Source organism: Cyclobacteriaceae bacterium, assembly GCA_025808415.1.
Taxonomy (GTDB): domain Bacteria; phylum Bacteroidota; class Bacteroidia; order Cytophagales; family Cyclobacteriaceae; genus UBA2336.
Genome location: CP075525.1, coordinates 1 through 115,343, shown reverse-complemented (window position 1 = coordinate 115,343; position 115,343 = coordinate 1). Strand labels below are relative to the sequence as shown.

Annotated in this window: 89 protein-coding genes (1 of these 89 running past the window's edge); 56 read left to right on the top strand and 33 right to left on the bottom strand. The window is 43.8% G+C overall.

The window, feature by feature from the left end; all coding sequences use genetic code 11:
* On the top strand, positions 1–2,589 hold the 3' portion of the coding sequence (locus KIT51_00445) for a glycosyl hydrolase (GenBank protein ID UYN86792.1). Its footprint begins 567 nt before the window's first position; the window shows 2,589 of its 3,156 coding nt (coding positions 568–3,156); its start codon lies off the left edge, out of view; it ends in the stop codon at positions 2,587–2,589.
* A 71-nt stretch (positions 2,590–2,660) separates the two neighbouring features.
* Here the strand turns inward: KIT51_00445 and KIT51_00440 are convergent, their stop codons facing one another.
* Positions 2,661–4,985, bottom strand: coding sequence for a S9 family peptidase (locus KIT51_00440; GenBank protein ID UYN86791.1), 2,325 nt, complete (start codon positions 4,983–4,985; stop codon positions 2,661–2,663).
* A 64-nt stretch (positions 4,986–5,049) separates the two neighbouring features.
* On the opposite strand from KIT51_00440, the gene KIT51_00435 reads away from it, so the two are divergent.
* The 3 genes from KIT51_00435 to KIT51_00425 all read left to right on the top strand — a co-directional run bounded on the left by KIT51_00435 (position 5,050) and on the right by KIT51_00425 (position 9,303).
* Positions 5,050–5,535: a GNAT family N-acetyltransferase gene (locus KIT51_00435; GenBank protein ID UYN86790.1), complete on the top strand. Its 486-nt coding sequence runs from the start codon at positions 5,050–5,052 to the stop codon at positions 5,533–5,535.
* Complete coding sequence (locus KIT51_00430) at positions 5,532–5,981, top strand: DUF2214 family protein (protein ID UYN86789.1); 450 nt, start codon at positions 5,532–5,534, stop codon at positions 5,979–5,981. The genes KIT51_00435 and KIT51_00430 overlap by 4 nt, the downstream gene beginning before the upstream one ends.
* Before the next feature lie 85 nt (positions 5,982–6,066).
* Positions 6,067–9,303 (top strand): caspase family protein, encoded by a 3,237-nt coding sequence (locus KIT51_00425; GenBank protein UYN86788.1) that lies wholly within the window; start codon positions 6,067–6,069, stop codon positions 9,301–9,303.
* 18 nt (positions 9,304–9,321) lie between these two features.
* On the opposite strand, the gene KIT51_00420 is transcribed toward KIT51_00425, so the two are convergent.
* From KIT51_00420 to KIT51_00380, 9 genes are all read right to left on the bottom strand, one after another.
* The gene (locus tag KIT51_00420; protein ID UYN86787.1) at positions 9,322–11,373 is read right to left on the bottom strand and encodes a hypothetical protein; all 2,052 of its coding nucleotides are present in this window, start codon (positions 11,371–11,373) and stop codon (positions 9,322–9,324) included.
* A gap of 299 nt (positions 11,374–11,672) precedes the next feature.
* Positions 11,673–14,351 carry a cation-translocating P-type ATPase gene (locus KIT51_00415; GenBank protein ID UYN86786.1) on the bottom strand — a complete coding sequence of 893 codons (2,679 nt, stop codon included), beginning with the start codon at positions 14,349–14,351 and terminating at the stop codon, positions 11,673–11,675.
* Between the two features lie 107 nt (positions 14,352–14,458).
* Positions 14,459–15,937, bottom strand: a complete 1,479-nt coding sequence (locus KIT51_00410) for a Fic family protein (protein UYN86785.1) — start codon at positions 15,935–15,937, stop codon at positions 14,459–14,461.
* 400 nt (positions 15,938–16,337) lie between these two features.
* The gene (locus tag KIT51_00405) at positions 16,338–19,322 is read right to left on the bottom strand and encodes a DNA helicase (GenBank protein UYN86784.1); all 2,985 of its coding nucleotides are present in this window, start codon (positions 19,320–19,322) and stop codon (positions 16,338–16,340) included.
* A 70-nt stretch (positions 19,323–19,392) separates the two neighbouring features.
* On the bottom strand, positions 19,393–19,737 hold the full coding sequence (locus tag KIT51_00400; protein ID UYN86783.1) for a hypothetical protein: 345 nt from the start codon (positions 19,735–19,737) through the stop codon (positions 19,393–19,395).
* Complete coding sequence (locus tag KIT51_00395; GenBank protein UYN86782.1) at positions 19,718–20,491, bottom strand: HNH endonuclease; 774 nt, start codon at positions 20,489–20,491, stop codon at positions 19,718–19,720. The genes KIT51_00400 and KIT51_00395 overlap by 20 nt, the downstream gene beginning before the upstream one ends.
* 474 nt (positions 20,492–20,965) lie before the next feature.
* Complete coding sequence (locus KIT51_00390; protein ID UYN86781.1) at positions 20,966–24,250, bottom strand: PD40 domain-containing protein; 3,285 nt, start codon at positions 24,248–24,250, stop codon at positions 20,966–20,968.
* 339 nt (positions 24,251–24,589) lie between these two features.
* On the bottom strand, positions 24,590–26,611 hold the full coding sequence (locus KIT51_00385) for a S9 family peptidase (GenBank protein ID UYN86780.1): 2,022 nt from the start codon (positions 26,609–26,611) through the stop codon (positions 24,590–24,592).
* A gap of 97 nt (positions 26,612–26,708) precedes the next feature.
* Positions 26,709–28,448, bottom strand: coding sequence for a hypothetical protein (locus KIT51_00380; protein ID UYN86779.1), 1,740 nt, complete (start codon positions 28,446–28,448; stop codon positions 26,709–26,711).
* A 150-nt stretch (positions 28,449–28,598) separates the two neighbouring features.
* On the opposite strand from KIT51_00380, the gene KIT51_00375 reads away from it, so the two are divergent.
* Positions 28,599–28,982, top strand: a complete 384-nt coding sequence (locus KIT51_00375) for a response regulator (GenBank protein ID UYN86778.1) — start codon at positions 28,599–28,601, stop codon at positions 28,980–28,982.
* On the opposite strand, the gene KIT51_00370 is transcribed toward KIT51_00375, so the two are convergent.
* On the bottom strand, positions 28,979–29,734 hold the full coding sequence (locus KIT51_00370) for a HAMP domain-containing histidine kinase (GenBank protein ID UYN86777.1): 756 nt from the start codon (positions 29,732–29,734) through the stop codon (positions 28,979–28,981). The two genes, KIT51_00375 and KIT51_00370, sit on opposite strands and share 4 nt — an antisense overlap.
* Positions 29,735–29,773: 39 nt before the next feature.
* Complete coding sequence (locus tag KIT51_00365) at positions 29,774–30,208, bottom strand: LEA type 2 family protein (GenBank protein UYN86776.1); 435 nt, start codon at positions 30,206–30,208, stop codon at positions 29,774–29,776.
* A gap of 104 nt (positions 30,209–30,312) precedes the next feature.
* On the opposite strand from KIT51_00365, the gene KIT51_00360 reads away from it, so the two are divergent.
* Positions 30,313–30,924: a 2OG-Fe(II) oxygenase gene (locus KIT51_00360; GenBank protein UYN86775.1), complete on the top strand. Its 612-nt coding sequence runs from the start codon at positions 30,313–30,315 to the stop codon at positions 30,922–30,924.
* Here the strand turns inward: KIT51_00360 and KIT51_00355 are convergent, their stop codons facing one another.
* Genes KIT51_00355 through KIT51_00340 form a run of 4 tightly spaced genes read right to left on the bottom strand, consistent with a single transcriptional unit; the run spans position 30,925 to position 33,711 of the window.
* Entirely contained in the window at positions 30,925–31,194 is a 270-nt protein-coding gene (locus KIT51_00355; protein UYN86774.1) for a TIGR03643 family protein, read from the bottom strand.
* A 29-nt stretch (positions 31,195–31,223) separates the two neighbouring features.
* Positions 31,224–31,496, bottom strand: a complete 273-nt coding sequence (locus KIT51_00350; GenBank protein UYN86773.1) for a hypothetical protein — start codon at positions 31,494–31,496, stop codon at positions 31,224–31,226.
* A complete protein-coding gene (locus KIT51_00345) occupies positions 31,493–32,020 on the bottom strand; it encodes a hypothetical protein (GenBank protein UYN86772.1) in 528 nt (175 codons plus the stop codon). Before KIT51_00345 ends, KIT51_00350 begins: the two co-directional genes overlap by 4 nt.
* 32 nt (positions 32,021–32,052) lie before the next feature.
* Entirely contained in the window at positions 32,053–33,711 is a 1,659-nt protein-coding gene (locus KIT51_00340) for an amidase (protein ID UYN86771.1), read from the bottom strand.
* Positions 33,712–33,734: 23 nt separating this feature from the next.
* Here KIT51_00340 and KIT51_00335 point away from each other — a divergent pair, with 23 nt between their 5' ends.
* From KIT51_00335 to KIT51_00325, 3 genes are all read left to right on the top strand, one after another.
* Positions 33,735–34,205, top strand: coding sequence for a DinB family protein (locus KIT51_00335; GenBank protein UYN86770.1), 471 nt, complete (start codon positions 33,735–33,737; stop codon positions 34,203–34,205).
* Between the two features lie 46 nt (positions 34,206–34,251).
* Positions 34,252–35,094: a dienelactone hydrolase family protein gene (locus KIT51_00330; GenBank protein UYN86769.1), complete on the top strand. Its 843-nt coding sequence runs from the start codon at positions 34,252–34,254 to the stop codon at positions 35,092–35,094.
* Positions 35,095–35,229: 135 nt separating this feature from the next.
* Positions 35,230–37,242: a S9 family peptidase gene (locus KIT51_00325; GenBank protein ID UYN86768.1), complete on the top strand. Its 2,013-nt coding sequence runs from the start codon at positions 35,230–35,232 to the stop codon at positions 37,240–37,242.
* A gap of 68 nt (positions 37,243–37,310) precedes the next feature.
* Here the strand turns inward: KIT51_00325 and KIT51_00320 are convergent, their stop codons facing one another.
* Positions 37,311–37,736, bottom strand: coding sequence for a CBS domain-containing protein (locus tag KIT51_00320; protein ID UYN86767.1), 426 nt, complete (start codon positions 37,734–37,736; stop codon positions 37,311–37,313).
* 82 nt (positions 37,737–37,818) lie between these two features.
* The gene (locus KIT51_00315) at positions 37,819–39,459 is read right to left on the bottom strand and encodes an AMP-binding protein (protein UYN86766.1); all 1,641 of its coding nucleotides are present in this window, start codon (positions 39,457–39,459) and stop codon (positions 37,819–37,821) included.
* Positions 39,460–39,535: 76 nt separating this feature from the next.
* Here KIT51_00315 and polA point away from each other — a divergent pair, with 76 nt between their 5' ends.
* From polA to KIT51_00300, 3 genes are all read left to right on the top strand, one after another.
* Entirely contained in the window at positions 39,536–42,256 is a 2,721-nt protein-coding gene (gene polA / locus KIT51_00310) for a DNA polymerase I (GenBank protein ID UYN86765.1), read from the top strand.
* Positions 42,257–42,317: 61 nt separating this feature from the next.
* Positions 42,318–43,448, top strand: a complete 1,131-nt coding sequence (locus tag KIT51_00305) for an AAA family ATPase (protein UYN86764.1) — start codon at positions 42,318–42,320, stop codon at positions 43,446–43,448.
* Positions 43,449–43,450: 2 nt separating this feature from the next.
* Positions 43,451–44,419 (top strand): pyridoxal-phosphate dependent enzyme, encoded by a 969-nt coding sequence (locus KIT51_00300; GenBank protein UYN86763.1) that lies wholly within the window; start codon positions 43,451–43,453, stop codon positions 44,417–44,419.
* Between the two features lie 201 nt (positions 44,420–44,620).
* Here the strand turns inward: KIT51_00300 and KIT51_00295 are convergent, their stop codons facing one another.
* Together KIT51_00295 and KIT51_00290 are read right to left on the bottom strand one after the other, a co-directional pair.
* Entirely contained in the window at positions 44,621–46,843 is a 2,223-nt protein-coding gene (locus KIT51_00295; GenBank protein UYN86762.1) for a M1 family peptidase, read from the bottom strand.
* Positions 46,844–46,874: 31 nt separating this feature from the next.
* Entirely contained in the window at positions 46,875–47,459 is a 585-nt protein-coding gene (locus tag KIT51_00290; protein UYN86761.1) for a HupE/UreJ family protein, read from the bottom strand.
* A 114-nt stretch (positions 47,460–47,573) separates the two neighbouring features.
* Between KIT51_00290 and KIT51_00285 the strand changes: the two genes are divergently transcribed.
* The 8 genes from KIT51_00285 (at position 47,574) to KIT51_00250 (ending at position 60,370) form a co-directional block, all read left to right on the top strand.
* Positions 47,574–48,062 carry a hypothetical protein gene (locus tag KIT51_00285; protein ID UYN86760.1) on the top strand — a complete coding sequence of 163 codons (489 nt, stop codon included), beginning with the start codon at positions 47,574–47,576 and terminating at the stop codon, positions 48,060–48,062.
* A 9-nt stretch (positions 48,063–48,071) separates the two neighbouring features.
* Positions 48,072–49,085 carry a gliding motility lipoprotein GldB gene (locus KIT51_00280; GenBank protein ID UYN86759.1) on the top strand — a complete coding sequence of 338 codons (1,014 nt, stop codon included), beginning with the start codon at positions 48,072–48,074 and terminating at the stop codon, positions 49,083–49,085.
* Between the two features lie 219 nt (positions 49,086–49,304).
* Positions 49,305–50,066: a triose-phosphate isomerase gene (gene tpiA, locus KIT51_00275; GenBank protein UYN86758.1), complete on the top strand. Its 762-nt coding sequence runs from the start codon at positions 49,305–49,307 to the stop codon at positions 50,064–50,066.
* Between the two features lie 121 nt (positions 50,067–50,187).
* Positions 50,188–51,024 (top strand): 50S ribosomal protein L11 methyltransferase, encoded by an 837-nt coding sequence (gene prmA, locus KIT51_00270; GenBank protein UYN86757.1) that lies wholly within the window; start codon positions 50,188–50,190, stop codon positions 51,022–51,024.
* A gap of 97 nt (positions 51,025–51,121) precedes the next feature.
* Positions 51,122–55,891, top strand: a complete 4,770-nt coding sequence (locus KIT51_00265) for a hypothetical protein (GenBank protein UYN86756.1) — start codon at positions 51,122–51,124, stop codon at positions 55,889–55,891.
* Between the two features lie 83 nt (positions 55,892–55,974).
* Positions 55,975–57,336: a dipeptidase gene (locus KIT51_00260; protein ID UYN86755.1), complete on the top strand. Its 1,362-nt coding sequence runs from the start codon at positions 55,975–55,977 to the stop codon at positions 57,334–57,336.
* A 226-nt stretch (positions 57,337–57,562) separates the two neighbouring features.
* Positions 57,563–58,174 (top strand): hypothetical protein, encoded by a 612-nt coding sequence (locus KIT51_00255; protein UYN86754.1) that lies wholly within the window; start codon positions 57,563–57,565, stop codon positions 58,172–58,174.
* Positions 58,175–58,300: 126 nt separating this feature from the next.
* Complete coding sequence (locus KIT51_00250) at positions 58,301–60,370, top strand: thioredoxin family protein (protein ID UYN86753.1); 2,070 nt, start codon at positions 58,301–58,303, stop codon at positions 60,368–60,370.
* A 2-nt stretch (positions 60,371–60,372) separates the two neighbouring features.
* On the opposite strand, the gene KIT51_00245 is transcribed toward KIT51_00250, so the two are convergent.
* A complete protein-coding gene (locus KIT51_00245) occupies positions 60,373–60,594 on the bottom strand; it encodes a DUF3820 family protein (protein ID UYN86752.1) in 222 nt (73 codons plus the stop codon).
* Positions 60,595–60,719: 125 nt separating this feature from the next.
* Here KIT51_00245 and KIT51_00240 point away from each other — a divergent pair, with 125 nt between their 5' ends.
* From KIT51_00240 to KIT51_00225, 4 genes are all read left to right on the top strand, one after another.
* Positions 60,720–61,994: a peptidoglycan DD-metalloendopeptidase family protein gene (locus KIT51_00240; GenBank protein UYN86751.1), complete on the top strand. Its 1,275-nt coding sequence runs from the start codon at positions 60,720–60,722 to the stop codon at positions 61,992–61,994.
* A gap of 127 nt (positions 61,995–62,121) precedes the next feature.
* Complete coding sequence (locus tag KIT51_00235; GenBank protein ID UYN86750.1) at positions 62,122–64,392, top strand: patatin-like phospholipase family protein; 2,271 nt, start codon at positions 62,122–62,124, stop codon at positions 64,390–64,392.
* A 136-nt stretch (positions 64,393–64,528) separates the two neighbouring features.
* Positions 64,529–66,562: an OmpA family protein gene (locus tag KIT51_00230; protein ID UYN86749.1), complete on the top strand. Its 2,034-nt coding sequence runs from the start codon at positions 64,529–64,531 to the stop codon at positions 66,560–66,562.
* An 11-nt stretch (positions 66,563–66,573) separates the two neighbouring features.
* On the top strand, positions 66,574–67,272 hold the full coding sequence (locus tag KIT51_00225) for an OmpA family protein (GenBank protein UYN86748.1): 699 nt from the start codon (positions 66,574–66,576) through the stop codon (positions 67,270–67,272).
* Positions 67,273–67,277: 5 nt separating this feature from the next.
* Here KIT51_00225 and KIT51_00220 read toward each other — a convergent pair whose 3' ends face one another.
* The gene (locus KIT51_00220) at positions 67,278–68,081 is read right to left on the bottom strand and encodes a hypothetical protein (GenBank protein UYN86747.1); all 804 of its coding nucleotides are present in this window, start codon (positions 68,079–68,081) and stop codon (positions 67,278–67,280) included.
* Between the two features lie 139 nt (positions 68,082–68,220).
* On the opposite strand from KIT51_00220, the gene KIT51_00215 reads away from it, so the two are divergent.
* The 3 genes from KIT51_00215 (at position 68,221) to KIT51_00205 (ending at position 74,388) form a co-directional block, all read left to right on the top strand.
* Positions 68,221–69,660, top strand: a complete 1,440-nt coding sequence (locus KIT51_00215) for an aldehyde dehydrogenase family protein (GenBank protein ID UYN86746.1) — start codon at positions 68,221–68,223, stop codon at positions 69,658–69,660.
* A gap of 105 nt (positions 69,661–69,765) precedes the next feature.
* Positions 69,766–72,708: an AsmA family protein gene (locus tag KIT51_00210; protein UYN86745.1), complete on the top strand. Its 2,943-nt coding sequence runs from the start codon at positions 69,766–69,768 to the stop codon at positions 72,706–72,708.
* A 120-nt stretch (positions 72,709–72,828) separates the two neighbouring features.
* Positions 72,829–74,388 carry a M20/M25/M40 family metallo-hydrolase gene (locus tag KIT51_00205; GenBank protein ID UYN86744.1) on the top strand — a complete coding sequence of 520 codons (1,560 nt, stop codon included), beginning with the start codon at positions 72,829–72,831 and terminating at the stop codon, positions 74,386–74,388.
* 59 nt (positions 74,389–74,447) lie between these two features.
* Here the strand turns inward: KIT51_00205 and KIT51_00200 are convergent, their stop codons facing one another.
* The gene (locus KIT51_00200; protein ID UYN86743.1) at positions 74,448–75,026 is read right to left on the bottom strand and encodes a DNA-3-methyladenine glycosylase I; all 579 of its coding nucleotides are present in this window, start codon (positions 75,024–75,026) and stop codon (positions 74,448–74,450) included.
* 84 nt (positions 75,027–75,110) lie between these two features.
* Here KIT51_00200 and KIT51_00195 point away from each other — a divergent pair, with 84 nt between their 5' ends.
* The 5 genes from KIT51_00195 to KIT51_00175 all read left to right on the top strand — a co-directional run bounded on the left by KIT51_00195 (position 75,111) and on the right by KIT51_00175 (position 80,098).
* Positions 75,111–75,626, top strand: a complete 516-nt coding sequence (locus KIT51_00195; GenBank protein ID UYN86742.1) for a RidA family protein — start codon at positions 75,111–75,113, stop codon at positions 75,624–75,626.
* Complete coding sequence (locus KIT51_00190; GenBank protein UYN86741.1) at positions 75,619–77,088, top strand: gluconokinase; 1,470 nt, start codon at positions 75,619–75,621, stop codon at positions 77,086–77,088. Before KIT51_00195 ends, KIT51_00190 begins: the two co-directional genes overlap by 8 nt.
* 166 nt (positions 77,089–77,254) lie before the next feature.
* A complete protein-coding gene (gene gnd, locus KIT51_00185; protein ID UYN86740.1) occupies positions 77,255–78,151 on the top strand; it encodes a decarboxylating 6-phosphogluconate dehydrogenase in 897 nt (298 codons plus the stop codon).
* A gap of 299 nt (positions 78,152–78,450) precedes the next feature.
* The gene (locus KIT51_00180; protein ID UYN86739.1) at positions 78,451–79,428 is read left to right on the top strand and encodes a hypothetical protein; all 978 of its coding nucleotides are present in this window, start codon (positions 78,451–78,453) and stop codon (positions 79,426–79,428) included.
* Complete coding sequence (locus tag KIT51_00175) at positions 79,391–80,098, top strand: hypothetical protein (GenBank protein UYN86738.1); 708 nt, start codon at positions 79,391–79,393, stop codon at positions 80,096–80,098. The genes KIT51_00180 and KIT51_00175 overlap by 38 nt, the downstream gene beginning before the upstream one ends.
* Before the next feature lie 80 nt (positions 80,099–80,178).
* Here the strand turns inward: KIT51_00175 and KIT51_00170 are convergent, their stop codons facing one another.
* Complete coding sequence (locus KIT51_00170) at positions 80,179–81,321, bottom strand: PLP-dependent transferase (protein ID UYN86737.1); 1,143 nt, start codon at positions 81,319–81,321, stop codon at positions 80,179–80,181.
* Between the two features lie 129 nt (positions 81,322–81,450).
* Between KIT51_00170 and KIT51_00165 the strand changes: the two genes are divergently transcribed.
* Positions 81,451–82,320 (top strand): esterase family protein, encoded by an 870-nt coding sequence (locus KIT51_00165; protein ID UYN86736.1) that lies wholly within the window; start codon positions 81,451–81,453, stop codon positions 82,318–82,320.
* Here the strand turns inward: KIT51_00165 and KIT51_00160 are convergent.
* On the bottom strand, positions 82,314–83,804 hold the full coding sequence (locus KIT51_00160) for a CotH kinase family protein (protein UYN86735.1): 1,491 nt from the start codon (positions 83,802–83,804) through the stop codon (positions 82,314–82,316). The two genes, KIT51_00165 and KIT51_00160, sit on opposite strands and share 7 nt — an antisense overlap.
* Positions 83,805–83,935: 131 nt before the next feature.
* Here KIT51_00160 and KIT51_00155 point away from each other — a divergent pair, with 131 nt between their 5' ends.
* On the top strand, positions 83,936–84,139 hold the full coding sequence (locus KIT51_00155) for a hypothetical protein (GenBank protein ID UYN86734.1): 204 nt from the start codon (positions 83,936–83,938) through the stop codon (positions 84,137–84,139).
* A 142-nt stretch (positions 84,140–84,281) separates the two neighbouring features.
* On the opposite strand, the gene KIT51_00150 is transcribed toward KIT51_00155, so the two are convergent.
* Positions 84,282–85,316 carry an RluA family pseudouridine synthase gene (locus KIT51_00150; GenBank protein UYN86733.1) on the bottom strand — a complete coding sequence of 345 codons (1,035 nt, stop codon included), beginning with the start codon at positions 85,314–85,316 and terminating at the stop codon, positions 84,282–84,284.
* Positions 85,317–85,551: 235 nt separating this feature from the next.
* Here KIT51_00150 and KIT51_00145 point away from each other — a divergent pair, with 235 nt between their 5' ends.
* A complete protein-coding gene (locus KIT51_00145) occupies positions 85,552–86,304 on the top strand; it encodes a hypothetical protein (protein ID UYN86732.1) in 753 nt (250 codons plus the stop codon).
* 17 nt (positions 86,305–86,321) lie between these two features.
* Here KIT51_00145 and gdhA read toward each other — a convergent pair whose 3' ends face one another.
* Positions 86,322–87,674 (bottom strand): NADP-specific glutamate dehydrogenase, encoded by a 1,353-nt coding sequence (gdhA, locus tag KIT51_00140; protein UYN86731.1) that lies wholly within the window; start codon positions 87,672–87,674, stop codon positions 86,322–86,324.
* A 109-nt stretch (positions 87,675–87,783) separates the two neighbouring features.
* Between gdhA and KIT51_00135 the strand changes: the two genes are divergently transcribed.
* From KIT51_00135 to KIT51_00110, 6 genes are all read left to right on the top strand, one after another.
* Positions 87,784–88,665 carry an aldo/keto reductase gene (locus tag KIT51_00135; GenBank protein UYN86730.1) on the top strand — a complete coding sequence of 294 codons (882 nt, stop codon included), beginning with the start codon at positions 87,784–87,786 and terminating at the stop codon, positions 88,663–88,665.
* Positions 88,666–88,735: 70 nt separating this feature from the next.
* Entirely contained in the window at positions 88,736–89,236 is a 501-nt protein-coding gene (locus KIT51_00130; protein UYN86729.1) for a Uma2 family endonuclease, read from the top strand.
* Between the two features lie 72 nt (positions 89,237–89,308).
* Complete coding sequence (uvrA, locus tag KIT51_00125) at positions 89,309–92,158, top strand: excinuclease ABC subunit UvrA (protein UYN86728.1); 2,850 nt, start codon at positions 89,309–89,311, stop codon at positions 92,156–92,158.
* A gap of 30 nt (positions 92,159–92,188) precedes the next feature.
* Positions 92,189–92,437 (top strand): hypothetical protein, encoded by a 249-nt coding sequence (locus KIT51_00120; GenBank protein ID UYN86727.1) that lies wholly within the window; start codon positions 92,189–92,191, stop codon positions 92,435–92,437.
* 198 nt (positions 92,438–92,635) lie between these two features.
* Positions 92,636–93,565 carry a histidine kinase gene (locus KIT51_00115; protein ID UYN88444.1) on the top strand — a complete coding sequence of 310 codons (930 nt, stop codon included), beginning with the start codon at positions 92,636–92,638 and terminating at the stop codon, positions 93,563–93,565.
* Positions 93,562–94,287: a LytTR family transcriptional regulator DNA-binding domain-containing protein gene (locus tag KIT51_00110; GenBank protein ID UYN86726.1), complete on the top strand. Its 726-nt coding sequence runs from the start codon at positions 93,562–93,564 to the stop codon at positions 94,285–94,287. Before KIT51_00115 ends, KIT51_00110 begins: the two co-directional genes overlap by 4 nt.
* Here the strand turns inward: KIT51_00110 and KIT51_00105 are convergent, their stop codons facing one another.
* From KIT51_00105 to hemW, 3 genes are read right to left on the bottom strand one after another with little or no spacing between them, the layout of a single operon-like run.
* Positions 94,288–94,656, bottom strand: a complete 369-nt coding sequence (locus tag KIT51_00105; protein UYN86725.1) for a hypothetical protein — start codon at positions 94,654–94,656, stop codon at positions 94,288–94,290.
* A 21-nt stretch (positions 94,657–94,677) separates the two neighbouring features.
* Complete coding sequence (locus KIT51_00100) at positions 94,678–95,436, bottom strand: cyclase family protein (GenBank protein UYN86724.1); 759 nt, start codon at positions 95,434–95,436, stop codon at positions 94,678–94,680.
* Positions 95,433–96,566: a radical SAM family heme chaperone HemW gene (hemW, locus tag KIT51_00095; GenBank protein UYN86723.1), complete on the bottom strand. Its 1,134-nt coding sequence runs from the start codon at positions 96,564–96,566 to the stop codon at positions 95,433–95,435. Before hemW ends, KIT51_00100 begins: the two co-directional genes overlap by 4 nt.
* An 82-nt stretch (positions 96,567–96,648) precedes the next feature.
* On the opposite strand from hemW, the gene KIT51_00090 reads away from it, so the two are divergent.
* From KIT51_00090 to gldN, 7 genes are all read left to right on the top strand, one after another.
* Positions 96,649–97,737 carry a DUF4271 domain-containing protein gene (locus KIT51_00090; GenBank protein ID UYN86722.1) on the top strand — a complete coding sequence of 363 codons (1,089 nt, stop codon included), beginning with the start codon at positions 96,649–96,651 and terminating at the stop codon, positions 97,735–97,737.
* 21 nt (positions 97,738–97,758) lie between these two features.
* Positions 97,759–98,535 (top strand): uroporphyrinogen-III synthase, encoded by a 777-nt coding sequence (locus KIT51_00085; protein ID UYN88443.1) that lies wholly within the window; start codon positions 97,759–97,761, stop codon positions 98,533–98,535.
* Positions 98,536–98,648: 113 nt separating this feature from the next.
* Positions 98,649–99,611, top strand: a complete 963-nt coding sequence (locus KIT51_00080; GenBank protein UYN88442.1) for a type IX secretion system membrane protein PorP/SprF — start codon at positions 98,649–98,651, stop codon at positions 99,609–99,611.
* Between the two features lie 121 nt (positions 99,612–99,732).
* Positions 99,733–100,821, top strand: coding sequence for an SUMF1/EgtB/PvdO family nonheme iron enzyme (locus KIT51_00075; protein ID UYN86721.1), 1,089 nt, complete (start codon positions 99,733–99,735; stop codon positions 100,819–100,821).
* A 64-nt stretch (positions 100,822–100,885) separates the two neighbouring features.
* The gene (gldL, locus tag KIT51_00070) at positions 100,886–101,710 is read left to right on the top strand and encodes a gliding motility protein GldL (protein UYN86720.1); all 825 of its coding nucleotides are present in this window, start codon (positions 100,886–100,888) and stop codon (positions 101,708–101,710) included.
* A 52-nt stretch (positions 101,711–101,762) separates the two neighbouring features.
* Positions 101,763–103,352, top strand: a complete 1,590-nt coding sequence (gldM, locus tag KIT51_00065; GenBank protein UYN86719.1) for a gliding motility protein GldM — start codon at positions 101,763–101,765, stop codon at positions 103,350–103,352.
* 6 nt (positions 103,353–103,358) lie between these two features.
* Positions 103,359–104,273: a gliding motility protein GldN gene (gldN, locus tag KIT51_00060; protein UYN86718.1), complete on the top strand. Its 915-nt coding sequence runs from the start codon at positions 103,359–103,361 to the stop codon at positions 104,271–104,273.
* A gap of 39 nt (positions 104,274–104,312) precedes the next feature.
* Here gldN and uvrC read toward each other — a convergent pair whose 3' ends face one another.
* The 3 genes from uvrC to KIT51_00045 are packed head-to-tail and all read right to left on the bottom strand — an operon-like array spanning position 104,313 to position 110,972.
* Complete coding sequence (uvrC, locus tag KIT51_00055; GenBank protein UYN86717.1) at positions 104,313–106,103, bottom strand: excinuclease ABC subunit UvrC; 1,791 nt, start codon at positions 106,101–106,103, stop codon at positions 104,313–104,315.
* Between the two features lie 11 nt (positions 106,104–106,114).
* Positions 106,115–108,442: a transglycosylase domain-containing protein gene (locus KIT51_00050; GenBank protein UYN86716.1), complete on the bottom strand. Its 2,328-nt coding sequence runs from the start codon at positions 108,440–108,442 to the stop codon at positions 106,115–106,117.
* Entirely contained in the window at positions 108,393–110,972 is a 2,580-nt protein-coding gene (locus KIT51_00045) for a tetratricopeptide repeat protein (protein UYN86715.1), read from the bottom strand. The genes KIT51_00050 and KIT51_00045 overlap by 50 nt, the downstream gene beginning before the upstream one ends.
* A 183-nt stretch (positions 110,973–111,155) precedes the next feature.
* On the opposite strand from KIT51_00045, the gene KIT51_00040 reads away from it, so the two are divergent.
* The 8 genes from KIT51_00040 to atpH form a co-directional block, all read left to right on the top strand.
* Positions 111,156–111,929: a peptidoglycan DD-metalloendopeptidase family protein gene (locus KIT51_00040; GenBank protein UYN88441.1), complete on the top strand. Its 774-nt coding sequence runs from the start codon at positions 111,156–111,158 to the stop codon at positions 111,927–111,929.
* Between the two features lie 12 nt (positions 111,930–111,941).
* Complete coding sequence (locus KIT51_00035; GenBank protein UYN86714.1) at positions 111,942–112,382, top strand: polymer-forming cytoskeletal protein; 441 nt, start codon at positions 111,942–111,944, stop codon at positions 112,380–112,382.
* A gap of 7 nt (positions 112,383–112,389) precedes the next feature.
* On the top strand, positions 112,390–112,566 hold the full coding sequence (locus KIT51_00030) for an AtpZ/AtpI family protein (GenBank protein UYN88440.1): 177 nt from the start codon (positions 112,390–112,392) through the stop codon (positions 112,564–112,566).
* Between the two features lie 3 nt (positions 112,567–112,569).
* On the top strand, positions 112,570–112,920 hold the full coding sequence (locus tag KIT51_00025) for a hypothetical protein (GenBank protein UYN86713.1): 351 nt from the start codon (positions 112,570–112,572) through the stop codon (positions 112,918–112,920).
* An 89-nt stretch (positions 112,921–113,009) separates the two neighbouring features.
* Complete coding sequence (gene atpB, locus KIT51_00020; protein UYN86712.1) at positions 113,010–114,038, top strand: F0F1 ATP synthase subunit A; 1,029 nt, start codon at positions 113,010–113,012, stop codon at positions 114,036–114,038.
* A gap of 86 nt (positions 114,039–114,124) precedes the next feature.
* Positions 114,125–114,346, top strand: a complete 222-nt coding sequence (gene atpE / locus KIT51_00015) for an ATP synthase F0 subunit C (protein UYN88439.1) — start codon at positions 114,125–114,127, stop codon at positions 114,344–114,346.
* A 79-nt stretch (positions 114,347–114,425) separates the two neighbouring features.
* On the top strand, positions 114,426–114,920 hold the full coding sequence (locus tag KIT51_00010; GenBank protein UYN86711.1) for a F0F1 ATP synthase subunit B: 495 nt from the start codon (positions 114,426–114,428) through the stop codon (positions 114,918–114,920).
* A gap of 4 nt (positions 114,921–114,924) precedes the next feature.
* The coding region (atpH, locus tag KIT51_00005; protein UYN86710.1) for an ATP synthase F1 subunit delta at positions 114,925–115,343 on the top strand (419 nt) is incomplete at its 3' end.

Sequence of the window (115,343 nt, the reverse complement as noted above, 5' to 3'; positions counted from 1 at the left end):
GGTGGTCAAACCTGGAAAAAAGTTTTGTATGTAGATGAAAATACAGGGGCATCATCATTAAGTCTTGATGCCAACAACCCCAGGATTTTATATGCTGCCACCTGGCAACACCGCAGGTTGCCCTGGCAAGTGCAGAGTGGTGGAGCCGGTTGCAACGTGTGGAAGTCGGTTGATGGTGGAGAGACCTGGAATAAAATCAACGAAGGCTTGCCGGCACAAATGGGCAAAATTGGTTTAAGTGTTTCACGTGCCAATCCTAATCGTGTGTATGCGATCGTTGAAGCGGAGAAATCAAAAGCAGGCGTTTACCGTTCCGATGATGGCGGTAAAAAATGGAACCACATGACCAGCGATCAGAACCTGACATCACGCTCGTGGTATTACATGGAAATCTTTGCTGATCCCACTCAAGCTGATATTGTTTACGTGCTTAACGCACCCATGATGATGTCTATCGATGGCGGCAAAACATTTCAGAATGTAGCCGTTGGCCATGGCGATTGCCATGATTTATGGATTAATCCAAACAACGGACAGAACATGATTTTGGGTGATGATGGAGGAGGCGAAATAACGTTCAACGGATGTAAGAGCTGGTCGAGCATTAACAATCAACCAACCGCACAGTTTTACAGGGTGATTACGGATGAAGTGTTTCCGTATAAAGTTTATGGCGGGCAGCAGGACAACACCTCAGTAGTGATTGCCAGCAGGAACAATTATATCGGCATTACCGATAAAGATTGGTTTATCGGGCCCGGGTGTGAGTGCGCGTTCATTGCCTTTGATCCAAGAAATCCGGTTCTACTATATGGTGGTTGTTACCAGGGAAGCATTGATGTTCTCGATTTACAAAGCAACCATGCTAAGGACATCCGTCAGTATCCTGCCAATGTATTAGCGTACGATGCTAAGGACATGAAATATCGTTTCAACTGGAATGCGCCCATCATCACCTCTCCGCACGAGTACAAAACCATTTATCACGGTGGAAATGTGTTGTTCAAAACTACCGATGGGGGACTTTCATGGCAAGTAGTTAGCCCTGACCTGACGCGCAACGATAAAAGCAGGCAAGGTCCGGGTGGCGCTCCCATCACCAATGAGGGCGCAGGCGGTGAGAATTACAATACGCTGAGCTATCTGATTGAATCCGTGCATGAAATAGGTGTGATTTACACCGGCAGTGATTGTGGCTTTGTTCAGCTTACACGCGATGGCGGAAAAAGCTGGCAGAACATTACCCCTGCTGGATTGCCAGAAAGCCTGATTCACTCAATTGAAGTTTCACCGCATGATAAGGCAACAGCTTATGTTTCTGCTACCCGGTATAAATTCAATGACTATTCATCCATGAGTTACAAAACCACCGACTACGGAAAGACGTGGACAAAGATTAATAACGGTGTGGATAATGATGATTTCATCAAAGTGATTCGTGAAGACAGGAAAGTTAAGGACTTGCTGTATGCAGGATCGGAGAGAGGGTTTTATGTTTCCTTTAACGGAGGTGCAAACTGGAATAAGCTGCAATTAAACCTGCCGGTAGTGCCCATCACCGATATGACCTTTGCTGATAATGATCTGGTGGTCTCTACAGCAGGAAGGTCATTCTGGATTCTGGATGACTTGAGTGCGATTCAGCAATCCAAAGGAAATTTTACCGGCACAAAATTGTATCAGCCCAAACCTACATATAAATACGAAAGCTTCACCCCATCGTGGATGGATGTTCCACCCAACGTTGGCACCAACCCAATGAACGGAGTAATACTGGATTATTATCTTAAAGAGAAAGCAGATACCAATGCGGTGGCTACATTGGAGATTTTGGATATGAACAACAACGTAATCCGCAAATATTCCAGCAAGAAAGATGAGAATTTCAAACCTTACCCGGGCGGGCCAGTACCCTCACCGGTGCTGCCGGCCAGTGCCGGCCTGAACAGGTTTGCGTGGGATTTTCGTGGTGAGACATTATTGGATATCCCCAGTGCCTTTGTGTATGGCGATTACAGTGGGCATCGTGTGGCCCCGGGTAAGTACAAAGCCAGGCTTTCTTTTAAAGGCGAAGTTTCGGAGGTAACATTTGATTTGGTTCAGGATCCTAACCTGAAACAGGTTACCCCTGAACATTGGAAGTCGCAGCAACAATTTATGGACCTGGTGGGCAAATCCATTAAAGGTATCCACCAGGCAGTGATTGACATGCGAAAAGTCAAGAAGCAGATAGAACATCATAACGGATTGCTGAAAGATAAGGCAGAGGCCAAAGCTGTTTATGAAGCCGGTGTTGCATTGATAAAGAAGATTGATGAGTGGGAAGCTAACTTGGTAGAAACCCGCCAAAAGAATTTTCAGGATGTTATCAACTTTCCAAGTAAGCTAAACGCACAATATTTCGACTTGCGTGCTGCTGCTGATAATCACGATCCCCGTTTGACTGCAGGTGTAAAGGAACGCTATGCTGATCTGGAAAAGCAATGGAGCGTGTATAAAGAACAGAAAAGTGCTTTGATCAGCACCGATGTTGCCAATTATAATAAGCAGTATAAAGATTTGAACATTCCTGCCGTTATTACCAACTAAAATCCTTTGCGTTCATTGCGCCTTTGCGGTTGAAAAGAATCCACAAGGGCGCAATGAATCAAAGCATGCTCTTATCTCAGGTTATCTTCAAACAACTTCAAAATCCGTTTGTATTCATCCGTCCAACTGCTTGGCTCAACAAAGCCGTGGTCTTCCAGGGGATATACAGCAAGTTCCCAATTGTCTTTCCCAAGTTCAATCAGACGTTGCGATAAACGCACCACGTCCTGAAAGTGCACGTTCACATCAATCATGCCATGGCACATTAGCAGCGCACCTTTTAGTCCTTCGGCATGATAGATGGGTGAGCTTTTGGCATACGCCACGCTATCAGAGTAGGGAAGGTTAAGAATATTGGAAGTATACGGATGATTGTAATGTGCCCAATCCGTAACGGGCCGAAGGGCAGCACCGGCAGCAAAAACATCAGGCGTAGTAAACATGCCCATCAGCGTGATAAAGCCACCGTATGAACCACCGTAAATACCAATGCGTTTTGCGTCAATACCATGTTCTTTAACCAGCCACGCTGCACCATCAACATGATCGGTTAAATCCTTTCCGCCCATAAATTGATAAATGCCCGTCCGCCAATCTCGACCATAACCGGCACTGGCGCGGTAGTCCAAATCAATCACCGTATAGCCTTTGTCAACCAGCAGGTTGTGAAACATGTATTCACGGAAATAGCTGCTCCACCACTTGTGGGCATTTTGTAAATAGCCTGCTCCGTGTACAAAAATTACAGCTGCGCCATTGGGCTTTTCAGGTTTGTATAAACGTGTGTAAACATCGGCTCCATCTCGTGCTTTGAAAGTGGTGAGCACTGGATCGCGCCACGCGTATGATTTAAATTCATTTGTTAATGAGTTGGTGATTTGCTGAGGCTTTGCGTTTGTTTTGTTTTCCTGCAGAAATAACTCCCATGGTTTGTTGCTGTATGAATAACGAATGGCCAGCATTTTTTCATCGGGTGAAAGCGTTACTTCGTTTGCTCCGGTTGTGGTGGTTAAGCGTTCAGCCTTACCTCCCGTTACCGGAAGTTTATAAAAGTGTTTTTCTCCCGGATGTACTTCGTTGGTGATCAGGTAAAAGTTTTTCTTGTCGCGTGAAAGGGTAACCTGCTGCACTTCATACTTACCCGATGTAAGGGCCTTTTTATTTTTCGTGGAGATCGTGTAAGTGTACAGGTGTGCATATCCTGACTCTTCTGAAGCAAAATAAAGTTCGTTGTTGGTAATCCAGCCAAACGTAAAACTACCCGGGCCACCAACCCACGCATCATCATGCTGCCGATCGATTAATGAAAGCTTTTGAGTAGCAACATTGAGCAACATGATCCACCGGTCTTTATTATCGGCAGCGCGCAACTGAACAACAGCATGTTTGCCATCATCGGAATAAACCGGACCGAAAAACGAAACGGCTCTTGCTTGCGGCTTTTTGTCTTTGCCTTCTTCTTTTTTAGCATCAATGAGGTAAGCGGGAACATCATTGATACCCGGCACTTCTTCAGTTTTTACCTGAAGTACCGTATCGCGTTTGATATCATAAACAAAAAACTCCTGTGTGTTTTGTGGAGCCCCAACCTTTGTGCGGGTGTTTAAGTCTTCTGTAAAGCCACTTTCGGTTACATAATTCGGAACGATTGTGTTTTTGGCATTGGCATTTTTGGTGAGGGCAAAGGTTACATAGTTGCCATCGGGACTCAACCTCGCTTGTCCTACCATTTTATCGTCCAGGTAAATTTCTTTAGGGCGTTTAGGCAGTTCCGTTTTCTGATGGTTGCGTGTAGCTTCGCGGTTATCTTTTCTTTCCTTTAGAATCTGGATGTAGGCGAGCTGATCCTGCTTTAGCCACTTTTGCTGTTCGGTTTCTACAGGTGGTGCTGGTTTTTTTCCACGTTTAAAGTCGGTGAGCTGTGTGAAGTTTCCTGTACCAATCTCCCACGCGTAGAGATTTTGATCGTATGTGTAGATGATCTTTTTCTCATCCCCCGAAAAGGAGGGGTTGCTTTCCCGGCCGGTGGTGTTTGTTATCTGGGTTGTTTTGTTGGAGGGGATATCCAGAAGAAAAATGTCACCATTATTTTCATACACCATTTTAGTGAATGCTTTATTGTATGGACCAGAAGCAGGAAGACTTAATCGCTCGGCTTTAGAGACCTTTTGGGGGGCGCGGTTTTGAAGGGTGATCTTGTAGAGCGAATCGCCCGGAGCATTTTCAGGATTCCAGTTAAAATAAATCGTTTTACTGTCGTGCGACCAGCGTATGTTGGAAGGGGCGGTGCCGATCCATTTCGGGTCGCGCATAATTTTTTCTACCGTCAGCTCGGTGAGCTGGGCAGTTGCCGAGATTGAGAATAACAGAAAAAGAAAACCGGTAAGCGTACGCATAAGCATTTATTTTTTGACGACAAGATAGAATATATTGCACCTGAAGTTTATCACTTTTACACGAATGATAGTCCGCAAAATTCGCCCGGAAGACAATGTACAGGTAGCCAACATTATCCGCACCGTTATGCCCGAGTTTGGTGCCAGCGGCCAGGGGTTTGCGATACACGATAAAGAAGTGGACAATATGTATACAACCTACACCCAACCCCGGTGTGCATACTTTGTATGTGAAGAGAACGGAAAACTGGTAGGGGGTGGTGGTGTAGCACCGCTTGAAGGAGGCGATGCCGATACCTGCGAATTGAAGAAAATGTATTTTCTACCGGAAGGCAGGGGTAAGGGCTGGGGACAACATGTGCTGGTAGAATGTTTGAAAGCAGCCACTGAAATTGGATTCACTTTCTGCTACCTGGAAACGTTCAATACGATGAAGGGTGCTATGAAGCTGTATGAGAAAAATGGTTTTGAAAAAATTCCAAAGCCCTGTGGAAATACCGGGCACTTTGCTTGTGATACGTTTTATAAGAAGAAACTTCAACACGCATGACCACCGAACTGCTACTCCGTTACATTCATTTCATCAGCATTTTTACCATTGCCGCCACACTGGTAGCGGAACATCTGCTCTTAAAAAAAGAGCTTAGCCGAAATGAAATTGGCAGATTGGCACGCATTGATGGTGTGTATGGTATTGCTGCATTGGTTTTGCTAGGCGCAGGATTAACCTTATGGCTGGGTGGTTTTGGTAAGCCCGTTGAGTTCTATAGCAAGAATTGGATTTTCCATTTGAAGTTGTCGTTGTTTGTTTGCATCGGATTGCTCTCCATTTACCCTACCATTTTCTTTTTGAAAAACCGAAAAGGCAATCCGGAGGAAGTGGTTGCTATTCCCAACAAAATTTTCTGGATGCTGCGCCTTGAGCTTCTACTGTTGTTCACTATTCCTCTACTGGCCGGGTTGATGGCGAAAAGTGTAGGGTATTTTGGGGATTAATTTTTTGTAACGCAGTTCTGACGGTTGTTGACCTCATTCCTTTCCTATTTCGTAACTTGTCGTTCTGCTTCTAACCTTTATCAACATGGCGTTACGATTAAACCTCATCCATGCATTTACTTTTGTTTTGCTTAGCTCAACAGCACAGGTAACACAAGTTGAAACGGTTATTCAAAAGGGTCATGACCAATCGGTGCTGTGCCTGGCGCTGCATCCCGATAGCACGATTCTGGCTACTGGCAGCCGTGATAAATCCATTAAACTCTGGAACCTGAACAATACCCGCGAAATCAGAAACCTGCTTGGGCATACGGCTTCTGTGCGCAGCATTGCCTTTAGCCCAGACGGAAAAACCCTTGCCAGTTGCGCCAATGATGAAACCTTTCGGTTATGGAATATCCAAACCGGAGAAACACTGTACCGATCTGAACCGATGGGTGATCTGCTTACATCAGTCGCTTTTCTAGCAGATGGTAAACATTTGCTGATCGGAGGCTATCCGTGGGAAGCGTTTGTGTTCAGCATTCCTGAAAAGAAAATTATAAAGAAGATTAAAGTTGGTCCGAATAAGGGAACAGGTTCAGGCGTGCAGTTTGCCGTAAGTGGTAATGGTGAATGGTTTTCCATTGCTGAGGACAACCACACCGCACAGGTTTTTGATGCTAAAAGCTTTGAATTAAAATACACCCTGAAGCGCGAAGATGGCTACTGCGGAGGCTGCCCTTCGTATAGTGTTTTTAGTCCCGACAGTAAATTTCTGTATCTCGCCTCGCATCGCGGTGCGCTAAAGAAATACGATCTTTCAACGGGTCAGTTACAAAAGTCACTTGCTCTCGAGGTGGATGACATTCAGGGTCTGGCCATTAACCCGGATGGAACCCTGCTGTTGATTACGCATGAAAGAGAAGCCTCCTTATATAATGCTGCCACAGGTGCATTAATCAGGACTTTCGCTACAGAAGAAAAAGCTAAGTTCAACCGGGGCTTGTTCAGCCTTCAAAACGACCGTGTAATTTTTGTGAAGGAAAATAACCTTGCCGAAGCGCGAACATTAACGGATACACCACACAGTGTTTTCACCGGTATACTCAATGAACGCGACAAGGGTGGCGTAACGTACGATCCAAACTTTTACTGGGAGTCGCACATTGCGCGATACATCCGCATAAAAAATGAATTGAAGATTGCGCCTGATGGCAAGTCGCTTATTCGTGGGAAGTTTGGCACTAAACTAAAGCAGTGGGATATGGCCAGTGGCCAGCAGGTGCATGAATTTGTCGGCCATGACAAAGCGCCTTACTGTTTCGACTTCAGTGGAGATGGAAAATTAATGGTAAGTAGTGGTGCCGATGGAAAAGTTGTACTGTGGGATTTGGTCAGTGGTGATTCGTTGAGAAGCTGGAAAGCTCATCGCGAACCGGTATTTGATATTCGCTTTAGTTATGATGGAAAAAAAATCCTTACCTCCAGTTGGGATGCCACCATAAAGATCTTTGATGCAAACACCGGTAAGCAGTTGCAGTACATTGATCTGCAGAACAACTCGGGATTTGTGGCCGCCTGGCATCAAAACAACCTTTACTTTTTTGTGGCGCGACTTAACAAAACATTGGAGATGTGGGAGCCCGATACAAAATCTGTGGTGCGATCATTTGTTGGCCATACCGATGGCATTTCATCCATACAGCAAAGCAAGGATGGCCAACGGTTGCTCAGCGCCAGTTGGGATGGCACCGTGCGCCTGTGGGATATTTCCACCGGACTGAGCATCATGAAACTTTCCAACCATGAGGGCAACGTGCACACCACCATCTTTAGTAACCATGAACAATGGATTTTCAGCGCGGGGGCTGATCGTGTAATCAATGTATGGAATGCCGTGAACGGTAATTTACTCTACCAACTCAGCGGGCACCAGGCCGATGTTACCAGCCTGGCCATCAGCAAAGATGATAAAACACTTATCAGTCATAGCCTCGATGGCATCACCAAATTCTGGGACCTGGAGAACAAAAAAGAATTTTATGAACACATTCACCTGGCCGAACGCGACTGGATGGTGAAAACCCGTGACGGTTATTTTTCCATCACGGCAAATGCACGCGACAAAATTCATTTTGTAAGTGGCCTTACCACATTTGATGTGGAACAATTTTTTGAAACGTTCTTTCGTCCCGACCTGCTGCCGAGTTTATATAAAAGTCGTGGAGCGGGTACTCCACAGAAAACCTTGCAAGGAAAATTACAAAGCTCTCCACCACCCGATGTGCGTGTAGCGGTACTGCCCACTGCTGACGGAAAACGCGCAGAAGTGTTTGTGCGCATAACCGAAAGGGGCGGAGGCATTGATGAAATAAAGTTGTTGCATAACGGCAAGAGCATCGCGTTAAGCAAACCACCGGAACGTAAAAAGTATAAGAAGGATGAACAGGTTATTGTGAAGGAAGAAATTGTTCTCGTGGGTGGTGAAAACACATTCAGCGCTTCGGCTTTTAATCTTGACCGGGTGGAGTCGGCAACGCATAGCATGTCGCTGGTGGCCGAGGTGCCCATGAAGCCCGGAATATGCCATCTGTTTGTAGTGGGCATAAACAAATACAAAAACAGCAAGCTTGAATTGAACTACGCACGGCCCGATGCTGAATCGTTTAAGAAAGTGCTGATGGAAAACACAAAGGGCATTTTCAAATCTTTGGAAGTACATGCGCTGTATGATGAAGAAGCCAGCAAGGTAAATATTTTACAAACCCTTGATAAACTGGCGGCACAGGTAAAACCCGAAGATGTATTTATCTTTTATTATGCCGGCCACGGCAGCATGGCCGACAATCGTTTCTTTTTTATTCCATCTGAGAGTATTCGACTCTATGATATAAAATCGTTGGAGAAAGAAGCTATACCAGCTTCGATGTTACAGGAGAAATTCCGGAACATTGCTGCGCTGAAGCAGATGATTATTATGGATGCGTGTCAGTCGGGTGGGTCGGTGGAATTACTGGCCACCCGTGGTGCTGCAGAAGAAAAAGCCATTGCCCAATTATCGCGCAGTGCGGGCATTCATGTGCTGGCATCGGCCGGCAGTGAACAGTTTGCCACTGAGTTTGCTGAATTAGGCCATGGACTCTTTACCTATGTGTTGATCAAAGCCCTGCAAGGTGCTGCCGATGGTGCACCGCTGGACGGCAAGGTTACCATCTACGAATTGAAATCCTACCTCGATGACCAGGTGCCGGAGATGACACGACAACTGAAAGGCAAACCGCAATATCCGTTTACATTTTCACGCGGCCAGGATTTTCCGGTGATTTTGAAAGAGGATTAATGATCACGCGTTAGGTTTTTAAATACCCAGGCTAAGGCTTAAGCTTATGCTTTTTTGGAATTCAAACGGCCCCATGGCTTCACGGTCAAAGCCCTGCTTGGTCTGTATCCATAAATTTCGCCCGGTAAGCGATACCATTGCATTCCGTAATCCAATCCTTTCGGTAACGAAATCCGGCAAACGTGAGCCAACGGAAACATCGCGCAACTTAGTGAAGGAGGCATCAAGGATTAGGGGAACCCCGCTATAAGAAAGTATATCGCCACCGTGACTTACGTCCAACAGTGCGCTAAGCCAAAGATTTTTCCAGGTTAGTTGATTGAATATACTGCCTGTCCAATCGGGATTGGGTGAAATATCTAGTGATCCAACCGGAACACCACCATAAGATCCGATCTGCGTGCGACTGTTGCCCCAGATTAATTTAACGTTGTGTTCAATATGTTCTCGCTTTACGGGCACAGCACCCGCGATCAGTTCAATACCTTTTTGCGTAATATTCTTGACATTAACAAAAGTTACCGAGCCACCAGGGCTGGTAGATGCTACCGTTCGGTCATAGATCAGATCATTAAAATGTGTAAGACTGAACTGAATTCGGTTGTTAAGCCACCCTGTATCGAAACCGGTTTCCAGGGTACGTTTATTTTCAGGCAGTGCCGGTTCACGCACAGCACTTGAAAACGGAAAATTTTGATTAGTCATAAAGTAACGCTCTCCATAACTGAAGCGAAGTTTACCGAAAGTAAGAACTTTCGAAGAGGGCTTAATCAGGTTGGAGAATATCAGATTAGCGCCAACCGTATAGTTAGACCTACTATCGTTAATAGCGCTATGTTTCTCGTTGCGATACGAGTAATTGAAAAATAGTATTTCTTTCCAACCCACTTCGGTACCTAGCAATAATGCCGGATTCTTATAGCGTTCCGAATGACTCAATTCAATTGACCCGCTTGTTGTTTCATTATAACCGTAAACAGAAAAGCGGGAATGATTGAATTGCATCCCGGCATACCCAGACCATATTAGATCAGTTATTGGCTTGAGTCTCCAATCGGCAACTACATTTGAAAAATTTCTCTTTTGAAAAAGCTCATTACGAGCAATGCTTTTGTTGTTATCAACGATAAATTCATTTTTATTCATTAGATCAACCTCTGCATAAACCCATTGTGCGGTTAGTTTCACCCCGGTTATTACCTCGTACGAAGCCATAATGTTGCCTTGTGCAAAATTTCGGTTTCCTGTTGTGGTTTGTGTGGTCAATCCTGCAGGGCCCTGGTAACTATCTGAAGAATTATACTGTTGGTAGTAATCATTTAGCACCAGTCTTACCTTTAACTTGTTTAAATCAACGCCAGTGTTGATGGAAGCATTATGATAGCTAAATCGGGCGCCAACATCATTACTTAACTTTGGTTGCAGCGAAAAATTATAGGAAATGCGTGTATCAACGGCACCAAAGTCTTGTCGATACGCCAATGACCAGGAATGATTCCATTGATGCAGATCATCGGGAAGCCCAAAGTCCCGTGTGTCAGCATTCCAACCTCTTGTGCTATAGGCGTTAAATTCGAACTCAGGTTTTTCCGCACCTTCCCCCGTTTTCGTTTCAAGCACCACAACCCCATTGCCGGCTGCTCCACCGTACATGTTAGCGGTGTTTGCACTTCCGCTGGCACTGATGCGACTAAACTCGAAGGCATTGAAGTTAAATGATGATGTGGTCAGGGGGTTCAGAGGTACACCATCTACAATAAGCAGTGACTGGTTGGAACGAACACCGGCTGTAAAAAAATGGGCTCGTGCGGGAACTGATAGGTTGGGTGTTTGGCCCCGCAGCAAATGGAATACCGGTGCGCCTGCAGAAAAATGAAACAGCAGCGGATCATCAACCGAGACAATAAAATTGGTGGTCGTTTTTAGTGGTTGTGTAAAATACGGTGCGAGCTTTATTTCAACTTCCTGATTAACGGAGTCAACTGGTTGGGTCTGTTCTTCCTGAGCATACACCATACCAGCAAGAAAGATCAGCAGCACAACCAATAGGGGACGTTTCAGTTGTAACATACGTGTTTAGGTATAGCGTGCCAAGATAAAGATATTCTTGATGTACTCTATGCTCACAGTTGGGTGCTGAGTGTATATTTTCTTTCTGTTCGCCCTCGCTGGTTGTGTGTGAACGTCAAGCCTGTAGCCGAACAGCCAGGCAATCCCACAATACGTAATGTGGTATAGCTCCTGCCCGTCCGGGCAAACGGACGTTACGCCTATGCACTTGCTCTGTTGTTCCTCGCAATGACGTGTTAATGTCGGATTGCTTAGTCACTCACTCCACGTTCCTCGCATTGACGATTTAACTTTTTGTTTTAACCCTTGCTCAACCACCTGCGCTCAAGTTGAACACATACCAGCACGAACAATCCTAATGAAACCGATAACGTAAGATCTGTAAATGCCAGCGGTGCGAGCGAAAAGAACACACCGAAAAAGGGAACATAGATTACTACTAATTGAAGGATCAGCGTCAAGGCAATGACAATGGTAAATACAATGTTGGACGTTAACGAGAACACAGAATAACCGGAGGCCCGTAAGCCAAGGGCATGGCCGATCTGGGTAAAGCCTAGTGTAGCGAACACCATCGTTTGCCAATAGGGATCGTCAGCCTGAGCAGGATTAAAATAAAAGAACCCCACCGCCAATGAAATTGCACCTATTAAAAAACCTGTCCAGGTAACATGGATGACAGCCGGTTTATTAAGCACCGGATCTTTCACCGACCGCGGAGGCCGTTGCATGTTATTTTTTTCTGAAGGTTCCATGCCTAACCCCAGGCCCATTAAACCATCGGTTAATAAGTTCAGGTAAAGCAACTGCAGCGGACTCAACGCAATGGATATTCCGATAAACGGAGCGAAGAGCATCACCAACACTTTTCCCAGGTTGCCGCCCAAGGAAAACTTAATAAACCGAACGAGGTTGTCAAAAATTGCCCGCCCTTCTTCTACGGCCGTAACGATGGTAGCAAAATTATCATCCAGCAACACCATATCTGATGCCTCCTTGGAAACATCTGTACCCGTAATGCCCATGGCTACACCGATGTCTGCTTTTTTCAACGCGGGCGAATCGTTTACGCCATCACCGGTCATGGCTACCACTTCACCCAAATTTTGAAACGCTGTTACAATTTTTAATTTATCCTGAGGCGAAACCCGTGCGAAAACACTTACTTGTTTCACCTTTTCTTCCAGCTCCTTGTCGGACATCGCGCTAAGATGTTCGCTGGTAAGATATCCCGCCTCGGTGGGAAGGCCAAGTTCGCGGGCAATGGCCATGGCGGTAAGGGGATAATCGCCCGTAATCATTACTGGCCTGATGCCCGCCTGAATACATTTTTTTACATCCGCCTTCACGGAAGCCCTGGGCGGATCCATCAACCCCACCATACCCGAAAAAACAGCTTCTGCTTCAATGGTAACAGAGTCGTTTACCTGATAGGTACCTTTCAACTCCCGATAGGCCAGCCCTAGTATTCGTATTCCATGCGATGCGAGTTCATCGTGCGTATTTTTTATACGGCTTACCCATTGCTCACTCAGGGGCTCTACTCCTTCTTTTGTTTTTACGTAGTTGGATATTTTCAACAAACTGTCTACCGCACCTTTCATGAACGCAACATGTTCCGTTTGGCCAAGCGCAGTCAGTTGAGGAATGGTGACTTCAGTACCGGAAAATTTGTGAACGGTAGTCATGCGCATCCGGTCGGAGTCGAACGGAACTTCACCTACCCGGGGGAACTTCAATTCAAATTCCTGCTTGATCATTCCCACTTTTAATGCCGCGTCAACCAAAGCCGCTTCGGTTGGTTCACCAATAACGGTTTTGGAATCTTCATTTACCCGGATATCTGCATCGTTACAGAGTAACCCAATAAGTAAGTTGAGTTGTATGTTGGGAAATTCAATGCCTTCAGACGGAAAGGCCCGGAGCGACACTTCAGTAGCTTCCAGCGTAGTTACCGTCATTTTGTTTTCTGTTAGTGTGCCCGTTTTATCGGAACAGATTACGGTAACCGATCCTAATGTTTCTACCGCAGGGAGCTTTCGAATGAGCGCATTTCTTTTCAGCATTTTTTGCGCGCCCAAAGCAAGCGTAATGGTTACTACGGCCGGTAAACCTTCCGGTATAACGGCCACCGCCACACTAATGCCCACCAAAAACATATCCGATAGCAGCTCGCCTTGCAGCAACCCCACCACCAGAATTACACCTGCGGCTATGCCTCCGGCTATGGCTAACCACTTGCCCAGCTGATCGAGTTTATTTTGCAGGGGCGTTTTTCCTTTTTCAACATCCTGAATCAAATTGGCAATCTTTCCGATTTCAGTATGCATGCCGGTGCGCACCACTACGGCTTTACCACGGCCCATGGTAATAATGGTGCCCATGTAGGCCATGTTAAACCGGTCGCCCAGTGAAGTGTCTGCTTTGCCAATGGCTTGCGATCGTTTATCTACCGGATCTGACTCACCCGTTAACGCTGCCTCCTGAATTTTCAGGCTTACGGTTTCAATAAACCGTACATCGGCCGGCACAATGTTACCGGCTTCCAGCACAATGATATCTCCGGGCACAAGCGTTTTGGCAGAGATTTCATCCGTTACGCCATCGCGGATAACCCGCACGAAGGGAACGGTAAGTTGCTTGAGTGCAGCCATGGCTTTTTCAGCCCGGTATTCCTGCACAAAACCTAAAATGGCGAACAGCACTACAATGGCTGCAATGGCAATGGTTTCAATCTCTTTTCCCAGAAAACCGGAAATGACAGCGGCAATAATCAGGATCACCACCATGGTTTCCATAAACTGGCCGAGCAGCATTTTCCAGGCGGGCTTCTTTACCCGCTCTTCCAGTTCGTTTGGCCCGTATTCCGCTAATCTTGATTTGGCTTCACCAGCCGATAAACCGGCTTTTGCCGATGTTTTTAGTTTTTGAATTACATCTTCCGTGTTTTCAACGTGTATGTTTTCGTAGAGGCGCATGTTGGGAAATAGAATACAAGATCATAATTTATATCTGTATTGTACAACTTTAAAACCGGAGAGTAGCAATGCCAATGCTACCAAAGAATGTAGTGCCCATTGCCGTGTTACCGGGCATCAAATTTTAATTTTCCTTCTCCTGGTTCTTTGAAGGCATCACAAGCCTCTAAGTATTGCTCCATTTCATCAATGTTTTCCTGAAGTAGTGTTGAACTAAATTCATAGGCTCTTTGCATCATTCTGATATAAGGGTCGGCAATTTGTTGTCGTGTTAGCTTTCGTAATGCTCCCATATAGTCTTCGCGATATACAGTGGGTATAACAATTTTAGAGAGACCCTTGGCGGAGAGTTCGGCATTCATCATCACGCGCGCAAGTCGCCCATTTCCATCCAGAAAGGGATGAACCTCACTCACCAAAAACATCATATACACCGCTTTGGCAAAGGGATCTTTTAGTAAAGTGTACCAGTCAAAACCTTTTAATAGCGTGCCGTTAACCAAACGCCAGTCAACAAATTCAGTATCACCAGCCCTGTTGTTTCTGTCTTTAAACTCACCCGGCTTTTTTGATGTGCGTGAGTGCAACAGTACCGCATGCCTGTTTCGCATCCGGTTAATAAACTCATCGGCCTTTGCCGGACAAACAGCCATCTCCTTTTTATCAGAAACAATACGGTACGTTCCCAGTATATCGTGGGAGTCTTCATCCCGTGTGGGCAGAGGTGTTTGGGTAAGTATTATTTCCTTTGCTTCGGTAATGGTAAATTCTGTTCCTTCAATGTAGTTTGAAAAGTAGCTTTCAAAAAAGGCAACTGTGTTATAGTTACTGCGCGAGACTGGTGTTTTGTGTTCGGGAAATACTTTTCCGGCCAACGCTTCGTACAAACCTTCGAATACATTGATTCTTACCGGATCAAAAGGCTCACCCAATGCACGCGCTACGGCAACCGGAGAGGTTAGGTTTCTGGCGTTGCCGGTAGCCAGTAAACTGCTGATTAACGAATTCAGTTTTTTGAATTCTTTCTCCAGCTGCAGGCCCTGAGAAATGTTTTTGGCTTTATCGCGCAAGGCATTTAACCCTTGCTCACCCCGGGCCTGTACAATAGCCTCGAGCCGTTCTTCCAGTAATGAAACGGGCAAGCTTTTAGATTCCTCTCCTTGCTTTCTTGTTTGCTGCAGATTTTCCAGAAAGGCCCGTGCCTCATGTGATGCAAACAGGTTTTCAAAAAAAGGTTGATCACCTTCCATTGGTTTTGGCCCTTTCAGAAGATGGATAGTAAGTCCCGGAAGGGATACGTTTGTGGTATAGGTATAGGTAAGGAAGATGTGCCCCATTGAGGTTGGTTTAAATTCAAGGGCACTTCGATGACTTAATAATGCTTCCGGAAACAGGTGAGCCAGAATCCGGTACCAGTTTCGTTTTATAATGAGTGCGGGTTCTTCCTTCAGGCTGGAGGTGTACAGACGGGGCGCAATTTTTTTAATAAGCCCCTGCTTTAGCAAAGCCGTTAGTTGGCTGGACGCCTTCTTTTCGGAGGAAGAAAAGATGATTTCCTGGACTTTTGAGGGGGGAATTTTTCCCATTAACGTTATGAACTTTTAGCAAATTGGGTAATTTTTCATATTAAATTGGTGTTTAGCGGGTAATTTTTCATACTAAAAAATCATAAAACAGGTAAAATTTCCGATTAATTGCCCGTTTTACCCTCAAAGCAGATAAGAATTCCGGTTAACTCAATCAAAGGGTTCGAAGTTGAATTGTCATTATCCCATATCGCGATAATGGGTCATTGAATAAATTTTTCAATTTTCTTATCAAAGGCATGGGCATTGGATAAGAAAACCAGCCATTTGGCTAGCTAACCACTACCTCAATGTTATCCCGGGTGAGGTTTATACGGCAGGTAGGGAGATAAGGCGTGGTATATGAGGGTTGATTTTTACTGGTTAAAAGGAGCACCAAATGTAAAAGTGTAGTGAAAGATCAGATTTCAAATAAAGTTTTTTGATAAGAGCTCCCTTTGATTTTATTCATTAGTTCCCGAATAAATTCATAATGCTTAACATATTGATTAGGAACAAGGATCAGTTTAAGGTTTTTACTTTCCACCAGTTGCATCTTAACCTTATCAGACTCCATTCGCTTCCTGTTTTCATAATGCTCTGCACCATTAATTTCAAATAATACTTTAGGCACTCTGCCCACATAAAGGACACCATCAAACTCTTTTTTGTTTACAGCAGAATTGTTAATCTCTTCAGGAAATATGTCAGTCAATTTTACATTTCTTCGAAATCTGGTGCCTTGCACCGTGCAATAGTGGCTCATCGTTTTATAAAATTCATCCTCGAATATTGAATTATTCGAGAACCCAATGGTAAACTTATTTACAGTGCTTTGGGTAACTTGAGTTGTTCCATTTTTTTGTACGTAATCAATCAGCGCGTATAAATCATCGTCTTTTCTTGATAAAATATCTATCGCTCTTTTATCGGCAACTACGACTAATTTTTCTCGTGCCCGAGTAACCCCTACATTAATCAACTGACTATTATTCTTTACCCAATCATATGTTCGTGGGGCCGTATTACTTGAGATCGATGTCGAGATGATGATGGTGCTATTTTCTTTTCCTTGAACTTTATGAATTGTTCCACAATTTATTGAGGACTCTATTTCTCCTTTTTCCTTTGCTTCTTGTAAATAGTGATTTAAAACCTCCTCCTGGTTTCTGAATGGAGTGATAATAAATGTATCTGATAATTTGTTGTCTTTTATGTAGTTCACAATTTCCAGCGCTTCTTCAATTGCTGAGTTTTTACGCTTATGATTTGCATTGTTGACGTCTATCAGCGTTACTTCCCCTATGGTTTTATTTTTTGAAAGATTTAATTTGTTCTCATAAAACCTCATGTTTGAATAATTAATAATTTTTTTTCCGCAGCGATAATGATAGCTCAACAGTATATCTCTCGAGATATTGTCTATTCGCTTGTAAGTAGAAAGAATTGAATTGTTGTAATAGTTGTATGGATCACTAATGCCAAATTGGTTCATTAGCTCTTCATTTCTGGTTTCTTCAAAAACTATAATGGGTTTTAATTGATTGGTGTCGCCAATTAAAACCATGTTTTTACACTTCGAAATGGGAATAAGACTGGTTGCGATATCACACTGTCCGGCTTCATCGATGGCCAGTAAATCAAACTTGAACTTTCTGCCAAGGTTGCGACAAGATATGTTGGTTGATAGAATGACAGGGAATACACGTGTAAATTTCACCATGTTATCATAATCCGAAATCCATTTATTGAATTCTTTTACTTGGCTCTTTTCCTCATCAAGATTCAGAATATTAATTAGCGGAGCATAGTCTTTGTGCTTCAATCGCTTTACACACCGTAATGACTCAAAGTAAAAGAATTGAAGCAATTGATGATTCCCTTTTATTACTTCATAGATATTGTTCAGATCATCGTTTTTAATTTCCGGTATTTGATTGAGTCTTTCTTCAAGTTTCTGTTTCTCCTTTTCAAGTAAATGATTACTTCCTTTTGACAGCAAACTATTCACAAATGCCAGATTTTGAATTAAGTCTATTCTATCTTCATACTGCTTTAACTTGTCTAGTAGTAACTTGTTATTCTCTTTTGACTTTTCTTTTAAATTAAACAGCAATGCCTCCTTAGGAACGTCTTTTGTTTCAAAGGCATACAGTTCTTTAATTGTTTTTAATGCATGGGCCACATATTTATTATTGCCAAGTCTAATTACAGGAAGGAGAATCTTTTTATCTCTATACGTTCCTAAGTATAATTTGTCTTTGATTCCATCAATAGGCACATTGTTGTTTGATGAAATTAATAGTGTCTTATTATTAGTCAGGCAATTGACGATAATATTTAGTAAAGTTTGAGTTTTGCCCGTACCAGGTGGACCTTGTACATAAGTGATCGGGTATTTTAATGCATTATAAATGGTGCGAATTTGATCTATGTTCACATTCCGGTCATACAGTACTATATGGGGTTCTTTTCTGTTCTTTCTGTCGAGCAATGACGAGTTTTGAAAAAATGCTCTTAAGGGAATTTCCATTTCTTTATTTCTTTGATCAGCATTTATGCTGTCATAAATTCCAGAAATATTTATTTGAGCATATCCCAGAACGACTACTTCAGGCCTGGTATTAAGCAGTTCGCCTGTTTTAAAATTGCCCCTCAATAGTTCGATAGCTTCTTCTTTTCCGTTTGCATACATCGCTTCAAAATCTGAAGGGCTTAAGTCGGTGTAATACGACAAGGTGTGTTTAACTCCTTTAATATAGAAGTTTGAATTAAAATGTGTTTTACGGCCTACATGCAATGTTTTACGAACGGGGTCAAACTTTAGCTTCCTGAATGTAATTACGAATTTTCCCTTCGACATGAGATCAATTGAGAATTCACTTAAGGCAAGTTCGTAATCGTAGAATGCGTTATAGTCATTGCTATAGATTTCTTTGACTATCTGCTTCTGTTGCTCATTCGTTAACTGATATGGAGTTTTCTTTACTAGTTCTGTTAAATCTAAACCCGGAATTAAATGTGCTTTATGAAGAAAGGGATCTTTATTGGCCTTGTAACATTCGAGGTAATAATTCAATATATTATTATCATACCTCTGAAAATCATATATCTGCAAACTTTTATCCTGCTCCAGTTTTTTGATTAGATCTTCCGATACTTCATAGTGTGAAAATTTCAGAATTTCAGCTGACTGAATTCCTGAGATAAATATTTTTTTATTTAAAAGCGGTTCGTCCTTTGTGACATTAAACATATGTACATACAGTTCATCATTTGGATTAATGTCTTGTATGCTAATCCAGAATGGTGTAATCTCTCCACTCTTATTTTTGTAAGTAATGTTTAAGTATTTTCCTTCTCTTATAGCTTTCCCTATAAGAATGGTAATTTTTTTATCAATCATCTTTGTTAAAAATAAAATATAAAAATTAGTTAGGTCAGCAGACCGGTTAACTTATTTCACATCAAGCATATTAAATATTGTGACTTTGTTCATATCGAGGCAGCCTGTCAATAAACTTTATAAATTCACTTATTGATCTTTCTTGTGTTGGAAGTTCTGAAGTGTACTCAACACTTTCATATTCATTCCATGTGTGGTCAAAATCAGGAACCCAGTCATCAAATTTTAAGCGAGGTAGTTTCCAATCATTAGGGTCAAAGAATTCAGAATCGATTAAAGAAGCCCTTAGTTTACTCTCAACGAGTTCAAGAGAGTATTCATCAGGGTTAGTAAAAATCACATTACCAAACACTTTATAGTTACCTGCATCGCGGTATTTGTAATTAAATTTTAGGTTATTTCTTGAAGCATTCATGATTATGATATTTCAGAAATTCAGGATCGGGCATAAACTTTTTGGGGAGAATAATCTGTTTATTTTGAAACTGAATAAAATTTTGTTTAATGCTTTTAGTTGAGTCATTCTTGAGTAAAATTGATGAAATTATAATTTTATAATCTTCAGTGATGGTGAGGAGTCCTTTATCGAAGGCTTTGTCATGAAGTGCGTTTAGTGCTAATCCATTTTTAGGATTTAATCTGTTCGTACTGTCTTGACTCCAAGGCTTAATGTGACTTGCAATCAGTAGTTCAGGTTGATTGATGCCTGTAATACAACAACTAAAATCATAATTGGCCATTACTAATGTTCGAAACACAACTTGATTCGTTCTTACTTTAACCATTCTCTCTTTTTCTTCGCCACTTATCGGCAAATCAGTTAAGTCAATTTCATACAATCGGTCAACAGTAATTTTTTTCTTTTTTGCATATAGATTTTCACTCTCTATAAACAGGTTATCCCAATTGTTGAAGAACTCATTCCAAATCTCTTTATCTAAATTACTTACGTTCGAAGCACCTTTAATGCCTCTTGCTTTAAGTTGCGGATCAAGACTTGCAAAGTTCACAAGTTTAAAAGCGACCGAACCGGGTGTACGATCAATCAGGTTTGCTAACTCAATCACATCAGGATTTCTGCTATGAAGTTTACCAAAGGGGAGTTTGCAATAAAGGTTAATCGTTAGAATCAGCTCTTCACGCGTCCAGAGTTTTTGGCCTTCTTTCATGCTTCTTCTGTTACAAAAGTAAAGTTACAGGTATCGCTTAAACACTCATGTATTTGCGTTTGATTCTTCGTGTTAGATAAATCGAGAATTAAATCAGTTCTATTGCCGCACTTAGGACAAGTTTGCGGTTGGTCGCTGATGATAAAAACATTATTAAAATCAATCATGAGTTTTGAGGGTAAAAGTTCATGCACATCTACATATCAAACTTAGCGAGTAAATTTTAAAGTGTGGCGTGCACTGCGTGAGGGATTGCAGTGGATACCCCGCAGTTGCGAGGGCATGTGTGCAGGTACGAGGAGTAGGAGCGGTAAGCCCGACCCCTGACGCGGCTAAGCGGTCAGGGGGCACGCCCTGATGCGCAAGTTGCTCAGGACAGGCCCAAATAAAAAAGCAGTCCTGTGCGGGACTGCCTTTTGGGGTTAATGAGTCACCCTTCGACAAGCTCAGGGTGACAATACATTCTTTTGGGTGTTAATTTTTCTTCTCTGGTCTTCTGTATTTAATAGGTGCTGGTGGCTCGGGTTTTAGTTCAACGGCTTGTGTTTTTAACAGTGTCAAGGCTTCCTGTACGGCACGCTCTAATTGCGGATCGCGGCCGGCAATTACATCGGCAGGTGTTTGCTCTACGTGTATGTCGGGTGGTATGCCTACGCCTTCAACAGCCCACTCGCCATTAATGTCGTAGAAACCACCACGGGGCGCTACCATGCGGCCACCGTCAACAAAGGGTGGTGTATCCCACGTGCCCACAAGTCCACCCCAGGTTTTGGTACCCACCAGCGGCCCGATTTTCATTTTGTTAAACAGGTACGGAAGCAAATCGCCACCAGATCCTGCACGCTCGTTAATGAGCATCACCTTCGGCCCGAAGATACCGGCATTGGGTGTGAGGAACGGTCGGTGATCACTCGCGCGGCTGTTGAAGTAACCGTGCAGTTCGCGCGCCATAATGTCAACCATGTAATCGGCTGCGGAGCCGCCACCGTTGTTGCGCTCGTCTATGATGGCGCCCTTCTTTTGCTGTTGTGCAAAATAGTAGCGGTTAAAGTAGGTGTAGCCGCCCTGCCCGGTGTTGGGCACATATACGTAAGCAAGTTGCCCGTTGGAAAGTTCGTCAACTTTTTTGCGGTTGCTTTCTACCCAGTGCATCATGCGCAGTTGGTTTTCGTTTTCAACAGGCACTACGGTTACTATGCGTGAGCCATCCAGTGACGGTTTGTTGTTCACGCGTATTTTTATCTGTCGGTTGGCGGTGCCTTCAAAAAGTTTGAACAGGTTTTGTGCAGTGGTTAACGGCTGGCCGTTTACTTCCAATAAATAATCTCCGGCTGTTATGTTCACACCCGGTTCACGTAGCGGGGCTTTCAGTTCGGGGTTCCAGTCTTCACCGGTGTAGATTTTTTTGAAGCGGTAATAATTACCCACTGCTTCATAGTCGGCACCGAGCAACCCAATGGGCACATTTTTTACTTCGGGGTAATCGCCCCCGCGGGTGTACGAGTGGCCCACGGCAACTTCACCGCCAACAATATCAACAATGTAGTTCAGGTCATCGCGATGGCGCACGTGATCAACCCAAGGCGCGTACCACTTGTATACATCGTTCCAGGGCGCTCCGTGTACGTTGTCAACATAAAGAAAATCGCGCTGGTAGCGCCAGCCTTCACGGAAGATTTGTTTCCACTCGGCCATCGGATCGATTTTTATTTTTAACGGAGCCAGGGCATCGAGTTTTCCATCACCCGGTTTTTTGTTGTTGTCGGCAGTGCCCAGTATGCCCCACGTGCTGTTGCTGCGGTAGAGCAGCGACTTGCGGTCGTTGGAAATGCTAATATCGTTTACCGGTGTGAGGTAGGTTTCGGTTTTCAGATCTTTAAAGTTGTGGCGATGCAAGGTTGCGCCTTGCTGGTTGGGAACAGCCTCGGCATAAAACACATACCCTTCCGGACCGGGATAGAGCGCGGTGTAGTTGCGCTGCGGAACGTCTACCGCGAGAATGCGTTGCGCGAGGTTATCCATATCAATTTTTACGGCAGTTGATTTTGCCGGAGCAGGTGCTGGAGTTTTTGCACCGGCTTTGGCAGTAGCTGCAGGTGTTGCCGGTTCTTCTTTTGGCTTTTCTTTTTCGTCATCGCTGCGTGGTGCGAGCGGTGAAGTATCGGTTTTGCTGAGCACAATTAAATACAGTGCGCGTGTAATGGGACGATCGTACGAACTCATGTCCAGCCAGCCGGTGTTGAGACCGTAGTTGGTGCTGGCGAGGAAGTAAAGATACTTTCCGGTGGCATCCCACACGGGTGAGATGGCATCGGCCATGCCATCGGTGAGTTGCAGCGTTTGATTAGTTTCAACGTTGTGCACTTTAATCACTTTGTAGTTGCTTTCAATCAACCGTGCATAGGCAATCCACTTGCTGTCGGGCGACCAGATCGGGTTCATGGAGCGGTTTGGATGTGCGTAGCGTTCGGTATCGGCTTTTTTGGTGATGCCTGAGTTTACATCGGTGTATAGTAAGTTGTAATCGGTATCGGTGTAGGCAATGTACTTTCCATCAGGCGACCATTCAGGACGAAAGAAGAATGTGGGGTTGGGTATGGAAATGACTTTCGGTTTTTCCAGTCCTTCCTGATCGGTGATGTAGAGTTGATACTCACCGCTCGCATCGCTGAACCACGCAATGCGTTTTCCATCGGGCGACCATACCGGTGAGCGATCGGCTGCACCGGAGGAGTTGGTGATGTTGCGCCAGTTGCCTTTTTCTTTCGGCACGGTAAAAATTTCTCCGCGGTGTTCAAACAACGCGCGCTGCCCGGTGGGAGAGAGCGAAGCATTTTGCAATGCAGTAGCGCGAACATCTGCCCAGCGTTCGCGTGCCCAGTGAAAATCGCCACGCACATTAATGGTTAGCTTTTTTGTTGTTCCGTTTGCCGGATTGAGTATGTGGAGATAACCACCTTGTTCGTATACAATAACACCTCCACCGGCATCAAGGCTCTTTACATCGAAGTCGGCATGAAAGGTTTGTTGTTTCAATTCGTTAGTTGCTGGATTAAACGACCACACGTTGTTGGCATAATCGCGTTCGGATAGAAAGTACACGACATTATTCAACCATGTCGGATCGGTATGACGTTCGTTATCGGTTTGCGGAGTCATTTTCAACGCGAAAGTTTTCAGGTCAACAATCCAGATGGGTTTGGCCTGGCCACCGCGGTAGTTGCGCCACTCCGGATCCCAGAAACCAATTTGCTGGTAGGCGATGTGATTTCCGTTTTCTGAAATTTCTCCGGCTACGGCACGCGGAATGGGCAGTGCTTCGGGCATCCCACCTTTCTTACTGATTTTGAAAATTTTTGATTCTTTGGTAGGCAACGCTCCTTCACGACTGGAGGAAAACAAAATGAATTCACCATCGGGTGTCCAGCCGGTTACCTGGTCGGCACCGGGGTGCCACGTTAACCGTTCGGGTTGGCCGCCTTCGGCAGGAATTAAGTACACATCGGTGTTGCCATCGTACTGGCCGGTAAAGGCAATGTGCTTGCCATCGGGTGAGAAGTGCGGGTCGGCTTCCATACCTTCATTGGAGGTGAGCCTGCGCGCATCGCCCCCGTCTTTCCCTACAATCCACAAATCGTTGGCGTACACAAACGCGATGTGTTCGTTGCTGATGGTAGGCTGACGCAGCAGCATGGTGCCTTGCGCGAAAGTGTGAAGGGATGTTGCTAAGAGGAGGAGTGTGAGTAAATATGTTTTCATAATCGTGACGGTTAAATCACGATGAAGGTATGGGTTTTGGTTGAGAGGCGGGTTGCCGCTGGCGTAAAACAGCTACTGATTAATGAGGATAAACTTTTTTTGGATGTGAATACAACTTTATGGGTTAACAGGTAGTCTATGTAACACGAACACTCATGAAAACCCTCAGTTTACGCAAAGTCCTGTTTTTGGCTATCGGTATTATGGTAGCGGTAATGATCCTGATCACCACCAGTGTGTTTGGGGTGACTCTTTAACTATTGTGTTCAGGTGTTTAGGTGTGTATGTGTTTTTGTTAGGGCCAACCCAGACACTTAAACACATGAACACAAAAGCACCCTACTTCCCCTTGTATTTTTCAAACCATCCTAATATATAACCAGCCTTGTTGATCTGGTTGCTTGGGCGGTCGGCAATGCCGTGGCTGGCTTCCTGTATACGCACCAATGCCGTTTCAACTTTATTCAATTTCAATGCGGTGTAGTATTGTTCCGATTCGGCCATGGGTGTTCGATAGTCCACTTCACCGGTAAGCAACATGGTTGGCGTTTTTACATTTTTAGCGTACGAGAGTGGCGATCGTTTCATGTAGTGATCGACATGGTCCCATGGAAAGCCCGGGAACCAGTATTTGTAAAAGAACCCCGGGCTATCGGCATACAATACAAAGCTATACCAGTTGATTACCGGCTTGGCCACTACCGCTGCCTTGAAGCGATTGGTGTGTCCAACAATCCATGCGGTTAGTACACCACCACCGCTGCCACCGGTAACGAACAAGTTTTTGTCATCGATAAATCCTTTAGCGATCACCGCATCTACCCCGGAGATGAGGTCATCGTAATCTTCGCCCGGATAATTGTGATGGATGAGGTTGCCAAACTCGGCACCGTAGCTGGTGCTGCCACGCGGGTTCGTGTACAACACTACATACCCTTTACTGGCGAAGAGCTGAAGTTCAAAGGCAAAGCGCGAGCCGTAGTTGGCAAATGGTCCACCATGAATTTCAAGAATGAGCGGATACTTCTTTTTCGGATCAAAATCGGGCGGGTAAATAATCCAGCCCTGTACATCGCGCTTATCGTGTGATGATTTATACCAGATCTCTTCCACGTTACCAGGCTTTTTTTGCGTGAAGAGATCATCGTTTACACGTGTGATGCGTTTGGCTTCACCGCCACCGCGCACACCAGCGGCTAAATCAGCCGGATGATCGGGTGTAGAATGCGTTAAAGCATAGCGACCATTTGAGGCTACGGTAAAGGTTCCGCCACCATAGGGCCGGTCAATCGTAAGTCCGCCAACGTTGTTGGTGAGGTTGGTAATTTTTCCGGTTAAGTCCGTGTACGCGATGAGGGTGTTCCCCTTATCGTCATATTGAAAGAATAATCCTTTGTTGTCGCTGCTCCATTGAATGTTTTCAATGTCGCGATCAAGTGAAGAGATGATTTTACGAAGAGAGGATCCATCGCGGTTCATGATATAGAGATCAGTAACCTGGTAACCCTGATATGCATCGTCAAAGCCAACATAAGCAATGAGTTTTCCATCGGGTGAAACTTTAGGATTTCCATCGGGTCCCTGCCGTTTGGTGAGTGTCTTTAAGGAAAGATCACTTAATGCTATTTCATGGATCTCGCTGTTGGCCGGATCAAATTCATGATCGGCATGACGGTTGGCCGAAAAAATAATACTCTTGCTATCGGGTGCCCAGCAGTAGTCGCCACCATGATTGAAGTTACCGGAAGTAAGCTGGCGTGGTGTTCCGCCATCGACTGATAAGACAAACAAATGGCTGTAACCATCTTTCAAATACCCCGCACCATCAAAACGGTAGGTCATGTTCTCAATGTATTTAGGAGAAGCTGCCCATTTGGCACCGGCAGGTGCATTGGGTAATGCTACCAGTGAAGCGGGTTTATCTTCCACGAAGCTGTTGAAGGCAATGTGTTTTCCATCGGGCGACCATTGAATGTTGCCTATGGATTGCTTCAGGTTGGTGATTTTGGCCTCAGCACCGTTGTCGAGCCAGCGCAGGTAAAGTTGCACCGATCCATCCTTGCTTGATTTATACAAAACACGTTTGCCATCGGGTGACCACCGTGGTGAAAAATCATTTTGATTACCGGTGGTGAGTGGCCGGTTATCCGAGCCATCGAAATTCACCATCCACAAATTCGAAAAACTTTTATCGGCCATCACATCGTTGTAATTGCGCACATAAATGATTTTCTGTCCGTCCGCTGAAATCTGCGGATCAGAAATCCACTCGAGTTGGAATACATCCATGTAATCAAGCTTGCTCTGCGCATTTATTTCATAGAAGAACAGGAAGGGGAGGAGGAATAGAAATTTTTTCATGTCTTTTGTTTTGAGTTCAAGTGTATATGTGTTTTAGTGTTTGAGTTTTTAGGTTGGTGCTACGAAAACACGTACACACATAAACACCCAAACACTATTAGTATTTCCAACTTTTCAAGTCAGCACCCTTCGGTGCACTCTTTTCAATCCGTTTTAAAATTTTGGGCAAGTACATGGTGTTGTACCGTAAGCGGGAGATATAATTAGGGTTATTATGATCCCCATTCCAGCAATGCTCGGCACGGTCGCCATAGTCAACTTCGCCACCATAGAATGGATTTTTGGTTTTCTTTAAAAACGCTTCCATTAAATACACTGCGTTGTTCAGGTAATAATTATCCATGTCGCCACAGTAAATGTGAATCTTGCCTTCCAGCTTTGGACCGAGTGTTGCCCAATCGCGTTCAAGAATGTAACGCAGGTCGTAATTTTCTTTCCAGTATGCGGCTACGCTGTGATCAATCTCTCCGGTTACTTTATCCCACAACCGCTTCGGGTAGCCGTCTTCACCTTGTGGTGAGTACACAGCTTCCCATATATCCCACTGCTGGCCGGAGCGTCCTTTTGTGCCCAGTGCCAGTTCGCGATAATTCATTTCACGTAAAGTTGCCGTAAGCTGGCCTAAATAATTGCGGTAGCCCGGGCGTTCGGTTTTCTTGAAATCACTTTGGTAGTAATAGGCATTCTTGTCGTTGTAAATATCCACCGTACAGTAAGCCCTGAAATCAATCGGATCGGGGCAGGCTGCAAAACACCCATTGAATTCATCGGGATAAAACATTTGAACCGCCAATGCCTCCCAGCCGCCTGTTGAACCGCCATAGGTAAAGCGTGCCCAACCTTGTCCGATGCCACGAAATTGTTTTTCGATTTCCGGTAACAACTCATACATAATGGCATCCCCGTAAGGCCCTTGTGAAGCAGAGTTCACGGCATAGGAGTCATCGTAATAGGGTGTTGGGTGCTGTATTTCAATCACCAGAAAGCGCGGAAAGTTTTTGCCCGTCCATTGTTTGTAAAAGTTATAGGCCTCCTGTGCCTGAATTTTTTTATATCCATAAATCCCAAATCGCCCGGTATAATCAGTAGTGTCCATATTCGGATCGGGTGGTGTTTCGCTAAAGCCACCGAAGTCGCTTGGAAAATGTCCGTGATAAATCATTAGCGGATAGCGAGCTTCCGGATGATCAGCAAAACCTTCAGGCACCAATACATGTGCACCTAAATACATGGGTCTGCCCCAAAACTCCGTTAGTTTTTCGCTTTGAATTTTTATGTGGCGGATATACTTGGTGTCTTTTGGTTCGGTAACCGGTGGAATTTTCATATCCATCACCACGTTAATGGTTTCAGCTTTCGATGGATCAACCGAAATCTTCACCGGAGTATTATAAAAGTTTCCGGGTTTACTGTTCCACTGCTGTCCTTCCCCCTGATCGGGCGGCAGCTTAACGGTATGTCCGGTCTTTAGATTAAAAGTTTCATAGCGATTCAATAGTGCCTGTATATAGTAGTCGCCTGCCGGTACGTCTTTCAGCGATTGAATAGGATAACCAAAGGCGGACGCATCAATAATAATTTTATCCCCCGGCTTCATTCCCTCTACATCCACACCAAAAATCAATTGCGTTGAGGGGCCATCTACAATTTGGTTACGGGGTTCTGCTTTTGCGTTGTTTGATAGCATAAGCAGAAGCCTGCCATCCTGCGCCTGTTCACTGAGTTCCTTTGTGAACGAGATGGCGAATTTTACACTTTTGGTAAGCGATGAATCGGTTTTGGTACACTGCGTGATCAACAGGATTGCAGCAAGCAGTAAAACGGTTTGTAGTTTCATACATGGGGTTATTTGTTTATAAGATAGGACACCCGTGACAGATAGCAAAACCTTTTTTTTGCGTGGATGAACCCCAATTTTCAACCTTTTGGCAATGCCCCAAATGATTTCTTTATTATATATTGCACTGCAATACATTACCGTAGGCCTATGACCATCCACCTCATCGAAGATGATGATATTTATGCCGAGTTTATCAAGCGATCGCTAAGTCAGGATGCTGCAAACAAGGTCATTACCTTTCATTCGGCAGAAGATTGCCTTTCTGCGTTGAACGGTGGCCCAATGCCCGATGCCTTTATTGTGGATTATAAGTTGCCCGGTAAAACCGGTATTGATTTTTATGATGAGATTAAAGACAAACTTAAGGATGAGCAACGCCTGATTATGATGAGTGCCATTGACGATGGTAACATGGTGCTGAGTTTCATCAAAAAGGGTGTGCGCGACTACGTAATTAAGGATGACACTGTTATTGAATCACTGAAAGCGATACTGGATGGTAAAGAAGATGATTACTACCTCTTTAATTAACCCGGCATTGTAAGCGGTACCAAAAGCTGGAATGTGCTGCCCACACCCTCGTGGTTTAAGCACGAAACTTTCCCGCCAATTTTTTCGACCATGGCTTTGGATATGAATAGCCCAAGCCCGGTAGAACTTTCGCCACCGGTAGGGCGGGCAGTAAACTTTTTAAATTTCTGGAACAACTGCCGTAACTCATCCTGCTTAAAACCAAGGGCTTCGTCTTCAATTTCAATCAAGGCAGTGTTGTTGTAGTACGGGTTGGCCCGTATCCACACCTTCTTGCCAGGAAATGAGAATTTCAACGCGTTGGAAATAAGCGTATCAACAGCCCGTTGCAGGCACTGTTTGTCGGTATGGAGCATGGCGTTTTGGCTTTCAACCACAAGCTTAATACCTTTTTTAGAGGCTACATTACTAAAACTGGTTATGACCGACTGCATGAAACTTTGCAGTTGAATGTCTTCTGGCATTAAGGTTATGGAATTGTTTTCGATGCTGCGGTAGTCCACCAGGTTACGGATCATGTCCAACCCGTCAGCCACAACAATGTGCATTTTTTCCAGGTAATTTTTTTGTTCCCCGGTAAGGTTGTCGGGCCCCATCTGCAACAGTTGAACCAACGCGTACAACCTGTTTAAAGGTGACTTCACATCGTGCGAAACGATACTGATGAGTTTGCGTTTTTCTTCCTGCAGATTTTCAATTTGCCGGAGCAAATCAACCGGATCTAACAAGGCAGGGTGTTCGGCATCATCCATAAGTAAGAGGAAAGTTAAAAACTTCCAAAAGATTATGTATTAAAGGCGGATGCGGATTTCTTCCTTATAATTCACCGGTACCGAAAAGGGAACGCCCTTGTATTGCAGCCGTATTGTTCCTTTATAATGAATCTGGAATTTTTTTCCACCGATAACGGCAAAAACAGCATCCAGCAGCCCGATTTCTTTCATGTTCAGTTTTACTTCCAGGGGCACGGTAAACTCATCCTTTGCCGGAACTTTCAGTTTCAGTTGCTGATCGATTACAGCAGCCTTTTTACCATCAACAAAAACCTCCATGTCAATCTTCTTCACCGTCATGCGGATGTTGTTGGGGTTATAGAGGATTGCATTGGCCTTAAGCAAGGGCTCTGAAGTTGCGTCAACAATTACATCCTTGATTTTTCTGAGCTGAACATCTTCTTTAGGCTTACAGGAAGGAAAGGCCACGAGAAGGACAAAGAAACCAAGCATGAGGGGCCAGGTTTTTTGATTAACAAATAACCAACAACGAACAACCAAACCAGTGTCTACGATCATAGCGGTAAGTATAAATAATCTATTTCTAACTTTGCGGAATGAATGCTGATTTTGAACTCATTGCCGATGGCCTTGCCGAACAAGGATATGCCGTAATTGATCAATTTTTGAGCCAACATGAGGTGGAGGACATTTTACAGGTAAAGGAATTTAACGATAACCAGTTGTTTAAGAAAGCCGGCATAGGCAATAGTCAATCCATGCAGATACAGGAGGGTATTCGTGGGGATTATATACAGTGGCTTGATAAGGAGACGGCCGCAGCACCGGTTAAGGTTTACCTGGATAAACTGGATGCGCTGACACAGTTTTTAAATCAGGCTTTGTTTTTAAGCCTTAAAGATTTTGAAGTACACATAGCCCGGTACCCGGTGGGTACTTTTTATAAGCGCCACCTCGATCAGTTTAAGCAGGATGATCACCGCAAGCTTTCCGTCATCTGTTACCTGAATAAGGGTTGGAAGGAAGAACATGGTGGTCAATTACGCATGTATCTATCGGAGGGTTCATTAGATATTTTTCCGCTGGCCGGACGGTTGGTTTGTTTTCGTTCCGATCAGTTGGAACATGAAGTGCTCCCTGCAACCCGTGAACGATTGAGCATAACGGGCTGGATACTGGACAGACTGGCTGAACTTAAACATTTGTAGTCAGCGCTTGCTGATTTTATTTTTGGAAATGGAACGCTGGCGTGAACACTTAAAACGATTTACTTCATCCAATCGTTTTGCACGATGCTTCGTGGTTCTTCCCTGTACACGGGCACGCCATAATTTCCAGCTTGAAGTTTTCAGGTGCTGGCGCATGAGTTCAATAACTTCCTTTTCACTTAACCCGAATTGGAATTCAATGGCATCGAAAGGGGTGCGGTCTTCCCAGGCCATTTCAATGATACGGTTGATGTCTTCTGCCGAGCGCATGATGTATTAACACCTGCACTTACTAAAAGTTATACGTGCTTATGACTGTTGTACTTTTCGAGAACCCATTGAGAAACGGCTTCTACATATTCAGGAGAAAGATTATCTTTATACATCTGACGGATAAATTCCACACGGATTTCGCCTTCTGAAAAACCCGGATGCTGTGCTCGGATGCGGTCTTCAATTTGTGTATTTACCTCCTGAATTAATTCAAGACCGAGACGCACACGTTCTTCCTGCGGTTTGGAAAACCATATTTCCCGTTGTTTTTTTCTGATATGATCTGGGGTATCGTTCACAGCAGTCCAAAGGTAATAAGATTCAGCTCCCGAACCCATTTGCTCAGGTATGCTCTATCAACATTGTTTTCCAATAAACTTCTGATGTCATCTTTTTGTCGGTCGCTTTGAATTTCCTGAATCCAGATTAGCTTGGAGAGAATAAGATCTTCAACTGAAACCAGCCACGCTTCATGACCAAAAAGCTTTTGCCTTGAACGCCTTTCAAATTCTGTTTTACGAAAAGGAGAATTTTTTCTAACGACAAAATCTATTTTTAGCCCAGAGCGACTATCAATGGCATTAAACATTCCTTTTCGATGAAGCTCCTCCTTCACGGCTGGCTTGTGTAGATAGAACTGATCTTTGAATATTTCATAGAATGAACTAAGTGATTCTTCTGAAAGTTCAATAACAATATCAATGTCCCGAGTAGTTCTTGCCACGGTATAAGCAAGCATGGCCATACTTCCGGAAACCATATACGGAATGTTTCTGGCATCAAGTGCGGCTGTAATTTCTTTAAAAAGTTCGCTTACTGACATCACCTAAAACTCAAGTTAACGAAATGCATCATTCATTTTTTAGGTTGAAAAAATGGAGGTTGTTTATCCTCCCATTCCGTTGCCTCCTGGTAAGCACGAGCCACTAAAAGAGGTGCAGCCTCGCCATACAGCTTTCCTAAAAACGAAATGCTGGTAGGCGAACCAGTGTTGTTAAATCCATTGGGCACAACCACACACGGGTGTCCGGTTAAATTGGTAGTGAGCAATTGCGTGCCACCAAAACTGGGGCTGATAATTACATCAAAATCTGTGGTGACTTTATGATACTCTTCAATGAGTTGCTGACGAAGCCGCGATGCATTTATGTACTCCACGGCAGGTATAAAGCGGGCCGTGCGAAACGTGTTTGGCCATGCCCACCGCAATTGATTGGAAAGCAAACTGTCGCGATTGGATCGGGTAAGCTCGTCAAATGCGGCAGCCGCCTCGGCCGTTAACATTAAGCGTATGGCAGCTACCGGAATGGAGGTGGGGAGTTCCAACTCAACCAATTCAATGCCAAGGGATTTAATTACCTCTAGTGTTTTTTGATCGTTTTCCTTGCCAGGATAGGTGGCTTCGAAAAGCGATTTTAAATACCCGACTTTTAATTTTTTAATATCCGTTTTAATGGAATAATTAAACATTGAGGCAGTGGCACTTTTATCCAGCGCATCTTCACCATGAATAACATGGTAGACTAACGCTGCATCAAAGGCCGAACGACAAATAGGCCCGATTTTATCCATGCTCCAGCTTAGCGCCATAGCACCATAGCGACTTACTGTTCCATAACTGGGTCGCAGTCCGCTGGCACCGCAGCGTGTAGAAGGGGATACAATTGAACCGAGTGTTTCAGTACCAATCGAAAAGCCAACTAAACCGGCCACCGTTGCTGAAGCAGAACCGGCTGAAGAACCGCTTGATCCTTGTTTCAGGTTCCATGGATTTTTGGTTACCCCACCAAACCAGATATCGCCCAAGGCCAACGCACCCATGGAAAGCTTGACAACTAAAATGGCCCCTGCTTCATCCAGTTTTTTAACCACAGTGGCTGTAGTAGTTAGTTGCTGATCAACGTAAGGCTCAGCACCCCAGGTTGTTTTTGTTCCTTCAACAGCCAACAAATCTTTTATCCCGTAAGGAATGCCATGCAACGGTCCGCGGTATTTTCCTTTGGCAATTTCTTCATCGGCTTTGCGCGCCTGCGCCATGGCACGCTCTTCAAGAATGGAAACAACGCACTGCAACGTGTCGCCATATTTTTTTATGCGGTTGAGATAAAGTTGAGTTAATTCAACAGATGTTATTTTTCTTGATTTTATCAATACAGCCAGTTTGTAAACCGGATAAAAAGCGAGCTCCTCTTTATTAGCCGGAAGCGCAACGTCCTTTGGCAACCCCCAATCAATTGGCTTCTGCAGCGTTTCTTTTTTAAATCCTGAAGGCACCGGATCGAACCACAACGACATGGGTATATGGTTTTGCAGATTGTATTGATGCAGGGTTTGTATAGAGCGCTGATAGTCGCGAAGCCCTTGCAGCAGAGAGTCACGCTCTACCTGCGTAAAGGTTAAATCGTAAAAAGGCTCAATTTCGGCCGTGGGGTGTGTTGATTGTGCTGTTAGAACCCTTACCGAAAAAGTAAATGCAACTATTATAAAAAGCCTGTAAATTGAACGCCTGTTCATACGCAGTTATTTTTTTCCAAGATATGAAGGAATATTTTTTAAAACTCTACCGTTACAATGCATGGTCAAATAAGCGGGTGTTGGGCGCGTTGGAGCAACAGAATGTTACCGATGAAAAAATCCTGATGCTGATGAGCCATGTAATGGCTGCTCAATTGCTGTGGTTGCACCGTATTTTGGGATTGCCAGCGCCCGATGTTGAGCTGTGGAAACTATATTCTATTGAACGGTTAAAAGAATTAAGCGAAGAAGGATCAACCCGTTGGTTGCAATTTATTGAGGAGCATGATGATTTTAACCGGCAACTTCGTTACCACAATTATGTAGGTCACGCTTTCGAAAACAATGTTGAGCAAATCATGATTCATACCGTAAATCACGCAACCTATCACCGCGGGCAGGTTGCCTTGCTGATGCGTGAACGAGGGTATGAACCCATCAACACAGACCTTATTACGTATGACAGAGTAGTGACAGGTCAGCTGAAGGCCTGAACAATATTCATGATAACTGGTTTAATGAGAACTAAACAATCAAACTATGAAGAAAATCAATTTACTTTTCATGCTATGTTTCATAGCGGTGACAACCTGGGCACAGGATGGCATTACCATTTGTCACACACCGGCTACCGAGAAATTTGCACTCTTCGCTTCCAATAAGGATTTTAATAGGGCACATGCTGATCCGCTTCCGTACACACACCAGAGCTCTGTAGGAAAGATGATTACCTTTAAAACACCTGATGGAAAGGACGCTAACGGATATTTACTTACCGCTAAAACCAAAACCAACAGCTGGATTTTTGTTTTTCAGGAGTGGTGGGGATTGAACGATCACATCAAGCGTGAAGCCGAACAATTGTATAATGATTTAGGAAATGTAAATGTATTGGCCATTGATATGTACGATGGAAAAGTTACGGATAAGCGCGAGGAGGCCGGTCAATTAATGGGTGCATTTAAACAAGAGCGTGGCAACGGCATTGTTCAGGGTGCCGTGAATTATGCCGGTAAAGATGCAAAAATAGGAACGGTGGGTTGGTGCTTTGGCGGTGGCCAGTCCTTGCAAGCTGCATTAACAGCCGGCAAGCAAGCCGTTGCCGCAGTGATGTATTATGGCATGCCCGAGGAAAATATTGATCGTTTGAAAACCTTAAACTGCGATGTGCTGAACATCTGGCCTACGCAGGATCAGTGGATCAACAAAGCGGTGATGGATAAGTTTGAAGCCAACATGAAAGCTGCCGGAAAAAACCTGACAGTGAAAGCATATGATGCCGATCATGCCTTTGCCAACCCGAGTAACCCAAAACATAACAAGGAGTTTACGGCTGATGCGCATAAACATACACTCGAATTTTTTAAGGCACGGTTGAAGTAGATAGGATCTTTTAATTTAAAATAAGCCTGCTAAAGTGATTTGGCAGGCTTTTTCATTTTTTAGATTACCACTCAAAACATTGTTTGCGGAATTTTAAACGGTAAGTGGTAGGTTTAATGTATAACCCCAACGAATATGAGAAATTTATTTTTGCTGATCGTGTTGTGCTTAAGTGTTGCTTTACACAGCGTAGCACAAAATGTAAAGAAACTCCGCCTCGAGCAATCGCTTGACATGGAAACTGTAGCGGATCCGCAACTTTCACCGGACGGGTCGGAAATCGTGTACGCACGTACCTGGATTGATAAATTGAACGACAAACGGGAAACCGATTTGTGGATCATGAGTACGAATGGATCAAAAAATCGCTTCTTAATTAAAGGAGGGTCACCCAGTTGGTCGCCTGATGGTACCCGCATTGCTTATACCGCATCGGGTGACCCAAAGGGCACGCAGATTTTCATCAAATACAAAGGCACTGAAGGCAGTACTCAAATAACCCGCCTCGAAAAGTCACCATCTAACATCACATGGTCTCCTGATGGTCAGCAAATTGCCTTCACCATGATTGTTCCTGCAAAAAATCCATGGCCTGTAAAAATTCCGGGTAAACCAGAAGGCGCCAAATGGACGGAAGAGCCAAAGTTTATAAATAACCTTGTTTACCGAAGAGACCGCGTAGGATTTTTAGAGGAAGGATATGTACACATATTTACTGTACCGGCAGGTGGTGGTACTCCACGTCAGATCACCCAAGGCGATTGGGACCATGGCACCTCAGGAATTTCATGGACACGCGATGGAAAGGAAATTGCATTCAGCAGTTTACGAATACCTGAAGCAGAATATGCATACCGTGAATCGGAAATTTATGCGGTTAATGTAGCAACTGGTGTGGTGCGTCAACTTACCACACGCAAAGGTCCCGATTTCGCACCAGTGGTTTCACCCGATGGTAAAATGGTGGCCTATGTCGGTTATGACTGGACAGATGATACCTATCGTGATTCACAACTTTACATGATGAATATTGATGGTACGGGGCATCGCTCGTTAACGCCAACGCTGGACCGAAGCCCAGGAGGATTAATCTGGGCAGCGGATAATTCGGGCGTATATTTCAACGCGCAGAATGAAGGCAGCAGTAATTTTTATTTTGCTCCGGTAAAAGGAAACGTAAGGCAAGTAACACAGGGTAAACAAATGCTTGCGGTTACCAGCCTGACAGCACAAGGAATAGCTGTTGGTACTCTTGCAGACTCAAAAAATCCTGGTGATGTTGCCAGTTTCACCATTGCCAATCCAAAGCCTGTTCGTTTAACAAACGTTAATGAAGATGTGCTGGGCACTGTTCAGCTTGGCGATGTTGAAGAAATCTGGTACACGTCCGTTGATGATTATAAAATTCAGGGCTGGATTGTAAAGCCACCGGACTTTGATCCGAAGAAAAAATATCCACTTATCCTGGTCATTCATGGAGGCCCTCATGCTATGTATAACCTCGCCTTTAATTTTACCTGGCAACACCATGCTGCGGAAGGATACGTTGTTTTGTATACAAACCCACGCGGCTCAACCGGTTACGGAAGTGCTTTCGCCAACGCCATCAAGAATGCTTATCCCGATAAAGATTATGATGATCTGATGAAAGGTGTAGATGAGGTGATCAAGCGCGGGTATATTGATGATCGCAACCTTTTTGTATATGGAGGAAGCGGAGGCGGAGTACTTACCTCATGGATTGTTGGCCACACCGATAGATTTGCTGCAGCTTCAGTAAATTTTCCGGTTACAAATTGGCTTTCCTTTGTAGGAACTACCGATGGCGTGAGCTGGTATAAAAACTTTGCCAAGTATCCGTGGGAAGATCCTTCTGAACATTTAAAGCGTTCATCTTTGATGTATGTTGGCAATGTAAAAACACCTACCATGCTTATGTGCGGTGTAAATGATTTACGCACCCCTATTTCACAAACAGAAGAATATTATTCGGCCTTAAAAGTTTTGAAAGTTCCCACGGTGATGATCCGTTTTAATGAAGAGTTTCACGGCACATCATCAAAACCGTCAAATTATTTACGCACGCAGCAATACTTGTACTATTGGTTTAATCAGTACAAACGAAACGGACCTACTGCATTGAAGTAGACAGAATATCTGTTGATGATGGACAGTTGACATATCGTCAATTGTCCATCATTAATCTAAAATTTGAATCAATAATGCTGCAGCATATACTTGATAACATCTGTAGTGGTAACAATACCCACTAATTTACTTTCATCCTCGTCAGCTACAACAGGCAAAGAGTGAAATTCTTCTTTGGAGAGAATTTCAGCTACTTCTTTAATCGTATCGGTTTCTTTAACAGCGCGTGGTTTGTGCGACATTACCTGACTGATGTTCAGCATGTCGAACACCGCTTCGTCTGCATCGCCTTCACCGGCAAATAGTCCACTAAAGGTCAGCCGATTCAAATCGGTTTTACTGAGCATGCCCACGAGCTGTGTACCATGCACCACCGGCAGGTGGCGGATATGATGTTTGAGGATGAGTTTGTTGGCATTGAGAAGGGTGTCATCCAATTGTACGGCCACAACATTCTTTGTCATGATGGTATTCACGGGTTCGCGCTTTTTCATGGCTCTCTGATTTAGTATCTCAAAGTACCATGCTTCTTCAGTAAACCGCCTGATGAATATCAGCCGGCTCCGGTGATCTTCATCACTCCCAAACTACTTTCCCTTCGGTATGGTACCATTTTGGGTAATGGGGCAGATGGATTTTCTCGACTTCGTTCCGTTTAACTTTTAATGTTGGTGTTAGTAAATTATTTTCTACCGACCAATCATCTTTCATGATAACCGCTTTTTCTACCTGCTCGTGTGATTCAAGTTCGGGATTTAGTTCGTTCAGTGTTTTGCTGATGCTGTTGATCAGGTGCTCTTTGGTTTTGGTTTTTCCACTTGCCGATAGAACGGTCAAGGCAATGGGCTGCGGAACGCCCATACCCACCACACATACCTGCTCAATATCCGGGTTGCTGAGCAGTTTCATTTCAATCGGAGCAGGCGCTATATATTTTCCTTTGTCGGTTTTAAATAAATCTTTTACCCGCCCGGTAATGGTGAGAAAACCTTCTTTCGATACTTCTCCCTGGTCACCTGTTTTTAAATAACCCTCCTCATCAAATAGTTCTTTGGTCATTTCCGGTTCTTTGTAATAACCTTGTGTAAGCCCCGGGCATTTTACGCGGATTTCGCCATGGTCGGCAATTTTTACCGATAAGCCTTTTAGGGGGAGGCCCACCGTGCCATGTCGATTATTGTCAACCCGGTTAAAGTGAGCGTACACACAATCCTCTGTCATACCGTAGGCTTGCAATATGTTTACCCCAATTGATTGGTACCACTTAAGTAAATCAACGGAAATCGGGGCCGCACCGCTAAAGATTTGTTTTGCCCGTGAAAGGCCCAGGCCTTTCTTTATTTTGTTTTTAATGAGCGTACTCACCAACGGAATGGCCAGGAGTGTGTTGAGTTTTTTCTGTGGTAATTTCTCCAGTATTTTTTCATGGAATTTTGCCCAGATGCGCGGCACTGCAAAAAAATGAGTGGGTTGCGTATCGGCCAGGTTTTTCGGGAAAGTTTCAAGGGTTTCGGGAAAGGAGAAAGTGCCTCCCTGGTAAAGCCCCATCACTTCAATACCCATGCGCTCTGCAATATGGCTTAAGGGCAAATACGAAAATAAAACGGGGTGTTGTTGTATGCCCAACTCACCAATGGCTTGCGTAAGTGTTGCGTCAAAATTTGAAACATTGTGCATAACACCTTTTGGTTTTCCCGTGGTGCCAGAGGTATACATAATTGTAAGCAATTCATCGGGTTGCCATAGGTGCACATTTTTCAGAGGCTCGAATTGTTTTATCCACTGTTCCCAGCTATGGTTCTCGTCAATCCCGTAGGCGTTTATGCCAAGCTTCACCACGTTTGATGGAATACCCTGCCGTTGTGGGCTGTAATCATCAAGCTTTCCAACAATAACCAGTTTTGATTCACTGTGCTCTAATATCTGATGGATCGATGATGCCGTTATAGTAGCATAAAGCGGCACGGAGACATAGCCGGCCATCATAATGGCCAGGTCGGCCATGATCCAATGCGCACAGTTTTTTGACAGCAGCCCCACTTTACTTCCTGCCGGAAATCCCAGCGACTGCAGGCCATTTGCAATTCGCCTGATCTCTTCACCGGCTTGTTGGTACGTCCAGGTCTTCCATTGGCCGTTAAAAGGTTGACGCAGAAAAAGTTGTTGAGGGATTTCCTTCTCCCATTTGATAAACTGTGCTAACGGGCTTGAACTCATGTTTGGATGGTTTAAGGTTTTACTATTTACTCAGAAAACAGTTAAAATAAAAGCCCTTCTTTTCTACCTTCGCTACATGAGTGAACCTTCGAAGAGACTTTTTTTACTGGATGCCTATGCGCTGATATACCGCGCACATTTTGCGTTTACAAAAACACCGCGGATTAATTCAAAAGGACATAACACTTCTGTTCCTTTTGGATTTACCAATACATTGCTGGAAGTTTTACAAAAACAAAAGCCAACGCACATTGGCGTGGCTTTCGATACGTCAGCGCCAACCTTTCGCGATGAGATTTTTGAAGCCTATAAAGCCAACCGCCAGGAAACGCCAGAGGACATTCGTTATGGTGTGCCCAAGGTGAAGGAAATTCTAAAGGCTTTTAATATTCCTATTCTTGAAAAGGATGGTTATGAGGCGGATGATATCATCGGAACACTGGCGCATCAGGCGGAAGCCGCAGGCTTTGAGGTCTACATGATGACACCCGATAAAGACTTCGGGCAGTTGGTGACCGATAAAGTGAAACTGTATAAACCAGCCTACATGGGCAATGCCGTAGATGTGATGGGGCCGGAAGAAGTTTGTGCACGATGGGATATTGAAAACGTGAATCAGGTTGTTGAAATGTTGGGCCTGCAGGGTGATAGCGCTGATAATATTCCGGGCATTCCCGGTTTTGGCCCGAAAACAGCAGCCACATTATTAAAGAAATACAAAACTATTGAAGGAATAATTGAACACGTTTCAGAATTAAAAGGCAAGCAAAAAGAACTGGTTGAGCAATATGGCGAGCAGGCGCTGCTCTCCCGAAAGCTGGCCACCATAATTCTGGATGTTCCGGTGGCCTTTAAGGAAGATGACCTGAAGTATAACGGCCCGAATGAAGAGTTGCTGAAACCGATTTTTCAAGAACTGGAATTCAAAACAATATTGAATCGCGTGTTTGGTGATGCTGCTGTGGCTGCACCTGCGGCACCTAAGGCATCGCAACTTTCCATGTTTGGAACCGCAGCTACGGAGGAAGTGGCAGAAGAAAAATCAATTCCGGGAACGGGTGAGAACCGAACATTTGCAAAAGATGCTGTGCAGTATCATTCCCTTACAGCAAAAGAGCAAAAGAATCTTATCCATGATTTAAAAAAAAGCACAGCCTTTGCCTGGACGGTACAAACATCGGATGACAAGACAATAACCGGACTTGGATTTTCAATAAAACCGAATGAAGCTTTTTTTGTGCCGATTGAAAACGAAAAGCAATTGCGGGAGTTCACCGATGTATTTTCAGATCTTGCCAAACTGAAAATTGGTAATAACGTTAAAGCCGCTTTGCTCGCTTTCCGCGAACACGGTCTTTCTGTAAGCGGCCCTCTTTTCGATACGATGATTGCGCACTACCTGGTGGAGCCGGAATCGGCTCACGATATGCAAACTCTTACTGAATTGTATTTCGGGTACCATGTAATGAAGGGCAATGAAGGTGAAGTGGCCGATCGGTTGTGTGAGCATGCCGACTACGCCCTTCAGCTTAAGCAAAAACTGCAGCCTGAACTTGAAAAGCGTGGGCACTCCAGTTTGATGCGCGATGTGGAGATGCCATTGGTGCAGGTGCTGGCAAGTATGGAGTTTGAGGGGGTTACTATTGATGAAGATGTACTTTCTAAAATGTCGGATGATCTGAAAGCAGAAAGTGAGCGTGTGCAGAAGGAGATTTTTAAACTGGCAGGCCAGGAGTTTAATATAAGCTCACCAAAACAGCTTGGTGAAATCCTGTTTGAAAAAATGAAACTGGGCGATAAGCCCAAGAAAACAAAAACCGGTCAGTATGCTACGGGTGAAGACGTGCTCAACAAGCTAGCCGGTGAAAGTGAGATCGTTAAAAAAATTCTCGATTTCCGCGAATATGAAAAACTGCGCTCCACGTATGTGGATGCCTTACCAAAACTCATCGACAAGCGGGATGGGAGAATCCATACCGATTATCGTCAGGCTGTAGCAGCTACCGGTCGGTTAAGTTCCAATAATCCAAACCTGCAGAACATACCCATCCGTACGGAAAAGGGAAGACAAATCAGAAAAGCATTTATCCCCCGCGATAAAAATTTCGTATTCATGTCGGCCGACTACTCACAAATTGAATTGCGCATTGCCGCATCATTTGCGAAGGATGAGATTATGATTGAGGCGTTCAAAAACAAACGCGACATCCACACTACCACAGCGGCAAAAGTATTTAAGGTACCCATTGAACAAGTAACTCCCGATATGAGGCGGAAGGCCAAGGAAGTAAACTTTGGAATTCTTTATGGAAGCACTGCCTTTGGCCTATCGCAAAACCTGAATATTTCACGTTCGGAGGCAGCCGAGATAATCAGTGCTTATTTTGAAGAGTTTCCGGCCATTAAACGTTATATGGACAACGCTATTCTGGAAGCACGTGAAAAGGAGTATGTAGAAACGATTTTAGGAAGGAGACGATACCTGCGTGATATTAATTCCCGCAACATTACCACCCGTGGATTCGCTGAGCGCAATGCCATCAATGCGCCCATACAGGGCAGCGCAGCCGATATCATTAAAATAGCCATGGTAAATATTCATCGATGGATGGTTAAAGAAGGTGTAAAATCACGCATGATCATGCAGGTACACGATGAACTGGTTTTTGACGTACACAAAGATGAGGTGGAGTTGATTAAAGAAAATGTAAGCAAACTGATGAAGAGTGCGGTGCATTTGGAAGTGCCGATGGAGGTGGAGGTGGGCGTAGGTAAAAACTGGCTGGAGGCGCATTAAATGCACAAATTAACAAATTGTTAATAACAAATTGTTAATAACAATTTGTTATCTTTGTTCTATGTCAGAGCCTATAAACCCCTTTCCGATTCACGGTTATTTTGGTCCTGAGTTGTTTTGCAATCGGGACGATGAAAAAGATATGCTGATAGAGGCTGTGAGAAATGGTCGAAATATCACGCTCTTTGCTCCGCGCAGAATTGGGAAATCAGCGCTGATCCATCATGTCTTTCATTTCCTGCATCCAAAATGGAGTTGTATTTACCTCGATGTGCAGGAATCATCATCATTTAAGGATTTTACCAACTTGTTTTTAACTAGTGTGTTGAATGGGGTAAAGCGTCAAAAAACGCTTTTCAATAAAGTTCAGGAATGGTTGTTATCTTTTCGACCGGTGCTTTCAACAAATCCACACACCGGTAGCTTTGAAGTTGAGATTGATTTTAAATCTGATGCACAACAACAAACCTCCATTAAAAGTGCTTTTCAGTTGTTGGATAGCCAAGGCCCTACCGTAATAGCTTTAGACGAGTTTCAGCATATTCATTCATGGGATGAAGGTTTTGCGGTTGAGTCTTGGCTAAGGTCGGAGATTCAACATCTGAAAAATGTTCGATTCATTTTTTCCGGCAGCCAGTTTCATTTATTAACTGAAATGTTTCAATCTGCCAAGAGGCCATTTTTTGCTAGTACACAGCCTATGAATATTGGTAAGATTGAGATGGAGCGGTATCGGATATTTATAGGGCGTATGTTTCAGGCGCATGGTAAAGCTATCCGGACAGAAGAGATTGATTGCATTCTTGAATGGGCTGATGGAAACACGTATAATGTGCAATTGCTTTGTAACCGGATTTTTTCAAAAGCAAGTAAAAAGGTTGAGCAAGCTATGATCGATGAATCGATTATTGAAATTTATGCGGAGAACAAGCTTTCGTACTTTGCTTTGCGAAATTCCATGTCAAAATATCAATGGCAGGTTTTAACGGCAATTGCAATTGAGGGAATGGTGTTTGCGCCTACGGCTCGTGATTTTCTAAAAAAATATGATTTAGGAGCAGGGCCTTCTGTTCTTCGTGCCATGGAGTATCTTCTTTCGAGGGAATTGGTATACCAGTACTATCAGGATAATGGGGAGAAATACTATCAGGTTTACGATATTATACTAATGCGCTGGCTTCAAAAAAAATAATAATGCATAAGACAATGGTTCCTTCATTAGATGATATTAAACGGGCACACGAACGCATCAAACCTTACATTCACCGAACACCGGTGATCAGTTCGAATGGTATTAACGAACTGGCAGGGTGTAAAATCTTTTTTAAGTGCGAGAACTTTCAAAAGATCGGTGCCTTTAAAGCGCGGGGTGCCATGAATGCTGCGCTTTCTTTAAACAAAGAAGATCTCGAAAAGGGATTAGCCACACATTCTTCCGGCAACCATGCACAGGCGCTGGCGCGTGCCGCAAAATTATTGGGTGTGCCCGCTTACATTGTTATGCCCTCTACGGCTCCTGATGTTAAAAAGCGTGGCGTTAAAGGTTTTCAGGGACAGATTTTTGAATGTGAACCAACCCTTGAGGCGCGTGAATCAACGTTGGCTGGTGTAATAAAGAGAACCAACGCAACTGAAATCCATCCTTTCAATAATTACGATGTAATTGCCGGTCAGGCAACCGCAGCAAAGGAATTAATTGAAGACACGGAGAAGCTTGATGTAATTCTGGCGCCTGTTGGTGGAGGAGGCCTGCTGAGCGGAACGCTATTGGCGACTAAATATTTTTCTCCGGGTACACATGTCATAGCTGGAGAACCGGCTGGTGCGGATGATGCTTACCGGTCGTTGAAAAGCGGAAGGATAGAACCTTCACAAGCAAAAGGTGTTGCCGATGGTTTACTCACTTCTTTGGGTGATAAAACCTTTCCGATTATTCGAGACCATGTAAAAGAAATTATTACGGTTACCGATGCAGAAATCATTTCAGCCATGCGGTTGATTTGGGAGCGAATGAAAATCATCGTTGAGCCCTCTTGCTCCGTTCCGTTAGCGGCTTTGCTGAAGGAGAAGAAAAAATTTGCCGGAAAAAAAGTGGGTATTATTCTTTCCGGTGGCAATGTTGATGTGGAGCGGGCGTGTAAATTATTTGCGGAGTATAAATAAAAAGACCTCCAAGGTCTTTAAGACCTTGGAGGTCTGAATATCTAGACCCATCTCAAAAATATCAAACAGGATGTAGTCATCCCGGCCTTGAGCCTGCCTACCGGCAGGCAGGCCGGTGTCTCACTTTTCTTCTTTTCAATTAATGGGATCGCGGATCATTGTCCGTGATGACACCCATTTTTGAGATGGGTTTATAAATAATCAATTCGTTCCTTTCTTAAACTGATCAAACTTTGATTCCGTTGCCCGCTTGGGGAATACATTATCAGCGCTGTTGATATCCGAAGTTTCTTTGAAGGGATCAAGCACAATGTTCACCACTTCCTTATCCTTCACAAATACTTTTGTTACCGTGCTCTCATTCGTTCGCCAGATCTCGGCCGGTATACGATCAACTTCTTTTGAGCCGTCTTTAAAGGTCCACTCAATGATAACGGGCATCACCAGACCACCTTTGTTGGAAAGCTTTACCTCGTACATGTTCTTGTTTTGAAGTTTGTTCAGTATAGCTTTATCATCAATACGGCTTTGGAATTCATTGTAGAATCGCTGATCGGTAGGCAATACACTGATGGGCTCAGGTCCTGCTGAGAAATCGTTGTACTCTTTTTTACCCGAACCTGATCCAGCCTCAGCTTTTTTTGCTGTTACCTGCTTTTCTACTTTGGTTTGTTCGGTGCGCAACGTATACCATTTCACCTGATCAATCGACTGATCAACATTGTCGGTTGTATAGAACCAACCCCGCCAGAACCAATCCAGGTCAACAGCAGAAGCATCTTCCATGGTGCGGAAAAAGTCGGCCGGTTGAGGATGTTTAAACGCCCAACGTTCAGAATATTCTTTGAAGGCTTTATCAAAAAGGTCTTTGCCCATTACGGTTTCGCGCAGGATGTACATGGCAGTAGCTGCTTTTTGGTACTGCTCAGCACCAAACTGAATAACTTGTTCTGAATTTGTCATGAGCGGACGTTGCAACGATTTATCGCCTTTCATGTATCCTACCAATCCTTCGGGCAACCCGCGGCTCCAGTTGTCTTTTGGATAGCGTTCTAATTCTGTGACCAGTTGAACAAAGCTGTTGATGCCCTCATCCATCCAGGTCCACTGGCGTTCATCGTTGTTGATGATCATCGGAAAGAAATTGTGTCCAACCTCATGTACAATTACACCAATCATACGCGTTCTGTCGGAAGCAGTATAGCTTCCATCTTTCTTTGGTCGCCCGAAGTTGAAACAGATCATAGGGTACTCCATACCAATAGAGGCAGCATGGACAGAAATAGCTACCGGATAAGGATAGTCGATCGTCATGCGGGAATAGACTTCCAACGTATTTTTTACAGCCAGTGTTGATTCTTTTTCCCACAGCGGGTTTCCTTCTTTCGGATAGAATGACATGGCCAGCGGTGTTTTGTCATTGATTTTTACCGCCTGCGCATCCCAGATGAATTTGCGTGAAGAAGCAAAAGCAAAGTCGCGTACATTCTCGGCATGGAACTCCCAGGTTTTTTTGGTTTTTGATTTTGTCTTTTCTTTTTGTGTGGCTTCGGCCTGTGTTACAATGATAACCGGCTTATCGAAAGAGGTTTTCGCTTTTTCAAAGCGTTCAATTTCAGTTTTTGTAAGAACATCTTTCACGTTTTGCAAGCTTCCGGTAGACGCCACAATGTGATCGGACGGAACAGTAATTTTTACTTTGTAATCACCGAAAGGTAAGGCAAACTCACCCTGCCCGAGGAATTGCTTGTTCTGCCAGCCGTTTACGTCATCAAATACACACATGCGTGGAAAGAACTGTGCAATAGTGTAAACATAATTTCCATCTTCGGGAAAAAATTCCAACCCGCTACGTTCACCATCTTTCATACGGTCGCCAATGTTGTACGACCACTCCACCTGGAAGGAATATTTCCCCCCGGCAACCAGGGCTTGTGGTAAATCCACGCGCATCATGGTATGGTTAATGGTAAATGGAAGTGCTTTGCCGGAGGCATCCTTTACTGATTTAATTTTGTACCCGCCATCAAAATCATATAAGCCGAGCGATCCGGCTACAAATTTTGCAGGAATGGAATCGCGCAAGCTCGTGGGCCGTGTTTGGCTTTTTAAGCTATTTTGTGCAATCACGTTCTGGTCTAACTGCAGCCACAGGTATTTTAAATTTTCAGGCGAATTGTTGTGGTAAGTAATGGTTTCCGACCCGCTTATGGATTGGTTATCGTCATTGAGCTCAACGTTAATCACATAGTCAGCTTTTTGTTGCCAGTACTTTGGCCCAGGTGCGCCTGAACCAGTGCGGTATTCGTTTGGTGTGGGCAGCGTAGTGCCGAGTTGTTCAAATTTGCCTTGCCATTTGGCGGGTTCCTGCGCACAAACGATAGCCGTTTGAAAAGCGAAAAGCAGTACGAGTAAATTTTTCATGTTTAAATATTAATCTTAATTGTTTAATGATTTACCAGGGGTACGTATTTTTTATAAGTACCAACGCAATGCCTGCGATGGCTGAGGAGAGCACCAGTTTCCAGTCTCTGCGGTTCAGGGTAAAAAGATCGACTAAGATAAAACTGATGAACATAAAAATGGAAACGATTATTATCTGACCCACTTCAAGGCCTACATTAAAGGCAAAAAGCGGTGACACAATATTTTTTTGCTTCCCTAAAATGGCCTGCAGGTAGTTTGAAAACCCCATACCATGTATTAGGCCGAAGAAAAGGGCATAACCATAGTTAATATAGGTGGTGCGATCAGTCACCTCTGTTCTTCTGAAAATATTGGAAAAAGCAGTGATGAATATGGTTAGCGGAATCAGGAATTCAATCACGTCACTGTTTACGACTATGATTTGTAAAGTAGCCAATGCCAGGGTAATGGAGTGCCCGATCGTAAATGCCGTAATCAGTATCAGTAATTTTTTCCAGTCGCGCATCAGGTATATGGCACACAAGGCAACCACAAACAGAATATGGTCATACCCATTGGCATAATCCAGGATATGATCTTTGCCAAGCGTAAAGTATAGCTGAAATTCGCCCATCAATTTTTTTTAAAACCTGCAAGTATAATGTTATTTGAGAAAGTTTCCTTCGGCTTAGTGATGGAAGGAGCCTCACAGCGTTACGGATTTGATTAATTTTGCGTTCTGCGATCTATGGTTATTCTTTTTGCATTCTTTCTTGGCCTTCTGGTACCAGCCCATCCCATTCATATTTCGGTTACTGAAATGGAGTATGATGAGAAGGAAAGGGAATTGGAAATAGTGATGCGGATTTTTTCCGATGACCTGGAGACTTCTATACGGGCAGCCCAAAACGAACCCTTATTGGATTTGCTTCATCCACAAAGTGCTACAACAGATGAGCTTGCCCGGGAATACATTTTAAACCGTTTTAAGGTTACGCTGGATGGTAAGGTACAGAAATTGAATTACCTGGGTTTTGAATTAGATGGTGATGCAATGGTTTTTTACATCCAGGCCGTGCAAGTAAAAAACTGGAAGTCGATCACCGTACTAAATAGTGTTATACTGGAAACGTATGACGATCAATCAAACCTTGTGCACGTTACCCTAAAAGGAAGAACAAAGAGCCTTCGGTTGATGCGAAACAATCCTTCCGGAACACTTACGTTTGATAAATAAATCAGTACCATGCAAGGCATATCAAAGTTAATTGTAGTGATGGGTGTACTCGCCATCTTTTTGATTGGGTGTAACCGCGATCAAGAGGAAAAGTGCGCTTTTGTTCCACCGGTAAAGGACCGGGTTTCACTTGAATTTATTTCCCTTTCTGACTCAATTGTAAACATTAGCTCTAAAAGTGAGCTGATTTCATTTTTGGCTCGTTATCCCATTCTCCGCGATTACTTCCTTCGCAGGTCCATGTATCCAAACGACTCCGTTTTTTTGGAGGAGCTTTACAAAAGGTTTACTAACAACTACCTGGATACCTTGCGGGCTGATGTAAAGCGTGTGTTTGGTGACGAGCAGCAACTGAAGCAACAATTTCAGGAAGCTTTCAGCAACATGCGCTACTATTATGCCGATGCACAGCTGCCAAAAATCCAAACGTTGGTTACTGGTCTTGATAACGACATGTTGGTGAGTGATTCACTAATAATAATAAGCCTTGATTACTACCTGGGGCCAGGTGCAAAATACCGCCCTAATATGTATGAGTATTTGTTAAGGCAGTATGTGAAAGAAAACATAGTTCCATCCACCATGCTCTTATATGGAATGAACCGCTTTAGTTATAACAATCTTGCCGATGATCGGGCCATTGCCGACATGATAGCCTTTGGCAAAGCGTATTACTTTGCCAAGCACATGTTGCCGTGTGTGCCGGATAGCGTTTTTATTTGGTATACCGGGGATGAGATTAAGGGCGCTAAAGAAAATCAGGATATGATCTGGTACCGGTTAATTGAAGATCAGGTGCTGTACTCCACCAACCATATGGTGAAGCAACGCTTTCTTAGTGAACGGCCCTTTACCATTGAAGTGGGAGAGAAATGCCCCGGCCGGATTGCGCAGTGGGTAGGTTGGGAAATTGTGAAGAGTTATATGAACACCCACCCGGAAACATCGTTGCCACAACTGATGGAAATGAGTGATGCTGATAAATTGTTTAAGGAATCGAGGTATAAGCCGGTGAAGAAATAGATTCATTAAAACGATGATCCGGAAACATGCCTATAACTTCATTTTTAGTCATCGCGGGCCTGCCTGCACGTAGCCGCTTCGGCAAAGGCAGGCATTTGACCCGCAATCCCAAACTATTACTGAGATGCCGGCTCGCGGGCCGACATGACATTTAGGTATGTTTGCGGATCATCGGTTTCATTAATAACAATACTATCTTTACAAGTTAACTAAAGAGTTATGCGATCAAAAATTGTTGCCGGTAACTGGAAAATGAATAAAACGCTGGATGAGGCTAAAGCCCTTACGTCAGAAATTATGGGCATGGTTGCCGATGAAGTGAAGGGTGATGTAAAGGTTGTACTGTGTACACCTTTTCCATATTTGATTCCGGCAAAAAACATCCTGGGTAATAGTAGCCGTATTGCCGTTGGGGCACAGAATGCCAGCGAACATGAAGCAGGTGCCTATACGGGTGAAGTTTCATCTGTTATGTTAAAAAGTATGGATGTTCCATACGTTATATTGGGTCACAGCGAACGAAGGCAATATTTTGGTGAAGATGGAAAGCTGCTGGCGAAGAAGGTTGATGTTGCTTTAAAGCATGGATTGACTCCGATTTTTTGTTGTGGCGAGCCGCTGGAAGTGCGTGAGCGAAACGAACACGAAGCCCTGGTTTGCCGCCAGGTTGAAGAAGCATTGTTTCATTTAGAGGCAGAGGCCATAAGGAAAATCGTGATTGCGTACGAACCCGTGTGGGCTATTGGTACAGGCCAAACAGCTTCAGCACAACAAGCGCAGGATATGCATGCGGTAATCCGGAAACATGTAGCCGGCAAGTATGGTCAGGCTGTGGCCGATTCTATTTCGATTTTATATGGCGGAAGCATGAATGCCGCCAACGCTAAAGAGTTGCTTGCGTGTGCTGATGTAGATGGCGGATTGGTAGGTGGTGCCTCCTTAAAGTCGCGCGAGTTTGTGGAAATCATTAAATCAATTTAATCAATTTGAAGATGGGGTGATTTGAAAATTTGAAAATGATCGAGTCACCTAAATAAAGCTTTTTACGCACGTCATTGATCGTTCATTTTCAAATTAATCCATCTTCAAATTTTCAAATTGTATGTACTACTCCCGTCTACAGGTAATCTGTAATCCCGATTTTTCAGAAATCCTCATGGCTGAAATAGCCGAGGCAGGGTTTGATACGTTTATGGAAACCGAAAAGGGATTTGAAGCCTTTGTTGAGCAGCACCAATACGATAAACAAAAACTGCAGGAAGTAAAGGACAAGTACACTCCACTAACACCGGTTGTTTTTTTTATCGACAGGGTTGAAAAGAAAAACTGGAATGAGGAGTGGGAAAAAAATTATGAACCCATTGTTGTTGACGATACCATAATCATTCGAGCGCACTTTCATAAACCTGAAAAGGAATATCCTTACGATATCATCATCACACCAAAAATGTCTTTCGGCACGGGGCACCATCAAACTACCCACCTGATGTTGAAGGCCCAACTGGGCATTGACCATAAAAATAAGCGGGTAATGGATGCCGGTACCGGAACAGCCGTGCTGGCCATCATGGCCTCAAAACTTGGGGCAAAAAAAATCGAAGCTTTCGATATTGACAGTTGGAGCGTGGAGAATGGCAACGAGAATGCTGAGATTAATCACTGCACAAACATTAACCTTCAGCAAGGTAAAATCAGCGAGTTGTCGTTTGCTGAAAATTTTGAAATTATCCTGGCCAACATCAATAAAAATATTCTATTGGAAGAAATGCCCGAGTATGCAGCCCGGCTTAACACAGGCGGGAAATTGTTGCTGAGCGGCTTCTATGAAAACGACATACCCGATTTACTCTCGATAGCCACGCGTTATGATCTCCATAAGGTGACCTCCTATGCCCGCGATGAATGGGCTTGCCTGTTGCTTGAAAAGAAAATCCATTAGACTGTACCGAACAGTCTTTCCAGCCGTTAAACTCCATACGGTAAAGCGTTTTAGCTTATTTGGGCATTATTTGCGAATTTCGAAGGTTTAAGTTCAGGTGAACCCAATACTCAAATATCTCTTTTGTTGTTGCTTCTTTTCGGCTTCAATTGCCTTTGGGCAGAGCGGAAAGAAGACAACCATTGTCCTGAACTTTCCGGACAGTGTGGGCTATGCCCTGGAGAGCACTCGTAGTACAGAAGGTATGGTGATTGGCAAGGCTTTCCCGTTGGCATGGAACAACCTTGGGCTTGATCAACAACAGCGCATCCAAAAGCAATTTTACCGCATGAAACGGAAGGGCTATAAGCTGCGTCCGAATTTTGTGCAATACTTTGGCGCGCTGGTTAATGCTGTCAATGTTGAAAGCGCAGATCCGCAAAAGCTTAATGCCTTTCTAAACGTGGTGGATAAAGTGATTGAGAATTATAAACCCGATAAGGCGCAAAAGTTTTTGGTTGCCTCCAACACATTCTTTAAGCACCACGCCCTTTATTTTGATAAAACCTACCGCCTTTATGCACGCGATGATGACTATACATTTGAATTCATCGAATATATTCCGCCACCGGTAGACACCACCGCGCAGGATACGAACTATGACGATTGGAACAACTGGCCCGATGAACCGGAAATTGTTCCTATCGATAATACTCCCTATTGGATGACCCAACAACCCCAACCTTATGTTGAAGGGGCCGTTATTCGTTTCAACCGTGTTACCCTGAATTTTGTAACTGCTTACGATTCGGTTTCTTTTCGCAACACAAAGGGCATTTATTCGCTTACCGATAATTTGTTTGTTGGCGAAGAAGGGAGGTTCGATTGGTCGCCAGCCGGATTGAATCCCGATGAAGTGTACGCCAATTTCAAAGCGTACAATTTCAATGTACGTAAACCCGAATTGAAATCGGATTTGGTTATGCTTAACTATTCCGGTAAAACCCCCGGGTTTATTGCCGGTAAGTTTGAATTCCGATCACAACCACGCAAAGATTCCGTTGCCTCTACCTATCCACGGTTTACATCTTATGAATCGAACCTGGCGATAAATGGTGTAGGCACCGATAAAATGCAGTATACCGGTGGGTTTTCATTACAGGGGTGGCTGGTGAAGAGCGCCAACGTAAATGGCGACCTGGCCACGCTGGTGGTGACGGACAGTATCGGCAATAAGAAATTCAGGGCACGATCAAAAGAATTTGTGTTTAAAGACTCCCTGGTAACGGCCGATCGTTCCGTGTTCACCGTCTTTCAGGAAAATGATTCTATTGCCCACCATGCCGTGCGCATGCGTTATGATTACGGTAAGGAAAAGTTAATCCTTCAAGGGGAGAAGGGCAGTATGCGCAACGCACCCTTTACAGCTACTTTCTTTGGAATAGAATTTTCAGCCAATTCCATTCGATGGGATTTGAAAACAGACAGCCTGGATGTATTTGCACAGCGTGGCAGCGGTATTGCACCCATGGTTATAGAATCGGCTGATTATTACGATCCGTTGGATTACCAGGCCTTGAAGGGAGTAGGGTTCAATTTTCATCCGCTGGGTATTGTAGCACGCTATTGCGTAGAGAACAATACCCGCGAGCTGCACACGGGTGATATCGCCCAGCGTTACGGGTTGGATATCCTGGCTGTGCAAAAGGCAGTTGAGTTTCTGTCAATTAAAGGATTGGTGGAGTATTGGCCACAAAATGATTTGGTGGTGGTTAAGGAAAAGGCCATCATACAATACATGGCTTCCAGGGGCGAATCGGATTACGATAACCTTAAAATCCACTCGGTGGCGGGTACTTATGCAACCTTGGATATCCTTTCGCCCAACAAGCCCAATGCCACCATAAACTTTACCGATCGTAACATGGTTGTGCGCGGTGTAGAAGAATTCAGTGTGAGCGATTCGCTAAACGTGGTCATTAAACCCGACAGTGCCGTAATTACCATTTTGCAAAACCGCGACATCAAGTTTAACGGCACCATAACCGCAGGTAATTTTGAAATCACCGGCAAAAGCTTCACGCTGAAGTACGATAGCTTTTTTATCAACCTCACCCACATCGACTCCATTAATTTCTTTGCGATGGAGCGCAACGCCCAGGGTCAGATGGTGCGCAAGAAAATCAATAACTCCATGGTGGGTGCCGATTCGCTTGCCGCTGCCGAAGGCGGGTTGGGCGATATATCGAAATCATCCGGAACACTGTTTATCAGTCGCCCTAACAATAAATCAGGGCGCATGCGTATCCCAAACTATCCACGACTGGACGCCACAACCGGTGGTGTAATTTATTTTAACCGGCCGGAAGTATTAAATGGTGTTTATGATCAGTCGGTATTTTTTGCGATACCACCGTTTAAGCTGGACAGCTTGAACGATGCCGATCCGACAGCCATTAACTTCAAGGGTACGTTTGTTTCCAGCGGTATGTTTCCCAGTTTCAAGGAAAAGCTTCATACCATGCCCGATAAGTCGCTTGGGTTTGAACACGTGGTTCCGAAAGGTGGCTATCAGTTGTACAAAGGTGATGGCAACCTTAACGGTGTAATCCGGCTCGACAATCGTGGTATACGATCAGCCGGTGTGGTCAACTACTATGCAGCAACTGTCCGATCGAACGATTTTGTTTTTTATCCCGATTCGGTTGTGGCCAGAGGAGATCGCGCCATTATTGAAGAGCGTCAAATTGGTTCCGTCACTTTTCCGCAAGCCTCTTTTTCAGATTACCAGATGAAATGGTTGCCCAAGCAGGATCAGATGCGGCTGCGCAACACGCGGTCGCCATTTAATTTCTATGACTCAACCGCCCAGCTCACCGGGCAGGTCATCGTTTCGAAAAACGGTGTTTCGGGTGCCGGTCGGTTAGATACACGCGGCACAGAAATCCGTTCGCGTGAAATGACTTTTTCGGGTAAGGATTTTGGGGCTCGGCATTCACGTTTCCGGGCCAAATCGGCCGATCCGAACAAACCGTTGATTGACGGTACCGATGTTCGGGTGCGTTTTAACCTTGCCCAAAATTACGCTGACATTAGCCCGGAGATTGCCGGTGAAGCAGCCATTGAGTTCCCTTATGCGCAGTTTAAAACATCCATCCCCAACGCACGATGGGATTTGAACACACAGAAAATTACCATGAGCAAGGGCGCAAACGAGCCTATTGAAAACTCGTACTTTTACACCACACGAAAAGAGCTTGACTCACTAAGCTTTTATGCAGAAAAGGCTGAGTATGACCTAAAGACCCAGGAGTTGAAGGTAAGTGGCATTCCATACATTATTGTAGCCGATGCCAAGATTACCCCCGAAGGTGGCCAGGTGCTGATTCTGGAGAATGCAAAAATTGGTACCCTAAAAAATACAACCATTGTTATTGATACATTAAATGGTTACCACCGGTTAACCAATGGTGTGGTGGATATTATTTCACGCAAGGAATTTTCTGGCTATGCAACGTATCAGTACGTAAACTTCCTCAACGATACGTTTGCCATTAAAATGACAGACTTCCACCTGGAGCCTGTGACCGAATCACAAAACACAAAACGCATTGGGCTTGGCCGCAAGCAATCCAATGCTTCGCTGCAAACTGTAGCTACAGGTGCCGTTGCCGAGCGCGATCACCTGGTGTTGGGGGCTGGTATGTTTTATAAAGGCGACATGATTATGTATGCCACCAAGCCAGCACTTACCTTGAATGGAAGCATCAAGCTTGACATTAAGAAAATCAAAAACTACAATGCCTGGATTCGTTACGAACAAACTGGTGATGAGACAGAAGTATTGATCAACTTTGACAATGCGTTAACGGAAGATGGCCGCAGGGTTGGTGCCGGGCTTCACTTTGCTGCCGCAGATAATAATTTATACATCTCATTTTTGAACGAGAAGTTGGACGATGATGATGACTTCTTCCTTCCCAGTGGCACCTTGCATTATGATGTTGAGAGCAAAGAGTACCGCATTGAGGATCGGGAGAAGGCCGCAGGCAATAAATTATCCGGAAAAGTATTTGCCTATAATGATGAAACGGCAAACGTTCGCTTTGAAGGCCCGATAAAATTCTTCAAAGGCTCCAAAGATTTTGACATCATTGCCAGCGCCATAGGGCAGGGAAATATGGAGAGCAATGAAATCCGTATGAACAGCCTGGTAATGGTTAACACTACGGCTGTATCCACAGCATTTGATATTATGGCACGCGACCTTCAAAATGTAATAAAAAATGAAGGCGCGGAGGAAGGATTGGGTGATGCCACAGAGTTGTTGTACAAAATTGCAGACATTGTGGGTGAACGTACCGCAAAAGAATACGAAACACGTTCAGCCCAAGGGTATGTATCGCTGGGGGCAATACCGCAGACGGCTAAGCCTTTAACATTTGCCAACGTTAATTTTAAATGGTCAGCCAAGCATAAGGCTTTTTACAGCGAAGGAAGTTTAGGACTTTCCAATATCAACCGCCAGGATATTAACGGAGCCTTTGAGGGTTTCATGGAAATTAAAAAAGATGAAGACGGGTTGCCCGTATTTAACGTTTTCTTCAAGGCCTCACCTGATTCGTGGTACTTTTTAAGCTTTGAAGACAACCGGCTGTTGATGTACTCTTCAAATCAGGAGTTCAACACTACCATTGCCAAGCGAACCAATTCGGGTAAAGCGAAGATAGGGGAAATGATTTTTGTGCCGGCCACGGAAGACGAAACACTTGCGTTTGTTAATCGTTTCCGAAACCAATACTACGGCATTCAGGTTCCCTACAATTTAAGTGGCGGATCGGCCACCAAGAAAAAGCAAGAGAAGAAGGATGACGATGACGGGTTTTAAGGCACAGCCTTCCATCACATCGGAATGAACTGATTTCACTTTCTTGGATTAACCGCTAACTTCACACCGCAAAATTACTGGATATGGTAAAGGAATACATTGAAAAAAATCAACAACGCTTTTTAGGTGAGCTTTTTGAATGGCTACGCATTCCATCGGTGAGTGCCGACAGTCGCCACAAAGACGATGTGCGCAAGGCAGCGGAGTTTTTGGTTGCAAAATTTAAAGAGGCCGGGGTTGATACCGTTGAGTTGTGTGAAACAAAAGGGCACCCCATTGTTTTCGCTGAAAAGGTTGTAAATCCATCTTTGCCAACGGTATTGGTTTATGGCCATTACGATGTGCAGCCACCCGATCCGCTTGGCCTTTGGCATTCGCCTCCGTTCGAACCGGTTATTAAGGATGGAAAAATTTATGCCCGTGGCTCTTGTGACGATAAGGGACAGGTGTACATGCACGTGAAAGCTTTCGAAGCTATGATGAAGCTGAACACACTTCCTTGCAACGTAAAATTTATGGTTGAGGGTGAGGAGGAAGTGGGCTCTGATAACCTCGGAACTTTTGTTCGGGAAAATAAAAACAAACTGAAAGCGGACATTATACTTGTATCCGATACGGCTATTATTTCACTGGATCATCCGTCAATAACTGCGGGCTTGCGTGGATTAAGTTATATGGAAGTGGAGGTAACCGGACCTAACCGCGATTTACACTCGGGTGTTTATGGAGGAGCGGTGGCCAACCCGATTAATGTACTAAGCAAAATGATAGCCTCGCTGCACGATGAAAATGGGCATATCACCATTCCCGGTTTTTATGATAACGTAGTTGAGTTAAGTGCGGCCGATCGTGAAGCGATTAACAAAGCACCATTTAGTTTGGAGAACTATAAAAAGGAATTGGGTATCGATGATATACAAGGCGAGAAGGGCTACTCAACACTGGAACGTACCGGCATCCGACCAACGCTGGACGTAAATGGAATTTGGGGAGGCTACACCGGGGAAGGCGCAAAAACCGTGTTGCCATCAAAGGCCTATGCAAAAATTTCCATGCGGCTGGTGCCCAACCAGAGTAATGAAGAGATAACAGCATTATTTACAAAGCATTTTAATGCCATAGCACCGAAGTCGGTAAAAGTAAAAGTAACAGCTTTGCATGGTGGGCAGCCTGCCGTTACACCAACTGACTCAGCAGCGTTTAAAGCAGCCAGTGCCGCCTTCCAGGAAGTTTGGGGTAAGAAGCCCATACCAACACGCGATGGCGGAAGCATTCCGATTGTTGCTTTGTTTAAAAAGGAGCTGGGGTTAGATACCGTACTGATGGGGTTTGGGCTGGATTCAGACGCGATACATTCACCCAACGAGCATTATGGGGTAAAGAATTTCTTGCTGGGCATCGAAACCATTGTTGCTTTTTATAATCACTATTCGAAGAGCAATTGATAATGTTTTGATTTCAGCTAAGCTGATAGTCCGTAATCATACCACTATAATTCACTAACTATTTGAACGTGAATTTATTTTCAGTATACTCAGACAACGCCTTGGCCAATCTTCGGACTGGCGAGGCAAGTGCGGATTGGGCACAGCGTTGGATGAGTATACGGGGCCATGCGGCCCTGGAGCATATTCGTTTTAGGTATCTTTACGGATTATCAGATCAGCTAAAATGAAAAGGCGCTTGACTACTTTTTTTATCCTGCTTTTTACAGGCATGATTCCTGTTAGCTGCGATTTATTTTGTTTGAATGATTGCGGTTGCGGAACTACGGTAAGGGATATCAGCATTACTGATCTTGACCTGAAAACAATCGGCTCAACGGGCACTAACCTCGACACTTCTGCAACATATTTATACGATCAGATTTTTAAGTTAATCTACATTGCAAATTGGCAAATCGTTAGGACAGAGACCCCTCAACCTTTAAATTTTATGAGTAGGGCATACGCTTGTAGTCCCCGTGATCCAACGGCCATTCAAAAGATACAATCCTTCAAGATAAAGGCACGGAACGGTTTTGCGCTCAATGCAGCAAACGACCAGGTTAATGCGGGCGATGATATAACCAATCGTTTCGGTATGTCATATTACGCTACAGGTACCTTTATGGATATTGATTTTTTCATTCAAGACATGCGCGATATTTATGCCTATAATATGTATTCTATCCGGCTCAAGGAAAAGCCGTTTCAGCCGGTTTTCATGAAACTCGAATTTATCATCGAGATGACGGATGGCATGATCTATACTTTCGATGAGGAAATTATGAAAGCCAAGTAAAGTGCCCAAAGGGCCGAAAATGTCATATCCCCGTCATAATTCCATGCTTTTTCGTCTTAGCGCAACAATCAATCAACTATTTTGCGGCTCACTATGTTATGCTACCGTTCCTAAAAGGAAACTGTTATGATTAAGTACATTCTTCCTGTTCTCTTCCTGTTTTCAACATCACTGTTATCAGCGCAGATACTCACGCCTGCCCGGTGGACCTGGGAACCCTCTAAAACATCGGTTAAGACCGGTGAGCAGCTCGATCTTATTTTTAGAGTAACCACCGATAAGGACTGGTACGTTTATGCGAACGATTTTGATCCGGATTGCGGACCGTTATTAACTACCGTAACCCTTACTCCGCACACCAGCTTTGAACTTATTGGAAAACTTAAGGCCATTAACCCGATTGATAAGCACGATGAAATTTTTGGTTGTGATGTAAAAATATTCAAGGGTAAAGGTGAGTTCAGGCAAACCATTCGCGTGTTGAGTAAAGACCTGAAGCTGGCCGGAGTGTATGAAGGGCAAACCTGCACGGAGGTTGACGGTAAATGCATTCCTTTTGATGGAGAGTTTTCATTCGCAGGCATTACGGTTTCAGGTGAGCCGATTAAATCGAAAAAGGCAAGCGAGCCGAAGCAGGAAGAAATTCAACAGGCCGAAGTAATTGAATCACCAAAGGAAGAAGTTCCGCCTGTTCGCTACGGTGCAGTGAAAGGCCCTGTACTGGATAAATCGATTTTGGAAGGAGAACCAAGTTATGGTAACGAATCGTTTTGGGCGTTGCTGGTATTTGCTTTTCTGGCTGGCTTTGCCGCGTTGATTACCCCTTGTGTATTTCCAATGGTTCCCATGACGGTTACGTTCTTTCTCAAAGACACACAAACCAAACGCGAGGGAATTAAGAAGGCTTTGATTTTTGGAATATCCATAATCGTGCTGTACTCATCGGCCGGAACATTGTTTGCCATACTGCTGGGTCCTGAAGGACTAAATGCTATGGCCACCAATTGGGCGCTTAATCTTTTCATCTTCTTTGTGTTTATAATTTTTGCGCTCTCTTTCTTTGGCCTCTTTGAAATCAATGCACCGTATAAGCTGGTAAACAAAGTTGATCAACAAGCCGAAAAGGGTGGATTGATCGGTGTATTTTTTATGGCGTTTACACTGGTGCTGATATCGTTCAGTTGCACGGTTCCCATTGTGGGCAGTGTGTTGGCATTGTCGGCAGGCGGTGAGGTGTTAAAACCAATCTTAATGATGCTTTCGTATTCTATTGCGTTTGCATTACCCTTTACATTCTTTGCTTTTTTTCCTGAGCTGGTAAAAAGCTTGCCAAAATCGGGTGGCTGGCTTAACTCCGTTAAGATAACACTCGGCTTTTTAGAGTTGGCGCTTGCGCTTAAATTTTTCAGTATTGCCGACCAGGCTTACCACTGGCGGTTACTCGATCGCGATACCAACATTGCATTATGGATTGTTATTTTTTCACTGCTTGGCTTTTACCTGTTGGGAAAGATTCGAATGCCACACGATAGCCCGGTAGAAAAAATTTCGGTACCACGATTACTGTTGGCCACGGTTGTTTTTTCTTTTGTGATTTACCTGGTGCCGGGTTTATGGGGCGCACCATTAAAAGCATTGGCCGGATATCTTCCCCCACAACATACGCACGATTTCGATTTGGTAGCGATGACCCGCAGTGTACGGAGTAATGAAATTTGTGACTTACCGAAGTACACTGACTTCCTGCACCTGCCGCACGGACTCAATGGCTATTTTGATTATGAGCAAGCGCTGGCTTGTGCACGTCAACAGAATAAACCATTGTTTATCGACTTCACCGGCCATGGTTGTACGAATTGTCGTGAAATGGAGGCTGTAGTGTGGAGTGATCCTACGGTGTTGGACCGGTTGAAAAATGATTTCATAATTGTAGCCTTGTATGTTGATGACAAAACGCTGCTTCCGGAAGCAGAATGGTTTACATCAAGTTATGATGGAAAGGTGAAGAAGACCATCGGCAAAAAGAATGCAGATTTACAGATTGCCAATCTTGACAATAATGCACAACCGTTTTATGTGTTGGTTGGAACTGATGAACGCGTGCTTGCCTGGCCCTATGACTACGACAAGAGTGTGGAAAATTTTGTGCGCTTTCTGGAAAAAGGCAAGAAGAAGTTTGAAGAACTGTACAAATAACTTTATTTCTTCGCAGAAGATTTTAAGGGCTGCAACAAATAAGTAAGCCCGTTAAGTTTGATTTCGTAAAGCGTAGCCAGCAATTCTCCCAGTTTGCCTTTCGGAAACCCCTTTCGGTGAAACCATTCAACATAAAAGTCTGGAAGATCGCAAAGTACTGTGCCCTTGTACTTGCCAAAAGGCATTTCCATGGTTATAAGTTCAGTCAGCACATGTTTATCCATAATTGATTAATGACTTTAAAATTGAACAAATTCGCAAATTCTGCTACATTTACCTGAGTAAGCACAGGTTATAAACCTGAATTTTTTAATCTTTAGGCCAATTTTTTTAACCGTAACAATTGTAAATGGTCATCCGCAGGTGCATCAGCGTAAGTATTGCCTTGTTTTTGGGTATTTTCCTCTTGAGCGATTTTACCCAACGCGAGGAATTTGCACAGGAATCCGATAATCCATTGATGATCAATTTTAATTGGAAAAACCCGACAGTTTTGTACGGGATGATCGTAGATGACCTTCATGTAATTGAAGATAAAGTAAAGCGCAATCAATTTCTGTCGGACATTATGCGAGAGTATAAAGTGCCGGTAAAACTGATCAACCAGGTGGCTGGTTTGCCGCGCAATGTTTTTGATGTGCGTAAAATCGCTTCCGATAAAAAATTTACGATTATATGCAGTGCAGACTCACTTCGTATTCCCAAAGCTTTTGTTTACGAGCCTAATCCTATTGATTATGTTGTGTTTCGATTCGAGGATTCACTGCGTGTTGATGTGTGTCAGCGCGAAGTAACAGTAGTTGAAAAAACAATTTCCGGGGTTATCAACTCCTCATTATCCCATACCATTTATGAAATGGGAATATCGCATGACCTCACCAATAAGTTTGTCGATATTTTTGCCTGGCAGGTTGACTTTCAGCGCTTGCAGCGGGGCGATCAGTTTAAATTGATTTATGAAGAACAACAAGTTGAAGGACGACCGATTGGGATAAAGAAGATCAACGGAATTTATTTCAATCATTTCGGGAGCGGTTATTATGCCATCCCTTTCGATCAGGGAAATGGACTTGATTATTTCGATGAGGATGGAAAAAGTTTGCGAAAGGCATTACTTAAATATCCCATTGAATTCACCCGTATAAGTTCACGCTACTCAGGCAACAGGTTTCACCCGGTGCAAAAGGTTTGGAAACCCCATTTGGGTACCGACTTTGCTGCGCCAGAAGGTACCCCCATACGTTCGGTTGGTGATGGAATTGTAGAGGAAGCGCAGTACAAATCAAACAACGGTAATTACGTTAAAATACGGCACAACAGTACGTACACTACCCAGTACCTGCACATGTCGAAAATTGCACCGGGTATAAAGCCAGGAACACGTGTTCGGCAAGGCCAGTGGATTGGCAATGTTGGCAGCACAGGCTTAGCCACCGGTCCGCATGTGTGCTATCGTTTTTGGAAAAATGGTGTTCAGGTAGATGCCCTTCGTGTAGAACTTCCACCTTCGGAGCCCATACTTCCTGAGTTTCAATTGCAATTCGAAACAACCAAAGCCGGGGTGATAAAGCAGCTCAATGCTATTCCCGGCCCAATGCCGAACACGTTTGCTGCAGCATTCTAAGCTGATATTTTATCAGTAATCAGCTACTCAGAAAAAATACAGTTAACTTTTCCAACTTTACAGGACTATTTTCGTCTAACTTATCGTTATCGAAAAGATGCGAAGTACTACCCTCATACTTTTTTTATTGAGTACATCTATCCTCTATGCACAGAAGGTTGCATTGGTTCTAAGCGGAGGTGGGGCAAAAGGTATTGCCCACATTGGTGTGCTTAAAGCATTGGAAGAAAATGAAATCCCGATTGATTTTATTGTGGGCACTTCAATGGGGGGCATTGTTGGTGGTGCCTACGCAGCCGGCTTTAGTCCGCAGCAAATAGAGGCCATGGTTCTTTCAGAAGAATTTTTACGTTGGGTAACCGGCCAGCCTGAGAAAGGATATAACTTTCATTATTACGGCCACGAGCCAAGTCCCGATTTTTTGCGCCTTAACCTTTCGCTGGATTCGGCCGGAGTTTTTCAATTCAACCCAAGCCTGGCCAATGATGCTTCCCTGAATTACGCATTAACCGAGATTTTCAGCAGGGCATCGTCAGTTTCAAAAAATAACTTTGATAGTTTGTTGGTGCCCCTTAGGGTGGTGGCGGCCGATGTATTTTCACAAAACCAGGTTATCCTTTCGCGCGGTGCACTCAGCGAGGCCTTGCGGGCTACACAAACAGTTCCTTTTTTTTATACACCCATTCGGGTAGATGGAAAATATTTATTTGATGGGGGCGTGTATAATAATTTTCCCGTTGATGTTGCCCAACGGGAATTTGAGCCAGACGTAATCATTGGCTCAAATGTTTCATCGAAGGTGTTCAACGAATATCCATATACGGAAGATGAAAAGCTGATTAGCAGGTCGCTGTTATACTTGTTGTTGGATAAATCTGACCCAGCCTCCATACCGGAGAGCGGAGTCTACATCCAATCCAATCTTGAACCTTATACTTCCTTTGATTTTGCATACGCCAGGGCCATGATTGATAGCGGGTTTGTACAGACGCTCCGGCAGATTGGTGAGATCAAGCAAAAAATTGAAAGACGTCAATCGGTTGATCAAATTCAAAAACTGCGAAGAACTTTTTATGCCCGTTCAGTTCCTGTACAGGCAGAATCTATAACCTTTAAAAACTTTAACGCACAACAACGAAAATATATCCGCAGGATTTTCAATCAACAACGAGATCAGGTTCGGCCACTAAGTATGCCCGAATTAAAGGAGGGTTATTTTAAATTGATAGCAGAGCCGTACTTCAGCAACGTGTTTCCTACTATACAGTTTAATGTTGAACAAAACGATTATGTGTTACAGTTGACCAGGCGACCACAAAAGAATTTTCAGGTTGATTTTGGTGGGGTAATGGCATCGCGCAACATCAGTAACATGTATTTGGGGCTGAATTATTATTACTTTAATAATGCCCTTACCCATGTTTATCTTGGTTTTCAAACAGGAAGCTTTTACAAATCATTGGTAGCCAATACCCGTATTGACCTGCCATATCTCGGAAGGTTTTATTTGCAACCCGAAGCAGTATTTAATGAATGGGACTATGTAGAAGGAACCGATTTGCTGCAAAAGACCACACCAACCGTAGCTAAGCGGTTCGACCGCAGACTGATGATGCAGGCCGGTTGGCCGTTGGGCAACAGTATAAAAGCCACCGTTGTGTTTGGCGGGTTTACCAATAAGGATCAATACTCCAATACAAAATTATTCAACAGCCTTGATACACTGGATGTGCTTAATCTAATAGGATATAAAACAGGCTTTCGGTTAACTGTAAATGATCTGAACAGAAAGCAATACGCATCATTGGGCAAAGCCTACACGTTAAGTGCATACTATTTTCACGCACATGAAAAGTACACACCCGGTACAACATCCTTAAACCAAAATGTGTCAAGTAGGGACCAACAGTGGTTTCGTGTTAGGGCAACAGCTGAGCATTATTTTAGCAGGGGGTCTTTCAGGCCAGGGTATTATGCCGATGTGGTTTTCTCTAACCAGCCCTTTTTTCAAAATTATTTTGGCACCATTATCAACACACCGGCATTCTTCCCGATACAGGATAGCCGTACACTCATACTCGAAAATTTCAGGTCAACCAACTACCTGGCTTTAGGTGCCCGAAATGTAATTGTTGTTCGCCCGCGTACATTGGACCTCCGTGTTGAGGGATACTTGTTCAAGCCATTGGAATACATCCTTCAGGGACAAAACCAGGAAGCCTACACGAACACAACCTTAACTACCCTTTTCTTTGCAGGATCTGCCGGCATAGTATACCACTCCCCCATTGGGCCTGTAAGTTTAAGCGCGAATTATTATGACGATGTAGAAAATCGCTTTGGGGTATTATTCCATGTAGGGTTTTTGTTGTTTAATAAGCATACCCTTGAAGATTAGCCAATAAAAGGGCATCTGCTTATTTGCAGCAGAGAAAGCGGGTAAGCTAAGGCAAGCGGCTGGCATGTATTATTTTCGGTCGATTTTGATTTTTTCGCTAAGTTTAGCCTTTCAATTTAAACCTATAATTGGCTTCATGAGAAGATATATACCCCTCCTGCTCCTTTTAACAATTCCGGTTTTTAGCGGGCTGGCGCAAACCGTTCAATGGGCATCCAAAGTGCTCGAGTTTTCATCCGAACTTACCCCTATTCAATATTCGGCCAACCAGGTTTTGGGAAAGCCAAATGTGCTGCCGGCCGGGGGGCAAAATCCTAATGCATGGGCACCGGATAAGCCAAACCGAAAGGAATTTTTGAAGCTGGGATTTGATACCCCCCTTAGCATCCAGCAGGTAGCCGTGGCCGAATCGCATAACCCAAGTGCCATAAGCCGGGTATTACTTTATGATGAAGCCGGAAAAGAGTATGAGGTGGTAACCTTAAACCCGGGAGCTGTTCCCATTAAGGCCATGATGCGGAATATTTTCTTTGAAAAAACTTCCTATAAGGTTAAGGCCGTGAAATTGGAATTTGATGGTGCTGCCGTGCCTGACTATTATGGCATTGATGCTGTGGCCATTTCTGATTCTAACTATCCTATTGTTGCGTTTATTCCCAAGCCCGCATTGCTGGCTTCCGGTATAGTTATTGAGCAGTTGGATGAAAATGTTAACAGTGAATACAGTGAATTGAATCCAATACTTTCACCTGATGGGAAGACGCTATACTTCAGCCGCAGAAACCACCCGGGAAACATTGGTGGTGTTAACGACAAAGAAGATATATGGTATTCAGAGTTAGGTGAGGATGGCAAGTGGCAACTGGCTAAAAACATGGGGCCGCAATTCAACAATCCCTATCCGAATTTTGTGAACTCTATAAGTTCCATGACCCCCGATGGCCGCACGGCATTGATGCTATTAGGTAATAAATACCTGGACAATGGTAAAATGCAGGCGGGTGTATCGGTAAGTACAAATGTGGGCGGTTCCTGGACAAAACCTAAAGCCTTAAACATTACCAACGATTATAACTTCAATGAAAAGGCAAATTACTTTTTGGCCAACAATCGCCAAACCATGATTTTGTCTGTTGAGCGTGAAGATTCAAATGGCGACCGCGATTTGTATGTATCGTTTATGAAACCCGATAGCGTATGGACGGAACCCCTAAACCTGGGCAGTGTTATCAATACCGCAGGTGAAGAGTCTGCCCCCTTCCTGGCGGCCGATGATGTTACTTTATATTTTTCATCGAACGGTTTTAGTGGCTATGGCGGAACGGATATATATGTATCCAAACGATTGGATGATACCTGGACAAATTGGTCTGATCCGGAGAACCTTGGCCCTGAAATTAACTCACCCCTCGAAGATTTATTTTTCAACATTCCGAACAACAGCGATTATGCTTATTACTCGCGTGGCGTTACCGAAACCAACATGGATATTTTCAGGGTTAAACTGCCCATTCTGCGTAGCCCCGAACCATGGGTTACGGTGAAGGGAAAGTTGGTAGATGCAGAAACCGGTAAACCTATCGGGGCAAAAATAATTTACGAGCGTTTACCAGATGGTACCGATGTGGGCATTGCCCAATCCAACCCGGAGACAGGCGAGTATGAAATTAAACTTCCGGCTGGTCACTTATATGGTGTTCGCGCAGAGGCTAAAGACCATATATCAGAAAGCCAAAACCTGGATTTAAGGAATATAACCAGCGATGTAGTAATTGCCAATAAAGACTTCACCTTGCAACCTATTCAAGTGGCACGCATTGATGAGAATGCCCAAATTACATTGAACAATATTTTCTTTGATTTCGATAAGGCCATTCTTAAACCCGAATCGTTCCCCGAATTAAACCGTATTGTCACCCTAATGAAAGAGCGTGCCGGAATGAATGTCTCTATCACTGGCCATACTTGCGACATTGGTGAAGAAAATTACAACCTGGGTTTGTCTGAACGCAGGGCAAAGGCCGTACAAAAATACTTGGTGGACAAGGGCATCGATCAGGGAAGGATTGATGTTAAATTCTACGGTGAGAGTCAGCCAACGGTTCCTAACACCAGCATGGAAAACCGTAGAAAGAACAGAAGGGTAGAGTTTAAAATTGTGAAACTTTAATAAGTCGAAGCATGAGGGCTTTATTCATTTTGGGGTTTTGTATTTTTTCTATTGCCGGTTATGCCCAGGCCGATAGTTTGGTAGTGGCGCAAGGGAGGATAATAAATGCCGATACCCGTGAACCTATTGTTGCCAGGATTACGTACCAGAACCTTCCCTTCGGAAACCGGATGGGAGTGATTAATAACAGCTCTTTTTCCTTTCCTTTATTTGACGGAGAACGTTACTCCATTACTGTTGATGCGGTTGGCTATGCCTCGGTAAAGTATATGCTCGATCCGGCAGAAGCCGATGGCAATAAAAAACTGGTCCGCGATATTGAACTTCACCACACTACGGGCAATCCCAATAAAAAGCATGTAGTTGGACATGTGATGCGTTTGGATAACCTGATATTTGAAGTAGCCAAGGCTAGAATCGACCCTGACTCGTACGCTGAATTGGATTTGTTAGTGGGCATGATGAATGAACACAAAACCATGGTAATACAGTTGGAGGGCCACACCGACTACCTGGGCGATCCTGCGAAAAATATGAAACTATCCCAACAACGTGTGGATGCCGTGCGCGATTACCTCATATCAAAAGGCATTAATAAAAACCGTATTAAACTTAAAGCGTTTGGTGGCACCATGCCACTTTCGCGCGACAGTACCCCGGAAGGGCATCGCCTGAACAGAAGGGTGGAAGTACGGATTTTGCAGGACTGATAGCATCACTGGCCGGCCATCACAAACATGGCTTTGTACCGAATGGTTTGGAGCTTCTTTTTATACAAAATCTTGTCCTGATCTTTCAGGTCACTTTCATGAACAGCAAGCAGGAGCAGTTCTGAAAATTCTTCGATACGTGGAGAGGCATAGCGTTCAATAGCCTGTCCAAGATAATTCACAGCCTGTTGCCAGTTAGCCTGGTTGAACGACTCAACTGCAAGGTTGTAGTAGAGCAATCCGATAAGTTCATGCTGAGATACTTCATTGTACAATTCGAAAGAATAATCATAGTATGAAAGTGCCGGGTTAAGTGGTTGAACGCCTTGTTGACGATACTGGGCAATTCGCGCTTCAATCTTATCAGATGATGTTACAAAACCAGTAAGTGGGTCTGTTACTTCCATTAATATTTTCCCTTCTTGTGTTTGGGCCACGATAAAGATGTGATAATTGGTTTCTATTACTTCGTGTTCAATTTGAAAGTGATTGAGCAGTATGGAGTAAAGAATGGTGCCGGTTAGACAGTTAAATGTCCCGCTATCAAACAGTGAAGCAAATGTGGTGTTAGCGGCATAACGCTTCAGAAACTTTTTGTGTGTTTGATTGAATAACACCCGTAAAAACTGCGTTTCAGACTTGCTGATTGATTGCTTTCTTGAAAGTTTTTCTACAAACCCAGTCCATACCTTTTGGTCAACTGAGGCTTGGGTTGTGGCCAGGTATGGATAAAGGGCATCCGTATGCCTGGTTGGCTGTGGCTCTAGCCTGCTGGCTCCGGCCTCAACTAAGCCGTAAAAAAGCATCAAAATAGTAAGACCAGCCCTCAATGTTACTTTAATGTTAAGTGAATGTTATCAAAATTAACATATTAATAATACAAGTCAACGGTGCGTAACATAAACTTAACATTTCGTTGGATGCCAGAATTTGACTTACTTTCTTCTTATGATTTCAACGATTGAAGAAAAAGTAGTTTCTGATTGGATTAACGGGCTTTTTGAAAAGCAAAAAAATCACAGCATCCGCTTGCGTAACGAGCCCATTTCCGCCAGAAAAAAAAGACTGGAATTGCTTAGAAAGTGGGTTTTGACACACAAGCCCACAATTCAGCAGGCGCTTTACGATGACTTTCGCAAGCCTGCCATGGAGGTGGAGGCAACGGAAATTTTCCCGGTAATCGATGAGCTATCGAACGCATTGGTTAACCTCCACCGGTGGTCAAAACCAAAGAAAATTGATGCCCCGTTAACCATGTTGGGCACCCGTTCGGAGGTACGCGTTGAACCGAAAGGGATATGTTTGATAATGGCACCGTGGAATTACCCTTTTAACCTATGCATTGGTCCGCTTGTATCGGCTTTAGCGGCAGGAAATTGCGTAGTGATAAAACCCTCGGAAATGACACCGAACACTTCAGCATTGATAAAAAAATTGTGCGATGCGGTATTTGATGAAGAAGTGGTAACCGTATGTGAAGGCGGAATTGAAGTCTCGCAGCATCTGCTAAAACTCCCATTCGACCATATTTTTTTTACCGGCAGCCCGGCTGTTGGAAAGATCGTAATGAAAGCCGCAGCGGAGCATTTGGCATCGGTTACATTAGAATTGGGCGGTAAGTCACCGGCTATTGTTACCGCATCGGCCAATTGCCGCGATGCCGCCAAGCGTATAGCTGTATCGAAATTTGTTAACAATGGTCAAACCTGTATTGCCCCTGATTACGTACTTGTTCATGAATCCATTAAAGTCGAATTTATAGAGCAACTGAAAGAGCAGATTGGACAGTTGTTTGGAAAGAACGTAAAAAGTATTGAAGACTCACCCCACTATGCGCGCATTGTTAATGCAAAGCATTTTGAACGGTTGAACAGTATTCTCACCGATGCCCTTGATAAAGGAGCACGCCTGGCTTTTGGGGGGCAAACAACAGCTGAAGAAAATTTTATTCATCCAACCATACTTACAAATGTGCCGGAAGGTGCACGTGTGTTGCAGGAGGAAATTTTCGGCCCGCTTTTGCCGGTTAACAGCTTCTCGAAACTTGATGAGGTTATAACCCTCATCAATCAGAAACCCAAGCCACTGGCACTTTACGTTTTTGGCTCAAATAAAACCGAGCAAAACAAGATATTATCGCAAACCTCATCGGGTGGGGCGTGCATAAACGATTGTGCCGTGCATTTCCTTCACCGCAACCTGCCGTTTGGCGGGGTGAATAATAGTGGAATAGGTAAATCACATGGTTATTACGGCTTTATGGCTTTTTCGAACGAAAAACCAGTGCTGAGGCAACAACGGGGATTTACTTCTTTTCAACTTTTTTACCCACCGTATTCCTCAAGGGCTGTGAAGAAGTTAATGGATTGGCTTTTAAAATTTATTTAACGGTCAGCGGCATCCGGCTTCTTTTAATTAACCGTAAAAAAATTACCGTTTTTGTAATTTTGACCTTCCTTTCGGTGTTATTAAACAGTTAAACTAACGCTTCGTATGATAAAGAAAATCCTCCTCGCCCTTGGTGTACTACTCATTGTATTGGTAGCCGCTGCCTTTATATTACCTGTGGTTTTCAAGGATAGAATCAAAGCCGCCATTGATAAAGAGTTGGCCAAGTCGCTTAATGCCGATGTTGTTTTTGATGTAAACAAATTCAGCCTTAGTCTTTTCAGCAACTTTCCAAACCTTACTGCCGAGATGCGCGACTTTGGTGTTTTTAACCGAGAACCTTTTGCTGGCGAGTATTTATTTGCCGCTGATGCTTTGCGTGTTGAGGTAAACCTGAAGGATGTACTATTTGGCGACCAACTCAGGATCAAGGGCCTAACATTAGTACAACCCCTTATCAATGTGCTCGTACTGGAAGATGGCCGGGCAAACTACGATATCGCCATACCTTCAGATGAAGCGGTTGAGGAAAGTAGTGAGCCAACGCAATTTTCGTTTGGGATAGACCATTGGCAAATTATTGATGGCGATATTGTTTATGACGACCGCTCCTTGCCCTTTAAACTTACCTTGAAAAGTGTTAACCATAGCGGAAGTGGTGATTTTACCCAAGATGTTTTTGACCTGAAAACCAAGACAACAGCCGATACACTAACGGTTGCCTATGATGGCGTGGAGTACATCTCCAACAAGCGGGCTATGATTGATGCAATTATTTCCATAAGCGAAGATTATACAAAATATACCTTTAAGGAAAATCAAGCCTGGGTTAATGATTTTGCCCTGAGCTTTGACGGTTGGTTTAAAATGAATGAGGCCGACTATGGTATGGACATTTCGTTCAGCAGCCCCGAAAATACTTTTAAGAGCTTGTTATCGCTGGTGCCCGGCATGTATTCCGAAAGTTTTATAAACATTAAGACAGATGGTGAATTGAAATTTTCGGGCTTTGTAAAGGGTACTTACAGCGACACACAAATGCCGGCCTTTCAGGTAAACCTGAATGTGCACGATGCCATGTTTCAATATCCCGATTTACCCACACCTGTCAATAACATTAACCTGAATATGTTGGTAGATAATCCGGATGGCATTATCGACCACACAGTTATTGATATCAAGAATTTTCACATGGATTTTGGCACCAATCCGTTTGATGCCCGCGCGCTGATCAGCAAACTGTATCCTACCCAGGTGGATGCGCATTTGAAGGCCCGCCTCAACCTGGGCGAACTTACTAAGATGTTCCCGGTAGAGGGTGTGGAATTGCGTGGCTCCTACGCCATTGACCTGACGGCCAAAGGCGTTTACGACAGCCTGAAAAAGACAATACCGGCCATTGATGCTGTAATGTCGTTAGCCAATGGCTATGTTAAGTCTTCCGAGTTTCCGTTGCCCCTGCAGGATTTAAAATTCCACTCCAGCGTAAAGAACACTTCAGGTAAAATGGCCGAAACATTTATTGCCGTTAAGGATTTTTCCATGACCATGGATAGCGAGAAGTTCACAGCCGATTTATTACTCCAAAACCTGGAAGACTATACCTGGGACCTTAAAGCCAATGGTGGCATTGATCTTGAAAAAATGACCAAAATATTCCCGGTGGAAGGAATGACCCTTGCCGGCAAAGTAAAGGCCGATCTGCAAACTAAAGGTAAAATGTCGGACCTGGAGGCTGAGCGTTATGATAAGTTACCTACCAGCGGGAACGCATCATTGAAAGACTTTAAATATTCTGCCAAGGATCTGCCGTACAGCGTTACCCTTTCGCAGGCAGATATGAATTTCGACCCGCGTAAAATTGAACTTAGCAAACTCAACGGAACGATTGGTAAAAGTGATTTTGCGGTAAGCGGTTCTGTTTCAAATTATATCGGGTACCTGTTTGGTAAAAATGAATTACTAAGGGGTACCATGAACTTTAATTCCACCTTGCTCGACCTGAATGAATTTATGGTTGATTCGGGTGAAGAAACGACTGGATCGACAGAAAGTTATGGTGTTGTTCCGGTTCCGGAGAACATTGACTTTGTGCTGAAGTCGAGCATTACCACTGTAAAAATGATGGACTTTAACATCACCTATGCAAAAGGCGATATTATCGTTCGCGATGGGGTGGCAAACCTGAGTGGGTTATCGTTTAATTTATTAGGCGGTGCATTTACAGTAAATGGTGCTTACAACACGAAAGACATCGCCCACCCTAAATATGATTTTGGATTGAAGATTGAAAATATGGCCATTGCCCAGGCAGCCGCGGGCTTTTCATTGGTAAAAGCTTATGCCCCTATGGCAGGCCTGATGTCCGGGAATTTCTCTACAGATTTTAAAATCAGCGGTGAGTTGCTACAAGACATGATGCCGAATTTAAAAACTCTAAATGGCGATGGCCTTGTAAAAGTAGCCCAGGCTGCCCTTAAGGAGTCAAGTTTAATTTCAGGAATAACATCGTTAACAAAACTTGACGACACCAATGAGGTTACGTTGCGTGATGTGCTGATGTCGGCATCGATTAGAGATGGCAAGCTGAGCGTGAAACCATTCAACGTGAGGTTTGGACAGTATGCCACATCGGTTGCTGGAAGCACAAGCATTGACGGAACAATAGACTATAGCCTTAAAATGGATGTGCCGGCCGGAAAATTGGGTACACAGTTCAATAGCTTTGTGAGCCAGTATACCGGAGGCAAGAATGACCCGAACGCCATGGTACCACTGAACATAGGCCTGGGCGGTACCTTCCTTTCGCCACAGCCTAAATTACTCATGACCGAGCAGAAACAACAGGTTCAGGAAGCTGTAACCACGGCAGTAAAGCAGGAGGCAGAGAAGAAAGCAACCGAACTGGTATCAGGTTTATTGAAAAAACCTTCTGGCGATTCAACCAAAACTGACAGCACAAAAACTACTGAAGACCCTAAACAGAAAGTTGCCGAAGAAGGAATAAAGACCATCCAAAACCTTTTAAAGAAGAAAAAGGGCAATTAAACACCTTGCCTCAGGGCCATTATGCCAATGGCCCTGAGGTGTTCTTTTCCATATTCGGTAACCTCTTTCGAAAAGAGGTTTTTTATTTTTAAGCCCAACCAAAATAACCAGTCAAACACTATGAAGATTTTACTGCATTCAATCCTTATTGCACTGATTACCTCAACCGCCTATGCGCAGGAAAAAGTAGACACCACTATGGTGTCGCGCATAAAAAGGGAAGGCTTTGAGAATTCACAGGTTATGGGCATACTTGGCATGCTTACTGATGTACATGGCCCACGCCTCACCAATTCACCGGGTTATAAAAAAGCAGCTGACTACGCCAAAAAAACCATGGAGGCGTGGGGCTTACAAAATGTTCATTTTGATGTTTGGGACGAAGATTTTGGACGCGGTTGGCAGTTGAAGAAATTCAGTTTGCATGCTACTGCCCCGGTATATTTTCCGGTAATCGCTTTTCCCAAAGCATGGAGTCCCGGTATTAAAGGCACCCTTCAGGCCGAGGTTGTTTACCTGGATATTAAGAAGGAAGAAGACCTGGAGAAATACAAAGGCAAACTGAAAGGGAAAATTGTGTTGTTCAGTTTACCAACACCCGTGAAACCCGGCTTTGAACCTGATGCAAGACGGTTGGATGATAAGGACTTACTGCAGTTGGCCAACTCAGGTGCAACCGAAGCTTTTACCGGAAGAAGGTTTACTGCACCAACGGAGCCCCAGCGCCTGGCTTACATGAAGTGGGATTTGTGTGCTAAGGAAGGTGCCATTGCCATTTTGGAAGCAAGCCCCAACTCTCGGTTGGAAGACGGTACCGTAACGGTTGCCGCGGCCACGGTTCCATACCCGGCTGAAACTGCTTTTGCCGACAGGCTTTCATCGCGCCATCCCAATGCACCAAAAATCCTTCCGCAAGTTGTAGTAGCTGCGGAGCATTATAATCGCATGGTGCGCCAGATTCAGAGTGGCCTGCCGGTAAAAATGGAATTAACATTAGAAACAGAGTTTACACCAAACGAAAAGGGCTTTAATGTGATTGCTGAAATTCAAGGTACTGATTTAAAAGATGAAGTGGTTATGATCGGTGCCCATCTCGACTCATGGCACAGCGGAACCGGTACTACCGACAACGCAGCAGGGTCAGCCGTAATGATGGAGGCCATGCGGATTATCAAGGCACTGGGCATTAACCCACGCAGGACTATTCGCATTGGTTTGTGGGGCGGTGAAGAGCAAGGGCTTATTGGTTCACGCAATTATGTAAAGCGCGTGTACGGTGTTCGTGAGGGTGAAACCATTACGTATAAACCTGGTGCAGAAAAGTTCTCCGTTTACTTTAACATGGACAACGGTACCGGCAAATACAGGGGCGTATATATGCAAGGCAATGAAAAGGCACGGGAAGTATTCCGCGAGTGGCTCAGGCCATTTGAGAAATTGGGAGCCGCCACGTTAACACCTCGCAATACAGGCGGCACGGATCACTTGTCGTTTGATGGCATTGGCTTGCCGGGTTTCCAGTTTATTCAGGACCCGATTGAGTACAGTACCCGCACGCACCACACCAGCATGGATTTGTACGATAAAGCCATTGAAGATGATTTAAAGCACAACGCGGTAATGACTGCAGCCTTTGCATGGCTTGCTGCCAATCGCGATGAATTGTTTCCAAGAAAGTAGTTGTTAGTTGTTAGTTGATCGTTGTTGGTTGTTTCGTTTTATCACGCAACCAACAACGACTAACGATTTACCAAGGTATACCGCCAGCAATCCACCAGGTGATCGTTCACCAATCCGCAGGCCTGCATGTGTGCATACATTACCGTGCTGCCCACAAACTTAAATCCTCGCTTAAGTAAATCTTTACTCAACGCATCCGATTCTTTGGTTGTGGCCGGTACTTGCCTTAAGGACTTCCATTTATTAATAATCGGTTTTTCATCTACAAAACGCCAGATGTAGTTGCTAAAACTTCCGAATTCTTTCTGAACCTCCAGGAAACGTTTAGCATTATTGACAGCTGCATAAACCTTTAATCGGTTTCGGACAATGCCGGGGTCAAGCAGGATTTTTTCCAATCTCTTTTCAGTAAAGCGGGCAACCTTTTCAGGGTCAAAATCAGCGAAAGCTTTTCGATACCCCTCGCGCTTTTTTAAAATGGTGGACCAGCTTAGTCCTGCCTGCGCCCCCTCCAGGATCAAAAATTCAAAATGTGTTCGGTCATCGTGAACCGGAACGCCCCATTCGGTATCATGGTATTCAATGTATTGGTCAAATTTCAGGCACCAGGCACAGCGTACTTTTTCTTTTGCGGGCATAAGTTGTTCAAGTTAACAGAACAAAGTAAGTTTGGTGAACTGACAACAGTATGTCATCATTGAATAAAATTAAACGAAATCAACATGGTTAAGTCGGCATTTTTATTTTGTCTATGCTTGTTTGCGTGCTCAGCTTATACCCAGACTCCTGAAGCCAAATTGAAGGAGATGAAAGTCGAACTTTTTACGCCCCCCGCGCCAATGGCCAACTATGTGCGTGCCGTGCGCACCGGTAACTTAATTTACCTGGCCGGCCATGGGCCAACCCGTGCCGATGGTTCGAACATACAAGGAAAAGTGGGAAGGGATTTAACCGTTGAACAAGGCTATGATGCAGCCCGCCAAACCGGTATTGCGTTGCTCTCTACACTTAAATCAGAAATTGGCGACCTTAGTAAAGTGAAGCGGATTGTAAAAGTGCTGGGTATGGTAAACTGTACCGAAGATTTTAAAGATCAACCGAAAGTTATCAATGGATTTTCAGACCTGATGGTTGCCGTGTTTGGCGAAAAGGGAAAACATGCACGATCGGCTGTAGGTATGTATGCATTGCCTTCTAACATTGCCGTTGAAATTGAAATCATAGTAGAGGTTGAGTAGTTCGGCTCAACGCGTAATCCTGGCGATTGATATTGGCACAAGTAGCGTAAAGGCGCTTGCGCTTAATCAATCCGGAGAGGAGTTATTTCAGGATCGACAATCATTCGCTACACATCACCCCAGGCCGGGCTTTAGTGAACAATGTGCCGATGAGATTTATGGGGCAGTAAAAAGAGTAATCCTCAATTGCCCCGCCAGCATAAAGGATAATGTTTCAGCGCTGAGTTTCAGTAGCGCCATGCATAGCATTATGGCGGTGGATGAACAATCAAATCCACTTACCCCGCTCATCATCTGGTCTGATTTACGCAGTGAGGAAGAAAGTACGCAACTTCAAAGCGACACTGAATTACTTGATCGTTTTGCTTACACCGGCACGCCCATACACCCCATGTCGCCTTTATGTAAGTTGCTTTGGCTAAAAAAGCATCAACCCGAAGTTTTTGAGCGTGCGCATAAATTTATTGGCGTTAAGGAATTTATCTGGTATAAGTTTTTTCAGTGCTTTGAAATTGATCAGGGAATTGCTTCGGCAACGGGCATGCTTAAAACGGGTACTTATTTGTGGTTTAATGAAGCCCTTGCATTAACGGCAATAGAGGAGCATAAACTTTCAACTCCTGTTTCAACCTACCATTATCGTTTGTTATCGAATACGAATGCCCTTCATGAGCTTGGGTTTCTTCAGCCCATCAATTGTGTTATTGGTTCCAGCGATGGTTGCCTGGCTCACCTGGGCAGTTTTGCTTTACAAGCGGATTCACTTTCGTTAACTATCGGAACGAGCGGGGCAGTACGCTGGACGGTCAGGCAAAATAATCCATTACCTAAACCAACTATTTTCAGGTATCACCTGGATGAACAGACCCTTATTGAAGGAGGGGCATCGAACAATGGAGCGGTATTGATCGAATGGTTCTCCAGGAATTTTTTGAAAGAAAATATCGATGCGTCAATATTCATTCAGCGTGCCATGAAAGTAACCCCGGGCGCAGAAGGCCTTATTTTTTTGCCATACGTTTTCGGGGAGCGTGCCCCTGTCTATTATCCGGCTGCCTCCGGAATATTCTTCGGTATCCGGCAGCATCACACAACCGATCATTTTATGCGTGCCATTGTTGAGGGCATTGGTTATGCACTTTACTCCATTGTTGATCATGCAAAAGCACAGTTGAATTATCCTTACCTGGTGGCCAACGGTGGTTTTGCGCAGTCGCGTGAATGGGTTCAGCTAATAGCCGATATTTTCGGAAAACCTGTTTACCTGAACCATCATGATAATGCCTCTGCCGTGGGCGCAGCCCTGGTTGGTTTTAAAGCTATGGGTATAGAAACAGCTTTTTCGCATAGGCCCATAATGGTAATACAACCCGTTCAGGAAATGAACAGCGTATACCAGAAAGTTTATTCAAGATTCCATGTTTTATGCAATCGATTTTTGGATAACCTGGAAGGACTTTAGCAGGCCAATGTGCCTCAAATAGCTTTGCGGACTTCAGGAAGTTTGAATAATAGATTAATTTGTCGCATTGTCTTGTCAGGCAAATGGGAGTCAACCGGAAAGGGTGGGAAGTTTTGCCCCTGATGATAATTAAAATTGGATAGTCGTACTAACCCTGAAAAGTAACATGCAGCTTGGCTTAATCGGATTGGGAAAAATGGGCTACAACCTGGCCTTGAACTTTAAGCGTAATGGTCACGCGGTAGTGGCATACGATACCAGTAAGGCCGCTATGGAGCGCATCCAGGCTGAGGGTATCGCCACGGCTTCGTCAGTTGCTGACCTTACCGAAAAACTTCCCGGCCGCAGGGTTATCTGGATTATGGTGCCTGCCGGAAACACGGTAGACATTATCATCAACAACCTTAATGATTACTTGCATAAAGATGACATATTGATTGACGGGGGCAACTCTAACTTCAAAGACACACAAAGACGCGGCCGAGACCTGGAGAAAATAGGCATTCACTTACTCGATTGTGGTACCAGCGGAGGGGTTACGGGTGCGCTTCACGGGGTTTGCACCATGATTGGCGGCTCTCCTGATGCCTACCACTATTGCAAGCCATTGTTCACCTCAATGTCTGTTCCAAACGGATCGTTGTATTGCGGCAAAATCGGCAGCGGCCACTTTGTGAAGATGGTGCATAACGGTATTGAGTACGGCATGATGCAGGCCATCGCAGAAGGATTTGAGGTGATGAATAAATTCAATCCCGATTTTGACCTGGCCGCTATTGCCAAGGTCTGGAATCACGGCTCAGTTGTTCGCAGTTGGCTAATGGAGCTCACACAAAACGCCCTGGTAAAAGATAAAAACCTCGAGTCTATAAAAGGTGTGGCGCATTCTTCCGGTGAAGGAAAATGGACGGTAGAAACTGCGCTGGAAATGGGTGTGCCGATTCCGGTTATTACCATGTCTTTACTGATGCGATACAGAACGCAAAATGAAGACACTTTTGCGGGCAAACTGGTTGCCGCACTGCGCAATGAATTTGGCGGGCATGCAGTGGAGAAGAAATAACTTTGTGACCTGTTATGTGAAGTTAGAGCGATCGAACAATCTTTAATACATACCAATACTACGAATGCTTCATTCACTTGGTGTCATTTCGTACTGAAAGCAAATGCGTTCTGATTATAAAAGTGGTAAACTAAATGAACGCCCAACATTACCCCAAAACAGTTTTGGTTCAATATCATTCTTTTGTACTTTTATACAAACCCCCGATACTATGAAAACATTACTCACCAAAATCAGCTTATCATTTATATTTTTGGCTGTTAGCTGCATGCCAGACATTACCCCCCCACACACAAGAAGTGTTTTTAAGTTTTGAAAGTTTTGATCACTTTTTCTCTTCAGTAAAAGAATTCACGGAACAAGGAAATACAAGTATCCTTAGAGGATACTCACAGAATAACGGATTCTCGTCTTTACTTGATCTTTATGAGCAAGCAATCGAAGAAGAGGATGCTTTTTTAGAGCACCTAATACAAATTTATGGTGAATCTTCTGAACTCTCCCGTAGTCAGGTTGGCTGGACATCAAAGACAAATTATCTTCTTGACAAGGGCTCTGTATTTATCGATGAATATGGTACGATTGACATGGATGTAACTATTCCTGCATATGGAAAGTTTCTTAATGCTAATGGAATCGTTAAAATTAACTCTGATCTTTTTCAGTTTAGAAGGGATGTTGTTAAGATATTAACCGGAGGGTCAGTTGATAGAATTCCTCAACTATTGAAACAGCAATTAACTGGAAATGGAATACTAGTTATCCCTGTTACACGAATTAGAAGCAATTCCTCTAGCGGACGTGTTCAAGCTGTATCTTCATGTGCGAGTACAATCGGAAATTATAGACTAATTGCATACGAAGAATGGGTGGCGAGTAATTTACCAGGAGGATGTGGTCCTGGGCTTGTTTTACATAATTACTATCTAAGGCTGAGATCGTTACATAAAATATTGGGGACTTGGCAAAATCATAAGACACATTACCTTCAGTCGGCAGGCGATTTAAAGATCAGTCATTGGGTAGACTGTGACCCTAGCCCATCCAATCAGCATTTGCTTGTTAACACACCTTATCAAAACTCGAATTATTCCATAACCTGCCCCTACGATCACACTTGCCATATTTATTTTCTACAAAATTATGATGCGGGACCATGTTCAAGTAGAAACACTTGCGCTAACCCAAATAATTACCACAACTCCTATATTTCAATTGATATAAATAATCATCATGCACATGGGAAAAATGGTACCAATTGTCAATTTGGCTTTTAGCATAACTTGTATTCTCCTCCCCATTGACGGTAAATGTCAATCGCCAATACAAAGGGGCACATATGGTGTAAAAATTGGTTTAGGTTATTCAGGCTACCAAAATGCCGTATCTATTGTTTATGCAGGGCCACCCTTCTTTACAGATTTAGTCGTAAGTAAGGAAAATTTACCATGCTATTCTGTCGAACTTTTCAAAATTTATTCCCTAAAAAAGTTTTTGGGGGTGGAGCAAGCATTTGGGTTTACTTACTTGGCCTACAAAACCCATTTTAATTATGACCTAAACACGTCCATTAATAATATTTTAAGCATTAAAAGGGAATTTAATTATTTTTTCCTTATACATCGCCTTAAGCAAGAAGTTAGAATTTCAGATAGAATTAGTGCAGGTGCAACTATTGGCCTTTCGATTAATTACTTGATACGCTCCAATGCTGAGTACATTAATTTTGTTAACGGAAAAAACAGAATTCTCTATGAAGATAAAACAAACTCAGAGCCTCGGTTTTCCTTAGGGTATGAGGTAAGTGGTATGATTTCTTATTCCTTAACACCAAATTTGTTTTTTCAAATAAGACCAGCCTACACTAAATTAATTAAGCCTGTTGACAACAAAGAAAGGAGAATATTTGCTTATGGCATCGGAGTTTTTTTTATTAAAAAATTCTGATCTATTAAAGCCCCGTGGTACTTTGAACGTATAGACAGTATTTGCCTAAAGAGGGATTATTTAGTAAGTAAAGAGATCAATTAAATAAACTTTAAGGCCTGTGTAATATCCCCCATCAAATCATCAGCCTCCTCAATACCTACCGACAAGCGCACCAGGTTATCGGTCACATTAATCTTTGCGCGCTCTTCCGCAGTCATTTTAGCATGCGATGTTCTAACCGGTGAACAAATCGTGCTCTCCACACCGCCCAGGCTTAATGCCCGTTTGATCAGCCTGAGCCGGTTCATAAAGGCATGTGGATCGCCAAGAACTTCAAACGAAAGCATGCCACCAAAGCCACCGGGCATTTGTGCTTTGCCAATTTCGTAACCCGGGTGATCAGTTAAACCCGGATAATAAACCTTCCCGATTTTAGTATGGGTTTTCAGCCACAGCGCAAGTTTCAACGCATTTTCGTTTTGCTGACGAACCCGTAAAACGATGGTTTTTAAACTCCGCTCTACCAACCAGCAGGTATGGGCATCCAACGAACCACCAAAGTGAAAGGCACTGTTCCAGATTTGTTTGATATGTTCCCTTGAGGCCACTGCAGCACCACAACACAAATCACTGTGCCCGCCAATGTATTTTGTGCCACTGTGCGTCACCACATCCACCCCCAGGTCAATCGGGTTTTGATTTACTGGCGATGCAAAGGTGTTGTCAATTATAGTAACTAGGCCATGCTGCTTCGCAATTGCTGATACAGCTTTTATATCCGTAATGGTTAAGGTTGGGTTGGAGGGTGTTTCAATGTAAATAACTTTTGTGTTGGACTTTATGGCTTTTTCAAATTCCTGCGGCTTGGTGCCGTCTACCAGGGTATACTCAATGCCATATCGGGGAAACTCCACCGCTACAGCATTAAAAGTCCCACCGTATAAATCATTTTGCAAAACGGCATGATCGCCTTGCTTCAAAAAGGCAAATAGCGATGTCATGATGGCCGCCAGGCCTGAACTGAAAATAAGTCCGTCTTCAGCATTTTCAAGGGCGGCTATTTTTTGTGCCACAGCACGTTGGTTAGGGGTGTTGAAATAGCGGGGATATTGTGTTTCACCAGTCCCTTCATAGTCGTAGGCAGCGGATGGGAAAACCGGGTTGACGATTCCTTTATGGACCGAATCACCAACTGAACCGGAATGTACACTTTGGGTTAACTTCGAGCTTGAAATAGCCATGGAAATAATTTTCAGTAAAAGTATGGTAACAGATTCAAACTTTAGCGTTGATTATTTTACTGACCAAATTGATTTTTGGAGGGCTCATTTTTTGAATTGATTATATTGCTCATCTAAACCCAAAGTACCATGCGGCAAATATTTCCTCTTCTGGTTTTCCTGTCCGTAATTACCGCCAGCGCACAGGTAGGGGTAATTAAAGAAAGCCTGAAGCTCAAAAGTACAATTCTGGGCAAAGATGTTGAGTATAGCCTTTACCTTCCGCCCGACTATGACCAAAGCAACAGAAGGTACCCCGTGCTTTACCTGTTGCATGGATATTCCGATGATGAAACCGGATGGACCCAGTTCGGGGAAGTAAAAGCTATTGCCGATAAACAATTGCAGAACATGGAGATGACCTCCATGATTATTGCCATGCCCGATGGCGGGGTGAGTTGGTATATTAACAGCGCTGATGGAAAAGTGAAGTACGAAGATTTTTTCATCAAGGAGTTTGTCCCGCATATTGATGCCTCATTGCGCACACGTCCGGAAAAACGTTATCGCGGTATTGCCGGGCTTTCCATGGGCGGGCACGGAACTATGATTATGGCCGTTAAGTACCCACAGCTTTTTGCCGTAGCGGCTCCACTAAGTGCGGGTATTTTCACCCGCGATGAGTTAATCAACATGCCTGATGAAAATTGGGATTATGTATTTAGTCCACCGTATGGTAAGAATAAAGGAGAGGCCAGGTTAACCGATCACTTAAAAAAAAACTGGATACTTTCGCTGGTTACTGATGCCAATGCCGAGGACCTGAAAAAGGTGAAATATTATATTGATTGTGGCGATAAGGACTTCCTGATTAAAGGCAACATGGAGCTTCATTCAATTTTAATCGATAAGAAAGTTCCGCACGAATTTCGGGTTCGTCAAGGCATACACGATTGGGATTACTGGCGCACGGCTTTACCGGAGGTTTTCAACTTTGTTTCAAAGTCTTTCCATCAATAGTAGGCCCAACGCAATACTTTACCATCGATCATTAAATAGTACAAGCCTGCCCCGGCATAATCGGGTAACGATATTTTTATACGTTGGTCATCGGTTGTGCTAACGGTTACAGGCATCCGTATGCCCGTGCTGTTATAAACCTGAGGTTCGGTAAAAATTTCACTGGTGGAGTAATATACAAAGGGTTGGTTGGAAGGATTAGGGTAAAGAGACGCAACACGATTGTCTTCCGGGATTAACGCTTGCACCTGTTGAAAGGCATAGCGTCTCCGCACCTCAAGAAATTCCTTTAGTCCATACCTTACGTGATTATTGTTCAATCGTGTTTCGAATGAGGTTAAAAAATCAGCGTGGGTAAAGCCAAAAGCTTTGCCGAAATAGGTATCCTCTTTAACGGCTTGATCCAATATACTTTTGTAGGAATTTAACAATGTAACCAGAAAGGATGCATTGAAATACTCATCCAGCAATTGTTTTAAATACGCTTCGTACTGACGTTTAAAATCAGGGATATTCAATAACCTTTTTGTGAGGGGCAATGGTATTTGTTCGCGAGGCCATTTGGTTAAATCCCGCTTAGCCCAATCCCTGCCCAACCAATCGATGCCCCAGGTGTTGTCGGCATCGTAAGGAAAATATTCAAATAGGCCACTGTTGCCGTTATAAAACAGGTAGTAGTTATTCATGTTGTAGCTGTATCCATCCCAATGGCCTAGCATGGCCTCCACCGCCAACTGCCGCAGGTATAGGTCTACATTAAATACCTTTTCAATTTCAGTTACAAAGGAACGAGCAGGTGTATTGTTTAGCACGTTTACAAAGTGTTCCAGTTCGGCACGCGTGTCTTTTGACTTGTTGATTTCTGATTCATACAGTTCCGCGTTCTGGATTTGCCCATCGTCCAGGAGGTTTGCCCCAAAACTGCACTTGTATAAAAAGCCCTTATCGTTACCGTAACGTAGTTTTAAAAATTCATCATCCAATTGTTCAACATTAATGTATACGCCCATATATTCGTCATTGATATATAACCGAAGCGGAAACGTCCGGGCTGCCGGAACGTTCATTTCGCGGAAATACAATAATGACAGGGGCTCGCGCACCTGTGTTGGGTCATTTACATTCGGTTTCAGGTTAAACTTTTTATGGTTGTAGAACTTCTTTCCGCCAAATTCACGGAAGTCAATTTTGAAGGGTTTCTTTTCATGCAGGCGCGATGAATTGCCCCGTAACCGGATGCCCACCTTTTTTTCCAGGATCGTGTCCAACTGCGAGTTGGTCATTTGAAAAATAGCTGGTAAATATTTTTCACTATTTACGTTTGCAGGATCCAGAAGCAAAGCCTTATCCTGTGGAGTCAGGGTCAACCGTATTATTGCCAATTCAGAGGGCCGAAAAATGGCATCTGTTCCGGGGTTTTGAACTTGTGCTGACAACCAAATAGCTGTCAACAGGATGATGCTTATAAGAAATAAACGCTTCACCAGTTATCAGTAGAACCCAAAATTACCTCATTTGACCATATTATTTATCCTTTATCATTTCATTATCAATGGGTTACAGTAAACTTTTCTAACCGATAAACGTTATATTTACAGTAACAACCACTAAAACGATGACAACAGCCACCCAAAAGCTCCAAATACTGGAGTCTCTGGACGCCTTGGATCAGTCGCAATCTGAAAAAGTACTGGCATATATCAAGAATATGCTGGTAACTAATCAAGATGAGAGTCAGTATAAACGCTTTAAACGCGAAGCCATGAAGGAGATTCGCAAGGCGTTAAAAACTGATCGAAGCCTGAGACTGCAGGCTTAAGGCGTCTGACCTTCTTCTTTCAAAAGATCGGACTGCTCGTTGGTCTGGTAAAACCTTCGTCCCTTTTCAGAAAAAACCTTCACTTTCTGGTAACAAAAGATTAGTTTCTGTTTAATCTGGTTCCTTCTTTGGATTCTGATCGCTATTCGTGTTGAACATACTTCTCCCATTTTTCCAACACCGCAGTGAAATCTGCAGGTAATTCGGAGTTGAATTGCATGAAGGTTTTAGTTTTTGGATGAATGAATCCTAAGGTTTTTGCATGCAGCGCCTGTCGGGGAATTAGCTTAAAACAATTGTCAACAAACTGCCGGTATTTGGAAAACACGGTTCCCTTTACAATTTGATCGCCCCCGTACATGGCATCGTTGAATAATGGATGACCAAGGTACCTCATGTGCGCGCGTATCTGGTGGGTGCGGCCAGTCTCCAGTTTGCATTCAAGCAATGAAACATAGCGAAGATCTTTCAACAACCTGTAACGTGTAATGGCATGCCTCCCCATGTTTCCGTCCGGAAAGGCAACCGTAACTCTTCGGTCTTTCAGGCTTCGGCCAACATGAACATTGATCGTTCCTTCCGGAGGATCAGGAATACCCCATACCAAAGCATAGTAGGTTCGTTCAATAGTGTGATCGAAAAATTGCTTGGCCAGCGAAGTCATGGCTTGCTCTGTTTTGGCAATTACCAACAGGCCGGATGTATCTTTATCGATTCGGTGCACAAGGCCGGGCTTACCTTCATTTCCCGGTAGTTGAGGAAGGTTTTGAAAGTGATAGGCCAGGGCATTTACCAATGTTCCTTTCCAATTTTGGTAAGCCGGATGCACCACCATGCCTGCTGGCTTGTTGATGACCAGCAACGTATCGTCTTCATAAACGATATTGAGTGGAATGTTTTCGGGTACCACATCGGTGTCGCGTGGGGGTTCAGGAAATGAAATTACAATGACATCGTTTGGATGCACCTTGTAGTTGGATTTTACAGGCTTGTCGTTAACCGTTACAAACCCATCGTCAATCCCTTTTTGGATTTTTGATCGCGACACATTGGCCAGACGGTCGTTAAGGAATTTATCGATACGCAATAAACCTTGTCCCGGATCAGCCACAATGCGGTGGTGTTCGAACAATAATTCTTCTTCAGCATCATCGGGCAATACAAGGTCTTCAGCCATCGTGTAAAAGTAGACAAAGATAAATTGATTATGAGATTGTAAACTTTTCTACGAATGGTTTTCAATTTGATTTGATACTGGTTTCTTTGTCGCCATGAAGGTTCGGTTGGTTTGGTTTTCTATTCTCCTAATTCCAGTTTCTTGTGAACGATCATCTGAAACACAGAAGGATACTTTTGAGCAGGGTGTAATTGCGGGAGTTATAAATTCAAAAAAAATCGATGAAGCCTCCGGTATGGCCGCTAGCTACGCCAATCCGGGTATGTTATGGACACACAATGACAGCGGTGATAAGGCAAGAATATTTTTAATTGATTCATTGGGCAGGCATCGGGCAACCGTATGGTTAAAAGAAACGATAAACCGTGATTGGGAAGATATTGCTGTGGGGCCCGGCCCCGAAAGGGATAAGACTTATGTTTACATAGGGGATATTGGCGATAATCTGGCCAAGTATGAATACAAATTTATTTACAGGTTTCAGGAACCGGTTATCACTACACAGGACACAACAATTGAAATCGAACAGGCAGACTCCATAAAATTTACATTACCCGATGGCATTCGCGATTGTGAAGCGTTGATGATTGATCCGGCTACTAAAGATCTTTATATTTTTTCAAAACGTGAGCCTGCCATAAACCTGTACCGGTTACCTTACCCTCAGTCAACTACAGAAATTATGTTGGCGGAAAAAGTTTTGGAGGCACTACCGTTTACACTGATTGTGGCTGCCGATTGGTCAGCCGATGGAAAGGAAATACTAATCAAAGATTATGAACAGGTGTATTACTGGCGAAGAAGTAATAACGAACCGATTGCTGAACTTTTGAAAACACAACCTGTATTATTGCCTTATCATCAGGAGCCCCAAGGCGAAAGCATTGCTTTTGATTATTGGGGGAAAGGATACTACACCCTTAGCGAAAAGGCCAAAGGAGTGAAGCCCGCGTTAATGTTCTACAAAAGAATTGAAGCAAAAAACTAACAACGAATAACCAATAACTATATAACACCTTGGGCTTTCATTGCATTGGCCACCTTTAAAAATCCCGCAATGTTGGCACCTACCATATAGTTGCCAGGCTTGCCGTATTCATTGGCAGCGGCTAAGCACGTATCATGAATGTTTTTCATGATGTCCTGAAGTTTGGAGTCCACTTCTTCACGCGTCCAATTGGCACCCATAAAGTTTTGGGTCATTTCCAGACCTGAAGTTGCCACGCCACCGGCATTGGAGGCCTTGCCGGGTGAGTACATCACACCGTTATCGATTAAGATAGTGATGCCTTCGATGGTGACTGGCATGTTAGCGCCTTCGCCCACCAGCTTAATACCGTTTTTCACCAGGTTGTTGGCATCATTGCCGTTCACCTCATTTTGTGTGGCGCACGGAAAGGCACAATCAGCTTTAATGTTCCATAGTGGATTATGATCGGCCTTCGGATCAATATCGTGATAGACTGCACTTTTGTATTTATCGGCATATTCTTTTATGCGACCACGTTTTTCGTTTTTCAGCGTTTTTAAAAACTCAAGTTTCTCTTTGGTTATACCCGCTTCATCAACAATAAACCCATTTGAGTCTGAGGCTGTAATAACTTTGCCGCCCATTTTATTTATTTTTTCAATGGCGTATTGCGCTACATTCCCCGATCCGGACACCAGACAGGTTTTGCCCTTAATCGAATCGCCCTTGGTGTGCAGCATGTTTTCAGCAAAGTAGATCAGACCGTAGCCTGTTGCTTCTGTACGGATTAAACTTCCGCCCCAGCCAATGCCTTTGCCGGTAAACACTCCTGTAAACTCGTTTTTGATTTTCTTATAAGCACCAAACATATAACCGATTTCCCGGCCACCAACACCAATGTCTCCAGCGGGTACATCTAACCGGTGGCTGATGTGGCGCGACAGTTCACCCATAAAAGCCTGGCAGAATTTCATGATTTCATTTTCGGATTTTCCTTTCGGATCAAAGTCAGAACCGCCCTTGCCGCCACCCATAGGTATGCCGGTTAGTGCATTTTTAAAAATCTGCTCGAAGGCCAAAAACTTTAGTACGCTTGGTGTTACCGAAGGGTGGAACCGAAGGCCACCTTTATACGGCCCAATGGCGCTGTTCATTTGTACACGATAACCGCGGTTCACATGAATTTCACCCTTATCATCAAGCCAGGTTACACGGAAAGAGATCATACGTTCCGGTTCCAGCATCCGTTCCAGTATTTTTAATTTTTGAAGCTCTTTATTTTTTTCAATGGCCGGCCAGATAGAGACAATCACTTCTTCAGCGGCCTGTAAAAATTCTGGTTCGTTGGGGTTCCTTTGCTTAATAAGATCAAGGATGTCGTTCTGCATAGGTGGTATTTTTTATCCAAGTTAGCAGAAGTATGAGGAATGCAAACGTTTTAACAACCAGATTTTAGTATTTGGATTGAAGGCAATTAAACTTATGTAATTTACAGGCATGGAAAGGAAAAGGATACATCCGGAGGGACCAGAATTCTCAAGGATTATTACCGGGGTATGGCGATGGCATGCCCTTTCGGCCAACGACACCGAAGCATTGATTAACACATCGCTTGAAAACGGCATTACTACATTTGATCATGCCGATATTTATGGAAATTATTCTTGTGAGGAATTGTTTGGTAAAGCTATTGAGAACCGATCATCGTTGCGGAATACAATTCAACTGGTAACTAAATGTGGCATTAAACTTCTATCCGATAAAAGACCGGAACACCAGATCAAACACTATGATACCTCCAAAGAACACATTATTTGGTCGGTTGAAAATTCATTACAAAATTTAAAAACCGATTACCTGGATTTATTACTACTCCATCGCCCTGATCCGCTGATGAACCCCGCAGAAGTGGCGGAAGCATTTAGCATGCTTAAACAATCCGGGAAAGTTTTATTTTTTGGAGTTTCAAATTTTACACCTACCCAGGTTGAGTTGTTGGCAAGTTACTTACGCGACCCACTGGTAACGAATCAGATTGAAATTTCTTTGTTTAATCATCAACTGCTCTTCGATGGTACGGTGGATACTTTGATGAAGCATCAGATTTCCCCCATGGCCTGGTCGCCATTAGGTGGAGGTAAATTTTTTGCTGACAGCGAAATTCAAAAACAATTGGAAACCTTTGCTCAACGCTACACCTGCAGCATCAGCCAGTTGTTACTGGCTTGGCTACTAAGACACCCATCAGGTATTTTTCCGATTTTGGGTACAACCAACACAAACAGGTTGACTGAAGGGGCTAAGGCGCTAACTGTTCAATTGGATAAACAGGATTGGTTTGCCATGTTAAAGCTGGTTACGGGTAGGGATGTAGCGTGAACCTCTTTGTTCAATTAATTGTATCTTTGGTATGATGAAGCCGACACTTGACAGCCCGCCTCGCACGCTCATGGAGGTTTACAAAAGCTTGCCTGAAGGGACATTGGCGGAATTAATTGATAATAATTTATACATGTCACCATCACCGCTACCGCGCCATCAGGCAGTATTAAATGAAATAAATTTTCAGTTAATGGTCTTCTTCAAAAAGAACCTCAAAGGGATGGTTTATATCGCTCCATTTGATGTTTATTTTGATGAAATAAGTAATGCGGTTCAGCCGGATTTAGTGATTGTGCTGAATAATAATTCCAGCAAAGTAAACCTTGATGGGCATTTTCATGGTGTGCCCGACATCATCATAGAGATTCTTTCACCGGGCAGCAAAGATCATGATCGGATTAAGAAAAAGACTTTATATGAAAAATTTGGAGTTAAAGAATATTGGATGGTAGATCCCGAAACTAAACTTGCTACCGGGCTTACGCTGAAAAATCAGAAATATGAGCCTATCTCAGAACAAATTGGTAAAATCAGTTCCCTTCTGCTCAACACCGAAATTTCTTTTTAAGCCGAAACAGAATTAATCTGCTGTTGTCTGGTAACAATCCTTCCTCCATTTTTGTATTCTTCATAAAAATTCATGGCGCGGGCATTAGCGGAGAAAAAAGTAAAGGATTCAACCGGTTTCGATTTCATAGAAATTATTGGTGCGCGCGAGCATAACCTCAAGAATGTTAACCTTTCTTTTCCACGCAATAAGCTGGTTGTCATAACCGGCATCAGCGGAAGTGGCAAGTCATCGTTGGCTTTTGATACCATATATGCTGAAGGCCAACGCAGGTATATGGAAAGTTTTTCGGCTTATGCCAGAAGTTTCCTGGGCAACCTCGAACGGCCCGATGTAGACAAGATCAACGGACTTAGTCCGGTTATATCCATTGAGCAAAAAACTACATCACGCAATCCGCGATCAACGGTAGGTACTGTAACGGAAATTTATGACTTCATGCGCCTGCTGTTTGCCCGAACGGCTGAGGCCTATTCTTACCTGAGCGGAGAAAGAATGATTCGCCAATCTGAAGACCAAATACTGGATGCTATCCTTCAGAATTTCAAAGGCAGAAAATTAATCTTGCTGGCACCGGTGGTAAAAGGTCGTAAAGGGCACTACCGCGAGCTGTTCCAGCAAATCCGTAAGCAAGGGTTTACCAAAGTTCGTGTGGATGGCGAGTTGCTCGACATTACGGCTAAGATGCAGGTTGATCGCTATAAGATACACGACATTGAAGTGGTTATTGACCGGATTGTGGTAGATGCTAAAGACCGTGCGCGTATTGGCCAGTCTATTAATCGTGCACTCAAAGAAGGTAAGGGTGTGATTATGGTGTTGGATGAGCAGCAGAAGGTTCATCACTTTTCAAAATTTCTGATGGATCCTGTTACCGGGCTTTCCTACGATGAGCCTGCACCCAATACGTTTTCTTTCAACTCTCCATATGGTGCCTGCCCGGTGTGCAATGGCTTAGGACAGGTTGAAGAGATTACCGAAGAATCGGTAATCCCCGATAAGAAATTGAGCATTAGCCGTGGCGGAATTTTACCGTTAGGTGAATACCGCGACATCTGGATTTTCAAAAAAGTTGAAGCCATTCTAAAACGATACAAACTCACCCTAAGCACACCCATTAAAGACATACCGAAAGATGTATTGAAAGTGTTGTTGTATGGCGATGATGTTCCGGTGGCCGTTGCCTCAGTGAAATATCCGGGCACGGAATGGAATACACGGTTTGAAGGCATCGTGAATTTTTTGGAAAAGCAACGCGATGAAGGATCAGAAGCCATAAAACGTTGGGTTGAAGATTTTATGATTGTGAAAACCTGTCAGGAATGCAACGGTGCAAGATTGAAAAAGGAATCTCTGCACTTCCTTATTGATGGAAAGAACATTGCCCAACTGGCAGCACTCGACATAAAAAAACTCAATGATTGGTTTAAGAATTTGGAAGACCGACTCAATGAAAAGCAACGCACCATTGCCATTGAAGTACTGAAAGAAATCCGCAAGCGCATTGGCTTTTTGTTAGATGTTGGCCTTGAGTACCTGAATCTTGACCGCCCCTTAAGAACGCTCAGTGGAGGTGAAGCACAACGTATTCGATTAGCGACACAAATCGGCACGCAACTGGTAGGCGTTTTATATATTTTGGATGAACCCAGCATCGGCTTGCACGCCCGCGATAATGTTAAGCTTATTAAGGCATTAAAAGATTTGCGCGACCTCGGTAACTCAGTAATTGTTGTAGAGCACGATAAGGAAATGATGCTGGAGTCGGACTACATTATTGATATTGGTCCGGGTGCAGGGCGCCATGGAGGTCAGGTAGTAGCCGAAGGCAATCCACAATCTTTTCTGAAAAATGGAAGTACTACGGCAAAATATTTAAACGGAAAGCTCTCCATCAATTACAGCAAAGAAAGGCGAGCAGGAAGCGACCATTATTTAAGGCTTACTGGTGCAACAGGCAATAACCTGAAAAATGTTGATCTGGAAATCCCGCTGGGTACATTAACCTGTATTACTGGTGTATCCGGCAGCGGAAAGTCAACGCTCATTCATGAAACGCTTTACCCCATTCTTAACAAACACTTTTTCAATTCACGAAAAGATCCGCTCGGCTATAAAAAAGTAGAAGGACTTGAACATATTGATAAAGTAATAGAAGTTGATCAATCACCCATTGGAAGAACGCCCCGATCAAACCCCGCTACCTACACAGGTGTGTTTACCGACATCCGCGATTTATTTGCTCAATTACCGGAAGCAAAAATCAGGGGCTACAAACCGGGCAGGTTTTCATTCAACGTAAAAGGCGGTCGATGCGAAACGTGTGAGGGTGCAGGCTTGAGATTAATTGAAATGGAATTTCTTCCGGATGTTTACGTGCATTGCGAAACCTGTAAAGGCAGGCGCTATAACCGCGAAACACTTGAAGTGCGTTTCAAAGGTAAATCTATTTCGGATGTGTTGGACATGACCGTAGAAGAAGCCGTGACCTTTTTTGAAAATCAACCCAAGATTTTAAGGAAAATCAAAACCCTTGCTGATGTGGGCCTTGGCTATATTTCATTAGGTCAGCATGCTACAACGTTATCGGGTGGGGAAGCGCAGCGTGTAAAACTTGCAACAGAATTATCGAAACGCGATACCGGTAAAACCTTTTATATCCTAGATGAACCAACCACCGGGCTGCATTTTCAGGATATTTCCCATTTGTTGAATGTGCTGCAAAAGCTGGTGGATAAAGGCAACACGGTGCTGGTGATTGAACACAATATGGATATTATTAAGTCAGCCGATTTTATTGTTGACCTTGGCCCGGAAGGCGGTGAGTTGGGCGGGCGTATTGTAGCCATGGGCACCCCGGAAGCAGTGGCCAATAACCCGGCTGGTTACACCGGAAAATTTTTGAAGGTGGAGTTGAATTGACGTTATTGCCTTCGGTTTGAAAAAGCAGACATGAATTCACAGGTGCGCCAATATCTTTTTGGGTTAATTTTTATAGGGGTAGGTTGCTACCAACTTTACATTAATGATATGTTGGAGTTTTCATTATATGCCTGTGCAGGCTCAGCATTTATTTTTAATGCATTAACGGCCGAGCCCCGGTTGGTTTCCTATAAGAAGCCCCTGGTCATTATAACCTGGGTTTTGATCATGGCAACGGCACTCTTGTTTTTCTACTTGTTGCGCTACAAATTCTTCTGATTTTTCCTTACGTGTAATTACGGTACCACGGGTAGGTAAGGAACCCTTACCTTTGAACATTGTTTTTACGGCTTTATGGTCGATAATAAAAAGCGTCTTTATTGGATATTACAGATTAGTGGTTGGTCAGCCTATGCTATCCTTCAAATATTGATTAGCGTGTTGGCTTCTGAGCAGGGCTTTGGCTGGCGAAGAACTATTTTCTTTATCGCGGAAGCATCGTTGTTTTTATGCATCACTCATTTTTTCAGGCTTTACCTTAACAGGCGCCAATGGATAAGGCTGAAGATCCCACGGCTTATTCCACGCGTTTTGCTGGCTTCGGGCGCGTTGGCAATAGTCGCCTATTTTTTCAGGATTCCGCTCGGCTTCATTACGGGTAGAACAAACGTGCTGGATACAGCATTTAACCCCGATCAGGTGTTGGGTTTATCTATCGTTTACATGGTGTTCTTTTTTTTGTGGAGTGTGTTTTATTTCACTTATCATTTTATTGAGCAATACAATAAGTCGTTGAAATATGAGGCTTCCATGGTTGAGATTGAATTGAACAACCTTAAATCACAGCTTAATCCGCATTTCATTTTTAATGCATTGAACAGCATACGTGCCTTAGTGGATGAAAACCCGAAGAAGTCTAAACAGGCCATTAACCAGCTTTCCAATATTCTCCGAAACTCGTTGGCGTACGAGAAAAAAGGACTTACCCGTTTTGAAGATGAACTCAAAATGGTAAAGGATTACCTGAGCCTGGAGAGTGTGCGGTTTGAAGAGCGTCTCAAAACCGACTTTAGTATCGATCCCCAGTCGGCCGGGTTTAGGGTACCACCTTTAATGGTGCAAACACTGGTGGAAAATGGTGTAAAGCATGGCATTTCGAAATTGACTGAAGGTGGGGTCATACAACTTCGAACGATTGTTGAAAATAATCGTTTAAAAATCCAGATCCGCAACAGCGGGCAAATATTAAATGGCGCCCGAAGGGGAAGGGGCGGGCTGGGCATTACCAATACCATACAGCGGCTAAAACTTTTGTACGGGGATGAGGCCACATTTAGAATGGTTAATGAAAATGATAGTTTTGTGCTCACAGAAATAACAATACCGCAAAATCCGCATACCGCATGAGAGCATTGATAATTGATGACGAGCGCCTGGCGCGCAAAGAGTTGATGAAGTTGTTGGAGGACCACCCCTCCATTGAAGTGGTGGGCGAAGCCGCAAATGCGGATGAGGCCATTACCATGGTAAATGAATTGAACCCCGACTTGTTGTTCCTGGATATTCAAATGCCGGGCAAAACTGGCTTTCAGTTATTGGAAGAACTTGACTCCGTTCCATTAGTAGTGTTTACTACTGCATACGATGAGTTTGCGCTGAAGGCTTTTGAGGTTAGCGCATTGGATTATTTATTAAAGCCCATACAGCCCGAACGTTTGGCCGAAACAATTTCAAAAATTGCCGAAAAGGAAAGAGCAAAAATAGCAGCCACTCGCCCTGAAGGTGAGAAGAAGCTCGGTTTAAACGACCAGGTTTTTGTGAAAGATGGCGAGCGTTGTTGGTTTGTAAGTCTTTCCAACATAAGGTTGTTCGAGTCGGATGGCAACTACATCAAAGTTTATTTCGATACCAACCGCCCCATGATCCACAAGTCGCTAAATGCTTTGGATGAAAAATTGGATGAACGCGCTTTTTTCAGGGCCAGCCGTAAACACATTATAAACTTAAGTTGGGTTGAGAGTATTGAGCCGTGGTTCAATGGCGGTCTTATGGTAAAATTAAAGGGTGGCGATAAAGTGGAGGTAAGCCGCAGGCAAGCCGCAAAGTTTAAGGATATGATGAGCTTGTAGTTATTTCAGCACCAGGTCAATCAGTTCCTTCTGCACATTCCAGTCTTTGGCAAGCTTTAACATAGCGGTGGCTTCCATTTCGGTTACATAGCCTTTAAGATTATTGGCTTGCCACACCATGTTGATCAGTTCCACACGCTTATCCTTTGGATAATCCGCGATAATATCATTCAGGAAATCGCGTGCGCGTTCGAAAGAAGTGAGGTAGTCTTTAGCGATAAACTCCTGGGCCCATTGGTACTCCTCCTGGGCATCCAGTTCGGCTGCTGTTTTGTCAAGGTCTTTTTTCTCTTCTTCGTCCAGTCCGTGGTAATGAAAGATCACGGATTTAAGAAGCATGAATACGCGTTTTTCTTCAGTCGATTTCATCGGGGGATCTTAAGCGGGAAGTTACAAAACTTCTTTCAGCTTGTATAACACCGGCTTGCTGGGGCTGGCATCCATTTCCAGGCTGGCGATTTGCAAGTTAAGCAGGTAGGAACCATCGGGGATCGTATCCGGCACATAAATCAATTCCGTAATTGTAGCATGCTTTCTCGTTTCATGCGGATAGTTCCAAAATGCTTTGTGTGCAGATAACTTTCCCTCATCAACTTCTTTGTCCAGGCTGGGCAAGTCAATTAATAGATGTTCAATGCCCTGCCCGACTAAATGTGCCAAGGCATCGGCCTCAACAAAAGGTGGGTTAGTGCCCGAGTATTGTTTTGTTTTTTTTGATTGTTCGTTGGGCAGCGTTCGGATGATGAGCGCTTGTGTGCCGGGTATTAATGCTGCGTTGTTCATCGCCTGTCGGGGAATTACCCAATCCCCAAGTGAGTTTCTGATGGGTTGAACCGAAATGAGGTGAGCCAGGAAATGATAGCGCTTCAAGCTTTTGTTGATGGATGCACCATCGGGAGAAATGTGCCCATAGCACTCGGTGTGGGTTCCGTTGCCGTGCGGGGTTATGATTAATTTTTGATAGTTAACCGAACCTCCCTCCTTTACACTACCTGTAAAGCTGCCCTTCCGAATGGTCTCAAACTTAACCGGATCGGCCCAGTAACACGTTGGGTTATTTTTTCCTTCATGGACGGGAAGGGAGATGTCCAGTGGTTCATGCAGGTTTACCGAATAGGTGTTAGTATTAAGCGTTAGTGTAATAATCATTTTTTGTCAACAAATAAATCAGCGGCAATTTTATCGGCAACAAGTTTTCCTTTTCGTGTCAGTACTAAAACGTCACGGTTTAGTAAGGCCATTCCCTGCGCAATTATTTGCTGAATATAAGCACTATTATTTTCAAGGATGTTGTGGTTATGATTTTGTTTAAGGTACGCCATATCGGTTCCCCATTGGGTGCGCAACGTAGTCAGGATGTATTCGTTTATTTTATCTTCCGCAGTGAGTGTTTCTTTTTGCGCAGGCACAACATTTTGTGCGATGGCTTTCAGGTAAAGATGATTGTTGCTGATGTTGAATTGCCGGGTTACTCCATTGTAAGAGTGTGCACTTGGCCCTATGCCTAAGTAGTTCTCTTGCTTCCAGTAACTGCTGTTATGACGTGACTGAAAACCGGGCTGGGCAAAATTGGATATTTCATAGTGCTCATAACCTGCTTTATCCAGTGTATCCATAAGCATTTCAAACTGATGGGCCGCTATGTCATCCTCAACCACTTTTAATTTTCCGGCTAAGGACCATTTACCGAAAACGGTTTTCGTTTCAATGGTAAGGGAGTAGCAGGAGATATGTTCAGGTTTTAGGAGCAGTGCCTGTTCAATGTCCTGCTGCCATCGGTCGTTATCCTGCCCGGGAATGGCGTAAATCAGGTCAATACTAATATTGTCAAATCCGGCAGCCCGGGCATAACTAAAAATTTGTACGGCTGTCTCAGCATTATGCGCCCTGTTCATAAACGTGAGTAAATCGTTATGAAAAGTTTGGATCCCGATACTCAACCGGTTAATGCCAACCTGTTTCAATTGGGTTAAATATTTTTCAGTAAGATCATCCGGGTTGGCTTCAAGGGTGATTTCAGCCCTGGCGTCAACAGCAAATAGTTCTTTCAGGGTGAGCAACAAGCCAGATAGTTCCTCCTGGCTGAGAAGTGATGGCGTACCACCCCCAAAATAGATCGTATTAATATTTTCATCCTGCAGAAAATGCCGTTGTAGAAGAAGCTCCCTTTTCAGGGCCTCAACCATACCGCTTTTTATATCGCGATTAGTGGAGAAATGAAAATCGCAGTAGTAGCAGGCTTGCTTACAAAACGGAATATGAAAATACACACCGGCCATGAGGCAAAACTAATCATTCGAAATCTCGAAAGGATATTCGTTTTTGTAAGAATGTGTTACTATTCCATACTTTTGACCCTGCATGAGGCGAATAATTTTTTTGGTTGGCGTAATTCTATGTGCACGCACAATAGCAGCACAAGATTATTTTATCATAAAGGACTTCCGGCCCGATTGGATGGTCTTTAGGGAAGGTAAATACCATAACTACTCCGACATGGACAAAGGCCAGGCCATTCATATCTCCATAAACCCCGGGCTTTTTAAAGGCGACAAACTCTTATTGGAGAGTAACGATCGGTTTAGCGTATGGTTGAACAATCAACTCCTGACCGATCAGGTGAAGCGTAAGTTGATCAACATGGACAGCCTCTCCAATAGAATACTATGGATAAGCTTGTACCAGGAAGAAGGGATTACCGTTCAAAACCTGAGAACGCAAATTATAACAGAACTTCCTTCTTTGGCTTCTTCCGGTGGTCCCTTAACACGACACGTTAATGATGCACGCAACTTTGTTCTTGTTTCGGGTTTATTGCTTATTATTTTTTTTGTATTAATCCTTCGTCTTAACCCCAAGTTAACATTTCATTATTTTTCTGTTTCCAGGTTGTTTTCGTTACGCGAAAGCGAAGAAGACCAAATGTTTGCCCGAATAGCAAGCAGTGCAAATATTTTATTTTACATTTTTGTTTCATTGCTTATCGGATACATGATGATGGTAATGGTTATTGGGTTGCCCCCAGTTTACAGGCTCCAATTTTTTTTGGAGGCAGAAACATTCAAGGAGTTAGGTGTTCGTTGGCTTCAAGTAAGCGGTATTATTCTGGCGGCTTTTTTCGTTAAGTCCATCGCCATTATGCTTCTATCGGTTTTGTTTGATATTCGCGATCAGGCGGGTTTTCAATTCCTGGGTTTCATCCGTGCAGGTTTATTGATTGCCACCCTGTTAACAGGGTGCACCGTGTTTTATTTTATGATTAGTGGTAGCCACATGGGGTGGTACACATTTTTATATGAGTCTTTACGGTGGTTGATGATCGGGTGGATCATACTGATTTATTTCAAACTGAATAGGCGGGTGGCTTTCTCAGCGATTCATTTATTTTCGTACATTTGTGCCACCGAATTGATACCTTTTTTTGTAGCGTTTAAAATACTTTACGAGTAGGTGAATCCAGTACAAGTTGATATGAGTGAAAAAGTGAATGACCGGATGCGTAAAGTGAAGAGCATACTGGTAACGCAAGAGGCACCCACCGACCCTAACTCTCCATACTTTAAATTAATGGAGAAGTTTAACCTGAAAATTGACTTCCGCCCTTTTATACAGGTAGAACCGGTTCCTGCCAAAGAGTTCCGAAAACAGAAAATCGATATCCTGGACCATACGGCAATCATCTTTACCAGCCGCAACGCAGTTGACCATTTTTTTCAGATCTGCCAGGAGTTGAAGGTTGAGATGCCGGCCGATATGAAATACTTCTGTATCTCAGAGCAAACATCAAATTACCTGCAGAAATACATTGTTATCCGTAAGCGAAAAATTTTTACCGGCCTGAAAACAACTCAGGACCTTCTGGAAATACTGAAGAAGCACAAAAACGAAAAATATCTTTTCCCCTGCTCCGATATCCGTAAAAATGACATTCCCGATTTTTTAAAAGACAATGGGTTTACGTTTACCGAGGCAATTATTTACAACACAGTAGCCAGCGATCTTTCCGACCTTGAAAATGTTTTTTATGATGTGTTGGCATTCTTTAGCCCCTCCGGTATCAACTCTTTGTTTGTGAACTTTCCCGATTTCAAGCAAAATAGTACCCGTATTGCAGCGTTTGGACCTACTACGGCAAAGGCTGTGCGTGATGCCGGATTGATTCTGGATATTGAGGCTCCACTTCCCAACGCGCCCTCCATGACGGGCGCCATAGAACTCTATATTAAGAAAGCCAACGGCATTAAATAACTGATTCATTCATTGGATTTTACAAATAGGTGTTTTTTATTACACTTTAATTACATGCACGTTGAAAGTGTCGTAAAAAAGCATTTACTTTAACCTTGCATGTTATCACTTTAATGCTCAGGAAAGGTTTCTATATAATTTTTTGCCTTCTGCTTGCCGGTAGTCACCGCCTTTTTGCACAGCAAGACGCACAGTTTACTCAGTACATGTTTAACCACTTGTACCTTACCCCCGCAGCAGCCGGTGCCGATGGGGTAACCAGGGCAACGGCTTTTCACCGCAGCCAATGGTTGGGCTACCAGTCTACTTTTGGTGATGGGGGCGCACCAACTTCGCAACTAATCTCCTTCTCAACCCCTATCCACAAGCTTAAAAGTGGTTTTGGTGTTTATGTGATGAACGACAGGCTAGGCCCTCAAAATAATTTGGAAGCACAGGCCATGTATGCATATCACCTGGGCATAAAGGAAAGCAGCAAACTTAGCTTCGGTATCAAGTTGGGCATGTACTCGCAATCGCTCGACTTCGATAAGTACCGTGCTATTGATCCTTCCGATCCTTTTCTTCAAGACAAAACCGGAAAGGAATCCCAAATCCGCCCCGACCTTGGTGTGGGGCTGATGTACAGGAATGAAAAGTTCTATGGTGGCGTAGGCTTTAACCACCTCTTAAAATCAGAATTTGATTTTGGAGTGAGCCAACGCAACGCCCTTGAAAACCACATGAACCTAACAGCAGGCTATTTCTATGATGTTAATTTCGACCTTCAGATTAATCCTACCGTCCTTGTAAAAACCGATTTCAACGAGACTTCAGTTGATCTTGCTGTAATTGCCACCCTTCGCAATACGATGTGGGGAGGATTAGCGTTCAGATCATCAGAGGCGGCCAACCTTATATTAGGCTATGCATTCCTGAAAGATAAGTCGTTGCGCCTTGGTTATTCGGTTGACTTTGTAATTAAGGATCGGGCAGCGAAGGAAAACTTTTCGCATGAGCTAATGCTCTCGTACGAATTGCCGGTAATTGCAGGTGGCGTTAAAAAGATCGTTCGAACCCCCCGTTACAGGCATTAGGCGGCAAATTATTTTGGTTTTATGCGAATTTTGTAGAATTTGGTAAGCAATTTTTAAAAAATAGGGCATTAAGCACTAATTTCGGGTCTTTATAATTTTTTGGCAAAACTGTAATTGATATATGAGCAAGTCGGTTTCTTCTAAACTTTTGTTACTCGTTGCGGGTATTGCTGCCAGCGCCTGTGGATTACTAGGTATTGGCGGTGGTGGTCGTGGCGGTGACCGAGGCGAATTGGTTGGTGTTCCCGGCAGACAAGGTTGGGTAATGACCATTCCCTATGGTATGGTGCCCATTCCGGCTGGAACCTTTCACATGGGCCAAGCTGATGAAGATCCCGCATCAACCCAAATCAACTTTAACAAGCAGGTTACAATTGGTTCATTCTTTATGGATGACACCGAGATTACAAATAATGAATACAGGCAGTTTACCAATTTTTATCTGGTGGACAATGGAAGTATAGAAGGCTTTGAGACCATTGATCAGCAAACTTTCCGTGATAAGTATTACCCTGACACAACTGCCTGGGTAAGGGATTTTGCCCACCATATGGGTGATCCTATTCAAGACTATTATTATTGGCACCCTGCCTATGACGATTATCCTGTTGTTGGTGTTAGTTGGGATGCTGCCGTTTTCTTTTCTGACTGGCGGACAGCCTACCTGAACGATTTCAGAAAGAGCGTTGGTGATTTCCCGATGCCCAATTTCCGGTTACCGTCAGAAGCTGAATGGGAATATGCCGCCCGCGGGGGCCGTGACCTGGCCAAATACCCTTGGGGTAACCCATACATCCGTAACTCAAAGGGTTGTATGTTAGCAAACTTCAAACCCGGCCGTGGTAATTTTTATGATGATGGTTTCGCTTACACATCTCCGGTCCAATCTTACTTTCCTAATGACTATGGCCTTTATGATATGGCCGGTAATGTTTCGGAGTGGTGCTTAGATGATTTCAATCCTGCGTCTGTTCCTACAGTTTGGGACTTGAACCCACAATACATTGACCCACGTACCAACCCAGAGGATTCACGCTACAACGCGAAAATTGCCCCTAAAAAAGTTGTACGCGGTGGTTCCTGGAAGGATGTGGCCTACTACCTTGAAACCGGTACACGTACATACGAATTCAAAGATTCAACGCGCGCTTATATTGGGTTCCGGTGTGCTTTAACCCACTTAGGCCGCTCGTCAGGACGCGAATTTTAATTAATAGAAATCTCTACTTAACTTTAATAAAACCAGACCCAAAAAAACTTAAACCCATACTACAATGAGCAAGAAAAAAGGCGGATTTGCAGAACTTCTCTTTAAAACCATCATGCCAAAAGTCTATGGTATTGGTGCAGCGGTGGTAATTGTTGGAGCGTTATTTAAAATCCTTCACTTAACCGGTGCCGACCAAATGCTGATGGTTGGTCTGCTTACAGAAGCAGCCATTTTCTTTTTAAGTGCGTTTGAACCACCTGCAAAAGAAACCGATTGGACTAAAGTTTACCCTGAATTAGCCGAAGATTTTGAAGGCTCAATTTCTACACCCACGGTGCGCAAGGCAGGTGCCGGTGCTACGGATTCGCCTCTTCTAAAAATTGATGAAATGTTAAAGACCGCCAAGGTTGACCAAAATCTTTTGGATAACCTGGGTAAAGGCTTAACCAATCTGGCAGATTCTGCAAAACAGATGAATAATCTTTCAAATGCAGCCGTTGCCACTAATGAGTATGCCACTAATGTAAAGACCGCTTCGAAGGCTTTGTCGGATATGAATTCGTCATATAAAACAGCCATTGAGGCTGTTGGCTCAATGGCCAATGCATCAAAAGATGCCGGTGAGTATCATTCGCAAGTACAGAAAGTTACTAAAAACCTGGCAGCGCTTAATTCTGTGTATGAAATGGAATTGAAAGATGCTGACAGCCACGTGAAAAACATGAACAAGTTTTATGAAAGCCTTACCGGTGCTATGTCAGGTCTTTCTAAAGTTGGTGAAAACACAACCAAGTTTACAACGGAACTTGGCAAATTGTCTGATAACCTCACCGCCCTTAATAAGGTTTATGGCAGCATGCTCACTGCTATGAAGGGTGGAGGAAATTAATTGAAACAGTAGAAGGTTTAAGATTTAGTATACACGATAAAACCAGAAAAAAATGGCAGGTAAAAAAGAAACCCCCAGGCAGAAGATGATTGGTATGATGTACCTCGTACTAACCGCTCTTCTGGCGCTTCAGGTGAGTAGTGCAGTACTTGAAAAGTTTGCCATTATAAATGAAACGCTTAGCCAGTTGGTAATTGAAACCGATAAGGCTAATCAAAGCCAGCTAGCAACCATTTTAAAGGAAGGCGGTAAGAGCGAAAAGCCGGAGATTAAAGCCGCGGTTGAGAGTGCCCAAAAGGTGCGCGATCTCACCACGAATACGAATAAGTGGATTGAAGAATTGAAGAAAGAGATGCTGAAGGTTTCCGGAAGCGATAAAGTGGACGAGAGCCTGATTAACAATCATGGCTCTGCGGTAGCCACCATGATGATCGACAAGAAGAATAAGTGGGGAAAGGAATTTGAAACAACCTTGAATAACTACGTTAAAGAATTGAATTCATTAACGGGCGAAAATTTCAAGACACTGGCAAAGGCCCCAAAGGATATCCCTGTTTTTGCGTCCGATCCGGATCACGTCAGAAAGGATTTTTTAACGTTCACATTTGAAAACACTCCTGTAATTGCTGCATTGGCATCCGTTTCTCAAATTCAAACGGAGGTATTGGAATATGAATCAGTGGCGTTGCGAAAACTTGCCGAAAAGGCTGGTGCTGCCCGCGTGGCGTTTGAAAATATTATCCCAATGGTTAGGCCTAAGTCTTCCATTGTAGCGGCTGGTGCTCCTTACGAAGCAGATATGTTTATCTCTGCTTCATCTTCTGCCTTGAGCCCCGAGATGACTTACAATGGAAAACCTATTCCCGTTGAAGTGGATAACCCTACCGGAATTAAAATGGGAAGGTTAAAGTTTACTGCAGCCGGAGGCAATTATGATGCGCAAGGTTTATCGAAACAAACGTTCAAAGCTGAAATTAAGCTGAACGATGAAGTTTATGAGCAGACGATAGAATACTTTGTCGCCAAGCCGGTAATACGGGTGACTACTGGAACGGCCCCAACGCTTTATATGGGTTGTGGTAATAGTGTTAACATTGAAGTACCTGCTTTGGGCACTAACTATAACCCTACATTTTCTGCCACAGGGGCCGAGATTCAAAAAGGCCCCAAGACCGGAAATGTCATCATTATCCCAAGCCAACGTAAGGTAAATGTTTCGGTTAACAATTCCGGAACCTTCATTGGCACTGAGCAATTTGACGTGAAGAATGTTCCTCGCCCCCGCATTATTGCCAAGGATAACAATGGCCGTGATATCGATTTGAAAAATGGTGTTAAGGCTGGCGCGATTGCAGGATTACGTATCAATGCGGATCCTGACGAAAACTTTAAGGCTGAAGTTCCACAGGATGCTAATTTCCGAATCCGTAACATGTCTGTGATTCTCGCACGGGGAACGCAGCGTGTTCAGGAAATGACAATGACAAGTGAAATTATAGACCTAAGTGCATGGCGTGCACTGATGCGCCCTGGTGACAGGATAATTGTTGAACCTAAAACTGTGGTGCGCATGACCTTTAAAGGAAACGCTGAACCTGTTACGGTTTCAGGAAATGACATCATAACCATTCCAATTCAATAAAAATTTATGACAAGCATTGTGAAGCGATTTTTTTATGTGTTGGCGCTAATTACTCCTGTGGTTCTCTTTGCGCAGCCAGAGGAGGTTCAGTACAACCCTAATTCTTTAAATCCGATTCCACGTTATGAGCAACTTTATAAGTTGCGCGTATGGAGAATTATGGATCTTAAGGAAAAGCAGAACAAAGGTTTTTTTGCTTCCAATGGTGAAATTACCCGTTTGTTAATGGATGCCGTTAAATCCGGGGAAATTGCGGTTGTTTACAAGAGCGACTCTTTGTCGGAATCCAGTGTTTACACAAAAGACGAGTTTTTGGCTAACCTTGTTTCTCAGCAAGGCCAAACTTTTCCGGCATGGGATCCAACAATGACTTATTACCAAACTGATATTGTGTCTTTCAATGGGAAAAACTACGAACTGCAGGTTAATACAAACAGGGGCACTAATCCATCTCAGTCTCCTGGCGGTGAGTGGCTGGTTACTACTCAAGGAAAAGGCTTAACCTTCTTGCCAAGGGAAATTGATGTTATCAACATCGTTGAGGACGTTATTTTCGATCGGAGAAGATCACGCTTGTACTATGACATTCAGGCCATTGAAATGCAGGCGTACGATCAAAATACCTCTACTTACAAGCCTCTTGGCTGGTTTAAGTATAAGGACATCGAAAAAGTTTTTCGCAACAACCCTGCAAAGGCAGTTTGGTTTAATCGTCAGAATACGGCTGAAAATAAAAATTTTGCTGACGCGTTTTTGCTCAGGTTATTTAAGGGAACAATCTACAAGATTGAAAACCCTGATGATTACAGGATAGAGGATATTTACAGGAATAATAACCGTCCGTATTATGAAAGTGTATGGGCGCGTGAGTGGGCTGAAATTATGTTGATGGAAAAAGAGCATAATTTGTGGGAATTCTAACGCCTAAGGAGATCATTACAAAAAACCCTGACCACACGGTCAGGGTTTTTTGTTGCTGAACAATTTTAGTGCCTTTGATTTCCCGATGAGTTTCTCAATATCTTCAAAACGCGCTTCCCTGATCTTTTTTACTGATTTGAAATGCTGAAGCAGCTTTGTAATAGTTTTCTCACCAATTCCTTTTAGCTCATCCAACTCCGTAGTAAGGTGTGCCTTACTTCTTTTTTGCCGGTGAAAGGTTATGGCAAACCGGTGGGCTTCGTCCCGGATCTGCTGCAGTAAAAGTAACCCTGGTGATTTTTTATTGATGTGCAAGGGCAATGGATCCTCCGGGTAATAAATTTCTTCCAGCTTCTTAGCTATTCCGGCAATGGGTATTTTGCCATAAAGGTCAAGCTCTTTTAGTGCTTCACAGGCGCTGCTCAGTTGGCCTTTGCCACCATCCACCAAAATCAGGTCAGGGAATTCTTCCCCTTCTTCAACGAGCCGTTTATACCGCCTGCCTACAATCTCTTTCATGGATTCGAAATCGTTTGGCCCTGTTACGGTTTTGATGTTGAAATGACGGTAGTTCTTTTTATCGGCTTTGCCGTTTACAAAGCGTACCATGGAGGCTACCGGCTGGTCTCCCTGAAAATTGGAGTTGTCAAAACATTCAATAGTGCGCGGTGCATGTTGCAGGTGAAGGTCTTTTTGCAGGATTTCGATTACTTCATTGTTCCGTGATCGTTTCTCAGTGCGAAGAAGTTCCCGCTCCTTTTGCATTTCCAGTGCGTTTTTAAGCGAGAGCGCAACCAATTTTTTTTTATCGCCAATCTTTGGAACAATATTTTCTAAACCATCCGGCAAAACATTAATGGGTAAATTGCTATAAACTGAAGAGTTTAAAGACATGGTTTTTGCGCGAAGGTCAATCAAGACAAAGGCGAGCAATTCATCATCGGGTTCATCCAGCGACTTCTTGATCTCAATTGTTTTGGAGTAGATGATTGCCCCTTCTTTAATGAGCATGTAGTTGACATAAGCAAATTCATTTTTGCTGGTAATAGTAATTACATCAATATCGGTAAGGTCTTTATTAACAACCAACGATTTGGTTTGAAACCGTTCCAGAACTTCCAGCTTTTCTTTATAATACTGAGCCCGTTCAAAAGACAGGCTATCCGCTGCCTTTTTCATCTGTTGGAGGAAGTGGTTCTCCACGATACTCAAATTCCCCTTTAGGATGTTTCTGGCTTGTTCAATGTCCTGGAGATAATCTTCTTCAGTTTGAAGTGCTTCACAGGGGCCCTTACAATTGCCGATATGAAACTCGAGGCATACCTTAAATTTTTTCTGATCAATATTTGCCTTACTTAACATCAATGAGCATGTGCGGATGGTGTACAGTTTTCGGATCAGCTCTAAAACACTTTTCATGGCCACAACACTGGCATACGGCCCGAAATATTCGCCCTGTCCTGTATTGTATTTTCTTGTGGCTATGATCCTGGGGAACCTTTCTTTAAGAATACACAGGTATGGAAAAGTTTTATCATCCTTGAGCAGGATGTTGTACTTCGGTTGATTTTGTTTTATCAGGTTATTCTCCAGTAACAGCGCATCGAATTCCGTATTCGATACGGTGTATTCAATTTTTGATATTTCTGAAACAAGCTTTAGCGTTTTTCGGCTTATGCCGCTGCTTTTAGAGAAATAGCTGCTAACCCTTTTTTTCAGGCTTTTTGCTTTCCCTACATAAATGAGTTGGTTCTCTGTATTGTAAAACCGGTAAACACCAGGCGAATCGGGTAGGCGTAAGGAATATTCTTTAAGCTCATCATGCAGCATGCTGTTGAGCTTTAATTGAAGTCATCCCATGGCTTATGGTCAATAACCTGTATGGAATCGGCACCCGGATAACGGGAGCAATCTAAGGTTATATCAAGCCCCGTTTTGGGCCTTTTAAATTGACCTTTTTTGTAATCAAGGGATTCGTCTCTGTAGACTTTTGTCATGAACTTGTCCCAAATGGGGCGTGCGGTTCGTGATCCCTGTCCGGAGCTCCAGGTACGGTAATGGATGCTCCGTTCATCGCCACCAACCCACACACCGGATACAAGGTTGTGGGTAACGCCCATATACCAACCATCGGAAGCGTTGTTGGTGGTTCCGGTTTTTCCGCCAATTTCATTATCAATTTTTAAATCTCGACTTAGCCCGCGTGATGTACCACCTTCTTCTTCCACCCCACCTTGCAGCATATAAATCATTTTATAGGCAGTTTGTTCACTAATCGCTTCGCGGGTTTTAGGTACAATACTTTCAATCACGTTTCCATTCTTGTCTTCTATCCTGGTGATGTAGTACGGCTCGGTATAAATGCCGCTATTAACAAACGTGGCATAAGCCCCGGCCATTTCGTAAAGCGAAACGTCACTTACACCGAGGCAAAGTGAGGGTACAGGATCCAGCGTGCTGGAGATACCTACCCGATGCGCAAATTCAACAACAGTTTTTTCTTTTATCTCTTTCATTACTTGTGCGGTAATAGAGTTTACCGAACGTGCCATGGCCTGGCGCAAGGTCATTTTTTCACCAGTTCCCCGCGAGCCATCCGAATTTGGAGGATACCATGTTCCGCCCGGAACATTGAATACCGGAGAAACATCAGTCAGTTCGAGGCATGGGTTATACCCAAGTTCAAGGGCAGCACCGTAAACGAAAGGCTTGAAGGTAGAGCCGGGTTGTCGCTTTCCTTGCCGTACGTGATCGAACTTAAAATACTTATGATTAACACCACCAACCCAGGCTTTAATTGCCCCGGTGTTGGCATCAATGGCAATTAAGCCGGTATGTAAAAAGCGCTTATAGTAGTTTAATGAATCCATTGAACTGAAAAGTGTATCACGCTCGCCATTCCAGGTGAATATGCGCATGGGCTTTTTCAGGTTCAGCATAATTTTTACCGAGTCGTTATCGGCACCGTACCGCGCCACTAAGTTTTTGTAAGCATCGGTTTGTTTAATACGTGATTGCAAATAGCCTTTTATCTCATTTCCACTCTCATCAATCCATGGATTTTTCCCTTTCCAGTGTGTATCAAAATCGCCTTGTAAAAATTTCATGTGCTCCGCTACGGCCTCTTCAGCATAGCGTTGCATGCGGCTGTCAATAGTTGTATAAATTTTTAGCCCCGATTCCCACAAATCAATTCCCCTGGCTTTGCACCATGCCATCAAATCCTGCCCGATAACACTCCGGAAGTAAGTTGCCAAACCTTCGTTTTGGTTTTGCACCCGGTATTGCAACACAATAGGCAATGCCCTAATGGAGTCGTATGCTTCGCGTGATTTTATGTAGCCGTGGTAATACAGTTTTGCCAGCACTTCGTTTCGTTTTCGTAGTGAGTTTTCAGGATTGGCCACTGGGTTAAAGCGGGTAATGGCCTGCAGCATACCCACGAGTACAGCCGACTCTTGTACATTTAAACTGTCAGGGGTTTTACTGAAGTAGGTTTCAGCAGCTACCTGAATGCCGTAGGCGTTGCTTCCAAACTCCGCGGTATTCAAGTACATGGCAATAATTTCTTCTTTAGTGAAATTCTTTTCCAGGTGGTAAGAAATAATCCATTCTTTTGTTTTCTGTATTACCCTTCGGGGAGTCCGGCCTAACTTTCCCAACGTACCGTCAAGCCCCATGTTTGGATTTTGTGTATACAAATTTTTGGCGAGCTGTTGTGTAATGGTGCTGCCACCACCGGCAGGACTAAACGTTAACAGGCCTTTAAGTACCCTCAGGTATGCAATAAAGTCCATACCGGAATGGCTATAAAACCGGTGATCTTCCGAAAGGATAAGTGTGTTCACCAAATCTTTTGAAAGGTTGTAATACGAAACCTGGCTTCTGTTGTATCGGAAGTACCGGCCAAGCGAAACACCATCAGCCGAAATCAATTCAGAAGACAGGTCGTTCTCCGGGTTTTCAATGGATTTTAAGCTAGGCATGCCACCGAACAGCCCAAACAAATCAATGCTTACAGAATAGATATAAAGCGGAAACCCCAGGATGAAACAGAAGAAAAGAATCCAAATGATTTTAACGATTCGTTTAAACCACGGAAGCTTTAACCCTAAGGCACTATGGATTTTTCGGGTTATAGTTTTTTTCAAAGAATTGGAGGTACTCATCTAGGCCTTTTGTACGGTAAAAGATATCGAAATTGTTTTTCGTAATTACAAAAGTATTGAATTTATGGTTCTTTAAAGCGTTGAGCGAAGGCTGCTTTTCGTTAAACGTGCGGTAATACTCAAGGGCTGCTTTCATTTTCGGCAAGTCAGAAACAAAGGTGATGGAGAGACCTTCGTTAAGGATCAGATTACTGACTTTTAAGCTAAGTTCCTTAAAGTTCGCCTGGTTAAAAGCATCCATTGTTTTTGATGCGATGTCTTCCATTTTCGCCTCCGTTTTATAAACCATTACAAAATAATGGGGTTCATCAAACGAGGTACTGTATTGGATGCCTCTTTCCTTTTCGCGTTTTAACTCAAAATCACGTGAAGCAGATAACAGTCTTTTAGCGTAGGAAGTTACTTCAGCCTCGGGATTATTTTTTATAAATTCATCAAGATTGTATTGATACTGGGCGAGGCTTTCGGATGGACCAATAACCAGTATTTTCAACAATTCAAGGTTAGGCGTGAAGGTTGTTTTTTCTTCTGCAAGGGCTTTATTGATCAATGCTATTGCTTCGTTGAGTTGCCATGTTTCAAATTTTTGGTAAGCCTCCCGATAAAGTGCTTTTTGTAATTCAACGACCTGGCTCGATTCCAACAAGTAATCGGGGTTAATAAGGATTTTGGCGAACAAACTTTCCGGAAATTCGCTTGTTAGTTCCTGGGCATAACGCTCGGCTTTTTCAGGCTGAACCTCTTTATGCATCAGGTAAAGTTTGTATAAAACTTCAGGTCGGTAATGGGTATTGGGAAAACGGGCCAGTAGTTTTTCATACGTATTAACGGCATTGCGTTTTTCCTGTAGTTTGAAATAGTAAATGTCTCCCAATAAAAAGTAAGCATCCTCAATTTTTTCCAAAGCCTCCTCAACCTGTTCGGGTGTTTTGGGTAATTCTTTACTTATTTTATTAAACTCACTCAACACCGGGTCGGCTTCGGTTTTATCTTCTGTTGTTTCTGTAGATGGAAGAAGCTGATTTTCTGATCCAACAATAGTATTGGGGCGTTGTGCTACCGGTACTGCCCGTGATGATCTGCGCCAATTATCTTCAAGGGGTATGCTGCCCCAAATTCGCCTAAACTCCTGTTGCCCCAAGGCACGCGCGGAGGCATTTCCAAAATACCAATCGGTCCCTTCCAATGATGTTGCCGTAGTAAAGGATGAACTTACCTGGCTAATGTCAATGCGGTTTCTTTTTTTCTTTTTTCCCGGCTTGGCTTCCGGCTCTTTTTTGCTTTCGAGCATGGTTTGAATATGCACCATAAGCGCAGCCGAATCCAGCTTGGCCAACACCAGCAAACTATCCTGCCATTCAATCGTTTTCAAATGCTTGACGAATTCTGCAAGCACTTCCTGCCGTGATTTAATAGCGGGGTAATCCTCATAGTCTTTATTTAGTGTTGTTACCGTGCTGTCGTAATAAAGCTTGGCTTTCTCGTAATCCTTAAGGGTGTCGTAATAAATTTCACCCAACCGAAGGTAAGCTTCACCATCAATTTGTTTGTTGTTGCCTTCACGAAGCGCCAGCTTGTAGTTTTCAATAGCTTCTTTGACGTTATCTTGCTTGCGTTCAAACACGCCCATCTCGTAGTATATCTTGTCTTTGAACTCTTTGTTCTTACTGTCTTTTAAAAGTTTCTTAAACGATTTGCGTGCGTTGGCAATGTTCCTGCTTTTTGAAATCTCGGCCACCTGTGCCATGTATAAGCGGGCGTAAAAATCAACCTCGTATTCAGGATGGGTTTCAATGCACTTCCTGAAATAGTTGTAAGCCTCGGCTTCAAACCCAAGCTTTTGGTACACTTGCCCGAGTATGAAATAGATCCTTCCGGGCCTGTCTTTCTTCTTTAAGAGCGGCACAGCTTCGGTAAGGTTTTTGACAAAACGGTCATCATCATCACGCACCTGGTAGTGGTAAGCTTTTTCGAGGTAAAGATTTTTAAGATTGGTCTTGCTTAACTTCTCTTTTTGAAGGAAATCGAACGTGGCCTCGGCATTGCCATACTCGCCATGCTCGGTAAAGGTCCGGGCCAACCACAGCAAGGCCTGGTGGCGGGCATTTATATCGGCACCTTTTGTGTTAACATATTTAAAGGTTTGGATAGCATTGCCCCAGTCCAAACTGTATAACCTTCCTTTGCCTACGAGAATGTAGCTATCATCAACCCATTTGCTTTTGGGGTGGCGTTGAATGGCAATAGAGGCCATCTTAATGGCTTCCTGAACATCTTTATCATAACTTTTTGCCAGGGTCGAGTCAAGGGGCGGATAGAGGCGAAGCACACGGTTGTAATCATCTTTATGATGTTTTCGTATAGTGTTTTCGATTTTGGTGATCTCTTCCAGCGCATAATAGTATCCATTATAGTGCGCAGTGGTATTGTGAAAGGCTTTGCTGGTAAACGTTGTTGATTCAGAGGAGCACCCTGCTACAAGCAAGGAGGCAAAGGCCAAAAGAATAGTATGGATGGGGACAATTTTCAAGGGCTTGCAGCTCAACGCATTAGAAACGCAAAAAACGAATATTCCATATTAATTCCCGGTAGAATATCTACTTTTGTGGGCTAAAATCGTGATTTGAAGCCAAAAAAGACATTATCGAACTGGTTAACCAACCGGTATCAGCTGGTTATCCGAAATGAGGAGAATTTTGCTGAAAAAACAAGCATGGGGTTTACCTACTCCAAAGTAATTCTTTTTTCAGTTATCATATTTGCCATCATCTTCGGTATAAGCCTTTTTTTAGCGCAAACCATTTTGGCCAAGTGGTTCGATCCGCGGTTTGCACAAATGCAAATGAACAAGCAATTGATCGAGCTTGATCAAAAAGTTGATTCCCTTTACCTGGAAGTTGACCGGAAAGACCAGTTTATTCTGGGCATTCAACGGGTGTTAAGTGGGGACACGGCAAACTTCAGTGACCCGGCAAAATATTTACGCGGTGATGGGCAGGCATTAGTAAAGCCTGCCGAATTAAAACTAGCTCCCGCAGATACTGCATTTCGAAAAGAATTTGAAAAATCGGATTTGGCTTTGATCACCCTGGCCAGTGTTAAATACCGCGAGTTGCAGGAAACGTTTTTCTTTTCTCCGCTTACGGGATTTCTATCCGATCAATACGATGCCAAGCGCGGCCATTACGGTGTTGACATTGTTGCCAAAACCAATGAACCTGTAAAGAGCATAGCCGATGGTACCGTTATTTTTGCTTCGTGGACGCAAGACTCAGGGTATGTCATGATGATCCAGCATAAGGGCAACCTCATCTCGGTATATAAGCACAATGCCCAACTCTATAAAAAAGTTGGTACTTTTGTGAACGGAGGAGAAATCATTTCTATTGTTGGCAACAGTGGTGAAATGACGGATGGACCGCACCTTCATTTTGAATTGTGGTACAACGGCAACCCGCTTAATCCGGAAGAGTTCGTAACATTTTAACTTTTAAGAATCATGTTTACTTCAAAAGAAGAAAAACGCGTAGCCGAAGAAATCAGCAACTCCAGTAACACCATTGGAAAGGGAACTTTCCTGGAGGGCAACATAGAAACGTACGGGAATATCCGCATCGAAGGAAAAGTTACGGGGCATGTCAAGTCAAAATCCAAAGTGGCCTTGGGTACATCATCGCAGGTACATGGTAACATTACCGCACAAAATGCCGACATCGAAGGCGAAGTAAAAGGCAAGATTGAAATTGCCGAGCTGCTGGTGCTAAAAGCAACGGCTGTTATACACGGTGATATTTTTACCGGCAAACTGGTAGTTGAGCCGGGAGCAGTTTTTAATGGCAGTTGTAAAATGGGTGCCACCATTAAGGAAATTAAGATAGGTGAAAACAATGGCTTCGGAGCATCACGATCCCTCGCAGGAACAGAAGCCAAAACCATATAACAGCTACCTGAAATACAGTAGCCTGGCCCTTCAGCTTTTGGTTACCATAGGGTTGTTCGCCTGGCTCGGTTATCAACTGGATCAATACCTGCAATTGCATTACCCGATTTTCTTAATCGTTTTTGTTTTTGTTGCCTTCGGGGGCATGATGTTTCAGTTGTACCGGTCAATTGATAAATCCTGATCTGTGCTTCGATTTCTTATCGCTATTGGGATTGTAGTTGTAGTGGCCGTAGTTGTGGGCATGACTCTTGCGCATCAGCCTTCGTTCTATTTTCAAACCCTGGCTTTACTGGCCATTGGAACCGGTGGACTTTACCACTTCTTGCTAAAGGTACGTTCCGGCAACCCTGATTCTTTTGTTCAACTTTACCTGGCTACCATTGCGCTTAAGCTTTTGGCGTATGGAGTTTACCTGGGAATTGTTATTTGGAAAGATCGTCCCGGAGCCATCGAAAATGTTGTGTTTTTCATGATCGCCTACATAATCTTTACGGCACTGGAAGTGGTTTTTTTGTGGCGTAAAGTGAACACCTGAAACAGCCCAAAAAAAAATCAAAACATTTCATTCTCATGGTTTAATTAATACCTTTGCGGTCGGATTTTAAACCCCCTAATCTGGCCAAAATGAGCGTTTTAACCCGAAAATTCAGTTCTTTCTTTTTAACCGTTGCGCTCGTATTTTCTGTTGTCTTTTCTTCTTTTTCCAAGGCTTCCGGATCGGCCGAAGAAGGTGGTGCATTCAATGCCAGCGAAGTGATTATTCACCACGTTTTGGACGACCACACCTGGCACTTTTGGGATGGGCATTACGGTACACTTTACCTGCCGGTAATCGTATACTCTGCTGAACGTGGACTTGAGATATTCTCATCGAAAAACTTTTATGATGAGCATCACCATGTAGTAGAATACAATGGCTACAAGCTCGACCATGGTCATATTTATTTAGCCGATTCGGGTAAAGCAGTATTTGATATTTCAATTACCAAAAACGTAGCCATGTTGCTGATCAACGCAACACTGCTTGTTGTGGTTTTTCTTTCAGCCGCTAAGGCCGCTAAGAAAAATTCGGGCAAGGCTCCCAGTGGCGTTCAATCGTTTCTTGAACCTATTATTGTATTTGTTCGCGATGAGGTTGTAAAGCCAAACATTGGTCACCATTACGAAAAGTTTCTTCCTTACTTGCTCACACTTTTCTTCTTTATCCTTTTTGGAAACTTATTAGGGCTGTTGCCGGGCGCAGGTAACCTCACAGGAAATATTGCAGTTACGTTAACGCTTGCTGTATTTACATTCATTCTCACTAATGTGAATGGCAACAAAGCTTATTGGGGTCACATCTTTTGGACGCCCGGTGTGCCGTTGCCTTTAAGGTTAGTTATACTCCCGGTTGAAATTGTAGGTGTGTTTACAAAGCCCATCTCATTGACCATTCGTCTTTTTGTGGCCATTACGGCAGGGCATATTGTATTGTTAAGTTTAATAAGCCTGGCCTTTATTTTTCAAAGTATTGCAGTGGGCCTGGTATCAAGCCTCATTGTATTATTTATAAATCTTATTGAATTGTTGGTGGCCGGTATACAGGCATATGTGTTCACGTTGTTCACATCGCTTTATATTGGTATGGCTACGGCCGATCACGAGCATCACTAAGATTATTTAAAGATATCCCTGGCGGAAACGCCAGGGCTTGTTTCACTTAAACACATAACAAAATGTTAACTGCACTTTTATTGGACATCAGCTATGCAATTATGGGCGCTGGTATCGGTGCTGGTCTGGCTGCAATTGGCGCTGGAATCGGTATCGGTAAAATCGGTGGCTCCGCTATGGAAGGTATGGCACGTCAGCCTGAAGCTTCTGGTAAAATCCAGGGCGCCATGCTGATCATCGCTGCACTTATCGAGGTGGCTGCTCTTTTCGCACTCGTTATTTGCTTGCTGATTTCGTTCAAAGGCTAATGGCCACGAAGGACTTGCCAATGGCAATGGGCCAGGCAAGTCCTTCATTTTAAAGAAACACCTATAGAATTTAAGATATATGGAACTTCTAACACCCGGCACCGGCCTCATCATTTGGCAAGCATTTGTTTTCCTGTTACTGGTGCTATTGCTGGCCCGTTTTGCCTGGAAGCCAATACTCGGATCGCTCAAAGAGCGTGAGGAATCTATTAAGAACGCACTGGAAACAGCCGAGCGTGCGCGTGCCGAAATGGCGCGCATACAAGCCGACAATGAAAAACTTTTTAAGGAAGCCCGCGAAGAGCGCGACAAAATTTTGAAAGAAGCCCGCGAAGCTTCCAACCGCATGAAGGATGATGCGCAGGCCGAGGCAAAAAAGGCAGCGGATAAAATTATTGATGATGCCCGCGCGGCTATTCAGGTTGAGAAGCAAGCTGCCCTGAAAGATGTGCGTGTGCAGGTGGCCATGTTTTCCCTTCAGGTTGCCGAGCAACTGATGAAGAAAAACCTTTCATCAGACAAAGCACAGAAGGAACTGGTGGAAGGATTTATCAAAGAATTGAAACTTAATTAATGCCATGGCAGAAGCACGGGTAGCATCACGTTACGTAAAGTCATTGCTCGGCCTGGCAGAGGAGCAAAAGTCGCTGGACAAAGTTTACCAGGACATGCGTTTATTCACTAAAGTTTGTGATGAAAACCGATCCTTTTCCGTCATGCTGCGCAGCCCTGTAATTCGCCACGACATGAAGCGCCAAATCATGGCCAAACTTTTTACAGGTAAAGTTGAGCCGTTAACGCTTGCCTTTTTTGATATCATCACAAAGAAGAACCGTGAGCCGCTATTACCGGCAATTGCCCGTGAGTTTCATAATGCGTATAACCAATATAAGGGAATCAGTAAAGCATCTGTTGTTACAGCTTACCCTATCGATGCACAACTGCGTGGTGAAATTGAAAGCCTGGTTAAAAAGATCAGCGATAAAAAGCAAATTGA

Bases quoted from the DNA above. Each gene is read 5' to 3' on its own strand.
- KIT51_00395 (UYN86782.1), bottom strand. From the start codon at position 20,491: ATGAAAGAAGGCCAAAAACTCTGGACGCGTGAAGAGCTGATTCTAACG.
- KIT51_00355 (UYN86774.1), bottom strand. From the start codon at position 31,194: ATGCGCTCGGCAGAAGACATCAACCGTATCATTGAAATGGCCTGGGAA.
- KIT51_00090 (UYN86722.1), top strand. From the start codon at position 96,649: ATGAGGCGAATAATTTTTTTGGTTGGCGTAATTCTATGTGCACGCACA.
- KIT51_00430 (UYN86789.1), top strand. From the start codon at position 5,532: ATGACCACCGAACTGCTACTCCGTTACATTCATTTCATCAGCATTTTT.
- KIT51_00410 (UYN86785.1), bottom strand. From the start codon at position 15,937: ATGGGAAAAATTCCCCCCTCAAAAGTCCAGGAAATCATCTTTTCTTCC.
- KIT51_00425 (UYN86788.1), top strand. From the start codon at position 6,067: ATGGCGTTACGATTAAACCTCATCCATGCATTTACTTTTGTTTTGCTT.
- gdhA (UYN86731.1), bottom strand. From the start codon at position 87,674: ATGCAGAACGACATCCTTGATCTTATTAAGCAAAGGAACCCCAACGAA.
- tpiA (UYN86758.1), top strand. From the start codon at position 49,305: ATGCGATCAAAAATTGTTGCCGGTAACTGGAAAATGAATAAAACGCTG.
- KIT51_00150 (UYN86733.1), bottom strand. From the start codon at position 85,316: ATGGCTGAAGACCTTGTATTGCCCGATGATGCTGAAGAAGAATTATTG.
- KIT51_00320 (UYN86767.1), bottom strand. From the start codon at position 37,736: ATGAAAAAGCGCGAACCCGTGAATACCATCATGACAAAGAATGTTGTG.
- KIT51_00240 (UYN86751.1), top strand. From the start codon at position 60,720: ATGGTCATCCGCAGGTGCATCAGCGTAAGTATTGCCTTGTTTTTGGGT.
- KIT51_00225 (UYN86748.1), top strand. From the start codon at position 66,574: ATGAGGGCTTTATTCATTTTGGGGTTTTGTATTTTTTCTATTGCCGGT.
- KIT51_00260 (UYN86755.1), top strand. From the start codon at position 55,975: ATGGTAAAGGAATACATTGAAAAAAATCAACAACGCTTTTTAGGTGAG.
- KIT51_00315 (UYN86766.1), bottom strand. From the start codon at position 39,459: ATGAGTTCAAGCCCGTTAGCACAGTTTATCAAATGGGAGAAGGAAATC.
- KIT51_00360 (UYN86775.1), top strand. From the start codon at position 30,313: ATGAATGCTGATTTTGAACTCATTGCCGATGGCCTTGCCGAACAAGGA.
- KIT51_00110 (UYN86726.1), top strand. From the start codon at position 93,562: ATGAGAGCATTGATAATTGATGACGAGCGCCTGGCGCGCAAAGAGTTG.
- KIT51_00215 (UYN86746.1), top strand. From the start codon at position 68,221: ATGATTTCAACGATTGAAGAAAAAGTAGTTTCTGATTGGATTAACGGG.
- KIT51_00440 (UYN86791.1), bottom strand. From the start codon at position 4,985: ATGCGTACGCTTACCGGTTTTCTTTTTCTGTTATTCTCAATCTCGGCA.
- KIT51_00250 (UYN86753.1), top strand. From the start codon at position 58,301: ATGATTAAGTACATTCTTCCTGTTCTCTTCCTGTTTTCAACATCACTG.
- KIT51_00200 (UYN86743.1), bottom strand. From the start codon at position 75,026: ATGCCCGCAAAAGAAAAAGTACGCTGTGCCTGGTGCCTGAAATTTGAC.
- KIT51_00330 (UYN86769.1), top strand. From the start codon at position 34,252: ATGAAGAAAATCAATTTACTTTTCATGCTATGTTTCATAGCGGTGACA.
- KIT51_00080 (UYN88442.1), top strand. From the start codon at position 98,649: ATGCTCAGGAAAGGTTTCTATATAATTTTTTGCCTTCTGCTTGCCGGT.
- KIT51_00415 (UYN86786.1), bottom strand. From the start codon at position 14,351: ATGCGCCTCTACGAAAACATACACGTTGAAAACACGGAAGATGTAATT.
- KIT51_00325 (UYN86768.1), top strand. From the start codon at position 35,230: ATGAGAAATTTATTTTTGCTGATCGTGTTGTGCTTAAGTGTTGCTTTA.
- KIT51_00165 (UYN86736.1), top strand. From the start codon at position 81,451: ATGCGGCAAATATTTCCTCTTCTGGTTTTCCTGTCCGTAATTACCGCC.
- KIT51_00405 (UYN86784.1), bottom strand. From the start codon at position 19,322: ATGATTGATAAAAAAATTACCATTCTTATAGGGAAAGCTATAAGAGAA.
- KIT51_00230 (UYN86749.1), top strand. From the start codon at position 64,529: ATGAGAAGATATATACCCCTCCTGCTCCTTTTAACAATTCCGGTTTTT.
- KIT51_00390 (UYN86781.1), bottom strand. From the start codon at position 24,250: ATGAAAACATATTTACTCACACTCCTCCTCTTAGCAACATCCCTTCAC.
- gldN (UYN86718.1), top strand. From the start codon at position 103,359: ATGACAAGCATTGTGAAGCGATTTTTTTATGTGTTGGCGCTAATTACT.
- KIT51_00255 (UYN86754.1), top strand. From the start codon at position 57,563: ATGAAAAGGCGCTTGACTACTTTTTTTATCCTGCTTTTTACAGGCATG.
- KIT51_00285 (UYN86760.1), top strand. From the start codon at position 47,574: ATGGTTATTCTTTTTGCATTCTTTCTTGGCCTTCTGGTACCAGCCCAT.
- KIT51_00010 (UYN86711.1), top strand. From the start codon at position 114,426: ATGGAACTTCTAACACCCGGCACCGGCCTCATCATTTGGCAAGCATTT.
- gnd (UYN86740.1), top strand. From the start codon at position 77,255: ATGCAGCTTGGCTTAATCGGATTGGGAAAAATGGGCTACAACCTGGCC.
- KIT51_00210 (UYN86745.1), top strand. From the start codon at position 69,766: ATGATAAAGAAAATCCTCCTCGCCCTTGGTGTACTACTCATTGTATTG.
- KIT51_00135 (UYN86730.1), top strand. From the start codon at position 87,784: ATGGAAAGGAAAAGGATACATCCGGAGGGACCAGAATTCTCAAGGATT.
- KIT51_00170 (UYN86737.1), bottom strand. From the start codon at position 81,321: ATGGCTATTTCAAGCTCGAAGTTAACCCAAAGTGTACATTCCGGTTCA.
- KIT51_00145 (UYN86732.1), top strand. From the start codon at position 85,552: ATGGCCGCTAGCTACGCCAATCCGGGTATGTTATGGACACACAATGAC.
- KIT51_00040 (UYN88441.1), top strand. From the start codon at position 111,156: ATGGGGTTTACCTACTCCAAAGTAATTCTTTTTTCAGTTATCATATTT.
- KIT51_00155 (UYN86734.1), top strand. From the start codon at position 83,936: ATGACAACAGCCACCCAAAAGCTCCAAATACTGGAGTCTCTGGACGCC.
- uvrC (UYN86717.1), bottom strand. From the start codon at position 106,103: ATGCTGCATGATGAGCTTAAAGAATATTCCTTACGCCTACCCGATTCG.
- KIT51_00075 (UYN86721.1), top strand. From the start codon at position 99,733: ATGAGCAAGTCGGTTTCTTCTAAACTTTTGTTACTCGTTGCGGGTATT.
- KIT51_00295 (UYN86762.1), bottom strand. From the start codon at position 46,843: ATGAAAAATTTACTCGTACTGCTTTTCGCTTTTCAAACGGCTATCGTT.
- KIT51_00280 (UYN86759.1), top strand. From the start codon at position 48,072: ATGCAAGGCATATCAAAGTTAATTGTAGTGATGGGTGTACTCGCCATC.
- KIT51_00420 (UYN86787.1), bottom strand. From the start codon at position 11,373: ATGTTACAACTGAAACGTCCCCTATTGGTTGTGCTGCTGATCTTTCTT.
- KIT51_00400 (UYN86783.1), bottom strand. From the start codon at position 19,737: ATGAATGCTTCAAGAAATAACCTAAAATTTAATTACAAATACCGCGAT.
- KIT51_00120 (UYN86727.1), top strand. From the start codon at position 92,189: ATGAATTCACAGGTGCGCCAATATCTTTTTGGGTTAATTTTTATAGGG.
- KIT51_00375 (UYN86778.1), top strand. From the start codon at position 28,599: ATGACCATCCACCTCATCGAAGATGATGATATTTATGCCGAGTTTATC.
- KIT51_00130 (UYN86729.1), top strand. From the start codon at position 88,736: ATGGAGGTTTACAAAAGCTTGCCTGAAGGGACATTGGCGGAATTAATT.
- KIT51_00290 (UYN86761.1), bottom strand. From the start codon at position 47,459: ATGGGCGAATTTCAGCTATACTTTACGCTTGGCAAAGATCATATCCTG.
- KIT51_00205 (UYN86744.1), top strand. From the start codon at position 72,829: ATGAAGATTTTACTGCATTCAATCCTTATTGCACTGATTACCTCAACC.
- KIT51_00105 (UYN86725.1), bottom strand. From the start codon at position 94,656: ATGAAATCGACTGAAGAAAAACGCGTATTCATGCTTCTTAAATCCGTG.
- atpB (UYN86712.1), top strand. From the start codon at position 113,010: ATGAGCGTTTTAACCCGAAAATTCAGTTCTTTCTTTTTAACCGTTGCG.
- KIT51_00370 (UYN86777.1), bottom strand. From the start codon at position 29,734: ATGGATGATGCCGAACACCCTGCCTTGTTAGATCCGGTTGATTTGCTC.
- KIT51_00365 (UYN86776.1), bottom strand. From the start codon at position 30,208: ATGCTTGGTTTCTTTGTCCTTCTCGTGGCCTTTCCTTCCTGTAAGCCT.
- KIT51_00335 (UYN86770.1), top strand. From the start codon at position 33,735: ATGAAGGAATATTTTTTAAAACTCTACCGTTACAATGCATGGTCAAAT.
- gldM (UYN86719.1), top strand. From the start codon at position 101,763: ATGGCAGGTAAAAAAGAAACCCCCAGGCAGAAGATGATTGGTATGATG.
- KIT51_00100 (UYN86724.1), bottom strand. From the start codon at position 95,436: ATGATTATTACACTAACGCTTAATACTAACACCTATTCGGTAAACCTG.
- gldL (UYN86720.1), top strand. From the start codon at position 100,886: ATGAGCAAGAAAAAAGGCGGATTTGCAGAACTTCTCTTTAAAACCATC.
- prmA (UYN86757.1), top strand. From the start codon at position 50,188: ATGTACTACTCCCGTCTACAGGTAATCTGTAATCCCGATTTTTCAGAA.
- KIT51_00340 (UYN86771.1), bottom strand. From the start codon at position 33,711: ATGAACAGGCGTTCAATTTACAGGCTTTTTATAATAGTTGCATTTACT.
- KIT51_00385 (UYN86780.1), bottom strand. From the start codon at position 26,611: ATGAAAAAATTTCTATTCCTCCTCCCCTTCCTGTTCTTCTATGAAATA.
- KIT51_00305 (UYN86764.1), top strand. From the start codon at position 42,318: ATGTCAGAGCCTATAAACCCCTTTCCGATTCACGGTTATTTTGGTCCT.
- KIT51_00195 (UYN86742.1), top strand. From the start codon at position 75,111: ATGGTTAAGTCGGCATTTTTATTTTGTCTATGCTTGTTTGCGTGCTCA.
- polA (UYN86765.1), top strand. From the start codon at position 39,536: ATGAGTGAACCTTCGAAGAGACTTTTTTTACTGGATGCCTATGCGCTG.
- KIT51_00345 (UYN86772.1), bottom strand. From the start codon at position 32,020: ATGTCAGTAAGCGAACTTTTTAAAGAAATTACAGCCGCACTTGATGCC.
- uvrA (UYN86728.1), top strand. From the start codon at position 89,309: ATGGCGCGGGCATTAGCGGAGAAAAAAGTAAAGGATTCAACCGGTTTC.
- KIT51_00050 (UYN86716.1), bottom strand. From the start codon at position 108,442: ATGAGTACCTCCAATTCTTTGAAAAAAACTATAACCCGAAAAATCCAT.
- KIT51_00245 (UYN86752.1), bottom strand. From the start codon at position 60,594: ATGGATAAACATGTGCTGACTGAACTTATAACCATGGAAATGCCTTTT.
- KIT51_00085 (UYN88443.1), top strand. From the start codon at position 97,759: ATGAGTGAAAAAGTGAATGACCGGATGCGTAAAGTGAAGAGCATACTG.
- KIT51_00435 (UYN86790.1), top strand. From the start codon at position 5,050: ATGATAGTCCGCAAAATTCGCCCGGAAGACAATGTACAGGTAGCCAAC.
- hemW (UYN86723.1), bottom strand. From the start codon at position 96,566: ATGGCCGGTGTGTATTTTCATATTCCGTTTTGTAAGCAAGCCTGCTAC.
- KIT51_00380 (UYN86779.1), bottom strand. From the start codon at position 28,448: ATGAAACTACAAACCGTTTTACTGCTTGCTGCAATCCTGTTGATCACG.
- KIT51_00175 (UYN86738.1), top strand. From the start codon at position 79,391: ATGGGAAAAATGGTACCAATTGTCAATTTGGCTTTTAGCATAACTTGT.
- KIT51_00300 (UYN86763.1), top strand. From the start codon at position 43,451: ATGCATAAGACAATGGTTCCTTCATTAGATGATATTAAACGGGCACAC.
- KIT51_00035 (UYN86714.1), top strand. From the start codon at position 111,942: ATGTTTACTTCAAAAGAAGAAAAACGCGTAGCCGAAGAAATCAGCAAC.